This is a genomic window from Streptomyces sirii (genome assembly GCF_045690365.1).
Lineage (GTDB): Bacteria > Actinomycetota > Actinomycetes > Streptomycetales > Streptomycetaceae > Streptomyces > Streptomyces sirii.
This window is the reverse complement of record NZ_CP147982.1, coordinates 1707799-1823141: the sequence shown is the minus strand read 5'-3', so window position 1 is coordinate 1823141 and position 115343 is coordinate 1707799. Positions and strand designations below refer to the sequence as shown.

The window sequence follows — 115343 nt, the reverse complement described above, 5'->3', positions numbered from 1 at the left end:
TACGTGGCGCAGGCCCCGTTGGCGGATCGCACACACGGCCCGGCGGCAGCTCGGACAATCGTATGAGCCCTGGTCAGGGCCCGTATCCTGGCCATATGCGATTCCTGAATCCGAAGAACGGCGCGCTCGAAGAGAGTTCTTCGGTGCCCTACGACCTGACCTACGACGATGTCTTCATGGTGCCCGGCCGCTCCGCCGTGGGCTCCCGCCAGGGTGTCGACCTGTCCTCGCCCGACGGCAGCGGCACGACCATCCCGCTCGTGGTCGCCAACATGACGGCGATCGCCGGCCGCCGGATGGCCGAGACCGTCGCCCGCCGCGGCGGCCTGGTCGTCATCCCGCAGGACATCCCGATCGACGTCGTCACCGACGTGGTCACCTGGGTCAAGCGCCGCCACCTGGTGCTGGACACGCCGATCGTGCTCTCCCCGGTCTCGACCGTCGCCGACGCGCTGGCGCTGCTGCCCAAGCGTGCGCACGGCGCGGGCATCGTCGTCGAGGGCGGCCGCCCGGTCGGTGTCGTCACCGAGCACGACCTGGCCGGGGTGGACCGCTTCACCCAGGTCTCCGAGGTCATGTCCAAGGACCTGCTGGTCCTGGACGCCGACATCGACCCGCGCGAGGCCTTCAACCGCCTCGACGCCGCCAACCGCAAGCTCGCGCCCGCGGTCGACGCGGACGGCATGCTGGTCGGCATCCTGACCCGCAAGGGCGCCCTGCGCGCCACCCTGTACACCCCCGCCACGGACGCCGACGGCAAGCTGCGGATCGCCGCCGCCGTCGGCATCAACGGCGATGTGGCCGGCAAGGCCAAGGCGCTGCTGGACGCCGGCGTGGACACGCTCGTCGTGGACACCGCGCACGGTCACCAGGAGTCGATGATCAGCGCGATCAAGGCCGTCCGGGCGCTGGACCCGCAGGTCCCGATCGTGGCGGGCAACATCGTCGCCGCCGAGGGCGTCCGCGATCTGATCGAGGCCGGCGCGGACATCATCAAGGTCGGCGTCGGACCGGGCGCGATGTGCACCACCCGCATGATGACCGGTGTCGGCCGGCCGCAGTTCTCCGCGGTGCTGGAGTGCGCCGCCGAGGCCAGGAAGTACGGCAAGCACGTCTGGGCCGACGGCGGTGTGCGCCACCCCCGCGACGTCGCCATGGCGCTGGCCGCCGGCGCCTCCAACGTCATGATCGGCTCCTGGTTCGCCGGCACGCTCGAATCGCCCGGCGACCTCCAGCACACCGCGGACGGCCGGCCGTACAAGGAGAGCTTCGGCATGGCCTCCGCGCGTGCGGTGCAGCGGCGGACGAGCGAGGAGTCGGCCTACGACCGGGCCCGCAAGGGGCTCTTCGAGGAGGGCATCTCCACGTCCCGGATGTTCGTCGACCAGGCGCGCCCCGGCGTCGAGGACCTGATCGACTCGATCATCGCGGGCGTCCGCAGCTCCTGCACCTACGCGGGCGCGGCCTCCCTGGCCGAGTTCGCCGAGAAGGCCGTGGTCGGCGTGCAGAGCGCCGCCGGCTACGCCGAGGGCAAGCCGCTCCACGACAGCTGGAACTGATCCGCCACGGGGCCGCACAGCGGCTCCGCCGGCCCGGCTCACCGGCCCCGCACCTCATCGGTGCGGGGCCGCCCGCGTATCCGGACACCGATCGGCCCGGTGTATGCACCACGGGTGTCCACCCCTTGGACGCCCCGTCGGCGGTCCCCGGCGTTCGGACCCTGGCGCGCAACGAACCACCGCCCGCGGCGCCCGTGCGCAACGATCGGCCGTGGTTGCGCAAGGAACCCGCATTACGGCAGGTCAACGGCGGCCCGTAAGGTCATGCGCTGTACGTGGAGTGGCGGAGACCGTCTGCTCGGCGGTCTCCTGCTGCAGGTGGCTTCGGCATGCCTGCACAACGGCCGCTGCCGGTCGCCGTCCTCCGAACCCGCCTTGACCGGCAGCGATGAAGGAGCCACCCCAGTGTTGGAGCACGGCGCAGCCCCACCCGCAGGGGACCGCGACACCCAGCCACCCGCCCCCGGAGGCCTCGGCACCCGGCTGATGCGGCGCAAACCGGTCGAGCGGCTGGTCGCCGAGGGCGGCAAGGGGGAGGGCGGTTCGCTCCGCCGCTCCATGGGCGTATGGCAGCTGACCATGATCAGCATCGGTGCCACGCTCGGCACCGGAATCTTCGTGGTCCTCGGCGAGGCCGTGCCGGACGCCGGACCCGCGGTCGTGATCTCCTTCATCATCGCCGGCATCACCGCGCTGTTCTCGGCGCTGTCGTACGCGGAGCTGGCCGGCACCATCCCGGTCTCCGGATCGTCCTACTCCTACGCCTACGCCACCCTCGGTGAGCTGGTGGCCTGGGTCTGCGGCTGGTGCCTGATCCTGGAGTACGGCGTCTCGGTCGCGGCCGTCGCCGTGGGCTGGGGCGAGTATCTGAACGAACTGCTCAACGGCGTCTTCGGCTTCACCATCCCCGACGCGCTGTCCGCACCGCCCGGCGACGGCGGCATCTTCAACCTGCCGGCGCTGCTGGTGGTGCTGCTGGCGATGGCGTTCCTGCTGGGCGGGGCGAAGGAGAGCGCCCGGGCCAACACCGTCATGGTGCTCGTCAAGATCGTCGCGCTGCTGCTGTTCTGCGGCGTCGCCATCCAGGGCGTGCGGTCGGGCAACTACGAGAACTTCATGCCGATGGGCATGGCGGGCGTCAGCGCCGCGGGCGCGACCCTGTTCTTCTCGTACATCGGCTTCGACGCCGCCTCCACGGCCGGCGAGGAGGCCAAGAACCCGCAGCGCGACCTGCCGCGCGCGATCATGCTCTCGCTGGTGATCGTCACCGCCCTGTACTGCCTGGTCGCGGCGATCGCCGTGGGCGCGATGCCGTGGCAGAAGTTCCAGGGCTCCGAGGCCGCGCTGGCCGGGATCATGAAGGCCGTCACCGGACAGAGCTGGTGGGCCGTGCTGCTCGCGTTCGGCGCGGTCATCGCCATCGCCAGCGTCGTGCTGACCGTGCTCTACGGCCAGACCCGGATCCTCTTCGCGATGTCCCGCGACGGCCTGGTGCCGAAGGCGTTCTCCAAGGTGCACGCCAAGAGCGGTGTGCCGCGCGTCAACACGGTGATGGTGTCGCTGTTCTGCGGCGTGCTGGCCGCGGCGGTGCCGCTGGGCCAGCTGGCCGACGCCACCAGCATCGGCACCCTCTTCGCCTTCGCGCTGGTCAACGTGGCCGTGATCGTGCTGCGCCGGACGCGTCCCGACATGCCGCGTACCTTCCGTACGCCGCTCTCCCCGCTCTTCCCGGCGATCGGCTTCGTGCTGTGCCTCTGGATGATGTACAGCCTGGAGGCGGTGACCTGGGTGGTCTTCGGTGTCTGGATGGCCGTGGGCCTTGTGGTCTACTTCGGATACGGCTTGCGCCGCTCCCGATTGGCCACATCAGAGAAGTGATCCACCCGCAGTGCGACTGAACGATCTCGACGAACGCATCGTCCACGCCCTCGCCGAGGACGCCCGCCGCAGCTATGCCGACATCGGCCAGGAGGTCGGGCTGTCCGCACCGGCCGTCAAGCGCCGGGTGGACCGGCTGCGGGCCGACGGAGCGATCACCGGCTTCACCGTACGGGTGGACCCGGCCGCGCTCGGCTGGGAGACCGAGGGCTACATCGAGATCTACTGCCGCCGCAACACCTCGCCCGAGGCGATACACCGCGGCCTGTCGCGCTACCCGGAAGTGGCGTCCGCCTCCACCGTCACCGGTGAGGCGGACGCCCTCGTCCAGGTCTTCGCCTCCGACATGCGCCACTTCGAGCGGGTGCTGGAACGGATCGCGGGCGAGCCGTTCGTGGAGCGGACGAAGTCGGTGCTGGTGCTGTCGCCGCTGCTGCGGCGCTACAGTTCGGGCGCTCCGGGCTAGGGCCGCATCAGGCCCCTCAGGCCCCTCGGCCCCTCAGGCCTCCGCCCCGGCCCCGAGGCCCGCCGGCAGTCGCGGCGGCGTCCCCCGCGTCCAGGCGATGCGCAGCGAGGCGGCCGCGATTCGCCAGCCGTCCGCGGTCCTGACCAGCTCGTTGTCGGCGTGACCGGCCGAGATGAAGACCTCTCCGGAGCCGTCCGCGAGGACATGGGTGCTCAGCTGGGCGCCGCGGGCGGTGGCCCGGTCGCCGTCGATCTCGATGACGGCATTGCCGCCCAGGTGCACGGTCCGGTCGAACAGGGCCATCCCGCGCCGGACGTGCGCGAGCAGGGCGTCGCGCCCCCGCACGGTGCCGATGGGCATCTCGGCGGTGACGTCCTCGGTGTGGAAGGCACGGGCCCACGCCTCGTCGAACCGCCCCTCGTCCAGGGAGCGGAGGTAGCGGTCCATCAGGTCGGTGATCTCGGCGCGGTCGGTCAGGTACTGGAGCCGGTGCCGGATCTGGTGCTGCATCGCTTCGGTGTCCATGCCGGAGAGCGTGCTACCTCAAGCGGACTTGAGGTCAAGGCGTCACATGCCCGATCCACGAGCCGCGCCCGTCCGTGCGCACTACAGTCCAGTGGATCAATGCAGTGGATTAACGCCGAACGCAAAGTCTGGACTCCGTGATTGTGCGACACGCATCCGTCGATCTGAACCTGCTGACGGCGCTGGACGCCCTGCTGGCGGAGGAGAGCGTGACCGCGGCCGCCGACCGGCTCGGGCTCTCCGGGCCCGCCATGAGCCGCACCCTCGGCCGGATCCGCCGGACCATCGGCGACCCCGTCCTCGTCCGCGCCGGCCGCACGATGGTGCCGACCCCGCGCGCCCTGGAGATCAGGGCAGAGGTGCGCCGGCTGGTGGAGGCCGCACACGGTGTGCTCGCACCGTCCGCGCCCGCCGACCCGGCCCAGCTCGCCCGGATCTTCACCCTCAACGCCAACGACCTCCTCGTCACCGCCCTCGGCCCCCGCCTGGTCGCCCTCGCCGCCGAGGAGGCCCCGCAGGTCGTGCTGCGCTTCCTCGGGGAGAGCTATATCGACGTGCCGCTGCTGCGCGACGGCGCCGCGGACCTGGAGCTGGGCGTCATCGACAGCCGCGAGCCGGAGATCCGTACGGAGGAGCTGTTCACCGATCGCGCGGTCGCCGTGGTGCGTGACGACCACCCGCTGACCACCGTCAAGCTCACCCCCCGCCGCTACGCCGACGCCCCGCACCTCAACTTCACCCGCCGCGGCCGGCTCACCGGCCCCGTCGACACCGCGCTCGCCGAACTCGGGCTGCGCCGCAAGGTGATCGCCACCGTGCCCACCTTCGCCGCCTCCCTGATGATGGTCCGCGACAGCGACGCGGTCGGCCTGGCGAGCGAGCTGGCCGCGGCGTCGGTGATCCGCGGCCTGGGCCTGCGCACCCTGCCGATCCCGTTCGACCTGCCGGCGATGACCATGGAGATGGCCTGGCACCCGCGCCACGAGGCCGACGCGGGGCACATCTGGCTGCGCGACCTCACCCGCCGCGCCGTGGCGCAGGCGATCAGTGCCGCACCCGCCACGGCACGACGGTGAAGTCGCCGCTCTCCAGGATCTCGAAGGGCGCCGACGCCGCGCACGGGGGCAGGTCCTTGGTCTTCGCCGGATCGTCGGTGGCCCAGCTGTAGCCGAGCCGGTCGTGCCGGCCGTGGTCGCTGACGCTGAAGCCGACCCGCTTGCCCTTCAGCCCCGGCCGGTCGGTCCTGGTGACGATGCCGGAGGCGGTGGCGATCTTGCCGCCGGTGATCAGACAGTCGATCCGTCCCTCCGCGAAGCCGCTGGTCCCGTTCGGGAAGACATGGCTGAAGCGGAAGGTGCCCCGCGCGTCGAGCGGCCCCTGGTCCGCGCGGAAGCGGGCGTCGAACGAGAAGTGGATGTTGTCGCCGGCCGAGCGGTAGAGCTTGGCGGAGCCGGTCAGGCTGGGGCCCTCGGCGGCCCGGGAGTCCGCCTGCCCGGGGCGGGCGGCGGGCGCACCGCCGGCGGCGTCGGCGGCGGCCGAGCCGACGGCCACGGCGGACAGCAGCGCCAGCGCGCCGGTCGCGGCGATCGCGATCCGCCTGCGGGAGCGGCGGCCGGGGAAGGAGTCGGGGGCGCGCAGGGGACACGGCGGCGTTGCGGCGCGGGAGGACAGGGCTCATGACGGGGCCTTTCGGGGGCTGGACGAGCCGACCGGTGTCTCCGGACGCCTCCCACGCTGCCGTCCGCGCGCCGGCGCCACATCGCGCCGTGGGGCGACCCACCTCCGCCACGCGGCGGAAGGCCCGGCCCGCCCCGCTACGACCACGGGCGCACCGGCCGTTCCACGGCGCCCCGGGCACGCCGGTCCGACCTGCAAGAACGCCGGGCGCAACGAATCGCCGGGGACTCGCTTGAACGCGCAATGAATCGTCCATCGGCACGCAACGGTGGCGCCTTGTCCGGAATCGTCGCCGCCCCGTACCGTCAATGCGTCCCGCCCGAACCGTCCGCCGAGGGGTCCCATGACGTCGCTGCACACCGCCCTGCTCCAGAGTTCGGGCCGGCCCGGCGATGTCGCGCACAACCTGCGGGTGCTCGGTGACGCGGCCCGCGAGGCGGCCTCGACCGGCGCCGGGCTGCTGGTCTGCCCCGAGCTGTTCCTGACCGGCTACGCGATCGGCGGCGAGGTGCACCGCCTCGCCGAGCCCGCCGACGGCGACAGCGGCCGGGCCGTCGGTGAGATCGCCGCCGAGCACGGCATCGCGGTGCTCTACGGCTACCCCGAGCGCGCCGGCCACGACGACGCCGACAGCGCCGCGGTCTACAACTCCGCGCAGCTCATCGGCCCCGGCGGCGAGCGTCTGGCGAACTACCGCAAGACCCACCTCTTCGGCTGCTTCGAGCGCGAATGGTTCACCCCCGGCGACCGGGCGGTCGTCCAGGCCGAGCTGTCCGGCGTCCGCATCGGCGTGCTGATCTGCTACGACGTGGAGTTCCCGGAGAACGTCCGGGCGCATGCGCTGGCCGGCACCGATCTGCTGCTGGTGCCCACCGCGCAGATGCACCCCTTCCAGTTCGTCGCCGAATCCGTCATCCCGGTCCGCGCCTTCGAGAACCAGATGTACGTGGCGTACGTCAACCGGGTCGGCCAGGAGGGCGAGTTCGAGTTCGTCGGCCTGAGCTGCCTGGCCGGCCCGGACGGTGTCGTACGCACCCGTGCCGGCCGCGGCGAGCAGCTGGTGCGGGCCGACGTGGACGCCGCCTTCTTGAAGGAGTCCCGGGCGGAGAACCCGTATCTGCACGACCGGCGGCCCGAGCTGTACGGCCCGCTGACGTGACCTGACCCGCCCACCCCCGTTCGCCGCAGGGCCGGCCCGCGCCGCCCTGCCCGCGCCGCCCTGCCTGCGCCGGGCGCCCCCGCCCTGCCCGCTCAACCCTGCCCTGCCTGCGAGGAGTCCGCCCCCATGACGTCCACGGTGCCCACCGCCGCCCACCACGCGGATGCCCAGCCGCCGATCACCATGTTCGGCCCGGACTTCCCGTACGCCTACGACGACTTCCTCGCCCACCCCGCGGGCCTCGGCCAGATCCCCGCGGTCGAGCACGGCAAGGAGGTCGCGGTCATCGGCGGCGGCCTCTCCGGCATCATCACCGCCTACGAGCTGATGAAGATGGGCCTCAAGCCCGTCGTCTACGAGGCCGACCAGATAGGCGGCCGGCTGCGCACCGTCGGCTTCGAGGGCACCGGCGCCGAGGGGGCGGGCCTGACCGCCGAGATGGGCGCCATGCGCTTCCCGCCGTCCTCGACGGCGCTGCAGCACTACATCGACCTGGTCGGCCTTGAGACCACGCCGTTCCCCAACCCGCTGGCGCCGGACACCCCCTCCACCGTCGTCGACCTCAAGGGCGAGTCGCACTACGCCGTCACGGTCGACGACCTGCCGCAGGTCTACCGCGACGTGATGAACGCGTGGAACGCCTGCCTGGAGGAGGGCGCCGACTTCTCCGACATGAACCAGGCGATGCGCGAGCGCGATGTGCCGCGCATCCGGGAGATCTGGGCGCGGCTCGTCGAGAAGCTCGACAACCAGACCTTCTACGGGTTCCTCTGCGACTCGGAGGCGTTCAAGTCCTTCCGGCACCGCGAGATCTTCGGCCAGGTCGGCTTCGGCACCGGCGGCTGGGACACCGACTTCCCCAACTCCATCCTGGAGATCCTGCGGGTCGTCTACACCGAGGCCGACGACCACCACCGCGGCATCGTCGGCGGCAGCCAGCAGCTGCCGCTGCGCCTGTGGGAGCGCGAGCCGGCGAAGATCGTGCACTGGGCGCCCGGCACCTCGCTGGCGTCGCTGCACGACGGCACCCCGCGTCCCGCCGTGACCCGGCTGCACCGCACCGCCGGCAACGCCATCACGGTGACCGACGCCGACGGCGACATCCGCACCTACGAGGCGGCCGTCTTCACCGCGCAGTCCTGGATGCTGCTGAGCAAGATCGCCTGCGACGACTCGCTGTTCCCCATCGACCACTGGACGGCGATGGAGCGCACCCACTACATGGAGTCGTCCAAGCTGTTCGTTCCCGTCGACCGGCCGTTCTGGCTGGACAAGGCCGTCGACGACAGGGGAAATCCGACCGGCCGGGACGTGATGAGCATGACGCTCACCGACCGGATGACCCGCGGTACCTACCTCCTCGACGACGGTCCGGACAAGCCCGCCGTCATCTGCCTGTCGTACACCTGGTGCGACGACAGCCTGAAGTGGCTGCCGCTGGACGCGAACGAGCGGATGGAGGTCATGCTCAAGTCGCTGTCGGAGATCTATCCGAAGGTCGACATCCGCAAGCACATCATCGGCAACCCGGTCACCGTCTCCTGGGAGAACGAGCCCTACTTCATGGGCGCGTTCAAGGCCAACCTGCCCGGCCACTACCGCTACCAGCGGCGGCTGTTCACCCACTTCATGCAGGACCGCCTCCCCGAGGACAAGCGCGGAATCTTCCTCGCCGGCGACGACATCTCCTGGACGGCGGGCTGGGCCGAGGGCGCGGTGCAGACCGCGCTGAACGCGGTGTGGGGCGTGATGCACCAATTCGGCGGCAGCACCGATGCCACCAACCCCGGACCGGGCGACCTGTACGACGAGATCGCGCCGATCGAGCTGCCGGAGGACTGAGCACCACCGCAGGCCTGTGGACAGTGGACTGCGTACAGAGGACTGCGGACAAGGGGCCCGGCACACCGCCGGGCCCCTTCTCGCTTGCCCAGGGTGTGTTCGGCCTAGACTCCGGCCGCCCGCGCCGCCGCGTACACCTCCGCCGCGAGGTCCTTGAGTTCCTGCGCGTCCCGGGCCCCGCCCTGCAGATCGATCAGGATCTCCTCCACGCCCACCGCGGCATGCGCGGCCAGGTCCTCGGCGATCTGCGGGGCGCTGCCCTGGAAGGGCTTGCGGTCCGGGCCGTCGTACGCCTTGGAGGTGTGCTGGGTGTTCACCCGCAGCACGCTGCGCACCGGCTCCCCGCGACCCCGCTCGGCGGCCAGCTCCTGCACCTGGCGCCACTGCTCGGCCAGCTTCTTCGCGCCCATGCCGACCGGCATCCAGCCGTCCGCCCGGTCGACCAGCCGGCGCAGCGCGCGGGGGCTGTTGGCGGGCAGCAGGATCGGGATCGGCCGCTTCGGCTTGGGCCCGACGACGGACGGCGCGATGGTGGTCAGCGGCCCCTCGTACGCCACCGGGTCCGGGCCCCACACCGCGTGGCAGACGTCGATCAGCTCGTCGAGCACCTTGCCGCGCCGGTCGAACGGGGCGACGGCGGCGGCCGCGTACTCGTCCCGCGACCAGCCGGTACCCAGGCCCGCGACCACCCGGCCGCCGCTCGCCGCGTCCAGCGACGCGAGGCCGCGGGCCAGCTGGAAGGGCACGTGAAGCGGGGCCACCAGCACGCTGGTGCCGAGCCGGGCCCGCTCTGTGGCGGACGCCGCCAGCGTCAGGGTCACCAGCGGGTCGGCCACCGAGCGGTACTGATCGGGCCAGGGCAGGCCCGGGATGCCGTACAGCCCCTGCGTGGCGGGCTCGGGGAACAGGATCCGCTCGAAGACCCACAGGCTCTCGTATCCGATGTGCTCCGCCGCCCGCGCCACGTCGGGAACGTCGCGTCCGATGTCGTACTGCCGCATCTGCGGAAGGCCCAGGCCGAGTCGGATGCCCATGCACGCACTCCTTCGTCTCAGGTGTTCCCTTGCCCCCGTGCCCTGCCGGCCAACGTAGCGCCGACCCAGGGAGGTTCAAGGTTGAAACACGTCGATGTGGTGGACCGGGGAGCGCCGGCCGAGGAGGGCGGGCCGCGGACGCCGGGCTGGGTCAGCCGGGCAGCGGGGTCAGCAGCATCCGTCCCACCAGGCCCACCCCGGCGTCCAGCCGCTCGGTGAACTCCGCCGCCACCTGGGGCAGTCCGCGGACGCTCCACAGCGCCCGGGCCGCGACCCAGGCGCCGTCCCTGGCCTTGTCCAGGCTCCACGACCCGATCAGATGCGTCAGCGGATCGGCGATGTCCAGCACGTCGGGGCCGGGCATCAGCCGCTCCCGGATCCGCTCCTCCAGGCTCACCAGCACTCCGCCCACCCGGTCGAAGTCGCCCTCCAGCACCTGCGGTTCGCACTCCAGCGCCCGGCAGGTGTCCAGCACCGCGAGCGCCAGGTCGTGGCCGATGTGGGCGTTGATCCCGGCCAGCGCGAACTGCAGCGGGCGCACGCCGGGGTGGCGGCGCAGCTGGAGCAGCGGCCGCCAGCAGGCCGGCGGCCGCAGCCCGGCGGCCGCGGCGTCCACCGCGTCGAAGTAGCGCCGCGCGAAGCGGAGGTCCAGCTCGCCGGCGGCCCGCGGATCCGTGAACCCGCCGTGGGCCAGGCGCCGGGCCACCGCTTCGGTGACGGTCAGATAGACGCCGTTGAAGACGGCCACTCCGTCCTCGGGGGGCAGCGCGGCGTCCAGCTCCCGCATCCGCGCCAGCACCTCCGCCACGCCCGTGGCGGCCGCGGTCCTCGGCGGGTCATGGTCGTCGCCGCATTCCTGAGTCGTCGTCATCCGTTCAGCGTGACACCCGCATTACGGCTGCCGGCGCCGCCCGATTGTCGATGCCCGAAACGGGGTAATAACCGGCGCGCCCTCTTGTGACTTCGCCCGGCGCGTGGCGGGACTTCCGGCGAGCCGGGAAAGAGGGCGCGACGCCTTGGTAAAACCCCTCCCTCTTTCGGCATCCAGGATGCGCCGTGCTGAACACGGCGCCGAATTCCGGAGGTTGGCGTATGTCCCGAAGCCTCTCCGCCGCGCTCACCACCGACCAGCGCGGCCGGCTACGGCATCTGGGTGGCGGCCCGCGGCGACCGGTCGAAATGGTCCGCGTACGCATTCGACTGGTCCAAGGATTACTGCTCCAAGTCGCCCGACAACCCCTTCGGCTTTCCCTTCGAGATCTCCTGCGCGCGACACGACTTCGGCCACCGCAACTACAAGAGGGCGGGTGCCTTCACCGCCGACAAACCACGGCTGGACAGCGCGCTCCACGCGGACCTGAAACGGGTCTGCGGGCGCTACTCCGGTGGCCGGAAGGCCTCCTGCAACAGCCTGGCCTGGACGTACTACCAGGCCGTCAGGCGACTCGGCCACTGAGGCGGGCGACGAAAGGGCGGCGTGGCCGTGGCGACCCGCGGTTTTGTTCGGTGGGAATCGTTCGGCTATTAATCACCTCGGCTCTGTGACGTGCAGGGCGTCGCAACAATGGAGAGTGATCATGGCGGGCTTCGGGTGGAAGCTGCACGGAGATGGCAAGCATCTGCAGCCCGGTGAGGTGGTCAGGCCCGGCGAGCGCCTGAGCTGGGGGCGGACGATCGGCCTCGGCGCCCAGCACGTCGTCTCCATGATCGGCGCATGCTTCGTCGCCCCGGTGCTCATGGGCCTGGACCCCGGCCTCGCCCTGATGGCGTCCGGGGTGGCGACCGTGCTGTTCCTGGTGATGACCCGTGGCCGCATCCCCAGCTACCTGGGGTCGTCGCTGTCCTTCGTGGGCGTGTCCGCGGTGATCGCGGGCCAGGGGGGCGACGCCGGGACCCTGACCGGCGCGATGTTCGTCGTGGGCGCCTGCCTGGCCGGTTGCGGTGTCGCCATCCACGTCCTGGGCGCCCGGGTGATCCACGCGGTGCTCCCGCCCACGGTGACCGGCGCGGTCGTCATGCTCATCGGCTTCAACCTCGCCCCCGTCACCGCCTCCGCCTACTGGCCCCAGGACCAGTGGACGGCCCTGGCCACGATGCTCTTCACCGGTCTCGCGCTGGTCGTGCTGCGGGGCTTCTGGTCGCGCATCGCGATCTTCCTGGGCCTGGTCTTCGGCTATGCGCTCTCCTGGGTCCTGGACCGCACCGCGGGAAAGATCCACTCGGTCGACGGCTCGGGCAAGCTCACCGACCACTGGCGCATCGACTTCTCCGGGGTCGCCGACGCCGACTGGCTCGGCGTCCCCACCTTCCACGCGCCGAACTTCTCGGCCTCCGCGATCCTGGTCGCACTGCCCGTGCTGGTGGCGCTGGTCGCGGAGAACGCGGGCCACGTCAAGGCCGTCGGCGAGATGACCGGCGATCCGCTGGACGACAAGATGGGCATGGCCATCGTCGCGGACGGCACGGCGACGATGCTCTCGACCGCGGTCGGCGGCCCGGCCACCACGACGTACGCCGAGAACATCGGGGTGATGGCCGCGACCCGCGTCTACTCGACGGCGGCCTACACCGCCGCCGCGGCCTTCGCGGTGCTCTTCGGCCTGTGCCCGAAGTTCGGCGCGGTGGTGGCCGCGATCCCCGGCGGCGTGCTGGGCGGCATCACCGTCATCCTGTACGGCATGATCGGCCTGCTCGGCGCCCAGATCTGGGTGCGGAACAAGGTGGACTTCACCGTCCCGCTGAACCTCATCCCCGCCGCGGCCGGCATCGTCATCGCCATCGGCGGGGTGACGCTGAAGTTCACGGAGCACTTCGAACTGAGCGGCATCGCGCTCGGCACCCTCGTCGTACTCACCGGCTACCACTCCCTGCGCTGGCTCTCCCGGGCGACGGCGGCTCCGCGGCAGGGCTCGCTCCTGGACGGCGGGACCACCGACTACGACGGCAGCGCCGGCACGTCCGACTGAGGCCGGACCGGTGGGCAAAGCGTTCTAAGCGGCCGCTTACGATGGCTCCGCACACCGAAACCGAAGAACCCCTGGAGCAGTTCCCCGTGAGCGTCGAACCCCTGCAGGCCGCCGACCCCGTCCCGTACGGGCAACTGGTCCCCGTCACCGTCCACTTCGACGACCTCGACGCGCTCGGCATGCTCCACAACTCCCGCTACCCGCTGCTGGCCGAACGCGCCTGGTCGGAGTACTGGCACGACCGGGGCTTCCGGTTCGACGGCGACTGGGCGGCCGCCGGGGACATGTGCAACGTCATCAAGGAGATGCGGGTCTCCTACGAGCGGCCGATCACCAGCCCGGGCCGCTACGCCGCACATCTGTGGGTCGAACGCCTCGGCCGTACCGGTCTGACCTACGGCTTCCGGCTCTGCTCGGCCGACGGCGCGACGACCTACGCCCAGGGGCACCGGGTGCTCGTCCGGGTCGACTCCCAGACGCTGCGGCCCACCCCGTGGTCGGACCGGGCCCGGGCGATCGCGGCGGAGCTGCTCCGGCCGGAGGCGGACGAGCGGCCGGCGGAGGCGGACGCGGCCTGAGGCCGCCGGGAGCCGCCCCCGTCGGTCCAGGACCGACGGGGGATCATGACCGTTCCAGATCGCCCGTCGCCGCGGGGGCCCCGCTCGCCGTACGCCCCGGGACCCGCAGCACCCGCGCGCCCACGACCAGGCCGAAAGCCAGCGCGGTGACCAGCGCGAACGACATCGTCAGCGAGGTCGCCTGGGCGATCCCGCCGATGGCGGACGGGGCGATCAGGCCGGAGGTGTAGGTGATCGTGGCGACGCCCGCGATGGCCTGGCTGGGAGCCGGGCCGCTGCGGCCGGCTGCCGCGAAGGCCAGCGGCACCACGACCGCGATGCCCAGGCCCATGAGGCCGAAGCCCGCCATGGCCGTCGCCGGATGCCGCGCGGTGACGATCAGCAGCCCGCCGGCCGCCGCCAGCGCACCGCCGGTGCGTACCGTGCGCACCGCGCCGAAGCGGGCCACCACCTTGTCGCCGGCCAGTCGCGCCACGGCCATGGTGCAGGCGAAGACGGTGGTCGAGGCGGCCGCCAGGCCCGCGTCGGTGCCCAGCCGGTCGCGGAGGTAGACCGCAGACCAGTCCAGGGCGGCGCCCTCGGCGAAGACCGCGCAGAACCCGATCGCCCCGATGACCAGCGCCGATTTCGGCGGCAGCGCGAAGCGCGGCGGCGGATGCTCCTCGGGGCCGCTGCGCAGGTCCAGGACGCCCTGGCAGGCGAGCGCGCCGAGCAGGGTCAGCACGAGTGCGGCACCGGCCAGGTGCAGCCGGGCGTCCCATCCGGCGTGTGCGGCGACCGTGCCGGCCGCCGAGCCGAGCAGTGCGCCGGCGCTCCACATGCCGTGCAGCCCCGACATGATCGGCCGGCCGAGCCGGTCCTCGGTCTGAACGCCCAGCGCGTTCATCGCCACATCCGACATCCCGGAGGCCGCCCCGTACGCCAGCAGCGCCGCGCCCAGCGTGTACAGGCCGGGGGAGAGGGCGGGCAGGACCAGGGACAGGGTCCACAGCGCGAGCAGGCCGCGCAGCGCGGCGCGGGCGCCGAAGCGGTGGCTGATCCGGCCGGCCAGCGGCATCGCCAGGGACGCGCCGATCGCCGGGAAGGCCAGGGCCAGGCCCAGCTGGCCCGGGGAGATGCCGGTGTGGTCCTGGATCCAGGGGATGCGGGTGGCGAAGTTGCCGGTGACGGAGCCGTGGATGAGGAAGACCAGGGCGACGGCCCGGCGTGCGCGGCGCAGTCCGTCGCGGGGGAGGGGGGTGGCGTCGTCGGGGACGCCGTTGCCAGCCATGCGGCGTAAACTATCAGGAAGCCTGCCTGATAATAAGGGTGCCGATCCGGCCGGATGAAAGGATCCCGTCATGCATCCACCGCGCGCGGCGGCCGCCGGCCGCACCGCCTCCCCGACCACCGCTCGGCTGATCAACGATCGGCTGGCGCTGCAACTCCTGCAGTCCGATGGGCCGCTGACGGCAGGTCAGCTCAAGACGTTGACCGGTCTGTCCCGGCCGACGGTGGCGGATCTCGTCGAGCGCCTCCAGGCGGCCGGGCTGATCGCCGTCGTGGGGGAGAGCGGGGCGCAGCGGCGCGGGCCCAACGCCCGGCTCTACGGGATCGTCGCCGACCGGGCCCATCTCGTCGGCCTCGATCTGCGCACGCACAGCGTCACCGTCGCGGTCGCCGACCTGCTGGGCCGGGTACGCGCCGAGCGCACCGCCCCCATCGGCGCGGACGACACCCCGGACGCGGCGGTCGCCACCGCCCTCGTCGCGGTGGACAAGGCCCTGGCCGCGGCCGGCGCCGAGGCGCCGCACACCCTAGCGGTCGGCGCCCCCGGCCTGGTCGACCCCGCGACCGGGCGGCTCGGCGCTACCGACTGGATCTCGTCCTGGCACGCCGCCCTGGTCGGCGCGCTGCGCGAGCGGACGGCGGCGCCGGTCCTGCTGGAGAACGAGGTCAACCTCGCGGCCATCGCGGAGCGGCGCGACGGGGCGGCCCGCGACCGCGACACCTTCGTACTGCTCTGGCTGGGCCACGGCACCGGCGCCGCGGTCGTCCTGGACGGCGCGCTGCGGCGCGGCGCATCGGGAGGCGCCGGCGAGATCGGCTTTCTGCCCGTCCCCGGCACCCGAGCGCTGCCGTCCGCGAGCGGCTGCGACGGCGGCTTCCACTCCCTGGCGGGCTCCGCCGCCCTCTGCGCACTCGCGGCGGAGCACGGCATCCGGCCCTTGGCGGAGGAGGCGGCGGACCGCGGCCCCCTCGCGGACTCGCCGCCCGCCGAGGCCCTGGTCCGCGCCGCCGTGGCCGACGGTGACGCCGGCGCCGGGTTCCTCGACGCGCTGGCCGCGCGGATCGCCCTCGGCGCCGCCGCCGTCTGCGCGGTGCTCGACCCCGGCTGCGTGGTGCTCGGCGGCGAGATCGGCCGGGCCGGCGGCGACCCGCTCGCCGACCGGGTCGCGGACCGCCTGGCCCGCCTCTCCCCGCTGCGTACCGACGTACGCGCGGGGACCGTCGGCGGGCGCGCGGTGCTGCTCGGCGCGGTGCTCGCCGCATGCGACGCCGCCCAGAACGAGCTGTTCGGCCCCGCGGCGGGCGGATAGGGCGACCGGGCCCGGTCGGGTGAACCGGGGCCCCACAAGCGCTACCCCGCCCGCTCCGCCAAGAACTCGGCGTAGGTGCGCAGCCCCTCGGCGTGCTCCGGTGTGAGGTTTCCGCCGCGGCGCAGCGCGGCGGCGGCCGCGCCCGGCAGCCACACCGGCAGCAGCAGCCGGCGCCGCCCGCCGGCCGTCAGCGTGGCGCGGGCGAGATCCCGGGCCGTCAGTACCTCGGGGCCGCCCATGTCCGGGACCCGCCCGGCCGGTGCCCCGGCCGCCAACTCGGCCAGCCGGTCGGCCACTTCGCGCACCTCGACCGGCTGCACCCGTACGCCCGGCGGCACCGGCAGCACCGGCGAGCGGGCGCCCGCCTTGACCAGCTGGAGCACCAGATCGTGGAACTGCGTCGTCCGCAGCACCGTCCAGCCGACGCCGGAGTCCGCGATCAGCCGCTCCACCGCGAGCTTGGTGCGGTAGTAGCGCAGCGGTACCCGGTCCACGCCGACGATCGAGATGTAGAGCAGATGCCGCACGCCGGCCCTCCGGGCAGCGTCGAGCAGTCGGCCGGCGGCCTCCGTGTCGCCGCCGGTCGGTGCCGTCGCGCAGTGCACGACCGTGTCCACGCCGGCCAGCGCCTCGGCCAGACCGGTGCCGTCGCGCAGATCGACCGCGTACGACCGCAGGCGCGGCCGCTCGGTACCGGTGTGCGGGCGCCGGCTCAGCGAGCGGACGTCATGGCCGTCTTCGAGCAGCCGGTCGATCAGCGGCCGCCCGAGCGTGCCCGTGCCGCCGGTCACCAGAATTGTCGCCATCAGGGATCAGTCCTCGGGGTGTGCGGGGATGCGTACGTACGGAAGACGGGCGCGTGCCGTCCCCGCTATGACGGATCAGCCGCACCGGCCGTGACACCTGCGACGCGCCGGGAGCTGTGAGGCAGCCCACAGGGCTTCGCTCGCATGGCCGACGATCGGCCGTGGCACACTGAAGCTGTACTGACATAAGAGCAGCAGCGCACTCCGGGGTCGGTGTAATTCCGAACCGGCGGTTATAGTCCGCGACCCGTCCGCAGCCAGCGGCCGGTTGAGCAGGTGAAATTCCTGCACCGACGGTGAAAGTCCGGATGGGAGGCAGTGCGCGGCGGGCGAGCATCGGTACACCGCCGTCGGTGGCGCGTCCGGGTCGTTTCCCGGGTGAGCCCTCTTTTCCGGCCTCGGTGTCACCGTTGTGCGTTTCCGCTTCTGTCGTCCTGACAGCCCCGGAGTCCGTGCCTGAAAGAGGCAGGAGGACCCGGTGGCCACCGCAGCCCCCGTCGAGACCGCGGCGATGCGCCGAGCCATCGAGCTCGCCGCGCGCGGCCTCGGGCACACCAGCCCCAACCCCGTCGTGGGCTGTGTCGTCCTGGACTCCGCGGGCCGTACGGTGGGCGAGGGCTGGCACCAGCGGGCCGGCGGGCCGCATGCCGAGGTCCACGCCCTGCGCGCCGCCGGTGAGCGGGCCCGCGGCGGCACCGCACTGGTCACCCTCGAACCCTGCAACCACACCGGTCGCACCGGCCCCTGCGCCCAGGCGCTGATCGACGCCGGCATCGCCCGGGTCGTCTACGCCGTCTCCGACCCCAACCCGACCGCCACCGGCGGCGCCGTCACCCTGGCCGAGGCCGGCGTCGACGTCGAGGGCGGGCTGCTCGCCGACGAGGCCGCGGCCGGCAACGAGGCCTGGCTGACCGCCGTGCTGCGCCACCGCCCCTTCGTGCTGTGGAAGTACGCCGCCACCCTCGACGGCCGGATCGCCGCCGCCGACGGCACCAGCCGCTGGATCTCCTCGCCCCGGTCGCGCGCCGACGTGCACCGGCTGCGGGCCGCCGCGGACGCCGTGATCGTCGGCTCCGGCACCGCCCGCGCCGACGATCCGCAGCTCGCCGCCCGGGTCGACGGGCTGACCGACGACGAGATCAGCCAGCCGCTGCGGGTCGTCGTCGACTCCGGCGCCACCGCCGTCAAGGCCGGCGCCCGCGTCCTGGACGGCGCCGCGCCCACCCTGATCGCGGTCGCCGAGGACGCCGACGCCGCCCACCTCGAAGGCCTCGCCCCGCTGGTCCGGCTGCCGCGTGCCGCCGACGGGCGCGGGCTGTCCGTCCCCGCACTGCTCAAGGCCCTGTACGCGCGCGATGTCCGCTCCGTACTGCTCGAAGGCGGGCCCACGCTCGCCGGGGCCTTCCTCGCCGCCCAGGCCGTCGACAAGGTCGTCGGCTATCTCGCGCCGGTGCTGCTCGGCGCCGGGCCGGCCGCCGTCGGCGACGCCGGAATCACCACCATCGCCCAGGCGTTGCGCCTCGACGTGACCGACACCGAACGACTCGGCCCCGATCTGCGCATCACCGCCACTCCCATCCGCCACACCCTCCACGAGGAGAACTGAAGTGTTCACCGGAATCGTCGAAGAACTGGGTGAGGTCGTCGCCATCGAGGACCTCGGCGACAGCTCCCGCTTCCGACTGCGCGGCCCCGTCGTCACCGAAGACGCCAAGCACGGCGACTCGATCGCCGTCAACGGCGTCTGCCTGACCGTCGTGGAAACCGCCGACGGTGAATTCACCGCCGATGTGATGGCCGAGACCCTCGACCGCTCCAGCCTCGGCGCGCTGAGCGCCGGCTCGCGGGTGAACCTGGAGCGCCCGATGGCGCTCGGCGGACGGCTGGGCGGGCACCTGGTCCAGGGCCATGTGGACGGCACCGGCACCATCGTCGAGCGCACCCCCGCCGAGCACTGGGAGATCGTCAAGATCGCGCTGCCGGCCGCACTGGCCCGTTACGTCGTCGAGAAGGGCTCCATCACCGTCGACGGCGTCAGCCTCACCGTCGTCGACGCCGCCGACGACTACTTCACCATCAGCCTCATCCCCACCACCCTCGCCCTGACCACCCTGGGCATCAAGAAGCCCGGCGATCCGGTCAACCTGGAGGTCGACGTCCTGGCGAAGTACGTCGAGCGGCTGCTCACCCGGGGCACGCCGCAGGCCGCGGACGTGACGGACGTCGAGGAGATCAAGGAGATGGACCGGTGAGCGTCCTCGACCCGCTGAACGGCGTGGCCTTCACCGCCTTCGGCCAGCACGTCATCTGGTCGGACATGATCGGCAACACCATCGGTCTGGCCGCCCTGGCGCTCGGCTGGCGGCGCTCGATCTGGACCTGGCCCGCTCAGTTCCTCTCCGGCGTCATCCTCGTCGCCGCCTATGCCTCCGCCCACCTCAGCGGCGGCGTCGGCAAGCAACTCCTCGTCATGGGCGTGGCGTTGTGGGGCTGGCGGCAGTGGCAGCGCGGCCGGCGGCAGGCGCAGGACGGCTCCATCGCCGTACGTTTCGCCGGCTGGCGCGAGCGGGCCGTACTGCTGGGCGGCACGGCCCTGGGCACCGCGGCCGTCGGCACGCTCTTCACCCTGATCCCCCAGCTGTCCTGGAACCCCTGGCCGGACGCCTACATCTTCGTCGGCACGCTCGCCGCGATGGTCGCCCAGGCCCGCGGACTGGTGGAGTTCTGGTTCGCCTGGCTGCTGGTCGACGTGGTCGGCGTCCCGCTCGCCTTCAGCAGCGGCCTGGCCTTCTCCGGCCTCGTCTACGTCGTCTATCTCGCCCTCGTCGTGTGGGGAATGCGCGACTGGTGGCTGCGCTCGCGCATCGCCGACCGCACCGTCCTGGAAGGAGCAGCGGCATGACCGCACTGCAGAGCTGGTACGACGCCGAAGCCGACGGCTCACTCGCGCTCGATCCCGTCGAGCAGGCCATCGCCGATATCGCCGCCGGACGCCCGGTCGTCGTCGTGGACGACGAGAACCGCGAGAACGAGGGCGACCTCGTCATCGCCGCGGAGAAGGCCACCCCCGAGATCGTCGCCTTCATGATGAGCGAGTGCCGCGGACTGATCTGCGCCCCCATGGAGGGCCCGGAACTGGACCGCCTGGAACTCCCGCAGATGGTCGAGCACAACACCGAGTCGATGCGGACCGCCTTCACCGTCTCCGTCGACGCCACCGCCGCGCACGGCGTGTCCACCGGCATCTCCGCCGCCGACCGCGCCACCACCCTGCGGCTGCTCGCCTCCGGGGAGTCGGTGGCCGGCGACTTCGTCCGGCCCGGCCACATCTTCCCGCTGCGCGCCCGGCCCGGCGGAGTACTCGTCCGCAACGGCCACACCGAGGCCGGTGTCGACCTCGCCCGGCTGGCCGGACTGCGCCCGGCCGCCGCCATCGTGGAGATCGCCGGCGAGGACGGCACCATGTTGCGGCTGCCCGAGCTGGTGCCGTTCGCCCGCAAGCACGGCCTGTCGATCATCTCCATCGAGGACCTGGTCGCCTACCGGCAGTCGTCCGAGCCGACCGTCCGCCGCGAGGCCACCACCCGGCTGCCCACCGCGCACGGCGAGTTCACCGCGTACGGATACCGCTCCACGGCCGACGGAGTGGAGCACATCGCGCTGGTCGCGGGCGAGGTCGGCGACGGCGAGGACGTCCTGGTCCGGGTCCACTCCGAGTGCCTGACCGGCGATGTCTTCCACTCCCTGCGCTGCGACTGCGGCCCCCAGCTGGAGGCCTCGCTGCAGCGGATCGCCGAGGCCGGCCGCGGTGTGGTGATCTACCTCCGCGGCCACGAGGGACGCGGCATCGGGCTGCTGTCCAAGCTGCGCGCCTACGAACTCCAGGAGCGCGGCCGCGACACCCTGGACGCCAACCTCGAACTGGGGCTGCCCGCCGACTCCCGCGACTACGCCGCGGGGGCGCAGATGCTCCAGGACCTCGGCGTGCGCTCGCTGCGCCTGATGACCAACAACCCCGACAAGACCGCGGCCCTGGTGCGGCACGGCCTGAAGGTCACCGGCCGCGAGCCGATGGCCGTCCAGGCCGGCGAGCACAACCTGCGGTATCTGCGCACCAAGCGGGACCGGATGGGCCACGACCTGCCCTGGCTGCCCGGTGCGGGCACCGCTCCCCAAGCTTTCGAATCTGGTCGAGCAGGGGAGGCCCCCCTCACCGGAGCGGCTGACGCCACGCCCCCGGCTGACGCCACGACCTGCGACAACCAGTAGCCCCGGCCCTCCGGCGGCTACGTCCCCCGACACCACCGACGACGTCACCACCATCGACCACCATCACCCGTACGAGGAGAACCGTGAGCGGCAAGGGCGCACCCGAACTGACCGTGAAGAACTGTGGCGACCTGCGGGTGGCCGTCATCGCGGCGCAATGGCACGAACAGGTGATGGACGGCCTCGTGGACGGTGCGCTGCGCGCCCTGAACGAGCTGGGCATCAGCGAGCCCACGCTGCTGCGGGTGCCCGGCGCCTTCGAGCTGCCGGTCGTCGCCAAGGTCCTGGCGGGCCGCGGCTATGACGCGGTGGTCGCCCTCGGCGTGGTCATCAAGGGCGGCACCCCGCACTTCGACTACGTCTGCCAGGGCGTCACCCAGGGCCTGACCCAGGTCTCGGTCGACACCGGCGTCCCCGTCGGCTTCGGCGTGCTGACCTGCGACACCGAGCAGCAGGCGCTGGACCGCGCGGGCCTGGAGGGTTCCTCCGAGGACAAGGGGCACGAAGCGGTCACCGCCGCGGTCGCCACCGCCGCGACGCTGCGCACCGTGTCAGAGCCCTGGCGCTGACGGGAGGGGACGACCGCGTAGGGTGGTGACCATCATGTCCAAGAAGACGTTCGAGGAGCTCTTCGCCGAGCTCCAGCAGAAGGCCGCCACCGGCGACCCCGCCACCTCCCGTACCGCCGAGCTGGTGCAGGCCGGTGTCCATACGATCGGCAAGAAGGTCGTCGAGGAGGCCGCCGAAGTCTGGATGGCCGCCGAGTACGAATCCCATGAGGCGGCCGCCGAGGAGATCTCGCAGCTCCTCTACCACCTCCAGGTCATGATGGTCGCCAAGGGCATCTCCCTCGACGACGTCTACGCCCACCTCTGATCCCCCTTCCCGGCACCCGCCCAACACCCTTCAGCTGCAAAGGAACTCTCTCTCATGCTGCGCATCGCCGTCCCCAACAAGGGTTCACTGTCCGAGCCTGCGTCGGCGATGCTCCATGAGGCCGGCTACCGCCAGCGCAAGGACCGCAGGGAACTGGTCCTGGTCGACGCCGAGAACGAGGTCGAGTTCTTCTTCCTGCGCCCGCGCGACATCGCGGTCTACGTCGGCTCCGGAAAGCTCGACATCGGCATCACCGGCCGCGACCTGCTGCTGGACTCCGGAGCCGACGCCGAGGAGATCCTCCAGCTCGGCTTCGCGGGCTCGACGTTCCGCTACGCCACCCGCCCGGGTACCGCCAAGGACGTCAGCGAGTTCGGCGGCATGACGATCGCGACCTCCTTCGCCGGCCTGGTCACCCAGCACCTCGCCGACAACGGCGTGGACGCCTCCGTCGTCCACCTCGACGGCGCGGTGGAGACCGCCATCCAGCTCGGGGTCGCCCAGATCATCGCCGACGTGGTGGAGACCGGCACCACCCTGCGCAACGCCGGGCTGGAGATCATCGGCGAGCCGATCCTGAAGTCCGAGGCCGTGGTCATCCGCGGCACCGGCGCGCCGGACGACGACCCGAAGGTCCGCCAGTTCCTCCGCCGCATGCAGGGCGTCCTGGTGGCCCGCCGCTACGTGATGATGGACTACGACATCCGCGTCGAGCACGTCGAGAAGGCCGTGGCCCTCACGCCCGGTCTGGAGTCGCCGACGGTCTCCCCGCTGCACCACGAGGGCTGGGTCGCGGTCCGCTCGATGGTCCCCTCCAAGGACGCCCAGCGGATCATGGACGAGCTCTACGACCTCGGTGCCCGCGCCATCCTCACCACCGGCATCCACGCCTGCCGGCTGTGACCCGCCCGGCCTGACCACCCGTACGCACCGACCCGCCCCCGACGGAAGACCGACGACGTGTCCGCGGCACCCCAGCCTTCTCTGCCCAGCCTCCCGGTGACCTTCCGGCCGACCCGCACCCGGATCGTCCTGTACACCGTCGCCATCGCCCAGTTCGTCGCCCTCGCGGCCATCGCACTGGCGCTGCCGAAGCTGAGCGGCGGCGAGCGGTTCAGCTTCGTGGCCACCGGAATGCTGGTCGGGGCCGTCCTCCTGCTGCTCAGCCGCCCCAAGGTGGTCGCGCGGCAGGAGGGCGTCACGGTCGTCAACCTCACCACCAAGCGCGAGCTGGCCTGGGCACAGGTCGTCCGCGTCAACCTCCGGTTGGGCGACCCCTGGGTCCACCTCGACCTCGCCGACGGCACCAGCCTGCCCGCGATGGGAATCCAGCCCGGCATCGCCAGGGACCAGGCCATCCGGGACGCCCGCGCGCTGCGCGACCTCACCGAGAAGCATGGTGCGCTCGACCACACGGCCGGGTGAGCCTGCCCTAATCCGGGCCCCGCTGTTTACTCTGTTCCCCGGGGTGCACTCTGCACCCTGCCCCCCTGTGGGCCCGATGCGACCCGAGGAGTGACTCCCTCCGGCAATGGACGGATCGTCCTGTAGTACCTGCGCCGCCCCTCCCCAACCCCCGCATACCACGGAGGCGGCGGCATGACCGGCCCCCTGCTGCTGCTCGCGGCGGCTCTCGTTCTGATCCTGGCCAACGGCTTCTTCGTCGCCGCCGAGTTCGGCCTCGTCACCGTCGAGAAGGCGGACGCCGAACGCGCCGCGGCCGACGGCGACCCCCGCGCCGACACCGTCGTCTCCGCACTGCGGGAACTCTCCTTCCAGCTGTCCGGAACCCAACTCGGCATCACGATCACCTCCTTGGTGGTCGGCATGCTCGCCGAGCCGGCGCTGGCCGACCTGCTGTCCGGCCCGCTGCTCGCGCTCGGCCTGCCCAAGGGCGCGGTCCCCGGCATCGCCGTCGTCATCGGGATGCTGCTGGCCTCCGCCGTCCAGATGGTCATCGGCGAGCTGGTGCCCAAGAACTGGGCGGTCTCCAAGCCACTGCAGGTCGCACGCTTCGTGGCCGGCCCCCAGCGGGCCTTCTCCCGCTTCTTCCGTCCGGTGATCACGCTGCTGAACACCGTCGCCAACCGCCTGGTACGCGCCCTCGGCGTGGAGCCCACCGACGAGCTGGCCTCCGCCCGCACCCCCGGCGAACTGGTCTCGCTGGCCCGGCACTCCGCCCGCGCCGGCGCCATCGAGCAGGACACCGCCGACCTCTTCGTGCGCACCCTCTCGCTGGGCGATCTGACCGCGGAGAACGTCATGACGCCGCGCGTACGGGTCAGCGCCCTCCAGGCGACCGCGACCGCCGAGGACGTGGTCAACCTCACCCGCGCCACCGGCCTGTCCCGCTTCCCCGTCTACCACACCCGCCTCGACGAGGTCGTCGGCATGGTGCACCTCAAGGACGCACTGGCCGTCCCCGCACACGACCGGCTGCGCACACCGGCGGGCCGGATCGCGGTGCCGCCGCTGCTGGTCCCCGAGACGCTGCCGGTGCAGCCGCTGCTGGAGCGGCTGCGCAGCGAACAGCCGATAGCGGTGGTCGTCGACGAGTACGGCGGCACGGCCGGCGTGGTCACGCTGGAGGACATCATCGAGGAGCTGGTCGGCGAGGTCCGCGACGAGCACGACGGGGTGGACCTGCCCGAACTGGGGCAGGCCCCGCCCGAGGAGGGTCGCCCCACCTGGGACGCCGACGGCGGCTGCCGGGTGGACACCCTGCGGCGGATCGGCCTGGACGCCCCGCAAGGACCGTACGAGACGGTGGCAGGACTCGTGGCACACATACTCGGCCGGATCCCGGCCCCCGGCGACACCGCGGAGCTCGACGGCTGGCGGCTGCGGGTGCGGCTGGTGTCGCACCACCGCGCCGAGCGGATAAGGCTGGTGCAGACCGCCTCGGCCGTCCCCGCCGCGCCCGCCGCCCGTGAGCCCGCCGCGGCCGGTGCGGAGGTGGCCCGATGAGCCTGGCCCAGCTGCTCTTCGCGGTGCTGCTCGTCCTCACCAACGGCTTCTTCGTCGGCGCCGAGTTCGCCCTGGTCTCGGTACGCCGCTCCCAGATCGAACCGCTGGCCACGGAAGGCTCCAAACGAGCCCGGCAGGTGCTGCACGGGCTGGAGAACCTCCCGCAGATGATGGCCGCCGCCCAGTTCGGCATCACCGTCTGCTCCCTGACCCTCGGCGCGGTCGCCGAACCGACCGTCGCCCACCTCCTGGAGCCGCTCTTCGAGGCGGTCCACCTCCCCGCCGCGCTGATCCACCCGCTCGGCTACGTCATAGCCCTCGCGCTGGTGGTCTTCCTCCACCTCGTCATCGGCGAGATGGTGCCCAAGAACCTGGCGATGGCGGCGCCCGAGAAGACCGCCCTGTGGTTCAGCCCCGGGCTGGTCGCCTTCGCCCGGCTGTGCCGCCCGGTGACGGCCTTCCTCGGCGCCTGCGCCCACGGTGTGCTGCGGCTCTTCCGCGTCGAGCCGAAGGACGAGGTCGAGGCGGTCTTCACCAGCGAGCAGCTGACCCATCTCGTCGAGGACTCCGGCCAGGCGGGCCTGCTCGAACCGGCCGAACAGGAGCGCCTCTCCGACGTCCTGGAGCTGGGCAGCCGCCCCGTCACCGACGTCCTCCTCGACCGGGCCGGCCTGGTCACGGTCGATCCGACGGTGACGCCCCGCCAGGTGGAGGAGCTGACCGTGCGCACCGGCTACTCCCGCTTCCCGGTCTGCGCGCCCGGCGGCGCGTACATGGGCTATCTGCACGTCAAGGACGTCCTCGACCTGGAGGAGCGCGACCGCGCGGTGCCCCAGCGGGTCTGGCATCCGATGACCACGCTGCGGGCCGAGCTCCCCCTCGACGACGCCCTGACGGCGATGCGCCGCGCCGCCTCCCATCTGGCGGCGGTCGCCGACCCGGCCGGCCGGGTCCTCGGCCTGGTCGCCCTGGAGGACGTACTGGAGATGCTGGTCGGCGAGGTGCGCGACCCGTCGCACCGCCAGGCGCCCGCGTCCCGGGGACGCGGCGAGGCGGCGGGCGTGCGCGAGGCGCAGGGCCGCGTCACCGAGCCCCGTGAGGAGGCCGCGCTGCCGGCGGAGGACCGGGCGCTGGCCGGCTGAGCCGGCGGTACGCGGTGCCGTCGCGGTGGCAGGGCCGCCGCCGCGACGGCGCTCACCGGCCCGGTGTGTCCGGCCCCCGCCCCGACAGGACCTCTCCGTACGCCTGCATCAGATCCGGCAGCCGCAGGGTCGCCAGGTCGTCCCGGGTGGGCGTGCCGCGCCACGTGGACAGCCGCAGATCGCGGTAGGCGCAGCTCTTCTCGTACAGGGTGCGCAGGAAGCGGCCGTTGCCCAGCTCGTCGATCCAGCCCTGGTCGACGACGTGGCCGCTGATGCTGCACAGCTCGTCGCGGGCCTCCTCGTCCCAGCGGTCGCCGTTCTCGGCGGCCAGCACCTCGCCGATGGCGGTCAGCTCCAGCGGCCGGTAGCTCGGGAAGTCGACGCGGCTGGTGAAGCGGGAGGACAGCCCCGGGTTGGCGGCCAGCAGCCGGTCCATGCCCTCCGGGTAGCCCGCCAGGATCACCACGAGCCGGTCGCGGTTGTCCTCGGCGCGCTTGAGCAGCACCTGCAGCGCCTCGTCGCCGTACGCGTCGCCCTTGCTGTAGCCGGAGTTGGACAGGCTGTACGCCTCGTCGACGAACAGCACCCCGCCCAGCGCCGAGTCGATCAGCTCGTTCGCCTTGACGGCCGTCTGGCCGAGGAACTCGCCGACCAGATCGGCACGTTGGGCCTCCACGAGATGGTCGCCGCCGAGCAGCCCCAGCGCGTAGAAGACCCGCCCGAGTATCCGGGCCACGGTGGTCTTGCCGGTGCCGGACGGACCGGAGAAGACGAAGTGCCGTTTCGGCGGCTGCACCGGCAGCCCCTGGCTCGCGCGCAGCCGCGCCATCCGCAACTGGGCCGACAGCGCTCGCACATGCCGCTTGACCGGCTCCATGCCGACCATCCGCTCCAGCTCGGCCAGCGCCTTCTCCAGGAGGACGGGGTCGGCGGGTCCGGCGGGCAGGCGCTCGGCCCCGCGCGGTCCGGGCGCCGCGGCCTTGACCCGGGCGGCCGCGTCGCCGCCCACCGGCGGGCCGCCGACCAGCTCGTCGTCCGGCCCCTCCGGCTCGCCGGTCGCCAGCAGCTCCCGGCCGTCGACCGGATCGAGCGGCGCCAGCGGGTCCAGATCGCCGCCGGCCTCCTGGCCGAGCCCGGACGCGGTGACCGCTGCGAGGTCCGCTTCCTCGTCGAGGCCGTCCACCTCGGCGATGGCGGCGAGCCGCGCCGCGGTGTCCATGAACGCCGGGTCGACGCGGTGCACCGCCCGGTAGAGGGGGAGCGCCGCGGCGCTGCGGCCGGTGCCCTCGTGGGCCCGGGCGAGCCAGTAGCGCAGCTCCTTGCGCTGCGGCTGCTCACTGCGGCAGCGCATCAGCGCGGCGGACAGCAGCGGCTCGGCCTGTCCGTACATCTCCAGCCGCACCCGCGCCATCCCGCCGAAGAGCCCGGACTCGATGCCCAGCACCGGATCGCCCAGCAGCGGCTCGGTGTGTCGTACGAGCTGGTCCCAGTCCTTGACGAGATAGGCCCGGCAGGCGTGCAGAAAGCGCACCTGGGGATCGGTGTCCACCGGCGGGCAGCCGGCCAGCGCCTGGTCCAACTCGGCGACATGGCGGCCGTCGAGCCAGTGCGAGGCGTGCGCGAGCAGCAGATCGCGCGGGGTCTCCAGCACCGGCTGCACCCACCATCCCAGCCAGTACCAGGAGTTGAGGGTGCGTCGGTGGCGGCTGCGCATCTCGCCGAACCGGTCCCGGTGCCGATGCATCCTCAGCAGCGCGATGGAGGTGTCGGCACGCAGCGCGTGCAGGCCGAGCCAGGCGTCGGCCATCGCGGGATCGAGCCGTACCGCGGCCCGGAACTCCTCCTCCGCCTGCGGGTATGCGCCCACGGTGTAGGCGTCGACCGCGCGCAGCCAGGCGAGCTCGGCCGGGGCGGGCGAACCCTGAGTTCCGAATTCCATCCGTCCCCCCACAAAACGTCCCCCGTGTGTGCCGCCGGGCGAGTGCCCACCGCCGCCGTGCGAACCGGCGTGCGGACAACGGGAGTTGACGTCATCGCGCACTTCGGTCCCGTGGCCTGCGGTGGCACGGACTCGCATCGTACCTGCGGGATCGGTGCAGTCCGTAGAGGGCGGTACGGGGCAAGAGCGGACGACTTGACGCGACTTGACGGCGCGAAGAATGCGGTGACCCAGGGTGAGGGGGAGGGGAGGCGCATCGTCGGCGAGAGGTGATTCAACGCAGAACGAAGCCCCCGATCACGGGGGAACAACCGGGGGCTTCGCATCTGCGGGCGGTCCGTAGAACCGCACATTGAGAACGTAAGTCCTGTACGCCCCCCAGGTCAAGCCGAGTTGGGGCACTCGGCGGGACCCTGTCGGCGTGTTCCGGCGCGTCGGACAAGGTCTGCTACGGAGCGTGAACTGCGGGGCTGCTCACCGGTCCGCAGAAGGCCCCACACGTACCTCGTATCCCAACTCCACCTGGTGCACCAGGAAATCGGCGTAGGGGCGCGAAGGATCGCGCGCGAAGTGCGCGCGCTCCGCCGGAATCCAGCCACTCCAGAAGGCGGAGAGGTCCGGTCCGTCCCGGAGTCGCCCTCTTTCCCACGAGTGCTCGCTCGCCAGTTCCATCCACAGCAGGCAAGCCAGATGCGGCCGCAGCGCCCGCCGACCCGCCCCGACGCCCTCGATCAGCACCACCGGCGCGGGCGCCAGCGCGCGCTCCTCGGCGAACTCCCCGCGCACCCAGTCGTACACCCCGTACCGCGCCGTCTCGGCCCGGGACAGCGGGTCCAGCACCTGCGTCCGGAACCGCTCGCTCCAGGCGAACAGCTCCTCATGGGTCGCCAGATCGTCGGTGTGCACCACCGGCGCGTCGTCCAGCGCCGCGGCCAGCCGCCCGGCGAAGGTGCTCTTGCCCGACCCCGCGTGCCCGTCCACCGCGATCAGCCGCACCGGCCCGCAGGAGGGCGGCAGGGCGCGCACTCGGGCGGCGAGCGGGGCCAGGTCACGTTCCATCGCGCCAGCGTACGCCGCGGGCCCGTGCCGTCCGGATGCCAGTGGTCCACACCAATATTCATGGGGCGACGCGCGCCGCGGCCGCTTCCGAAGCCCGTCCGGAACGGCAATAGTTGAGCCACTGCCGATCAGCCCGTGCCCGCCCGCCGTCCCGGCCCGACCCCTCGCACCCGATCGCACGCATCCGACTGGGGGACTCCACCATGACCAGCCCCGCGCCCCGGCGCACCGTACTGGCCGCCGCGCTCGCCGCCGCGGCAGGCATCGCCGCCCCCCTGGCGCAGGCCGCCGACGAACCGCACAAGGCCGCCGAGGACCCGGCGGAACCGCCCGCCACCACCCCGGACGCCGAAGAGCGCCGACCGAAGAGCCTCGTGGACTACCGCGCCTGGACCACCGCAGCCGACTGGAACGGGGGCACCGGCAAGGGCACCCGTGTCGAGCACGACGCCCGCCCCGGCGTCCGTATCGCCCGCCCCGCCGGCACCGCCGACTACAGGGACCCGCACACCGGCAAGACCGCCGCCTGGGAGTACGCCACCTGGACCTCCCCGTTGCACACCCTCGCCGTCCCGGCCACCGAGGTCGTCGCCTCCTGGAACGCCCACACCCCGCCCGGCACCTGGATCACCGTCGAACTGCGCGGCACGTACTCGGACGGCGGCCGCACCCCCTGGTACGTCATGGGCCGCTGGACCGCCGGCGACACCGACGCCGACATCCGCCGCACCTCCGTCGACGACCAGAAGGACGGCAGGAGCAGCATCTCCACCGACACCTTCGCCGTCGACGACCCCGCCGGCGGCCTCCGCCTGGCCTCCTACGAGCTCCGCCTCACCCTCCACCGCAAGCCCGGCACCACCCTCACCCCCACCGTCTGGCGGCTGGGCGCCATGGGCTCGGACCTGCCCGACCGCTTCGAGGTGCCGGCGTCCAAGCCCGCCCAGGTGGGCCGCGAGCTGGCCGTACCCCGCTACTCCCAGGAGATCCACAAGGGCCAGTACCCGGAGTACGACAACGGCGGCGAGGCCTGGTGCAGCCCCACCTCCTCCCAGATGATCGTCGAATACTGGGGCCGCAAGCCCACCCAGCAGCAACTCTCCTGGGTCAACCCCGCCTACGCCGACCCCCAGGTCTGCCACGCCGCCCGCTACACCTTCGACTACCAGTACGACGGCTGCGGCAACTGGCCCTTCAACGCCGCCTACGCCGCCACCTACCGGGACCTCCAGAGCCTGGTCACCCGCCTGTCCTCCCTCACCGACGTCGAACGCCTCATCCACGTCGGCATCCCGGTCATCACCTCCCAGTCCTTCCTGAAGACCGAACTCGACGGCGCGGGCTACGGCACCGCCGGCCACCTGATGACCATCATCGGCTTCACCAAGGACGGCGACGTCATCGCCAACGACCCCAACTCACCCGACGACAAGTCGGTCCGCCACATCTACAAACGACGCCAGTTCGAGAACGTGTGGCTGCGGACCAAGCGCAAGAACGCCGAGGGCAAGGTGGTCGGCGCCACCGGCGGCGTCTGCTACCTGTACTTCCCGGCGAAGCCGGCACCGACTCAGCACCGTGTTCTGCGGGAGCTGGGAATCCGCTGAGCATGTGCACCCCGAAGGTGGACTCGATGACCTGACGGCAGCGCTCGCTGCCGTCGAGCGTGAGGTGGCCGTACCGGTCCACCGTGACCTTGATGGAGCTGTGTCCCATCCACCGCGACACCTCGTGGATGGGCGCACCGTTGCTCAGGGTTACGGTGGCCCATTTGTGCCGGAGGTCGTGCGGGTTGTAGTCGGGAAGCCCGAGGCGTTTCAGCGCCCTGTCCCAGGACTTACGGAAAAGGTCGGGGTAGATTAGATCATGCCTCCGGCCTGATTCCGAATGGGCAGCCGTTCGGCAAGCGGCTCCAGGGTGGCGGGCGCCGGTATGTCGCGCCATTCGCTCTCTTTCCGATGCTTCAAGGGAGCGTAGAGGGCTAGTACTTACCTGAGGAATTCCTGATACGCAAAACCTGCCGCCGACAACGCAACGTGCCGTCGAAGATGTCCTCTGGAAAGACTCCCAGCGACTGTCCGATACGCAATCCGCAGGCCTCGGACGCCGAGGCCTTCATCAGCCAGTTCGCGGAACCGGGCGTGCTCCTCGCGGCTTGGTGCGAGACGGAGCTCCCCGTCCGCGGGGAAGAGCACGAAGGCATGAAGGCCGCCGAGGTGAAGTCCGCCCTCGCCGAGAATGACGCCAAACCCCAGGTAGTACGGGCGCTCGCAACGGCCGCAGTGCCGTCTCAGTTCTTGGTCGGCCGCACCTACGACCCGTTCACCAAGACGTTCAGCACCATCAAGAAGCCCGCTGCGGCGTTCGAAGACCCCCGTGTCTACATGGGCCAGCTGGACTTGTACCGATCGTGCGGCGTGATCGACGATCGGTTCGAGCCTGCTCTCTACCCTGAAGACGACCCCTATCCGTTGCCCCGCATGGCCTTTGTGGGCATCCATATCCGCAAGCAGGCCACCGATCGCAAGTACAAGGGACAGCCCAAGAGGATCATCACCGCCACCGCGGTGATCCCGTCCCGCAAGGCCGGCGAGACCTGGCGCATGCTCGGTTGGAGCAACATCCACCCGCACTGGGAGCACTACACGCGGGCGAAGAGCAATTTCCACGCCTCCAACTACCCTCTGCACACGCAGGAGGGCCAAGGTGAAATGCAGCGTTGGGCACAGGCCGGCGAGGACGTCCGTACCGCCCTCCAAGACCTCAGCGACGAGCTCGATGGGCTCCCGTACGCCCTGATGATCGACGGCCACGCCAGCCGCCGCGTGTGGCCGGGCCTGCACAACAACAAGCAGGGTCTCAGCCCTGACCTGGACGACCCCCGCCTGTGGCTTCCAGGAAGCGGCCTGCCCGCCTCCTGGAAGCCCGTCAGCATCATCCGCATGAATTGCGCGCAGGCCGAGATGCCACGACTCGTCTCCGTCATTGAGAAGCTGAAGAACGGCACCACCAAGCCGCTCAAGACCTCCAGCGACCTCTACTATCCGGAAGACCGGCCCGAGGGGCATCCGTGGTTCCTGTTCACCGAGCCCCGCAACTACGGCAAGAAGCGCCACGGACAGTGGAAGACCCGCTGGCGCGCCGACCCGGGCAAGGCGTCAAAGAACGCTGACGAGCGCAAGGAGAACGAACTCAACTCCCCCTGGTACAGCATGACCACTCGCGAAATTACTCCGATGTACACGCGCGACGGGTACGAGCGCGAGGCCCTCGCCGTCGCCGCAGCCCGACTCAGCCACCAGGCGCTCTCGTGGTCCGATCGAACGCGTTACCCCGCGCCACTTCACGCCGCACTCCAAATGGACCTCGGCCACCCGCAGTTCCGCCGCTCCGAACCCAAGGACCCCGAGAGCCTCGAGATCCTCAGGGAAGCACGCGGAGGCGACGCATAAGCCGCCGTCCTCCCAGCCGTTGAGGGCACGATCACGGACGATCGCGCCGAGATGAGAAGTGGGGCCAGCGGCCGGGAGGTATCCCGGCCGCTGGCCCCACTTCGAGTCCGCCGACAGCGGGAGTCAAACTGCACGCTGCACCTTGCCGAGGGCCCCCTTCAGTTGCGTATCGACAAGGCGGGGGGGCTCCCGAGACGACGACCAAGACGTCACCGACACGGATAGCCGTCTGCTTGACGGCACTGCGCTGCCCACCGGACGAGACGCCGAAGAGCTCTGGGGCGACTCAGGACGGCATGGCACCGTCGAGGTACTCCTGCACCGGCTCGAACAGTCCGTAGGGCACGTACTCCGGGATGTCACCGTGGGCGATCCAAGCAAGTTCGGCCAGCTCTTCGGTGTCCGCTACATGAGCTGTGCCGCCCAGCATCTGGCAGGCGGTGTACGACATCAGGCGGCCCGTCTTCGGGTGGACGCGCTCGCCGAGCAGCTTGACCGCCATCACGGTCAGCCCTGTCTCCTCCTGGGTCTCCCGTACGGCGGCGTCCTCGCGTTCCTCGCCGGGCTCGACCTCTCCGGCCGGAAACTGCCAGGAGAGCTGTCCCTCGCTCACGCGGCGGCGGACCATGAGCACACGGCCTTCGTGAACGACGATGGCGGCGGCGATACCCGACCGCTCGTCCGTGTTTTGCTGCGTCACGTCTGCTCCTCCAGGACGGGTGGGAAGATCGTATCGACGGAGATGAAGCGGGTCACCGCGTTTCTGGGGACCCACATCACGTCGATGTTCTCGGCCGCGTCGCTGTTGGTGGCCTCGCCGGCCAGGTACTCACAGAGGAAGTACTCGCACAGCATGCCGGTCGCAGGGTGCAGGCGGTTCCCGAGGTGCTTCCGTACTGCGCAGTGGACCCCAGTCTCGTCCAACGTCTCGCGCACCGTGGTGGTCTCTGCCTTGCCTCCTGGCTTGAGCGCATCAGCATGGCCATCGAACTTCCTGTTTCAGCCCGGTGAGCCCCCCGAAATGGGGCTCACCGAACTTGCCTTGGGTGTAGTGCCGAGTGCGGAGGACTGTGGCGAGCGCTCTGTGGATCTCCTGCATTGCCCTGTCGTGAACTCCGGGGCGTGGCCCTACTGCGGTGTGCGGTACGGAGGAAGTACCCGTACGTGCCCACCCCGCTCAGCGATCCATGCCTCGAGTTCGGTGCCGGCTAGTTCTCGGGACGATTCGCCACTGAAGACGGTGACCGGCCCGAATACGGTGCCTGTCAAGCCACGCATCACCGTGGAGTCGTCGGCCTTGATCTCGAAGATGTTCTCGTCAAGGACGGCATCCGTCAGGTCCGCCCCCCTCATGTCGGTGTCGATCAGCGAAGCACCGAGGAACCTCGTTGTGCGGAAGCTCGCTCCCGACGCATCGGTACCGTACAGCGAAGCCCCGACCATGTCCGTCCCGTTGAGCCGCGCCATTCGGAGCACGGCCTCGTCCAGGTTCGCCTTGACGAGATCCGCTCCGGTCAGATCCGCCCCGGTCAGATCCGCCGACTGAAGGTCGGCCCGGTAGAAGGACGCGCCGACAAGTCGCACGCCCACGAGAACCGCATCGGTGAACCACGCGTTCGAGAAGTCCCCACCCGAGAGGTCGGCGCCCCGGAAGTCGCGCTCCATGCCATTGAGGTTATATTCCTCCGAGGCGAGCCATTCCTGCAGTTGCCGCGTGGCTTCCGGATCGGCCGGGAGCGCAGTCGGCTTCCAGTTCTTACGGGTACCAGATGACACGATCTCCCCAACCACGGCTTTCGACGACATCCTTGATGCTGTCGATTGCCGCTTGATTTGCGTTCCGAACGTCGATAATAACTATACGTCCACGTTTTTCGATCTGCTTCGCCAGCTGCTTGTTGACCCAAGCCTCGTTATTGGCCGGGTCGTACGCACCCTTGAACGGCTGAGACTTGTCACGCACGTTGTTGAAGGGGGGATAGTCGGAGTGGACGCCCTTGATGTCATAGTACTCGCCGGTGGATTCGGAATAGAATTCACCCTTGTCGGCCAGCTCCGGGCGACGGATATCCGCCGGGAGGCGGCCACTCTCCCGTAGATCGAGGCCGACTCGAGCCTCATCCATCGATTTGTCGTCGATCTGATTCTTGTGATCAGGATCATGCTTCAGGTGATCGAATTCCTCTGGAGCCCGATTTTCGACTTCATCGAGGTGGCCCCAGTGCGCCGCTCTTTCCTCCGCCGTCAACGCCGGAATCGGCTCGTTCGCACGCTCGCCGGGCTCGCCGACTCGGTCGGACCAGTCGGAGGGGGCGTGGCTGCCGCCGTCCGGCCCGTCCCCAGAGCTACCTTCGGTACCCCGGCCGTCGTGGTCACCACCGCTTGCTCCGTCGTGTGCAGGCGCGTCAGGTTCGCTCCCAGGGTTGTCGGTTGATGGGCCGTGGTGTCCGCCTGTGCTGTGCCCGTCGCCGTGACCGCCGGAGGAGCCATCGCCGTGCCCGCCGGTCGACGGAGCATCGTGCCCGCCGGCACCGGGGCCGCCGCCGTGCCGGCCGGCGGAAGGCTCGCGGTGGGCGGAGGGGCCGTCGCCCTGGTGCGGGATGGACGGGCCGTCGCTGACGCCGTGGCCACCGTTGCCCGTGCTGCTTGTTTCGTTGGTGTGGCGAGCGCCGCTCGTGGAGTTGTCCAGCCCGCCGGTGACCGGAGTGTGAGAGGTCCCGTCACCGCCCAGGGAGTGGCTGTTGGTGGGCATGCTGTCGGCCCTGCCGTCTGGGGTGTTACCGTCGCCGGCGCGGCCCATGGGGGTGTTGTCGCGCGGGCCAGTGGCGCTGTGGCCTGCGTTGTCACTGGCGCGGGCCGGGTCGGATATGTCCGAGCCGACGTGTGTGATATCGCCGCCGCGTCCGCCAACACCGGCCGGGACCCGCTGTTCCTGGTGGGCTGGGGTCTCGGTCCGTGGGGTGTCCGCGCCCGCTTTCGGGTTGGGGACATTCTCCTTCTTGGCCTCGTCGCCCTTCTGGAGGAGGCTGCCGTCCTCCCTGTACAGGGAGCCATCGGTGCCCATGTACTTCCCCGGGCCGTCGAGTGGGCTCTTCACCGTGCCCGGTGGGAGGGTGACTGTGTCTTCGGGCAGCTTGATTCTGCCGCCCGAGAGCCTGGTCGCCCCCTCTGGGATGGCGGCGTCTTTGGGTAGCTGGATCGTGCCGTCCGGCAGCTTTTGGGAGCCTTCGGGCAGGCTGTAGGCGCCGTCGGAGATTTCCGGGGTCCCGAGGTGGCCGGCGTCCTTGAGGCCGGCCATTACGCCGCGGAGCTTGGACAGGCCGACGCCTGCGCCCTTGGCGACGTAGGTAATCGGGTCGATGGCCTGGGCCACCTTGCTGCCGATGGAGATGGCCTTGGCCGCCGTGGCGGCCTTGCCCGCGCCCGCAACGGCGCTGCCGCCGCCCCGGGTGATGACGGCGCTCAGGACGTTGAAGGTGACAGCGCCTGCGGCCCGAGAGTTGTTCGATCCCCACTGGTCCCAGGCGACGAACGCTTTTCCGGTTTCGAGCATCGCGGTACGCGATTCCCGCAGCCAGGAGGGGAGCATGTCGTCCGGCAGCATCCAGTAGGCGTGGCCCACGAAGGGCAGGGTGGTGATCGTGATGCCGGTGGAGAGCTTGGCCAGACCGAGCCATGCCTCGCCGGCGGCGTCTCCTCCGTGCCCGCCGAACAGGGTTTTCAGCGCCTCGACGCCAGCTCCTGCGCCGTCGACGACGAAGCCCTTGCCGAATTCCCAGGCGTGCTCCCACACCTGCCACCCGGGAATGGATTCCTCGACGGCGTCGCCCCAGGGCAGGCTCTTGGCCTGCTTGAGGTCTTCGGCGTTGTAGCCGTACCCCGTCTTGTGGGTAGCGTCGATGACGTGGAGTGCCTTGCCGTTGACGAGGCCGACGATCTTGGCGTGGCAGTTGCGTTCGGCTTCCTGGAACGCGGTCCAGACTTCGGCGATCTTGTTGCGGCGGTTGAGGTTCTCGTCGGTCAGGTCGCCGTCTTCGCTCCAGTCGTCTTCGGCGGCCTCGTTGGATTGGAAGTCGGCGGCTTCTTTCTTGAGCTGCTTGAACTTCTCGATCAGCGGGGTGATCTCGCGGGCGTAGGTGCCCAGCGCCTTGGCGATGACGCGCATGTCCTCGCTGAGGTCATGCGCGGTGTCCGCCACGGGTTTGGTGACGCCGAACAGCTGCTCCGCCTCGGGTGCTTTGTAGAAGGCGGCCAGGCCGCCGAAGGACTTGTGGACGTCCGAGCCGGCCCTTTCGATCGTGGAGCCGCCGCGGGAGAGCGCCTTTACCTTGGATTCGAGAACGTCCAGGTCACCGGTGAAGACTGGTACATCGGCCGGGTCGACCGGTCCGCCGCTCACTTCTTCTTCCCCCCGAAGTCCTTGAGAGCCCCCAGCCGCACGGCGTGGGCGGCGCTTTGGGCGTTCTTGGCCGCTTCCAGGTCGCCCTGGACGTATTCATTGGTGGCTTTGGCGGCGCCCCAGACAGCGGCCTGGCAACGGTCGGCCATCGCCTTCATGCCCTTCTTGCGGCCGTTCACGTACTCGACCAGCGCGGCGGCGACCGGGCCCGTGGCCGTCTTCGGCAACAGGTCCGGGGCCACCGGTCCCACTGGCTTGTACCCCGACGCCGCCATCAGCCCGTTCGGTGATGTTGTGGCCTGCGTACCCGGCACGGCCGTACCCGCCGCCTGGGCTGCCTCCTGGATGTCGGCGAGCAGTGTGTTGAGGGCCTCGCCGAGGTCTTCAGCGTGCGTGCCGACGACTTTCAACTGGCCCTGCACTCCCTGCGGCTGAATATCCCATGACGCCATGAATGCCCCCCGCATTCCTCTTTCTTGCACCCACACACCACGACCCGCGCGACACCGCCGCCTCCACGGAGACCAACAACCCATCAGCGCAGCGCAAATATGGTGCTTCCGTCTGCTGGTGCGCTGGGGTTGGTTCAGCCGATGTTGTCGACTGCGGCCTTTGCGCGTGCGAGTGTCTGGTGCGCGGTGGAGTCGTTCTTCTCCAGCGTCGTCTTCAGCAGCTGGATGATGCTCCGGACCTCCTGCGAGGCGCGGTTCCAGCGCTGTTCCTTGCTGTGGTACTCCTCGGCGACACCATCCGCGGCGAAATCCGCCATCGCCGCCTTGACCTGCGCATCACGCGCCGTGATCACCTGCTCCAGACGGCCGATCACCGCCTGGATGTTGCCCTGTGCCTCCGCCGATGCACCCGAGTCGTACGAACGACGGTCCATGCCAGCAGCCATCACAATCACTCCCCCTAAAAGAATCTGAGTACTTCCGCAGCTACCGGGCTGTCAGCGGCCTGAGAAGCGGGCCGCGTCGAAGTTCGCCGCCGCCATCTGCGAGCGGGCGTTGTCGGCCTGCTCCTGCACGCCCGAGCCGAACGCCGACTCCATACCCGACTGGCCGCCCACAATCGCGGACAGCGCGCTGTTCAGCGACGCCGTGATCTCGTCCGCGTTTGCCTTGAACGAGTCGAACGCCGCCTTGCCGGCGCCGTTGAACTTGCCCTCCAGCGGCTGCGCTGCCTGTACGAGCTGGTGGATCAACGTCCCCAGTTCCGTGCTCGATCCCTGCGACTTCGACCTCAGGGTCGAGAGCGTCTGCGCTCCCATGTCGAACTTCATCGGGCTCCCCCTGCCGGACTTGACGATCGTATGTACGGTCATGCCTATCAACCGGGACATGACCGGTGCAATTCACAATCCCCATGCTATGACGAGGGTGTGACAATGGCTCAAAGGTGCCAGGGGCCGCACCCGTCACTTGCGCAATCAGGCGTTCCTACTCGCCTTTGAGATGCCGCATGAGGCGTTCGAAGTCCTGCCAGCTCGACAGGTCGGAGGGGTCGCCGGGCAGTGGGTAGTACAGCGCGGGGCGGGTCTTGGGGCCGAGGGGGACGGGCGGCTGGGACAGCGGGGCTTGGCGGGCGCGGTCGTCGGGCATCTGGTGGACTTCCTCAGCGCCGAGTACGAAGGCGAACGGGACGCCAGGTCCCTCGAAGCGGGGCGGCACGGCCAGGTCGCGGCGAGCTTTGCGGATCTGTACGAGCATTGAGGTGAGGCGGTGGCGGGTGGCGAGCAGTTCCGCGGCCCTGGGCAGGGCCTTCACCGGCGGCTCCTCGTCAGCTCCGTAGCCGAACGCCAGCGTGACGTATTCCTCCACGCCTGCCTTCGTGCGCTTGACGCGTATGGTGGCGAGGCCGGGCCGGTCAGGGCTGCCGACCACCACGAACCAGGTCGGCGCTGGTGCCCGCTCGTAGGCGATGTCGGTTATTTGGCGTGGTGACCAGGGGAGGGTGGCGGGTTCTGCGGTTCCCCAGCCGGCCGGGGGCTCACCGGTGAGTTCGCGCCATATCGCTTCCAGTGCGCCGCCGAGTACCAGACGTTCGTCGGCGGGGTGGGTGGTGCGGAAGGTGATGGCCAGCTGGCGCTCGCACGTGATCTCGACATCTTGGTAGGCGGCGGCCAGCGGGGTGCGGAGGTCGTCGGCGGTGGCGTCGGGTGACGCGACGGGGGCGAACATGCCGTCCTGCCAGGACAGTACGGCTCCGGTCAGCCCGTCGTAGTAGCCGTCGCGTTCGTCGCGTAGGACCCAGCGGGAGGGCCAGTGGCTGAGGCTGTCGCGTACGGCGGGGGAGAGTGTGGTGCCGGGCGGGGTGACGATCTGCAGGCCCAGCTCGGCCTTGGCGGCTGTCTGGTATGCGTGCGAGAGCCAGGCTGTCATGGCGACCACAGGGCGGTCCTGGATGACGACGGCGACTTTGTCGGTGAGGACGTCGACGGTGGCCTGACCGGCGGCGGGGTCGGCGGGGGTGGGTGCGACGTTTACGCCGTCGGTTTTCACCACGGCGAGGTTGTGGGCGGCTTCGGGTGGCCAGGCGGAGCCGTCGGCCAAGGTGGCCAGCCGGGCGGCGAAGGTGCCCGCCAGGCGCTCGGCGTGCTCGACGCCGGTGGTGGCGCGGGCTTCCGTCCACCAGTAGGGGACGGGTGGTGGGGTGGCGCCGAGGAGCCGTTCGGCTTCGCCGGGGACCTGGACGAGCAGCGGGGCCTCGACGGAGACGAGGGGGCGGCCTTCCTCGTCGCAGAGTCGTATGACGGCGCCTTCGCCTGTTGTGTCGACGAGGTTGTCGGGGCCTCCGGAGAGTAGGCCCGCGAGCATGGTTGCCGGGTTGGGCATGCGCTGGGTGAGGGCGATGACGTCCTTGGTCATGTTCTCGTCCGGTCCTTCGTCGTTCGTGGCATGGATCCCAGGGATCCATGGGTCGCATGGGACGCGTGCGCGGGCATTGGGTCCGCGGTGCGTCAGCCGGCGGTGTACACGGTTTGGATCAGGCGGTTGGGCTGTCCTCTGCGGATCAGGACGCCGCGGCCCGGTGGCTGCTGGGAGGCGTAGACGCCGGGGAAGAGCTGGCCTTCGCCGCGGTCGCCTGCCATGAGGAGTGCGGAGGATCCGGACTCGCGCAGGCCCTGGACGAGGGGTTCGTAGATGCCGCGTGAGGCGCCTGCGACGCGGCGCGTCAGGACGAAGTGCAGGCCGATGTCGACCGCGGAGGGGACGTAGGGGAGGAAGGGGGCAAGCGGTTCCTGGCCGGCGGTGGTGAGCACGTCGTAGTCGTCGACGAGGACCACGATCCGCGGGCCGCCGCCCCAGCTGCCGGGCTCCAGGTCCTCCAGGCGCGCGTCGTCATCCGGCAACCGCTGCTCCAGCACGGTGGCGATACCGGCGGCCAGGCCCGCGCACAGCTTGGCGTTGTAGGCGTAGCCGCCGTTGAACTCTTCGGGGATCGCGCCGCGCAGACTGCGTCGGGGGTCCATGACGGCGAAGACCAGCTCGTCCTCGCCGTAGCGCTCGATGAGGCCGGCGGCGATGGCCCTCAGCAGATTCGTCTTGCCGCATTCGCTGTCGCCCAGGATCAGCAGGTGCTGGTCGTGCTGGAACAGGTCGAGGAGTACGGGTTCGAGGGCCGTCTGGTCCAGGCCGATCGGCACGCGCTGGGGTTCGTCGGCCGGACCCGGCAGGAGGTGGGGCTCCAGAACGTGCGGCAGCACCCGCACTGGCTGGGCGACCTCACCGCTCCAGGTGGCGCGGATCGTCCGGGCCGCTCTCTCCAGAACAGCGCCCATGTCCGCGGTGTCGGCGAGTGAGTCCGTACGGGGCAGCGCGACCTGCGCGAAGAGCTTGCCGCTCGTCAGGACACGGCCAGGCTCGTCGGGCGAAACGGTCACTGCCAGCTTGCTGTCGATGCTGGACTCGCCGGGGTCGTTCAGTCGCAGCTCGATGCGGGTGCCGAAGTTCGACTGGACGGCGATACGTACGTCGTTCCAGCGGAGCATGCCCGCAACGACATGGATGCCGTAACCACCGCCGCGTTGAAGGATGTCGGCGACATCGTCCTCCAACTCCTCGAAGTCGTCGCGCAGCGCACCGAAGCCGTCAATGACCAGCACGATCTCGGCGGAAGCCAGCTGCGGCAGCCGGCCCGCCGCGTGCAGACCCCGCAGCTGCTCGACGGAGTCGATGCCATGCTCGCGGAAGAGATCCTCCCTGACCGCGAGCATGTTCCGTACCTCATCGACGGTGCGTGTTGCGCGCTCGCGGTCGGCGCGGCCCGCGACCCCCCCGACGTGCGGCAGGCCGGCCAGGGCCGCCAGGCCGCCGCCGACCAGGTCGAGGCCGTAGACGCCGACCTCCTGCGGAGTGTGGGTCAGCGCCAGCGAGAGGACGAGGGTGCGCAGGAGCGTGGTCTTGCCGGACTGCGGGCCGCCGATGACGGCGGCGTGGCCGCCCGCCACGGTCAGGTCCAGGTACCACTGGCCCTGCCACTGCCTGGCCGGATCGTCGAGCACCCCGAGCGGTACCTCGAGCGGGCCGCGGCGCTTGGATAGCTGCATGCCGCGCGTGCCGACGTCCAGCGGTCCAGCGACCGCGTCCAGAGTTATCGCGTCGGGCAGCGGGGGCAGCCAGATACGGCGCACCGTACCAGCGGCGTTCACCAGCTGCTCGACCATCACGCCCAGCTCGGTCGGCCCCATCTCGCGACGCCGCACCGTCGGCTCCTGCACACTCGAGTCCTCCGCAGGAGAGAGGGTGTTGAAGGTGTCGTAGGGGAGGGCGAGGGGCCCGCTGTCCTCCTCGTCCTGGCGCTGCACGGGGCCGCGGTAGGCGCCCGAGACATAGCTTGCCTTGAAGCGGTCGTAGTGGCTGGTGTCGACCTTGAGGTAGCCGAATCCCGGCAGCGGCGGCAGGTGGAAGGCGTCCGTGGTGTCCAGGACCGTACGGGATTCGTCGGCGGAGAAGGTGCGCAGGCCGAGCCGGTACGAGAGGTAGGTGTCCAGGCCCTTGAGGTTGCCGCCCTCGATGCGCTGGCTGGACAGCAGCAGATGCACTCCGATGGAGCGGCCGATGCGGCCGATGGACAGGAACAGATCGATGAAGTCCGGCTTGGCGGTGAGCAGTTCACCGAATTCGTCGATGACGACGAACAGATGTGGCAGCGCCTCCAGATCGGGCCGCCGGCTCACGCGAAGCGCGGCATAGTCACCGATGTCGGCGACGTTGCCCGCGTCCTTGAGGACCTGCTGACGGCGCTTGACCTCACCGGCCAGCGAGGCGTGGACGCGCTCCACCAGACCCGCCTGGTTCTCCAGGTTGGTGATGACGCCAGCGACGTGCGGCAGGTCCGCGAACGGCGCGAAGGTCGCACCGCCCTTGTAGTCGACGAGGACCAGGGCGAGATCCTCCGGCGGGTGAGTGGCCACGAGGGCGAGGACGAGGGTGCGCAGGAGTTCCGACTTCCCGGAGCCGGTGGCGCCCACGCACAGACCGTGCGGGCCCATGCCGAGCTCCGAGGACTCCTTCAGGTCCAGGAGCACCGGCTCGCGGGAGTCGTTGATGCCGATGGGGACGCGCAGGAAGGCACGCTCGCCACGCGGCGCCCACAGACGCGAGACGTCAAGCCGCGCCACGTCGTCGATGCCGAGCGACTCGGCGAAGTCGACGGGCCCGGTCAGGGGGGCGTCGCCGAGCGACTCGGCGGACAGGCGCAGCGGCGCCAGCATCCGGGCCAGGCCCTCGGCGAACGGGATGCTGGCCTCGTCCACGGTGCCATGGGCGCTGACCGGCTCCTGCGCGCGCAGATCCTCGATGATCACCTGATCGCCGTCGACGGTGATCCGGACGCCGACCTGTCCCGGCTCCTGGACCCGCTGTTCGAGCAGGTGCAGGACGGTGACGCCCATCTCCCGCAGGCCGACCGCCTCGTCCGGGCGCGGCAGGTCGACGGCGTCCTCCCCGTGTCCGTCGGCGACGACGAGCAGCCGGGACGTCATGGACAGGGCATCCTTGCCGGACAGGCCGCGCCGCACCTCGGCCGCGTAGGAGGCCCGTCGGCGCAGTTCGGGGCCGAGCTGCCGGGCGAGCTGGGGCGCTGAGGGGGCGATACGGCGAGCGGCGACGGGGCCGTCGAACTGCTCGGTGTCGAGCAGATGCGGCATCCACTTGGCCCACTCCCAGTCGGCGAGCCGCTCCCCGGGCACGGCGAGCGCCATCACCACGTCATCGGGAGCGTGCATGGAGGCGGCCTGGACGAGCAGGGCGCGCGCGACGCGCAGGCAGTCCTCGCGGGGGCCGATGACGCTGACGTTGCCGACGCGGTCGAGCGGGACGGTGAGGGGGAGTTCGGTGCCGGTGCGGAAGCGGGCCATCAGCGCCGAGGCCTCATTGAGCATGAAACGGTCAGGCGGGGTGAGGACCGACGATCCCTGCTGAGCGATGTGCAAGTCGCGCACGGGCATCTCGCCGGTGCCGACCCGCACATGCAGGAAGTCGCCGTCGATGCGGCGGCGCTCCCACAGGCGAGCCGGGTCGCGCACGATGTCATAGAGGGCGGGCGGCGGCGGGTTGAGGACGTCGGCGCGCTCGCGCCTCTGGCGTTCTTCGGCAGAGAGATCTTCGCGCAGGTCCTCCAGATAGGCGAGATACGCCTCGCGCTGGGTGCGCCGGGTGCGCTGGGCCTTGCCGCGCTGCGAGAAGACGAGCGCGACGGAGCCGATGACGGTGACGACGAGGATGATCGCCCCGAGTCCGGCGAACTGGCTGTTGCGCACGACCGTCATCATCACCACGGACGACATGACACCGGCGACGGGCAGCAGCGACATCGCGATGTTGCCCGCCTTCCCCTCGGGGAGGTTGGGCGGGGCCTCGATGACGCGCGCCTCGGAGGCGGCCGGGGGCCTGGTGGCCCTAGCGGGGCGGTGTATCAGTCGGGTACTCATCGACGTCCGTCATTCACGATCGGGCTCGGCATCTGGTCAGTGACGCTTTTGGGCGAGAGAAAGCTGGAAGACGTCCGCGGCAATGCGGGCAGCGGCTTCCCTGGTCGGGTGAGCCAGCAACTCGGTCTGGACTCGCCCACCGGCTGCCAAATGCCGGTCATACGGCAGAACCTGAACGCTTACCCCAGTGGACCTGAGCCTCTGGGCGGCCTCGTCGAGGTCGACTCCCGAGTGTGCTACCAGTTCGGTGAGCACGACGACCGTTCCGGCGATCACATGGCGAGGCAGCCCCTGCATCCACTGGAGCACCGAGAACGTACTGGTGATGCCTTCCGGCGTGGCGGGCGTGGTCAGAACCCGGCCATGGGCGGCGGCCAGCGCGACCCGGGCAACCTCCGTGGGCAATGTCTCGCAATCGATGACCATCACACCGAAATAGCGGCGCAACGCCACAACGGCCCGCTCGTACGACCGGCTGTCCAGCATGACGCCGATCTGGCCCTGGCTTGCGGGCAGCAGCCAGGCGTTGTTGGGGAGCTGGACGAGATAGCCGGTGACATCGAGCAGCGACATGTCCGCCTTGACGATGTCCGCGATATCGCTGGTCGTCCAGCGCAGCGACTCGGCGCCGAGACGCAGCGGCAGCGAGCCGAGCGCCGGGTCGGCCTCCAAGAAGAGGACCGGGTCTTGCCGGTAATGCGCGTACGCGGTGCCGAGCAACGCAGCGACGGTCGACTTGCCGGACCCGCCCCGGATAGAGGTGACGGCGATCTGCCGACCGGTCGTCACGGGCTGCTGTAGCACCGCAGCGGTGCGGGTGATCGCGGCGACCTCGCTCGCGGCCGAAGAGGAAAGCGTACGGCGCAGGGCACGTGCGGCACGCGCCGCGAAGGACTCGCCGTGCCGCGGCTTGCTGCGTAGCGCGTCGGCCAGGCCCTCTTTCACCACGGGCCGCGAGCCGGGACCCCTCTGAGGCTGGGGAGCCGGGGCGTACGCGGCTGGCGCCTGCTGCTCCTGCCGCTGTTCCTGGTACCCCGCCTGCTGCGGCCAGTCGCCGGGACGACCTGCGTGCTGCTCCTCGTACGGGTAGCCGGCCTGCGGTGGCGCGCCACCGCCATGGGCGGCGTCCGGTGCCTGGGTGCCCTGCGCAGGCAGTGCGCGGCCCGGCGCGGAAGCGCGGTACGCCTGTCCGCCGGGGCTTTGTGCACCCTGCTCGGCGCCGCCCCTCAGGTCGCGCAGCACATCACCCTGCCAGCCGTCTCCGCTCGGCATGCCTGTTCACCCCCCACTCTGCTGCCCGCCCGCAGCGCCAGCACATCGACCTAGAACTGTCAGAACTGGTTGAGCAGCTGCCCGTACACACCGAACACACCAAAGGCGAGCGGGAAGAGCCCCACCATGCCAATGGACTCGACCAGATCGCCCATCCGCCGCAGCCGCACCTGCACATGCTCGGGCACCTGCACCGCCAAAACGACCAACGGCAGCACCGCAGCAACACACAGCACAGCCAGCGGCCCGACACCCCCCGCATGCTCCATCCACCACGTCACCAGGCGCACCACTAGGCACGACGCAGCAGCCAAGAGCGCAACAACCTCAACGACCAACGGGAACGCTCGCGCCCTCGACACCAGCACCACGCCAACGAGCGCTGCCAGCACCACGGTCCATACGGTCGGCTTCTCGGCCAGCGTGAGCAGCCACCCGGCGGAGGCTGCCGAAATCGCAGTGACGATCGTCGAGAGGGCAAGGCCGCGGTGCGTCGCCGCCAGCGCGGTACCTACCTGGTGACGGCTGACAGAGACACCGCCCGAGCGGCGGTCATCTAGCGCGGTGAGCCCTGACGCCATCAGCGCAAGCCGCGGCAGCACACCGAGCACCACCAAAGAGAAGACAGCCATCACGGCACCGAGCCGGGCCGGATCACCCTGAACAGCGGCAACCGCCTCCCATGCAACGGCGACAGCGGCAGTGGTTACCGCGCCAACGAGCCCACCCTTGCCCAGCGGAGAGAAGTAACCAAGGAACACAAGCGTCACGACCAGCGCACCCGCCACGGCAGCGAGCCGCGCGGTGCCCGGCCAGCCGAACGCATCGGCAGCCGTCCACGCCGTGAGAACACCAAGCCCGCCGGCGGCGAGCAGGAGCGCCGTCGCCAGTCCCCGGTTTCCCCGTCCGACCTTTGCGACGAGCGCACCGCCCGCGAGGAGCACAGGCGCTACGACTGACAGAGCACCGACCAGGGTGCCAAGCGGGAACTCACGGCGGGCGAGCAGCGCGGCGATCACGGCGAAGACGACGGTTGCCACACCTGCACTGGCCCGGCGCGCAGCAGGGCGCCAGCGCCAAGACCGCAGATCGAGGTCGTCAGCGACCTGATCGGTAACGTCGTGCACAACGGGAGCCGGCGGCGCAGAATGCGTCGTCACCAGCCGGAGCACGGCGCCGTCGGCTACCCCGGCCGATGCCAGCGTGCTGTCGTACGGCAGGACAGAGCCGTCGGACGTAATCAACTGCCGGGCTACCGGCCGCGATGCGGGCCGATCGCCCAGCAACGGCAGGACATCCGGGATCAGCTGCCCGATCGGCGTATCGGAGAGCAGGACGACATCGGCCCGGCGTCGCTCGCCGACCAATGTCACTCGGCTCAGTTGCGTCCGGGAACTCGCTGCTCTGCTCACCACTTACCGGAACCTATCATCGCGGGGTTGACGAACTCTTTTGCCAAACGGGACGCGCTTCCACTCTGGCCCTGCGTCAGGGAATCCTTCTCCCGCCACGGGAGCTCTTCGCGCATTCGTCTGGGAATGCCGCAAACTCTGTCCGGATCCGATCTGTTGGCTTCTAGGGGGTCGCCGACCTTGTCGGCTGCCCGTACTGCTGCATCTGACGCTGCTGCTTCTCCTGCTCAGCCTTCTGCGCGGCCAGCGTGTGCTGAAGGAACGACCACCCCACGCACCCCGCACACAGGACAGCCGTGATCGCGATCCCCGCGAACACCTTCCCCAGCCGCTCATCCGCCGTGCGCCGACCCCGCTGCGTGCCGAACAACAGGGCGTCCCGCATCCTGCGCCGACGTACGGCCACTGACTCCAGCAGCTGACTGTCGTAATCCCGTGCCATTTCGCCGTCCGTCGCCTCGGTCGTCCGTAACCTCAGTCACGGTCGATGAACCCTCGGTTCATCGGCGGTCACTCGCCGACCGTCAATCCTAGGGGCTCTCCGTATGACGGCCAACGAGGGCCACTTTCACGACGGCTTCCGTGCAATCGGCTTATCAAGCACCGTGAGACGCCGTGCACAAGTTTCAGGCCACCGCCGGGGCTCGTCAGGCGCAGGCACAACGCCTCTTGCTGGTGCCGACCGGCGGCCGGACCCGGCCTCGCCCCGGCCTTTCGGGCACTGGCGGGCTGACGGACGCCGCGGTCCGCGGCGGCGGGGTTATCGAGCGCCTTGCCGCTGATCGCGTTGCGGAGGGCCATGACCCAGCGCGTCCTCAAGGTGATATCGACCGTCGAGGACGGGGTCCGCGCCCGATGCCTGCCGTGATCGCTCTCCTGGCTCGTCCGTGTAGGAGCGGAAGAGCGAGTGATCGGCCAATCGTCTGTGAACTCAGTCAATGATTGGCTTGTGTAGTGTGGCCGGGCTACGGTGTTGGCGTCCCGTGCCAGGCCCTGTCCGAAAGTCGCCCCCCGCTCGGAGAATCACATGTCAGACTCCATCGATGCGCCCGTCACCCTGGCGGGAATCGCACGCATCGCGGGTGTTGGTCGAGCGGCAGTTAGCAACTGGCGGCGCCGCCACGACTCGTTCCCGACAGCGGTTGGTGGAACGGACGCCAGCCCGCAGTTCTCCCTCGCCGACGTCGAACGATGGCTCCATGCCCACGGGAAGATTGAGCGGATTGGGCTGCACGAGCGGCTGTGGCCGCACTACGAGGCGCTGGGAGAGCGTGCGGTCATGGGTGCGGCGCTTGCGGAAGCCGGCCGCCGTCTTCTCGCCGCGGAAGGCGCGGACCAGGCCGTGCCGGAGCAGTCCTTCCTTCCGAAAGAGGCTGCCCAGGTGGTGGACGAGACGGTCGACGCTGCACGCCATGAAGGAGGCCGTGAGACCTTCGACTTCCTGCTTTCGCGCTGGCTCGACGCCCATGTACGGCAGGTCAGTACCACTCCGGCCCCGCTGGCTCGGCTGATGGCGGACATTGCTCTAGCTGTCCGAGCCGGAGGGGCAGGGGGCGGGGATGCACGGACGACCATCCTCGACCCCGCATGTGGCGTCGGTGGGCTGCTCCTGGCCGCCGGTGAGGGCATGGCGGAATGGGGGGGCGAGGCCAACTCCATGGCTCCGGCGCTCCTTGGGAGCGAGCTTGACCCGGCGCTTGCCGCGCTGGCGGCGGCCCGGCTGGGTTTCGCTCGCACGGGCGGGGGCGGGGTGGGCGCGAAGATCAGGGCAGGAGACTCGCTCCGCGCGGACCCACACAGTGCCGTACGGGCCGACATCGTCCTTTGCAACCCCCCCTTCAACGCGCGCGACTGGGGCCACGAGGAACTGGCCACCGATCCCCGCTGGGTCTACGGCCTGCCACCGAGGACCGAGCCCGAACTCGCCTGGATCGAGCACGCGCTGGCGCGATTGGTGCCTGACGGTGTGGCCGTCCTCCTGCTGCCGCCGGCGGTGGCCTCCCGGCGTGCGGGCAGGCGCATCCGCGGGGCGCTGCTGCGCACGGGCGCGCTGCGGGGCGTCGTCGCACTGCCAGCCGGGGCCGCGCAACCGCACAGCGTCTCGCTCCAGTTGTGGATTCTCCGGATGCCCGCGTCCGACCGCGGAGCGGCTCCCGGCGAACGCGTCTTCCTGCTCGACGCGGCCACCTCGCAGGGGGCTGCCCGGGGGGCTCAGCGCATCGATTGGGTGCGGCTGAGTGGCCGCGTACTCGACGCGGTACACGCTCATTCCTGGTCCGGGGCACGGAAGACGGGAGCGAGGAAGAAGCTGCCAGAGGGGTGCGTCACCGTCCCCGTGATGGATCTGCTCGATGAACAGACGGATCTCACGCCCGCCCGCCACGTACCGGAGACGGCAGTGGAGGCCCAAGCCAAGCGACATGAATCCTGGGGGCGCCTGGACGGCCTGCTCGACGAGGTACGCGGCCATTCCCATTCCCTCGCGGCGATCGACCTGTCGGCGAGCGGCGATACTGAGTCCACGATCACGGTCTCGGACCTGGACCGTGCCCACGCTCTCAAGCTGCGGCAGGGGCAGACGCTTCCCGGCGAGCTGCTGCACGCTGAAGCCCTTCCGGATGGTGCGGTACCGGTCCTGAGCGTTCCCGACCTGGTCCAGGGAGGCAGGCCGGGGGGCTGGCTCGCCGGGGCCGAGGTGGAGAAGGGCGCCAGCACCGGTTCGTTCACCGTGGCCGAGCCCGGGGATGTCGTCGTGGCGGGTGTCGAGCGGGCGTATCGCGTTTGGGTCCAAGAGGACACGCCCCTGGTGCTCGGACCCCAGCTCTACGCGCTGCGCCCGGACCGCGAACTCCTCGACCCCTGGTTCCTCGCGGGCTGCCTGCGCGCTCCGGCGAATGCACGGCAGGCCGGTTCCCACACCTCCAGCTCGGCCCGTATCGACGTACGCAAGCTGCGGGTGCTTCAGCTCTCCCTGGCCGAACAGCGCCCGTACGCGGCGGCCTTCAGGGAACTGCTGGCACTTGAGGAGTCACTCCGCTCGGTCGCGGCGGTGGGTGAGGATCTCGTCCGGGGTCTCGGGGACGGGCTCGCGGCGGGAAGGCTGCACAGATCGCGCCGATGAGTCGGCCGCCCTGCATCACCGAGGCGAGCGCGGAGGAGGCACCTGCGCCAGGCTGTCCGCCTACGCCTCGAAGCTCAGCTCCTCGAGCTCGATGCCGACCTCGCGGCACCGCTCGGCCAGCACCTGGGCGCGAGGGCCTGTGACGCGGGGCAGCTCATCGAGCACCATGGCCCGCGCTGCTGCGGCGGGGAGCAGGTCACCGAAGGGGATACGGCACTCCGCCGCGCCGAGAGTGCCTTCCAGGTAGTCGGTCAGATCGTCCGGGCTCGCACTGCCCTCTGCCCGCAGGGCCAGAGCCTCGTAGAGTGCGATCGCCTCCTTGCAACGCCCGGCGACGCGCATGCCGTTCGCGGCCACGCGCAAGGCCGCCCGGACCCGCGGGTCGAAGGCGCCCCAGTCCCGGCGGGCGGCCGGCAACAGCTCCACCAGCTTGTCCACCGCGCTCGCGGGTTCACCGGAATCGATCTCGGTCTCGGCCCCGGCGGCGACCTCCTGAAACATCCGGCGACTGAGGTACACGGAACCGCGGTGCCTCCTGCTCGGACTGGCCACGGCTGCCGGTGTCGCGGGCGCGGCGGGCAGGTCGTACTCGTCCGGCAAGCGCAACGGACGCGTAGGGTCCGGCTCCAGCCGAGGACAAGGGGCGGCGTCACCCGGGCAGGGCGCGTACTTCCGCAGCACCTCCGCGACCGCGCGAGCGTCCTCCGGCCGGCCCTCCGGCTCCTTCGCCAGCAACTTCAGGACCAGCTCCTCCAGCTCCGCCGGGATGTGCCCGATGTGACAGGTGGGCGGGATCGGCGCGGCATGCACATGCTGGTCCTTCAGGCCGTCCCCGGAGAACGGCGGGTGGCCGGTCAGCAGGTGGTAGAGGACGCAGCCCAGTGCGTACAAGTCGGTCTTCGGGGTGATCTGGCGTTCCAGGATCTGCTCCGGGGCCTCGTACCCCCTGCTGCCTACGGTGGAACCGTGCTGGGTGTAGTCCGTGACGCCGGGCCAGAGCGGCTTGGCGATGCCGAAGTCGATGAGGACGACCACGCCGTTCTCGTCGATGATCAAGTTGTACGGCTTGAGGTCGCGGTGCACCACTGGCAGGTCGTGGGCGCAGGCCAGCGCCTCGGCGATCTGGACCCCGATGGCCGCGCCGACCTCGATGGTGGGGGTGTACTGGTCCAGGAAGAGGTGGAGGGGCTTGCCGGCGACGAAGCGCATCACGAGGTAGGGCTCGGAGCCGTGGGTGCCCTGGTCGTACAGCTCGGGAATGCTCCTGTTGCACAGCCGTCCGAGAAGGGCGCCCTCACGCCGGAAGCGGCCACGCATGCGCCGCAGTTCGTCGTGTGCCTCGTCTTCGTCGAGTGAGTCCAGGAGATCGCTTTTTGTGCGCAGGCACTTGACGGCCACCAGCTTCTCGCCCCGCAGGTCTTTCGCCTGCCAGACCACGGCCATGCCGCCGCTGCCCAGATGCTTGAGCAGTTTGTACCGGCCGCCCAGCACATCGTCCTTCTTCATGCCGCCCCTTGCCTCTGAAGCGTCCCGCGTCCGACGCGCAGGAGAGGCGCGATGCTGGCGGGTTTCCGGTTCCGCCGGACCGTTGCGTGGCGGAGGCGTCAAGTGTAAAGCGATCGACGGCAGCTTTGTGCATGGACTTAGTTCACAGCTCTTGTGTGTCATGCTGGAGACGCCCGCAACCCGGTGCGCCGTCCTCTGCAGTGTCGCAACGGGCTGTCCTGCCATACCGCTTGGAGGAACGATGAGCAGTTGGCCGCGCCCCGCCGGGACACGGGGGGACATCAAGCTGGTGCGCACGAACCTCGGTGCGGCGCGGCTCGACCCCCGGGACTGCCCCACGAAACGCGGCAGCGACGCCCGCCCGATGCTGAATGCCGATCCCGAACCTCCGGAACTCATCGAAAAATTCCAGGACTTCACGCTCAAGGTCTTCATGGACGCGCTCGACCTCATTGAACACGAGCGCAAAGATCCGGAGTGGGTGATCGGAGAACTCCGGCGCACGGAGGGGACTTTCGGGCTCTACCGCCGTCGTGAAGCGCACTCCCTGCTGCTGTCCTGGTCGGCCGAGGCGGTCCGGCGATATCTGGCGGCCCGGGCGGCGGACCAGCATGCCCGCCAGGCCGCCGGCCTCCCGCTCACCGTCCCGGTTCGTGACACGTGGGTGGTCGGCAAGGATCCCGGGCCGGTCGACGCCCGGGGCGCGGACACCTACGAGATGACCGCCTGGGGACGCCGCTACGCGGCCCTCGACGGATCCACCAGGGAACTGTGGCTGCTCACCTTCGGTGCCGCCAAGGAAGACCGCCCCGAAGGGGAAAAGGCCGCAGCCGCGTACGTCGCGGCAAGAGGGCGGCCAGCGGGCAGGGGATGGCGGAAGCGGCACACTCCGATCCCCTTCGACGAACTCCCGCAGCACCGCACCGCCCTGCCCGAGCAAGTCCGGGTCATCGAATTCGGCTGCGGAGACGGCAAGCACAACGAGCTGCTCGACTGGAACAGGCAGGAGGCGCGGCAGCATTTCACGGCGGAGGGATGGCCCGCATTACGCCAGGCCATCGACGGCACCGGGACCCGCCCCGGAACCGGCTGCGTCGACTGCAAGGCGCTGACTGGCTGCGAGGCCCTCCCGCACAGCCCGGAACTGCTGAGGATCACGCCGCCGGAGCGCCGGCGACCCAGGCGCAGCGTCTCGGTCACCGATCTGCGCGCCTACCGGGACTGCCCCGCGAAACACCACGCGACGCGGCAGCTCAAACTGCGATCCTCGAATCCCGAGAGCCCGGAAGTGCGACGCGGCCGCGTGGTCGACGAAGTCCTGAACCAGCGGCACGGCAGCACGCCCTACCGGAGCTGTGAGGAGCTCCCCGGCCCGGCGGACCCTGCGTCCTGGGGCGCGGGCGGCCTGCACCTGAGCGGTAAGGAAGCGCTCGACGGCGCCGCCATGCTCGAACAGCACGCCTTCTACTGCCCGTTGGACGGTCTCGCCCCGGAGGAAGAGGTGCGTGTCCAGTACCAGGCGGTCTGCTACGACCCCGAACTCGATCTCGTCCTGATAGCCACCCCCGATCTGCTCCACACCCGTCGTGGGGGCTGGATCTGGCGGGAGACCAAGACCGCGAGCAGGTACCTCTATGAAGGGGAGTCGCTGTTGAAGCACTACCCCCAGCTGGCGCTCGGCGTACTGATGCTGGCCGCTGGCGTCCTGGGCGGTGCCGTGGCGCGCTCCAGGGTGGAGCTCGAACTCCTGCACACCGACGACGTGACCTTTGAGGAGCTGGACCCCTCGCGCCCGGGGACCGTCGACGAATCGAGAGAAGTGATCGCGCAACTCGCCCAGCCCTGGATCCGGGACCAGGACTACCCGGCCGATCCAGGCCAGCACTGCGGCAGCTGCGAAGCCCTCGAATGGTGCCAGCCGGGCATCGAACATCTCGCCACGACGGAGCAGGAGCACCGATGACCACCGCCTCCGATGCCCACGCTGCCCAGCGCGGCGACTGGCTCGACTTCCCCGACGTACGCCTGGTCCGTACGCTGGCCGGCGCGGTGATCCAGCTCGCCGACCTCGGGTCGCTCTCCTCCTTCAGGCTGCCCTATCCGGCCGAAGCTCAGCGCGCTCTCGACCGGACCGTCCTCGCCTGCCTCCTCAGGGGCGTCGAGGAGATCCCCCGCAGCCTGCCGGAACTGCTCTTCTGGTGCCACAGCCGCCCCTTGGAGGACTGGCCCCTCGACCTGCCGCCGGATGCCTTCGGACCGGACGACTACCTGTTGGACCCCGAGGCGCTGGTCCCCACCCAGCTGTGCCACGAGTGGTGGATCAGAGGCAAAGACGCCGGCGCCGCGCAATTCGACCGGGAGGTCATCCACACGGCGATGCGCCTGTGCCGCAAGGCGTCATCGCCCGAGTCCTACGTAGCCTTCCGCAGGCTCCTGGTCGAACGCCCGGTGCTCACCGGAGTGGAACGGTTCGAGACCGATACCGACCTGTTCCTCGCCCCCGTACAAGAACTCCTGGACCAGTGCTACGCGGCGGTCCCGGCCTCCTATGAATTCGAGGGAGCCTACGTCACCTGCGGTCGCTGCCTGACCTTGCTCACGCCGGTCGCTGGCGGCGCATGGTGGTGTGAGCGAGACCGGTGCCGGCGCCGGGGCGCGCCGCCGCACGGACGGACCCTGGCCGGGGCCGACGCGGCCGGACTGCTGCAACTGATGCGACCACTGAGGCAATTCGTCACCAGCCCGGGACGTGCCGAGGTCGAACTGGAGGCCCGGCTGAGCGCGCTAGGGCTTGAGGTTCAACTCTGGCCCGGCTTCGACGCCTACGACTTGCGCGTGACCTTCCCCGACGGACACGTCTGGGCCATCGACGTCAAGGACTGGAAGCATCCCGGCCTACTCGGCCGGTCCGCGAAACCCGTCCGCCCAGAGCCGCCCTACGACGAGTCGTGCTGGGTGGTCCCCCGCGAACAGGCCGAAGCCCACCGCGACTACCTCGGCACGTACCGGCGCAACCGCCCCGGCTCCGCCGAGGGCCTGCCCCTGCTCACCGACGACCGACTCGTCGCACTCGCCACCGCCCGGCTCCGCGAGGCAAGCGGGCCCCACTTGACGGACTCCGCACCGACGAACGGATCCCCCCGTGCGTAACAGCAGCGAGTGGTACCAGCCACTGGCCAAAGCCCTGGAACCGGTCTGGCCCCAGGAACACCACGACGTAAACCCTTCCCTGCTCTGCCAGGTGGAACTCGGCCTCTACCTGATCGAGCAGCTCGACCCCTCCCGCGACGCCCATGGTGTCTACACCCTCCTGGGCGGCTACCCCTTCGCCGTGGCCGCGGGCATCGCGACCACACCAGCACAGAGCGCCCAGCTGGATGTGGCACGCCACCTGATGTGGAAGCTGCGTCGTCGCCGCATGTGGCACCAGTGCCTGGAGACGTATGCCCAGCTGCCCGAACGGCTCCGCGGATACCGGCTGCCCGAGGGAGGAGGGCCGGCGCGCCGGGTCGAGCCGACCGTCGCGGGGGACCGCTTCGACAGGTTCGAGCGCGCGCTGTCCCGACTTCCGGACTTCGATCAGCGTGTGCTGCAGCCTGCCCCAGCGGGCCAGGCCCGGTTCACCGAGCGGCACCGGCCGGCCTCCGTGACCATCCCCGAGCAGTTGTGCTTCCCACCGGCGACCGGCCACGACCTTGGCCGGGTCCCGGGAACCGCGGGCGAGCCCCTGGACATCCCCCTGGCCGAACTCGCCGAAACCGCACACTGGATGGAGGAAGCCGAGACCGCTGGCGGCCTCCCCTCCGGGAAATGGGTGCGACGCCTGGAGGACCTGCAACTCGATGTCCTGGCCGCCGATGGGCTGCGCTTCGAGAAGACGACGGTGCTGCGCCTGGACCAGCTGCTCCACCTGGTCGGCATGGTGGGCGCGGGGAAGAGCACCCTGATGAATCTCATCGCCGTCTGGGGTGCACGTAAGGGATTGCGCACCACCTTGGTCGTCGGCGATGTCGCCGAACAGCTCACCCTGGTCAGCCATTTCCGGGACCTGGGACTGAAGGCCGCTCCTGTCATCGGCGGCACCACCCGCGAGCAGCACGCATCCCGGCTGCACCGCCGACTCGCCGCACGCGGCCAAGCCTCCCTGCTCCAGCACGACGATCCGGCCTTCGACGACCTGAGCACGGTGTGCGTCCTCGACGCGCAGCGCGGACTGGAAGCCACCGAACCCCTGCGCTATCTCGACGCCCCCTGCACGGAACTACGCCCGGTCAAGAAGCCCGGTCCGACTGCCGTCGGGGACATCCAGATGCCCGTGTACCGGCACGACGCGCCAGAAGGGCACACGGAGGAAAGCACAAGGGGAGTGGAGCCTGAGACTTCCCGGTCCGACCACGGCTGTCCGGTGTGGAGCGTCTGCCCCCGGCACGCCACCGACCGAGAGCTGGTCGACGCCCTGATCTGGGTGGCCAACCCGGCCAGCCTGCTGCAGAGCGCCGTCCCGAACCACCTCAACGCCGAACGTCTCAGGCACCTCGAACTCGCCTGCCTACGCAGCGACATCGTCATCGTCGACGAAGCAGACCGCGTACAGATGCAGCTCGACACCGCCTTCGCCCCGTCAGCGACGCTGATCGTGCGTGGTCCGGAATCCTGGCTCGACCGACTCGGCATCCACAAGATCGATGAACTGGCCCGGCAGGGCCGCCTGCCCCTCTCGGCGCGCGATGTCGAACGCTGGTCAGCCTCCCTGGACATCGTCCACATCGCTGCCAATCGCCTTTATCGCAGGCTGATCACCGACGACGACCTCCGTAAGTGGGCGGACATCGAGTACTTCAGCGCCTGGACGCTCCAAGAGAAGCTCGTCAACCAGTGGTACCCCCGGCCGCGTGCCGACGGATCCCTCCCCGACGGGATCTCCTCCGACGCCGAGGTGTACGACTCCGAGGACGAGTCCGACGGTCCCGCATCCATGCCGCGCACCCCGGGTACAGAGCCGTGGGATACCCGCCGCAATGCAGTGACCGAGGCCCTCGACGCCTTCCGCGACGACCCGCTCGGTGATCGCGGCCCGCACAGCGACCTCACCGACACTCTGATCCGCAGGGCCGGAGATCTCCTGCACAACCTCGACCAGACTGCGACCAGCCAACGGGTCCGCTCCGTTCTCGACACCCTGCTCACCGGGTCGCCCCTATTGGACGGTTCACTGCGCCAAGAGGCACCCGAGCCGGGAAAACCCGCCAGGGATCCCGTGGACACATGGGGGACTGAGCCCTGGCTGGAACGGGAGGCACGGCGCCTTGAGTTCACCCTGGTGCTGGCCGCACTGCATCAGCGCCTGGAACGCGTCACCTTCCTGTGGCCGCAGGCCGAGGCGGCCCTCCACCTGGACACCGCCGATAACGAACTGTCCCGCAGACCGCCCCTGGACTACGCACCGGTAGTGCCGGAAGCCCCGATGGGAAATGTCCTCGGGTTCCAGTACCTTCCCGAAGACCCGGAGCGAGGCCCGGACGGCGACGAACAGCGCAGCGGCACCCTCCGCTTCTTCCGGTGCGCCGGCGTAGGCCGGGAGCTTCTGCTCAACCTTCCCGCGCTGGGAGCCGACTCCGCCGCGGGCCGGCCCGGACCGCACGTGCTGCTCATGTCCGGCACCAGCTGGGCCGGGACATCGACCCGTGCACACGTCATGGCCCCCGTCAAAGCGATCCTCAAACCCCACCAGGCCGCCGTCGACTCCATCCGGCGGACCCGCTTCACCACGCTGTTCCTCTACGATGGCGAAGGAACCCCGCTCACCCTCTCCGGAGCCAAACTCGACACCCGTGAACGGGTCCTGGCCCAGATGGTCACCCAGCTCGGGAAGTCGGCCCCGGGCAGCACATCACGCCTCGACAGGGAACTGCGGCGGATCGAGGACGGTGAACGACGACGGGCACTGCTCCTGGTCGGCAGCTACCAGGACGCCAGGACTGCCGCCGACCTCCTTGAACGCATGCCGCGCTGGCGCGGAAAGGTCCGCGTCCTGGCCTCCGACAAGGCAGAGCTCGACCACACCGGCCCCGGCGACACGGCCACCGGCGACTTCACCGGCGCCTCCGCCGTACGCCGCGGTGACCTGGCTGCCTTCGCCAAGGACGAGGACGCTGAAGTCCTGGTCGCACCCCTGATGGCGATCGAACGCGGTCACAACATCCTCAACCAGAGCCACAAGGCCGCCTTCGGGACCGTGCTCTTCCTCGCCCGTCCCCACCCGCGCCCCGACGACCTCTCGCTGGCCGTCTTCGCCGTCAACGACTGGGTCACCAGGTTCGTCCGCGACCAGCCGGACCCCGAAGCGGGAACCTTCGGCAAGCTTGTGGCCGACGCGGCAGACCTGGACACCGCCGGGCTCAGCTTCCGCCTCGCAGCCCGGAAGGAATGGCGCCGCCTGCTGTCCCGGCGCTACATCTACTCCCGGCTCAGCGACGCGGAGAAGACGTCCTTCGCCTGGGACCAGCTCGTCACCATCTGGCAGGTCATCGGCCGTCTCGTACGAGGCGGAGTGCCCGCGCGTGTGGTGTTCGTCGACGCGGCCTTCGCCCCCGCCCTCGCCGAAGCCGGGGCCCCGCCCGCGGCGGCGACCCGGAGCGGACGCCGGCGCAACGACGACGGTCTGCTCATCAAGCTTCGTGACGTCCTCGCGCCCTACTTCGACGACGGGACCGCACCCGAATCGTTTCCCGACCCCGCCGACCCCGCCCTGGTACGCACGCTCTACCACCCGCTCTACGACGCCCTGTGCGGCCTGAGCACCGGAAACTGACCGCTGAGAGACAGCAAGGAGACTATGAAGACCATGGCCGCCAAATACCGCGACACCAGCCGGGCCGCCTACCTCCTCAAGCCCGACGCTGCCCCCTGGACCGCCCGTTACCGCGCGCTGCCCTCTCCTGAGCAGTGGCACGAGAGCGTCCTGGAACTCTGCAACCTCGGCCGCGCCCCCAAGGCCGAGCCGTACCGCACCGCGCCCGTCGCCCGCTTCAACGGAGTCCTGCAGACCCTCGCCCCCGATCTGATCGTCCGAGGCCGTCCCCGCGACCCGCACCAGCTGGCCGAGGACTTCTGGCTCTACGCCCCGTACGACGTCCCACACCCCCTTCCCGCTGACACCCTTGACCGGCTCAATGGAGCCTGGCTCCAGGACCTCCGCCCCGAACCCGAGCACCACCGCGCAGTCCTGGACACGTACACGGAGCTGCGCGCCTGCCCGCCGCAGTGGCAGGACGTCACCGTTGACCTCCTCGGCTGCCCCACGACCGACGGCGGAACCGCGGCCCCGCGCGACCGGCAGTACCAACTCGCCACCGATGCCCTGGCCCGGCGCATCCTCGCTCTCGGCCCCTACGAACACAGCGCCGGCAGCCTGCACTTCCGCGCCGTGCCGCGAGGCCCGCGGCAGCAAGGAGCGGAGCTCCTCTCGCAGCCTCTCTCGCACGTGGTCAAGGGGCGTGAGTGGTGGTTCTCCATCGTGATCAACATTTCACTGCACACTGTCCCCTTCGACCCCCGGCCCCGTCTCCACCTGCACACCGGAGTACGCCGCTGGGCGACTCGCCTCGACGCGAAGAAGCAGCGGCTGCGGCTGCCGTACGGCCGCGACACCTCTGTCTATCTGCTGCCCGGCATCCCCTGGCTGCCCGGAACGCCCACCAGCGACCGGTACGCGGTGGCGCGTCTGACCTGGGACCGCGGCACTCAGGGCTACGCCTGGAAGAACAACGGACCCGCCCAGATCCTCGGCAGGCTGACGCTCAATTGCCCCTTCCCCGACCCGGTCAGCCTGCTCACCGAACCCGAGGCGTGGATCGGCGACGGGGACGGCACCCGTGCCTCGGTCGTCCACAGCACACACATGGGCGCTCATGGCATCGGAGCCGGCCTCATGTCGCACCAACGTTCACAGATCGTCGAGTGGGCCGAACAGGCGCTGCCCGAGCAGATGCGCCGGGTCCCCTCCCTCAGCCGAGCGAGCGTCGGCAGCAGCGCCCCCGCCAACGCCCGGCCCAAGCCCAAGGCAGCGGAGAAGGCCGCCGAAGCGGAACGCGAAGCCCTCGCCCGCCGAACCGCACTCGCGGTGGCAGCCAGGATCAACGAGGGACAGGACCCCGCCGAGGCAGTCGAGGGAAGCGGAGACGCGTGCCTCGTCGAAGCGCGACTGCTATGGCAAAGCCCTACGTTCCGGGATGCGGCCGTCGAGGCCCTCGCCGATGTCCTCGGGCTGGACGGCGACGGAGGCCGTCCAGAGCCAGTCACCGCCGAGGAGGTGTACGAGCTGGCCACGCCCGGAAGCCCGGTCATCCTCGAATGGAAGTCCCCGGAACTCACCCTCCGCCTACACTGCCTGCGCACCACCGGCGGAATCACCGACACCCTGGGCATCGACCCCAAAGCGCGGCCAAGGGGCAAAGCCCTGGAAGCCGGCATCAACACCCGCCGGAAGGCGGCCGAGGCATTCCTCACCGACGACGGAGCCGACCCGCTCCACCCCGGCTTCGCACTCGTGGAGATCGACCGCCAACAGGACTTCGCCCACCGTCTGGACGACCCCAAGTACGCGCTCCGGCTGGGCTGCGCGGACGCGGGCGTGCTCACGCAATTCGCGCTCGTCCCCAAGAAGGCCAAGGGGCACAACACCGAGAAGAACCTCTCGCACCGGGTCCGTTCGGGATGGGAGGACGCCCTGCGCCAGTACGGCGTCCGTGTCCTGCCCGAGCACACGCTCGGCGAGGCGATTCCCGAGGGCCTGCGCTACGTCGCCACGTACATGGTCAAGCGACGCAAGGACGGCCCCACACGGCTTCCCCGCCACACCCCGGTGGCCGTCATGGTCACGCCGCTCGCACCGGGCAGCGGCCTGGCGGCGGTCACCGGCTGGGACGAGCGGACGGGACGCTGGATCCCCTACCCCCGCTTCCTGCTCGGACTGGTCAAGACAGCCGAAATTCCGGAGGTGAGCGAACCCACGGAAACCGAGAGCGGGACGGCCATGGACGCCGAAGCCGCCACTGTCGTACCCCGGCAGCGCTCGAAGTACCGCTTCTGGCAACAGAACATGGACGAGCAGCGCAGAGCCACCGCCCGCTACCTCCAGAAGATGGTCCGCTCTCTCCGAGGCCGGCCCACCGCACTGCTGACCCATTCTCAGAACAGCCGGCTGCACTGGCCCTGGCTCCAGGACGGCCGAACCGAACGAGACCTGATCAAGACCGGGCACGCGCAGCCGGTTGGACTCGACCCCGATCTTCGGTTGATACGCGTACGTACCGCAGCGGGTCGGGAGACCCCCCAGTGGTGGGGCAACGCCGCTCCCGGCGAGGTTAACGGCCTGCCCCAGGGACTGTGGGTGGAAGACGAAGACGCGGCTTGGTCGTCAGGACGGATCTTCTACAGCACCACTCCCAAGGCAGGCACCTTCCGGGACTCCGCGGTTGAGGCCGACAAGATCGCTCCTCGCCCTCTGCGTCAGGGCCCCAACAAGGGCAAACCCACCATCGACACGCACATCCCTGCCTGGAACCCAGGGCTGGTGGAAATCGCGGTCCTGGGCTGCCACCCAGACGCCGGCGACTCGCCCGAAGCCCTCGCCCTCGCGGTGCACCAGCTTCGCCAAGCCCCCGATTACCTGGACGCCCTCTCGCTGCCGCTGCCCCTGCACCTGGCGAGCCTCGCCCAGCACTACGTACTGCCGACGGTCGCCGAGAGAGAGGCCGAGGCCGAGGAAGGCTCCCTGCAGGAGCCGGCCACTGCCGAGGTGGAGGGCAGCGCCAACGGCCAGCGAGTAGTGGCGGCGCTGGGTGTGATCGCGGCCAGCGCGGACACCGAGCCAGCAGGCCTGGACCCGGAATGCGCCGAGGAGCCCGGCCTCGCGCAAGCACCAGAAGACGAACAGCTCACCTTGTTCTCCTGAGGGGACGGGCGGAGCCGGAATGGGAAAAACAGCGCTCCGCCCTGTGGTATCGATCGAGAGCGCGTCCGGCAGGCTCTACAGGTGCGGTCCGTGCCGGTACTCCCGCCGATCGGCGATGGGCGGTCCGCTCGCGTTCGCATCGATTGCTGCGGTGGAGCGCTGAGTGGAACCCGAAGGAGCAGCACACGTCTTTCTGCTTGTCCGGCAGTACGTCATCGGCGGTGATGCACTGCCGGAGACGGTGGCCTTGGCGGCCTCGGTGATCAGGAATCAAACCTTGACGGAGACCTTGATCCAGGCCGAGGCGGCACGAGCGGTTGGCGCAGCTGGAGCTTGTGGTCAGGTACCCCGGGGTGGGCGGCCTCCGGAGACACAGCGGCCGAGGGCGCGGCTGTCGATGAGGCGCAGAGGGCGGTCGAGTTCGGCGTTGGCGCGTTGGGCGGCTGGGGTGAAGGAGCTGGTGATGATGGGGGCCTGTTCACAGCGGTGGTAGGCGCGGTCGGTGCCGTTCACGGAGTAGATGACGAGTTCTCGGACGCGGTTCGATGGCGCGTAGCGCTTGCCCTGGACGTCGATGCGGCGTCCGTCGGTCAAGGCGGAGCAGGACGTCGTGGGCGCGTTCATTGGCGCCGCCGGAGACGGTGGCGGCGCGGACCGAGGGGTCGCGGCGGGCGAGGTCGGCGATGGCGTGCTCGACCTGAGTGCCAGTCATGTGCTGGTAGGCGGCGATGTTGTGGAGGCACTCCAGGTCGTACGGGTTTGTCTGAGCCCCGAGCATCCGTGATATCGGACGCTGCCAGCTCGCCAGCAGCCTCGGGTCACGCGCTTCCAGGTACTTCGCCGTAGGGGGAGCGCTGCGCTGGGACTGGTGTGTCGGGGTGTCAGCAGAGAATAATTACCGCACTGGGGGCGAGGGCTGTTGCCTCCTGCGCATTCCCTTCGGAGGTACGTCTGTATGCCCAGTCCGCGAACGACCGGAGCCGCGCAGCGCGGCAGCGGTGGCGCTGCAGGGGCCAGTGACCCCGCGCTCGACCGGTTGAAGGCCGTTCTGGACAGTTGGCACAGTTCCCTGGTCGACCTTGGCGGCCGCAACCGCCTGCTGAACTTTCGTCATACGAGGACCGCCACGCTGGAGATCACGGCTCCTGACCCCTCTGAGGTGTTGGCTGGCCTTGCTCGCGGTTGGTCTTTCGCTCCAGTCAAGGACGATGAACCCGTCGAAGGCAGCGCGGTCGGAGAGCCGGTGGCTCCGGGCGGCGGGAATGCGTGCGACACCACCTCCACGGCCGGCGGCCGCGAACGCATCTCCGGCCTGGTGACACAAAAGAACACGCAGGCGGGGCTGGGCGCGTCGCTCTATCAACTGCGACAGAAGTCCGGCCAGATGTACAACGACTACGGCCTGTGGGTGCTCTGGCTTGGCGTCGGCATGCTGGACTGGCGGGAGGAGGGCGCTGAGGAGACCAGTTCTGCTCCGCTGGTGCTCGTGCCCGTGGAGCTTCGCCGGGACGGCCGACGGCAGACGCGTTTGCACCTGGCGGAGGACCAGGATCGGATTCTCAACCCCGCGCTCGCGGTCAAGCTGCACCGGATGGGCGTCGACTGGAGCTCGGTCGCCGATTGTGACGTGGCCGATCCAGGTGGGGTTCTTGCCGCCGCCCGGGAAGTCGCGCGAGGACAGGACGGCTGGTCGGTTGACGAGCGCGTGGTAATCGGCCTCTTCGCCTCGTACAAGGAGGCGATGTACCAGGACCTCCAGCAGAACCAGGAGCGCATCCTCGCTCATCCGCTGGTCCGGGCTGTCGGCCTCGGACCCGACGCGGGGTTGCCCGACGACCTGATCGGCTTCGAGCCTACCGAGCTCGACCGCATCGATGAGATCCAGCTGCCTGAGCGGACCCCACTCGTGCTGGACGCGGACTCCTCGCAGCGGCAGTGCATCGCGGCCGCGCTGGACGGCCGTTCCTTCGTGATGAGCGGTCCGCCCGGTACGGGCAAGAGCCAGACGATCACCAACATGATCGCAGCACTCATGCACGCCGGCCGTTCCGTCCTCTTCGTCAGCGAGAAGGCCGCGGCGCTCGACGTGGTCCGCAACCGGCTGAGAGGTGTCGGGCTCGGGGACTTCGTGATGGCCCTGCATAGCGGCGACACCAGCAAGAAGGCCGTGGCGACGGAGCTCGAACGGGTGCTGACCACCGAGGTGCGGATCACCGGCGCGGCCGAGCACGAACTCGACCGGGCCCGTAGGCTGCGCGAGGAACTGTCCGCCTACGCGGCGGCCATGAACCAGACCCGTGAACCGCTCGGCCGTTCCCTCCACGACGTCCTGGGCCGCCTGGCTCTCCTGGAGCGGGCCGATACTCCGCAGCTCACCCTCGGCGCACGGAGCACCGACACGGTCCGGCGGCTCGGCGCCGGGGAGCTGCAGGCGCTCATGGAAGCCGCCGGCGCCGTCAGCCGGTCCTGGCGCCCGGCAGCGGAGGGCGAGGCGTTCGTCTGGCGCGGGTTGAAGGGGGCCGCCGCCCCCACCACGGTCCTCGCCGAGGCCGCCGATGCGCTCGCGGACCTGCGCACGGCTGCCGAGCGTCGCCCATTTGCGGTCACGACTCCCGAACCGCGTACCGTGCACGACGTACGGCAGACCGTGCGGACTCTGAAAGCGGGCCTGCCCGAGCGGGACCCAGCCACGGCCGACACGGTTGGCGGCGAACTGTCGGACGACGTCTCCGGAAGCCTCGCCCAGCTGGCCGAGTTGTTCGGACTGCCCAAGCCGGAAACCGCCCAAGCTGCATTCGGCCTACTGGAACTCGCCGATCTGGCCTCCGCGGCGAAGCGGCCGCCTGCGCGATGGTTTGATGAGGAAGGGCTACGCGAGGCACATCGAGCTGCTCTGGAGCTGCGGGACGCGCTCGCCGCCCGTGCGGCCGCCCGCGCGGCAGCGGGAGACGTTTTTGGTGAGCAGGTGCTGGAGGCCGAAGAGTTGCCCGCCCTGGTCGAGAGGTTCACTGAACAGCACCGGGGTGTGTTCGCGCGTCTGTCCGGCCAGTATCGGGAGGATCGCGCGGCGGTGGCCGCACTCACGCGCGACGGCGCCTGGAACAAGACGCTACCTCAGCGTCTCGACGACGCCCTGACCTGGCAGAACACTGCGGCCGAGGTCACACGGCTGGTGGCATGTCACGAAAAGGCGCTGGGCGGCTACGTTTCCAGCGACGAGAACGAACTGCCCGCCCTGGACGTGGTGCTGGCCGCTGCGGACCGCATCGCGGAACTCACCCGCGGGATGGCTCAGCGGGACCTCCTTATTGCCTGCCTGGGAGACGGCACTGAGCCCGACCCGTTGCCGGGGCTGCTGGCCCGTGGCATTCGCGGCGCGCTGGCCGGCTGGTGCGACACGGCGACGCGTCGTTCCGCTCGCTGGTCGGAGTCCTCGACCGCGCTGAATGACCTCTTCGAGAATTCCCGCCAGGTTCAATTGTCCTTCTCCCTGTTCGGTACCTTCGATCAGGCCCAGCAGGCCGTCGACGAACTCCGGGCCGACCCGCGCGGCCCGGAGGAATGGCAGGCATACCGCGCCGGACTGGCCGTCCTGGCGCGTCACGGTGCCGATGCAATCGTCCCGCGTGCCGTCGAACGAGACCTCCTGCCCGATCGGTTGCCTGCGATCGTCGAGCAGTCGGTGCTCAAGTGCTGGGCCGACGACCTCCTGGCCACGGATACCCGGCTCGCCACCACCCGCTCCGCGGACCTGGACGCCCGGGTGGCCGACTTCCAGGAGGCAGACCGCCGACTGGTCGCTGCCGCGAGCGGCGCCGTGATCGAAGCGTGCAACAAGCGCCGACCACGTCGGTTCAGCGGCGGGGCGGCCTTGGTGATCAAGAAGCAGGCGGAGCTGAAGCGACGCCACATGCCGGTGCGGGAACTGCTCGGCCGGACCCGTGAAGTCGTCCGACTGATCAAGCCGTGCTTCATGATGAGTCCTCTGACGGTAAGCCAGTTACTGCCTGCGGGCTTCCACTTCGACGTGGTGATCTTCGACGAGGCGTCACAGGTCCGCCCAGCGGATGCCATCAACTGCATATATCGGGCAGGCTCTCTGATCGTGGCCGGCGACGAGAAGCAGCTGCCGCCCACATCCTTCTTCGACTCGGCCGTCGACGACGACTCCGACCAGTATGACGAGGATATTCCGGACAGCTTCGAGTCGCTGCTGCACGCCTGCAAGGCGGGCGCCCTGCGCGAGCTGTCCCTGCGCTGGCACTACCGCAGCCGTCACGAGGACCTGATTACGTTCAGTAACAAGTCCTTCTACGGCAACTCCATGGTGACCTTCCCAGGAGCACTGGACCACGGCAACGACATCGGCGTTGAGTTCTTCCACACACAGGGCGTGTACGACCGCGGTGGCCGACGCGACAACCGTGTGGAGGCGGATTCCGTCGCCCAGCGGGTCATCCATCACTTCGACACGCGACCCAACCGCACCCTAGGCGTCGTCGCCCTCTCCCAGGCGCAGGCAGCGGCCATCGACCAAGCCGTCCAGCAGGCCCGACTGCTCCGCCCCGACTTGGACCACTGCTTCACCGAGGACCGGCTAGACGGGTTCTTCGTCAAGAACCTTGAATCCGTCCAGGGCGACGAGCGGGACGTCGTGATCATGTCGATTGGATACGGCCCCGACGAGCACGGCAAGCTCGGGACGAACTTCGGTCCCATTAACAAGGGGGGCGGCTGGCGGCGCCTCAACGTCGCCGTCACCCGGGCGCGTTTCCGCATGGAGGTCGTTGCGTCTTTCCGGGGCAGCAGCGTGACCGACAGCGCGAATGAAAGCGTTCAGCACCTCAAGCGGTATCTGGAGTACGCCGAGAACGGTCCCGCAGTCCTCGCGCAGGACGTGACGCAGGGTGACGCCGAGCCGGACAGCCCCTTCGAGGAGTCGGTCCTGCAGGTGCTGCGCGAATGGGGCTACCGCGTTCAGCCGCAGGTCGGCGTCGCGGGATACCGCATCGACATCGGCGTGCGCCATCCGGAGTTCCCTGGTGCCTACGCGCTCGGTATTGAGTGCGACGGTGCGATGTACCACTCGTCCAGAACGGCTCGCGACCGCGACCGTCTACGGGAGGAGGTGCTTGCCGGTCTGGGCTGGCGGCTGCACCGCATCTGGGGCACCGATTGGTATCGCGGCCGGACTGCCGCCGAGCTGAGGCTGCGTGAGGCGGTCGCGTTGGCGGTCGAACGGGGACTGATGTCGGATTCCGCCTTGGCGGATCCTGCGATGAACAGGGCGGTTGCCACCGAGGACGGGGCGGGGAACACCTCCGACACGAGGCCGGCCGCTCCGCTCTCTGGTACGTCGGCCTGGCCCGGTACTCCGGGACCGGGGAACGGGACGCTGCAGACGGCCCCGGCGCCCGCGGAGCATGAGCGCGTTCCTGTCGACACCGAGCCCGACCGGCCGTGGAGCTCCCTGTACGAGACGTGCGAGATGACCGTGTCCTCACCGTACGAACTGCACACCCAGGAGGCCCGGCCCGCGCTGAGCAAACTTCTGGCCAGGGTCATCGGTATCGAGGGACCCATTCACGAGGAGCTCTTGGTGCAGCGCGCCCGGGAGGCGTGGGGCGTCGCCCGGGCGGGCAACAGGATCCGCGACAACGTGAGGGAAGCGGTGCGCGGTCTCGTCTGTTCAGGGCAGATCACCGTCGACGGACAGTTCCTGGACGTCGCAGGCCGGGAGGAGCTGGACGCCCGAGTTCCGGGGGAGGGCCACACCCCCCGCAAGACCGCGCACATCGCTTCGGCCGAGAGGCAGCTGGCGTTGTACGAACTTGCCGCGGAGTGCCCAGGCATGTCGCGGGACGAATTGGTCCGGCACGCGGGCGAGTTCTTTGGCTGGCGTCGCATGGGCCGGGACATTCGCAGCTTCCTGGACTCCGACATCGACGAACTGCACCGCCGGGGCAGGCTGAGGGATGCGGACGGACACATCACGGTGGTCGGGTGACGGCACCGTGGTGGACCGGATGCGCCATGTTATGGCAGGGAGCCTGCGGGAGTACCGGTTGACGCGCTCACGCGTTCGGTGTGGGGCTGGAGGAGGGCGCGATGCCCCTTGCGGAGCTCCTCTGGGCACGGAGAGAGGCTTCCATGCGATTGATGGCGCTCCCCATGCCGCGTTCCGGTGTAGCGCACGTTGACTGGGCAAGGAAACGCGGGTGATGGCCTTCGGGCGCCTCCAGAGCCCCCCGAAGGCGTCGCCGCCATGGGCGCTGCTCTGGGGGAACTCCTACTAGAGCAGCGCCACTCGGCGGCACGGCCGCGCCCCCTAGTACGAGTTGAACCCCGACCCCCCGACTTCCGCCCCAGCCGCCCCGCGTCCACCATCCGCTGAAGCAACGGGGGAGCGGCGTGCAGGGGCTCCTTGCACTCCTGGTTTATGCAGCCTCCCGTTCGCGGCAGTTGTTCTCCAGCCACTGCTTTATCTCGTTAGGCCAGAACCGCAGTTGTTGCCCCACGCGGAAACTTGGGATGGCCTGCTTCTCGTGATTGTCGTAAACCCATGAGACGGGCTTCTGGAGAAAAGTCAGCCAAGGCTGGCACGGTCCACATCGATTGGTTCATAGCTGTCCACTTCCGTAGGCGGGCGTGCGACACATTAAGGACGGATCGCGGCCGTACCAAACGGCCCCGTAGATCACCGCCCGGAGCCGTCGTGGTCCCCTCCAGAGAGGAAGCCCACGTGGGGCCGGTGACTCGCTGTGGGGATCGAACGTGCCTGGCCCCGGTGCGTCGGGAACGTCCGCGTCCGTCAATACCAAGACTCAGCACCGATCCAGCACAACACCCCCGACCGGACCGGAAGGGGCGGCAGCGGAAGTCAGCACGAAGTCAGCACGGCCCGGCTCGGCCTCGTCCGGAGTGGACGAGCCCGAGCCGTTGACCTGCATGTTTGCCGGCCCGCCTCACGTCTGCTATCGCCCCGCATCCCAGTTCGAGAACATCTGGCTGCGGACCAAGCGCAAGAACGCCGAGGGCAAGGTGGTCGGCGCCACCGGCGGCGTCTGCTACCTGTACTTCCCGGCGAAGCCGGCACCGACTCAGCACCGTGTTCTGCGGGAGCTGGGAATCGGCTGAGCAAGTGCCACCCCGAAGGTGGCTCCATTCAAGGCCAGGTCAGACCTCGTCTGACCTGGCCTTTTGCGGGCCATCCCTGATGGGGAGTCAGCCTCGCCGCATGTCCCGTCGGAAGCCCTCGGGCAGCTCACGGGCGCGGCACTCGATCCACTCCCGTGCGGCCGGTGCCCGTTCCGGTACTGGATGGCCGTCGTCAAGGCCGAGCCGGCCCGGCTGTAGGCGCTGCGTGCCCGGCACCTGGAAATGCTCTGCCGTGCCGTGCAATCCCGGCGTGAGGGTGCCCTGCAGGCGTATACCGGCTATCTGTGGCGTATGCGGCTGAACCAGTCGGTGCCGGACGCCCTCGCGGGCGAGGCGGAGCGATCCCGGTATCTGGATTCGTGGATCGTAACGCTACTGAGTGGATCGAAACGCAACTGAATCGTGACTGACTTCGCGCTCATTCGGCCACGGTCCCCCCTCCCGCCACGGTGTACCTGCCGGTAATGTCGGCCGCCACCTACCGGGGGGTATGGACGGCTCTTCCGAGGGGCCAGTGTTGCGAAACGGTGCGAGGAGGCCTGATGGCGACTGATCCGCAGTTCGTACGTTCGGGGCGACCGCATGGCTGCTCGGACGAGCGCTGGCAGCGTATGTGGAGCCATCGCGAGCATCTGTTGAGGGTCGCGCGCAGGCGGTCCATGAGCGTCGAGGACGCGGAGGACGCCGTACACGAGGCGATGGTGCGCGCCATGGAGAATCCGCGCGTCGAGGACGAGCGGCTCGGGGCGTGGCTCACGACCGTGACCATGCGTCTGTGTGTCGACCGGTACCGCCAGGTCACACGTGAAGCCGAGGTCGGCACCCGCTCGACGCTGACCCCGCACCCCATCGCCCCCGTCGACGAAGTGGTGTGCGATCGCGCCGAGGCCAAGTGGCTGGCGAACCGGAGCGGCGAACTGCCCGCACGGCAGGCGGAGGCGCTCTGGCTCAAGTCGGAGGACCTGGACGTCGACCAGGTCGCCCGGAAGATGGGGCTGAGCTACCGGACGGTCGAGTCGCTGCTCGCCAGGGCCCGTCGTACGATGCGCAACTCGCTCGCCGCGACGCTCGCCACCTGCTTCTGGATGTGCTGGCGCGGCAGGCCCCGGCTGGGCAGCGGTGCGCAGGTGGCGACGGTGGCGTCCACCGCGGCGACGCTCGCGGCTTTGGGGTTCGCACTTCCCTCCCTACATGGGGAGATGGAGAAGGACGGGGTTCGTCCGCCGGCTTCCTCCCAGACCGTGGCCGACTCGCCCACGGCGGAGGAGGGCCACCACCGGACCGACGTGCCCGGCCTCATGGCCGGATCGGAGTCCCGCGGTCCCGCCGCGTGGGGACCGGCGGGGCCGCTCGCCGGCGCCGGTCTGTTGCTGCTCGATGCGTCGCTCCCGCTGCCGCCGCTGACGGAATCGGCCGTTCCGGCCACCCCGTCCGTTCATCGGATGCTGTCCGGGCTGGACGCCAAGGATGTTCCGGACGCGCCCGATGTTCCGGAAGCCCCGGTGGTGCCGGGTCCTTCCTCCACTTCTTCGGCACCCCTGATTGCTCCGGCCGCTCCGTCCACTCCGTCCGTCCCGGGGAATTCTGCCGAGGATGCCGAGGGCGACGCACCGGTGGCCACCCCGAGCACCGTCGGCGAACTGCCGCGCGCGCCCCGCGCACAGTGATGTTCACCCCTGGTCGACACAGGATTGCGTCCCGGTAAAAAAATCTTGGCGGATGAGCGACGGACGCCCCGCCCTTCCCCGTAGAGCTGATGACAGAGCTACTTCAGGGCTGAAGGGCGGGCCGGATGGGTGTCGAGATCTGCGTGGAAGGGTTGACCAAATCCTTCGGGCAGCAGGTTATTTGGCAGGACGTATCGCTGACTCTGCCCGCTGGGGAGATATCGGTCATGCTGGGCCCTTCGGGCACCGGCAAGTCTGTGTTCTTGAAGACGCTCGTCGGCCTGCTGAAGCCGGACAGAGGCTCGATCACGATCGCGGGGAAGGACATCACCCGGCTCCGTGAGCACGACCTGTACGAGGTGCGCAAGTTGTTCGGCGTCCTCTTCCAGGACGGTGCGCTGTTCGGCTCGATGAACCTCTACGACAACATCGCCTTCCCGCTGCGTGAGCACACGCGCAAGCCCGAGAGCGAGATCAAGCGGATCGTCCTGGAAAAAATGGACATGGTCGGCCTGATCGGAGCCGAGGAGAAGCTGCCCGGCGAGATATCCGGCGGTATGCGCAAGCGAGCGGGTCTGGCGCGGGCGCTGGTACTCGACCCGGAGATCATCCTCTTCGACGAGCCCGACTCCGGGCTCGACCCGGTGCGTGTGGCGTACCTCAACCAGTTGATCGTCGACCTGAACGCGCAGATCGACGCCACCTTCCTGATCGTCACCCACGACATCGCCTCGGCCCGCCAGGTGCCGGACAACATCGGCCTGCTCTTCCGCCGCGAGCTGGTGATGTTCGGCCCCCGCGAAGACCTGCTCACCAGTGAGGAGCCGGTCGTGCGCCAGTTCCTCAACGGACGGATGCAGGGCCCGATCGGCATGGCCGAGGAGAAGGACGCGGCCCAGGTCAAGCAGGAGCTCGCCGAGCTCCACGCCGGAAACCACCGCGGCCCGAAGGGCGGCAAGGGAGCGGGCGGGGGCAAGATCCCGCGCCTGCTGCCCAGCCCCGGCATCACCCGCCCGCCCCGCTGGGAGGAGATCGCCGAGCAAGAGGAGAAGATGCAGCGGCTGCGGAAGCTGCGTGCGGCCGTGGGCCCGGACGGCGGGGTGACCGGAGCATGAGCCTCTCGCCCACGGCCGGGCTGAAACATTCGGGCAGCCTCTTCTCGCTGGCTCTGGACGTTCTCCGCACCCTGCCGCGCCGCCCTTTTCAGCTGCGGGAGTTCATCCAGCAGTCCTGGTTCATCGCGAGCGTCACGATCCTGCCGACCGCACTGGTCTCCATCCCGTTCGGCGCTGTCATCGCACTCCAGATCGGAAGCCTGACGCGGCAGCTGGGCGCACAGTCCTTCTCCGGAGCCGCGTCGGTCCTGGCGGTCCTCCGTGAGGCGTCGCCGATCGTGACCGCCCTCCTCATCGCAGGAGCCGGCGGCTCCGCGATCTGCGCGGACCTCGGCGCACGCAAGATCCGCGAGGAGATCGACGCGATGGAAGTCCTCGGCATCGATCCGATCCACCGGCTGGTCGTCCCCCGTGTGCTGGGCTCGATGGCCGTGGCGGTGCTCCTCAACGGACTGGTCTCCGTGGTCGGCGTGAGCGGCGGCTACTTCTTCAACGTGGTGATGCAGCACGGGACGCCGGGCGCGTATCTGGCCTCCTTCACCACCCTCGCGCAGCTGCCCGACCTCTATTGGGCCGAACTGAAAGCGCTGATCTTCGGCGCCATCGCGGCGATCGTCGCCTCGTACAAGGGCCTGAACGCCAAGGGCGGTCCGAAGGGAGTCGGCGACGCGGTGAACCAATCGGTCGTCATCACCTTCATGCTGCTGTTCGTCACCAACTTCGTGATGACCGCGGTCTACTTCCAGCTCGTTCCGCAGAGGGGTTAGTGATGGCGCTGTCGGAACGATTCCTCTCTGGCCCCCTCCGCTCCCTCGAAGAGCTCGGGACCCAGCTGTCCTTCTACGGGCGCTCCCTCGCCTGGACCGGCCGCACCCTGCGCCGTTACAAGAAGGAGGTCCTGCGCCTGCTGGCCGAAGTGAGCTTCGGCCGCGGAGCGTTGGCGGTCGTCGGCGGCACCGTCGGTGTCATCGCCTTCCTCTCCTTCTTCACCGGCACCGAGGTCGGACTCCAGGGATACACCGCGCTCAACCAGCTCGGCACCTCCAACTTCGTGGCGTTCATCTCCGCCTACTTCAACACCCGTGAGATCGCACCCCTGGTCGCCGGGCTCGCACTCTCCGCCACGGTCGGCGCCGGGTTCACCGCCCAGCTCGGCGCGATGCGGATCAGCGAAGAGGTCGACGCGCTCGAGGTGATGGGCGTCCCCTCACTGCCGTTCCTGGTCACGACCCGGATGATCGCCGGGTTCATCGCGGTGATCCCGCTCTACGTGGTCGGTCTGCTGTCCTCGTACTTCGCGGCCCGGACGATCACCACCGGCTACTACGGGCAGTCCAGCGGCACGTACGACCACTACTTCCAGCAGTACCTGCCACCTGTCGACGTGCTCTGGTCGTTCGGCAAGGTGATCGTCTTCGCCGTCGTGATCATCCTTGTCCACTGCTACTACGGCTACTGCGCCAAGGGCGGCCCCGCGGGGGTCGGTGTGGCGGTCGGCCGCGGTGTACGGACGTCCATCGTCGCCATCAACATCCTTGACTTCTTCCTCAGCCTGGCGATCTGGGGAGCCACCACGACCGTGCGGATCGCGGGGTAGCCGATGTCGACAACCAATCCATTCAAGCTGCGGCTTTACGGCGTCGTCTTCATCGTCGTCATCGGCCTGCTGCTGTCGCTCACCGTGGCGATCTACCAGAGGGTGTTCACACCGGTCGTGGCGATCACTCTGCAAGCGGACACCGTCGGCAACCAGCTGGAGCCGCCCGCCGACGTGAAGCTGCGCGGCCTCAACGTGGGCGAGGTCCGCGAGGTGCGGGCCGACGGCGACAAGGCCACGGTCGACATCGCGCTCTCCCCCGAGCACGCGGCGCTCATCCCGGCCGACGTCCACGCCCTGCTGCTGCCCAAGACGCTGTTCGGCGAGAAGTACATCGACCTGGAGATCCCGAAGAAGTCCTCCGCGCGGCCCATCCGGGCCGGAGACGTGATCACCCAGGACCGTACGAAGGCCGGCATCGAGCTCCAGAAACTGATGAACGACCTGTTGCCGCTGCTCCGTGCGGTCCAGCCGGCCAAGCTGAACGCCACGCTGTCCGCGTTCGCCACCGCATTCGAGGGCCGCGGTGACGAGATCGGTGCGAACTTCGAGCGCGTCGAGCGCTACCTCCACCGCCTCAACCCGCACATGCCGGCGATGCGCACCGACATCTCGCGGCTGGCCGACGCGGTCGAGGTCTACGGAGACGCCGCCCCCGACCTGCTGAGAATCCTGCGCAACAGCATCACCACCAGCCTGACTGTCGTCGAGAAGAAGGACGAGATGGCCTCGACCCTCACCGGGACCACCACCTTCGCGAACACCGCGAAGGACTTCCTCGACGAGAACTCCGCGCGGTTCATCACCCTCGGCCGCGTCTCCCGCCCCACCCTCGCGCTGCTCGATCGCTACTCGCCCGAATTCCCCTGTCTCCTCAACGGTCTGACGAGGGAGGAACCGCTGGCCGAGCAGATCTTCAAGGGCGGGAAGATGCACATCACCCTGGAGGCCGTCCTGCCCCGGTCCCCCTACCGCCCCGGCGAGGAGCCGCGCTACGCCGACCGCTCCGGTCCCCACTGCCGCGGACTTCCCCACCCCGGCAGGCCCCAGCCGCCGATCAAGCTCGACGACGGCACCAAGGGCTCCGGCGGCTCGGCATCCGGAGGACAGAGCGGCGTGACGGCAACGGCCGCCGAGCAGCGGGTCATCGGCTCGCTCGTGGCCCCGGTCATGGGTGTGCCCGCCGATGAGGTGCCGTCCGTGACGACCCTGCTCTTCGGCCCGATGGCACGTGGAACGGCGGTGAGTGTCGTATGAAGGCCATGGAAACGGCCGCGCCACTGGTCAAGTTCAGCATCTTCGCCGTGGTGACTCTCCTCGCGACAGCGCTGCTCTCGGCCACGATCGTCAACGTCGACTTCACCCCCAAGGCCACCTACAAGGCGGTGTTCAGCGACGTCACCAGCCTGGAGGAGGGCGACGACATCCGGGTGGCCGGCCTGCGCGTCGGTGAGGTCGAGGCCATAGAAATCAAGCAGGGGGACCAGATCAAGGACCGGACCCTCGCCGAGGTCACCTTCAGCGTCACCGACGACCGGCCGTTGCTCACCTCGACGCGCGCCGTCATCCGTTTCCGGAGCCTCGTCGGGCAGCGGTACATCGCGCTGACCGAGGGGGCCGGGGACGGCACCCGGCTCAAGCCCGGAAGCAGCATCCCGCTCTCCCGTACGCAGCCCGCCCTCGACCTCAACGCGCTGCTGAACGGCTTCAAGCCGCTCTTCGCCGCGCTGAGCCCGAAGGACGTCAACCAGCTCGCGTCGGAGATCATCAAGACCCTGCAGGGCGAGGGCGGCACGGTCAACAGCCTGCTCGCGCACACCGCCTCGCTCACCACGACGCTCGCCGACCGCGACGAGCTGATCGGTTCCGTGATCAACAACCTCAACGAGGTGCTGGGAACGCTGGACAAGCGCAGCACGCGCTTCTCCGGCCTGCTCAAGCAACTGCAGCGGGTGATCTCCGGACTGTCCGCCGACCGCGTGGCGATCGGCGACTCGCTCACCGGCATCAGCGACCTCACGGGCGCCACCTCCGGCCTGCTGAAGGACGGCCGTCCGGCACTGCGGTCCGACATCGCGGGACTGTCGGAGCTCTCCGGGACGCTGAACAAGAACGAGAAGACCGTGGAGGGCGTCCTGAAGCGACTGCCGCACAAGCTCAACAAGCTGACCGCCACGGGCTCGTACGGCTCCTGGTTCAACTTCTATCTGTGCGACTTCGACGGCCGGATCGTGCTGCCGCAGACGGCGAAGGCGTACACGCCCGACCTCCACGTCGCCCAGGCGAGGTGCGGCCGATGATTCCCTTCCGCGAGCGCAACCCCGTCACGATCGGAGCGGTGGGCCTCACCACCCTCGCGGTGCTGATCGCCGGCGCGTTCAACATCGAGAACCTTCCGCTGATCGGGAACGGAGAGGAGTACAGCGCCGCCTTCTCCGAGGCGAGCGGTCTGAAGTCGGGTGACGAGGTCCGCATCGCCGGGGTCAAGGTCGGCAAGGTCGGCGACGTCGACCTCGACGGCGACCACGTCAAGGTCACCTTCCGGGTGAAGGACGAGCCGACGTTCGGGAGCGACACCGGAGCGTCCATCCGGGTCAAAACGATCCTGGGGGCCAAGTACCTCTCACTGGAGCCCAAGGGCACCGGTCAGCTGGAGCCCGGGAGCGAGATCCCGCTGAAGCGGACGGTGTCGGCGTACGACGTGGTGGAGGCGTTCAGCGACCTGACCACGACCAGCGAGAAGGTCGACACCGAGAACCTGGCGAAGGCCATGGACACGATCTCCACGACCTTCAAGGACTCGCCCGCCGAGGTCAAGGCGTCCATCAAGGGGCTGTCCCGGCTCTCCAGGACCGTGGCCTCGCGCGACAAGGAGCTGCGTGAGCTGCTCTCGCACGCCAACGGCGTGACCGGTGTGCTCTCCGACCGGTCGAAGGAGTTCATGAAGATGGTGAAGGACGGCAGGGCGCTCTTCGAGGAGATCAACAAGCGGCGCACGGCGATCCACAACCTGCTCGTGAACGCCTCCGAACTCGGCGTGCAGCTCTCCGGCCTCGTCGACGACAACCGCCAGCAGATCGGCCCCGCGCTGAACCGCCTGAACACCTTCGTCGGGATGCTGCAGCGCAACGAGAAGAGCCTCGACCGCAGCATCAAAGGGCTGGCGCCCTTCGTCCGGGTCTTCACCAACACGCTGGGCAACGGCCGCTGGTTCGACACCTACATCCAGAACCTCGTCGCCGCGCCCGCGTCCGTACGGGGCGGCTCGTCCGCGCCCCAGACACCCCCGGGAGGGTCCCGATGAACCGGCCGAACCGGCCCCGGCGCGGGTCCCTGCAGCGGCCCCGGTGGACCTTCCTGCCGCAGGGGCGCACCGGCCGCCTCCCCCAAGGGCGCACCCGCCGCGTCGTCACCCCGGGGAGGGTCCCGATGAACCGGCCGAACCGGCCGAACCGGCCCCGGCGCGGGTCCCTGCAGCGGCCCCGGTGGACCTTCCTGCCGCAGGGGCGCACCGGCCGCCTCCCGCAGGGGCGCACCCGCCGCCTCTCCCAGGGGCGCACCCGCCGCGTCGTCGCGCTCGGCACCGCCCTGTGCCTGCTCCTCGCCGGCCTGACCGTCGCGTTCTGGCCGAAGCCGGACCCCGTCAAGGTCACCGCGTACTTCCCGCGGACCGTCGGCATCTACCCCGGTTCGGACGTCCGCGTCCTCGGCATCCCGATCGGGGAGGTCAAGAGCGTCACCCCGCAGGGCCGCCGGGTGCGGGTCGAGATGGAGTACGAGGCCGATCGCAAGGTGCCCGCGGGCGCCAAGGCCGCGATCGTCAACTCCTCGGTGGTCAGCGACCGTTACGTCCAGATGCTGCCGGTGTACCGCGGGGGCCCGGCGATGAAGAGCGGCGCGGTCATCCCCGAGGAGCGGACGGGCGTACCGGTGGAGCTGGACCGGATCTTCGACAGCCTCCACACCACATCGGAGGCGCTCGGTCCGCGCGGTGCCAACAAGAACGGAGCGCTGTCCCGGCTCATCGGCGTCGGTGCGGACAACCTCAAGGGGAACGGCGGGAACCTGAACCAGACGATCAAGGACGTCTCGCAGGCCCTCACCACTCTCTCCGACGGACGCAAGGACATGTTCGGGACGGTGAAGAACCTTCAGGTGTTCACGGCCGCGCTGGCGGCGGACGACGACAGCGTCCGCTCGTTCAACGACAGTCTGGCCACGACCGCGAACCAGCTCTCCGGCGAGCGCAAGGACCTGGCGGAGGCGTTCAAGAACCTGTCCGTCGCGCTCAAGGACGTGTCCGGATTCGTCCATGGCAACAAGAAGGCGCTGACCCGCGATGTGAAGGGTCTCAGCGAGGTGACCCGCGTGCTGGTCAAGCAGCGCGCCGCACTGGAGGAGCTGATGGACGTCGCGCCCGCCGGTCTCGGCAATCTCGCGAACGCCTACAACCCGGCCTCGGGCACGCTGGACACCCGTAACAACGCCGAGCAACCGCAGGATCCGGCCAGCCTGATGTGCTCCCTGCTGAGGACGGCGGGCGAGAAGTCGGACTGCCACGACCTGGGGAAGCTGTTCGGTGACCTCCCTGAGCTGCCGACCGCCAACTCCGTGACCGGCGCGGTCCACCCGGCATCCGGTGTCGCCACGACCGACAAGACGCTCGGCGGCATCCTGGGAGCCGAGGCATGACCGCCCCGCGCAAAGCGGCCGCGTGGGCGGCCGCCGGGGCGCTGCTGCTGACCGGCTGTGAGTTCAACGGCCTGTACGACGTCCCGCTGCCCGGCGGCGCCGCCGCCGGAGACGCGTACCACGTGACGGTCGAGTTCCGGGACGTCATGGACCTCGTGCCGCAGTCCGCGGTCAAGGTCAACAACGTCACCGTGGGCGCCGTGGAGAAGGTGGAGCTGCATGGCTGGCAGGCGCGCGTACGGCTGCGCGTCGACGACACGGTGAAGCTGCCGGCCAACGCCGTCGCGGAGCTGCGCCAGACCAGCATTCTCGGGGAGAAGTACGTCTCGCTCGCCAAGCCCGTGGACGTACAGCCCGTCGGCAAGCTCACCGAGGGCGCGAAGATCCCGCTGTCCCGAAGCAACCGGAACGCAGAGATCGAGGAGGTGCTGTCAGCTCTGTCGGCGCTGCTCAACGGCGGCGGTGTGGCGCAGCTCCACACGATCACCGTGGAGCTGAACCACTCCCTGGCGGGCCGCGAGGACCGGGTGAAGAACCTGCTGACCGAGCTGGACACCTTCCTCGGCGGCCTGGACGACCAGCGCTCGGAGATCATCCGCGCCATGAAGGGCATCGACCGGCTGTCCAAGAGGCTCGCGCAGGAGAAGGCCACGATCGGCCGGGCGGTCGACACCATGTCGCCGGCCCTGAAGGTCCTGGCCGACCAGCGCAAGGACCTGACGCGGATGCTGCGCTCCCTGTCCGACCTCGGCACGGTCGGCACGAAGGTGATCAACGGCTCACGGGACGACACGATCGCCAACCTCAAGCACCTGCAGCCGATCCTCACCCAGCTGAACAGGGCGGGCGACGACCTGCCCAACGCGCTGGAGCTGATGACCACCTATCCGTTCCCGCGCAACTCCGTCGACGCCATCAAGGGCGACTACACCAACCTGCACATCACCGCGGATCTCGACCTGAAGAGCATCTACGGCAATCTCTCCAAGGGCGGCGGCAAGAAGCCCGGCTCGCCGCACAAGCCGAAGCCCAAGCTCCCCGGCGAGCCCGATCTGCCGGCCACCCCGGACGTGCCGGACCTGCCGGATCTGCCCGGTCTGGCGAAACCGACCTCGGGGCCCTGCCTGCCCGGCAGCGGCTGCGCGGACGGCCAGGGAGGGGACAAGGGATCGTCCGGCGGCGGCGTGCTCTGCCCGCCGGTGTGCACCAGCAGCTACGCCGCCTACCAGGGCAGCGGCTGGACCGGTTTCGGCGCCGGCGTGGACCTGGGCCTCGCGGAGCTCCTGACGAAGGGGATGCAGCCATGATCACTCGTACCGTCAAGGTCCAACTGCTCGCCTTCTCCGCGGTCACCGCGATCGGCGTGTCGTACGTCGGCGCCGAGTACGCGGGACTGGGCGACCGCCTGACGGACAGCGGGTACTCCGTACAGGCCCAGTTCGCCGACTCCGGCGGCATCTACTCGGGTGCCGAGGTCACGTACCGCGGCGCGCCCGTGGGCCGCGTCGGCGCACTGCGGCTGGTCGGCTCGCGCGTTTCGGCGGAGCTGCGCATCAAGGACGGCTCGCGCATTCCTGCCGACACGCTCGCGGTCGTGGCGAACCGCTCGGCGGTGGGCGAGCAGTACATCGATCTGCAGCCGCGTGCCGCAGGCGGCCCGTATCTGCACGAGGGCAGCACGATCTCCCCCAAGGACACCCGCACGCCGCTGCCGACCACGGAGATGATCCGCAGCTTCGACCGCCTCGTCGGCTCCGTGGACAAGAAGGACCTGCGGACCACCGTCGACGAGCTGGGCCAGGCGTTCACCGGCACGGCCCCGCACCTGACCCGGATGGTCGACTCGGGCAACCGGCTCGTGGAGTCGGCGAGCGACAGCCTGCCCCAGACGATCTCGCTGATCGACGACTCGGGGACCGTCCTGAAGACGCAGATCGACAAGGGCTCGGCCTTCAAGTCGTTCTCCCGCGACCTGGCGGACCTCACCGGCCAGATCAAGGACAGCGACCGCGACCTCCGCCGGCTGGTGGACGGCGGTTCGACGGCGGCGCACGAGATGGACTCGCTGCTGAAGGCCAACCGGAAGGCGCTGCCGGTCCTGCTGGGGAACCTGATCAGCGGTGGACAGGTGACCGTGGCCCGGCTCCCCAACGTGGAGCAGACGCTGGTCACCTTCCCGGTCGTCGTGGCCGGCAGTTTCACCGTGCTGCCGGGTGACGGCACCAGCCACTTCGGCATGGTGGTCAACTCCGACGACCCCCCGTCGTGCCGGCAGGGCTACGGATCGACGCAGCGGCGCGACCCGAAGGACACCCGCGAGGTGCAGGCGAACACGTCCGCGCGCTGCACGCTCCCGCGGGGCAGCAAGAGCTCGGTCCGCGGCGCGCAGAACGTTCCGCGGCCCGGAAGCTCCGAGGTGCGGGGCGGCCGCGGCGATCCGGCGTCGTACGTCGCACCTTACGATCCCGCGACCGGGCAGGCTGCCGGTCCGGGCGGGGGGACCGTCCAGATCGGCTCGACGGGCGGAGAACAGAGTGCGTTCGGAAAGGATTCGTGGCAATGGCTGCTCGTCGGACCTATGGCATGATCCGCCGCCTGGCGGAGCGTACGGCGGCGTCCGCGCCGCGCCCTGCGACCGAGGCCGTGCGCGCGGCGCGGGAGAGCCGGGTGCTCCCCGTTGTGCTCGCCGGCGTCCTCGCCGTGCTGGTGGTGCTCTCCGGCTTCTTCGGGGTGCGGCTGTACCAGCAGCACGGGGAGGAACAACGTAGTCAGGACATTCTGGCGGCGGCCCGGCAGTCCGCGGTGAATTTCACCTCGCTCGACTACCGGCACTACGACCGGGACAGCAAGAACGTCCTGAAGGGCGCCACCGGTGACTTCAAGGAGCAGTTCACCGCCCAGACCAAGGAGCTCACCAAGCTGGTCGCGGACAACAAGTCGGTTTCTGAGGGACATGTCCTCGAAGCCGGTATCGCCAAGGCGGGCGACACCTCCGCCCGGGTCCTGGTCGTGGCCGACGGCAGGGTGACCAACGTCGCCGCGCCCCAGGGCCAGGCCCGCAACTACCGGCTGCAACTCGACCTCGTGCTCGAGGGCGGGCGGTGGCTGACCTCGAATGTCGAGTTCGTCGGCTGACCCGTCGGCTGATCCGCACCCCCCACAGCCGTCTGGCGAGTAAGGAGAAACACCGTGACCAAGGCGACCGTACGAGGCCGCGCCGGCACCGGCGCCGGCACATCGGCCCGGCAGCGATCCGTGGCGGCGGCCGCCCGCGCCGCCTCCAAGCGGGCCGAGAAAGCGCGTGAGTCGTCCCTCGACGAGGAGGAGGCGCCGGCGACGGAGAGCCCGGTGGTGGACGAAGCATCCGGTTCCGGGACCGGGGCGGACGCCGAGGCCCGGGAGCGGACGAAGGGCGCCGTCCGTGACGAGGCCGGAGCGGAGAAGGACGCGAAGCCGGCCCGCCGGATCTCCGGTGCGGTGACCGCCGTGCTGGCCGCACTCGTCGTGGCGGGCCTCGTCGCCGCCGCCATGCTGGGCTGGGAGCACCGGGAGGACCAGCGGACGCAGGAGGCGCGCACCGAGGCCCTGGCCGTAGCGCGCAAGGCCGCGCCGGAGATCCTCTCCTACGACTACCGCCACCTCGATCGCGATTTCGCGAAGGCCCGCGCCCGCCTCACCGGGTCCTTCGCGGGCAAGTACCGCAAGACGACCACGAGGGTGGTGGCGCCCACCGCCGAGAAGTACCACGGCGTCGTCACGGCCACGGTGGCGAAGCCCCCCGCCGGGGGAGCCTCCGCCGCATCGGTGGTCTCCGCCTCGCCGGAGAAGGTCGTCGTCCTCCTCTTCATGAACCAGGTCACCAACAGCACTCAGGTGTCCGGGTCGCGCCTCGACCTCAACCGGGTCCGGATGACGCTCGTGGACACCTCCGGGGGCTGGAAGGTGAGCGCGCTCGACGCCCTGTGACGGTGTGCCGCCCAGGTCGTCGGCGCCACCGGCGGCGTCTGCTACCTCTACTTCCCGGCGAAGCCGTCACCGACTCAGCGGCGGGTGCTGGGGGTGCGCTGACGGTGTGCACCCCGAAGGAGGCCTCGGTGACCTGACGGCAGCGTTCATTGCCGTTGAGGGGGTGGGGTGGCCGTAGCGGTGCACCGTGATCTTGATGGAGCTGTGGCCCATCCACGGCGACACCTCGTGGATGGGTCCACCGTTGCTCAGGGGCACGGTGGCCCATTTGTGTCGGAGGTCGTGCGGGGTAGTCGGGAAGCCCGAGCCGTTTGAGGGCGCGCTCCCAGGGCTTACGGAAAGGCGGCGGTCGGAGTGTGATTCACCCCGTGCGACGCCCCTAGGATGAACGGCGTACGGTCAACACGGCTTGACGGTGCCGGACGGACAGGACAACGGGGAGACAATGACCAGCCCGACCCAGGCCCCAGAACAGACCAAGGCCCATGAGCCCCACCCCTACATCGGGGGGCGCAATGCCGCGCTGCGCGCGCTCACCGGGTGGCGGATGGGGCGGCCGGGCGCGCCTCGGGTCGTCATCCTGACCGGAAGCCCGGGCACCGGGTGTTCGCGGCTGCTCACGGGGTTCCTGATGCTCTGCGACCCGGAGTATCGCAAGGGGCTCGAGCTGGACGCGCTCGATCCGGCGACCGTGCCTCCGGACTTGCCCGCACCCGCGGTGCCGAGCGTCGTCGGGCTGACGGCAGCGCAGACCCTGTGGCTGCTCGCCGATCACTACGAGTTGTCCGCGACCCGCACCGCCGACATCTGCCCTGAACTCGGCCAACTCCCGTCGTCCGGGCGGCCGGTGACGATCGTGGTGCCGGATGTGGATCGGGCCGGTCCGGTGCGGGGGACGGGTGAGCCCGCGCACGTGGTGCGGGACGTGCTGAAGCCCCTCGCCGCCGTCGAGTCCATACGCCTTCTCGCCGACGTGCCCCGGGAGTTCGCCGTCGAGCTCGCCGAGGGACTGCCGCCCGGCGTGGCCCAGATCATCGACCTCGACGCACCCGAGTGGGCCGACTCCGAAGGCCTGGTGCTGCAGGCCGAGGCGCTGCTCGATCCCCAATTCGGCGCCCCGGAGCTGCCGTTCACGACCGAGCCTGACGCTCGACGCGCGCTCGCCGAGATGATCGCCCGGCACGCGGGAGACGGCGCGGGCAGCCGTCTGACCGTGCATCTCGCCGTGCAGTCGATCCTGATGCACCCGGAGGGGTTCGACCCGGCGGATGCGAGCCAACTGCCCGGCAGCGTCGGCGAAGTGCTCGATCTGCACGCCCAGCGCCTTGACACCCACCCCCGCACCCTGCGGCAGATCCTCGCGCCCCTCGCCCTTGCCCAGGGCGACGGCCTGCCCGTGCACCTGCTGACCCCGCTCGCTTCCGCCGTCGCCGAGCGGGACATGAGCGAGGCCATGGCGCGGGGCATGATGCTCGTCGCCCCCTTCATCCGCCGCGTCGAGAGGGCCGGCGAAGGCATCCCCGAGGACGAGCGGACGCTCCTTGGATTGCAGCACCCGGGCATCGGCGAGGCCGTTCGGGCAGGCATTCCGGATGTTCCTGGCGCTCAGGCGCGTATCGCCATGGAGTTGCTGGAGGCCGTACCCCATCAGGACTGGGCGAAGGCAGGGGCGTACGTTCGCGATCACATCGCGGGACACACCCTGGAGGCCGGTTTGCTCCCCCGGCTCCTCACCGACCCCGGCCTGTTCGCCCACGCCGAGCCGGTGCGGTTGCGTGCCGCGGTGGAGGCCGTACCTCCGGAGCAGTTGGACGCACCGGCGCGTACATATCTGCGTACGGCCCCGCTGCTCACCCGCACCCAGGCACCCGCCATCCTTCGAGCGGCGCTCCTGGAGACCGCGTTCGTCGAAGACGGACTGGCGGAGTACGCGGCGGTGTTGCGCCGCATTGTGCCCGAGCTTCCCTGGCACACCCTGTGGAGCGTACCGGTCCCCGGGGTCGACGCCGTGACCGTCGGCAAACTGCCCCCGTCCACGGCCGCGTCGGACAGCGCCGCTCCGGAGCCGGCCCCGCTCGCCGTCGCCGTGAGCACGGTGCCTCAAGGCACCCCGGGTTCAAGCCCGTTGAAGGCCGACGATCCCAAGGCCCCCGCCGTGCTGGTGCAGGACCTCGCCACCGGCTCCGTCATCGATGCCGACCCGACCCAGATCCTGCGCCCCTCGGATGACGAGCGCGCCACGGGGCCGCTCGGGTTCAGCCGCGGCGCCGACTATGTACGCGTCTGGCGTCGCGGCGAGCAGAAGGGCGACGAGGAGATCGTCACGGCCCTGATCTCCGCCACGCCCTTCACGGGAACCGACCTCTCCCCCGACGGCATCCTCCTCGTCGCCACGGAAAGCGGTGTGAAGGCGCTGCAGATCCACCCGGCGCAGCCCTATGCCACGACCGCTCGGCGCTCCGTCCCCGACCCCCGGGCAGCCGAGCCCGAGCCCGTACAGGCCCCCGAGCCCAAGCCGGAAGCCGCACAGGCCCCCGGGCCCGATGCCCACCCGACCGCCTGACACCCACCCACCGCAGACCGTTAGGCTCGAAGGCTCGAAGGCCCGAAGCGTCTCGAAGGTGCCCGCATCAGACCGCCTGCACCCAGGCCCACTCGGACGAGGGCCGCGGAGCTCGCCCGGCACCGACCCCGGCCGCACCGGCCCCGTCCGCCCGAAGACTCGAAGGGAGTTCCCGTGATCAGCCAGGAGCAGGCGCTCGCGACCGCCGAGGGGTGGCTCAACCCCGAGGGACAGGAGCGCCGTGAGGTGCGGACGCAGGAGTTCGATCTGGGCTGGGTGGTGTGGGCCGCGGCCCCGCCGATCGAGCGTGACCCGGTCACGGGCAAGCGCCGGCCGCCGGCCACGATCGGCCACTCCTGCGGTGTGGTCGACCGCCGCACCGGCGAGCTGAGCACCTGGCCGTCCGTGCCGGTCGAGGAGGTCGTGCGGATGTATCAGCAAAAGCACGGCGGCGGCCAGGAGACCGAGCCGCCCGCGCAGCCGCCGGTCACCGGCCCCGGCAACACCACGGTCATCACCTACGTCGACCCGCGCACCGGCGAGGAGACGAGCCTCTTCAAGAACTCCGCCCCCGGTCTGCCGCACTCCGAGTTCCAGGCCATGGCGGAGATCCAGGACCTCGGCGTCCCCGCGCAGAACGTGGTCGCGATCCACACCGACCTCAGCTCCAGCCTGCTCCCCGGCGGGTACCCGGGCCGGCTGATCGGCCGTGTCTACTCCAACGCCCGGTTCTCCTGCGCGCAGGAGTACGGCCTGCGGGGCGAGGAGCGCGCCGAGGCGATCGCCGGGCTGCTCCAGCACGTCGAGAGGATGCACCAGATCGCGGGACAGCAGCCGCCGCCACGGCCTCACCGCGCGCCGGTGCCGACCGACGTCGAGCCGGCCGAGCCGCTCCGCGACGTTGCCCTGGGCCGCGAGCTGGCGGAGGCATTCGGCGCTGACGACGTACGTCGCTACGACGCCGACGACCTGGCGACCACCCCGCTCCCCGAGGCCGCCAAGGCGACGCTGACCTGGGCCGGGCTTCCGACCGACATCCCGTTCTTCTTCACGGCCGACAGCCCGGAGGTGGGGCTCCCGGCCGGCCTGTTCGGCAACGCCGCCGCGCATCTGCGCGAGGTCGGCTCCCGGGCGGGCGCCGACTCCCTCGCGTTCCTGGAGGGTCACGTCAGGATCGGCACCGACGGGGTCGCTCTGATCACCGTTCAGTGCACGGGGTCCGATCTGGAGGGTGAGCCGGTCGGCCAGCTCTGGGCCGTCACTCCGGAAAGCGGCGCGGGCCGCCGCGTCAACGCCTCGGTGTCCGCCTTCGCCCGCTCCCTCGCGCTCCTGCACACCACGCGCGAGGAGATGATCGCGCTCGACCCGGTCATGGCGGGCAGCGCCGTCGCCGCCTTCCAGGAGCAGCTCGTCGCCATCGACGCATCGGCCCTGGACGACCCGGGGAACTGGTGGTCGGTGATCGTCGAGCAGATGTGGCACGGGTTGTTCTGATCGCCCCCGATCGCCTTGGAGGCGCGGTGCGTTGCCGACAACGCGCCGCGCCTCTTCGGGTACGTACCAGGGCCGGCAGCACAAAGCCGGCTTCGTCCTCGGCCTCCTGCTCGGCCTCATCTGCTACGCACGCCTGGTACGGCTCGGCGCCACTGGCAAGTGCTCGGTGGAACTGTGCCCCGGCCGCGAGATCGCCGGAGCCAAGACGGGGAGGGAGTACCGGAACATGGGCCGGCGCTACGAAGTGGACGGCTACACCGCCGAGTTGGACGACGACTTCCAGGTCGTCTACCGCAATCCACGCGGTAAGAAGCTTCAGCAGGCACCCGATCGGCTCGCGGACAGCGAAGGCGTACGCCGGCTGTACCGGCTGCGGCGGGCGCTGACAGAACACCGCAGGCACGCGCGCGTGCAGGCCGAAGCCTGGGTCACCGCGGGCACGCGCGTGCCCATGGCTCTCGCCGAGTCCGACGCCGTGTGGCGCGAGGCACTCGACGACGCCGGGGGCGAGCCGGCGGCAGACCCGCCCGCACCGGATGTCGACGAGGCGGCGCTGATCGCGCGGACGTACGTCCACCCCGACGACCACACCATGACGCTCCTCCTGAGGGCCCCCTTCGCCCGCCACTGGGACGCACTTTTGGCGTCGCAGGAGGACTGGGCGCTCACGGACACGTTCGCGACCGGCATTCGCGTTCCCGGAGACTCCGAACTCACGTTCCCCGAGCGGCTGATGACGGCGCACCCCGGCCAGGAGCAGGCGGCCCTGGAAGCGGCCTGCGCCTTCGGCTGGAGCCTTTGGGGCAGCCCGCCTCTCCACAAGTCCATCTTGGACGACGACTTGGAGCACCTGGCCGCGACGGCACCCAGGTTCCTCCCCGCCTTCCTCGACGAACTCGCCGACATGTGCCTGAAGGCGGGCGGAAAGCACAAGGAGCATGCCACCGGGTACTTCACGCGCGCCAGGAACGCCGAACGCGAGCACCACACCAAGCCCGACGAGCGATGGCTCGACGCCCGATACGCCGCCTTCGCGGACCATGGAGCGCTGGCCAGCGGGGCGGTACGCGCGCGTGCCAAGGAACTGGCTCCCCGGGGCGCGGTGGTCTCACCGGAACAACTCCGTCGATTCCGTGACCTACTGGTGCGATTCGCACACACGCCCCTCGACCTGTATCCGGGCATGGCCGCGGATCTGCGCAAGGTGGCCCGGGCGGCGGGAGCGAATCCCGAGTCCGAAGTGGCCGCACTGCTGGAGGGCATCGTGCCGAGGGTCGGGCTGTGCGCGGGCGACACGGACAAGTTCTGGGTCGACGCCCTGAAGGGGAAGGCCCTGGAGCTGCTGGTCGAGCGACGTCCGGAAACGGTGCAGGACGTACTGCGGCTGATCCCCGACGACGCGAACAGCACGGAGGACTGGCTGTCGCTGCTCCGACGAAGCGGTGCCCTGGCCCTGTTGACGGGCGAGCGCCCGGGGCTCCCCGCCGGTGAGGCGGCCCGCCTGCTGCACGACTGGCTGGCGAGCGAACCGACTTGGCGTGTGCGTAGTGACGAGCTGTACGACCTGGCGGTGCGCCTCGCCCCACGCCTGGCGGCCGACGCCGTTCCGGTGCGCCTGCCCTATCCCGCGCCCGACCGCAGGCGGGCCCCCGTCCCGCTCGACCTGGCGGACGAACTCCTCGAACACGGAGTGCCGTTGGCCGACCCTCCGCCGAAACTGGGCAGCCCGGGCGCCGCCCACATGCTCGTCCACCGGCGCCCGCATCTGACCCGGCTGCTCGCCGACCCCCGCTTCGCCCGCGAACTACGCATCGCGCTCAACGCCGAACTCGAGCTGGAAGGGTTGCCGGAGGCGGGGGTGTCGTACCACCGTCACTATCGCCCGCACCGGGACGCGGAACTCAACAGCTGGCGCAGCACCCCGGGCATCTGCCGTACGCCCATGGGCCGTGAGGTGCTGTGCGCATGGCTGAACCGCCAACGCGAACGCCTGCGCGCAGGGCTCGACCTGAACGGGCTCGTACACGTGCTCGCCCCCTTCGTGCACATCGGCGGGGTTGTCGACGAGCTGCTCAAGGACGAGGCGGCGGCACGGGAGTTCGCGTCCGTGGACGTGGTCGCGCTGGTCCTGGCCGACCTTCCGACCGAGGCCGACCGTCCAGCGGTCGAAGGGCTGATGGCCACGATGCGTCCCGAGGACCTGATCGGCACCAGGCCCATGCCGGGCTTGCGCACACGGATCGACGAGACCTTGCCCGGCCTGTCCGAGTTGCAGGTCGCCCAGGCGTGGAAGGCGCTCCAGACGGGGGTCAACTGCCAGGAGGGGCTGAGGCGTCTTGTCGCCCGCCTCTCCGACTGATCGGCGTCACTCGTTGTGGAGTACGTACGACCAGGCGGGCTGCTCACTGTCCGCTTCGTCGACTTCGGCCAGCGCGCCCAGGACCCAATAGGTGATCTGCCCCCGCTCGGAATTGGCCGGGGGCAGAATACTCCGCGTGCGCAGTCCGGTGGTCCACAGCGCGACCATGGTGAGGAAATCTTCGAGGCTGTGCGCGGCGGGAAGGCCGGCGAGGTGATCCTGGCCCGGCTTCGTGGGAACGCGCAGGACGTGTCCGGTGGGCCCGTCGACGACAAGTTTGCCGCCCATCCACTTGCCGAACTGGAAGAAGGGCCCGGTTTCGGGGACAGGCTCGATTCCCTCGGGCCAGGAGGGCAGTTCGTCGAGAATGCCGATTTCCCAGTTGCCGTATGGGAAAAGCCCCATGGAGCCTTCGTTCATGGAGGGCAGCCCGAATTCCAGGAGAAGTTCGCGGGTCGCCGGGTGGGTGAGCCGATCCGGGAAATCCTCGACCTCGATGGGATAGATCGCGTCCTCGCCGAACAGGGTGATGACGTCCTCGTGACTCGGGGCCGGCGCGTCGCTCGGACTGCTCGCGCCCGCGTCCGTGTAATCCCAGCTCAGGGGCTGCTGCCGGGAACCGAAGTCGGAGATGTCCACACCGTCCGCAGGCCGGATGGCGATCAGCCCCAGGTCGCCCCCGAAAACGACGACCTCACCCACGGCCAATGGGGCGCAAGGCAGTACAAAATCCTGCTCGCTTCGCCGGGGGAACGACGAGCCGAACAGCTCTCGGGCGAGAGCGGGCGAAGCGGAGACGTCCGTGGGTGACGCGGGCCAGGTGAGATCCGCACGGTGCTCCTGCGGAATCTCGTCGCTTTCCCAAGGGCCTGCGACACGGTCTCCCGTCTCCATGTCCCAGATCGAGACATACGGCTGCTGTGCGCCGTCCACCGTCCGCTGCTGCAAACCGGCAATGGCGGGTCGCCCCTGCCAGCGCACCTCCGCCAGTGCGGCGAATCTCCCGGCCCGCAGATAGTGCGCGTGATAGCCACCCGGCGGCCGCCAATGGGCCCACTTGACCTGCCAGGGCAGTGTCAGACAAGAGGAGGCGACCGCTGACGCGAACTCGAGATCGTCGCGCGAAAGCGCCATCAAGTGCACCCACGAAGCCCACTCCGTCTGATGCCGCGGTGTGACTCCCCAGCCCCACAGATGAATCGCGTCGGCGGCGGCCGTGTTTCCGGGGATGAGGAACGTGATGCTTCGTGCCGCGTCCATGAGCGCCGTTTGCGGCAGATTGGCGATGACACGTCCGTCCCGAAGAACTTCGTCGTACGTTCCCGCCTGTACGGCGTGCATGGCGAGCCCGGTAGCCGCGTACAAGCCGACGGCACCGCGCTTGGCCCACCCCTCGGGGTGGTGAAAACCCGGAGCCGAGCGCATCAGCCAAGCAACCACATGCCTGTTCACACGCGAGAGTTCGGAGGATTCGATCTCCCGACGCAAGGTCTCGGCCAGGCCCTCGTCGACAAAGGAAACCCCGAGAGGTCCGAGCCGAAGAATTCCGGATCCTTCTCTCGCGAATTCAGCGAGTTCGTCTTCGGATGTCGCTTCACCGGTCAGCGCGGTGACAAGTCGGGCCCAGACAGGGACGGGTACGAAGCGGGGCTCGGCCAGTGCCAACGCCCGCAAGGCAACGGACTCTGTTACCGCCGGCAGAGACTCGACGGACGCCAGGGACAGCCGAAACACCGCCCTGGGATCAACGCGGGCCGGCAGCAACTCGGGAACCACATGGACCACCACGGCCAACTTGCCACGCGCCAGCCACGGAAGGGTCCGGGTCACCAACCGCTCGGGCTCGTGCGACCGCCGTGTCGGCCCGGCACGATGAGCGTTCACGACCAGCAGCAACCGCTCCTCGGGCCACGCGCCGAGCGCGAAACGCCAGTCGTCCCGCTTGTCCGCGGACAGATCGACTCCGAGCGCCGTGAGGGCCTGCTGCATGACCTGCTCGGCGGTGAGACCCGTGGCGTCGACGACAACACTGCCGGGCACGTGCTCGTGGATCTCCCGCGTGACGGCCGACGCGTCATGGCCGTCCGAAGCAACAAGAAAGGCCACTTGGCCGCCGAGCCCACCCTCACGCCACCATGCGCCGACGCGACCGGTTACCTCTTCCTCGGGGATTCCGGGGGTGTCGGTGGTTGGCTCGGGCATGGTCCTCCTCAGTTGCGCGAATTTCTCCTCGACCCCACGCGTGGTGGGCGGTGGCGGAATCAGGCCGGGGCAGCCGAGACGCGGCGCAGCACCACGGTCCAGTCGTCCTCGCTCGGCCAACCCGTCAAGTCGGCGAGCTGCCACGTCTCGTCGCCCACGGGGAAGTTCTCACCGATGCGGAGGATGTGAGTCTGCTCCTCGGTGGCGAAGGTCACGAGCCGAACCCTGACCGCGGCGTCGGACTCCCTGTAGATGTCGTTCACTGAGAAGCTGGCGTTCTCGAGATTTTTCTGAATTCCGTGCCAGAGGTGAATTGTGTCAGCACTCACTTCTCATCCTCCAAAGACGCGTACTGGTTGCTGCAGTATTTCATGAATTCCTTGGGCGTCAGCGGCTCGGGATGGTCCTTGTTGTGCGGGTTGCGCAAATGAATCAGGCCCTTGTCGTCGACCGAGACGATCTCGTAGGCGTGGGAACTCCGGAGGCCCTTCTCCATCTTGTTCTCCACACCCTTTCCCTTGGGGACGGTGCCGATAACGACCGGCCTACCGCTTTCCGTGAGCTCCCGCAGGTGGGTCAGGAGTTGCTTTTCCGGGCTGCGGCCCTGCATATCGTACTGCGTCGGGACATCGTGGTTCTCCGCCGTACGTCCCGTGATCTGGGCGAGCAGCTCGGCACGGTCGCCCGATGTGGAGCCATGGGTGATACGGGAGTAGCCAGTCAGCAGGTTGCCGTCGAAGTCCTTGTAGCGGGGGAACTGCAACATGTGCTCGCGCTGCTTGTCGTCCCAGAACTGGTCCAGGCCCGCGATGGCCTTCTCCATGATCGCCGGCCAGGCCACACCCACGTCGTGGGCGTTGGCGTAGGGGGTGAGGGTGGGGAAGTCGCTGTACACAGGCAGGTCGGGAGTGACCCGCATGGTCAGGATGCGCCCGGTCGGAGCGTGGTTGCCGTACCTGTTGCGCGCGACCTCGTGGAAGCGGACCTCGTAGTCGCCGTCCTCCGTCTCGCGAATCATGTCCTGGAGGAGATCCGGGTACCGGCTCGCGATGGCTCCCATGGTGGCGATGATGCCGCAGTCACCGATTTCACCCTGCGTCGTCTGCTCACGCGACGGAGGCCCGTCGAACAGCGGCACGCGCGTCCCGTCACGACGGTCCAGCGGAGTGCCGTAACTGTCGGCCTGGTGCTCCGGCAGCTTCTCGTGGTTGCCGAACTGCGGCTGGTCCACCTCGGTGGTGATCTCGGTGGGCTCGGCCGGGCCTGACTGGGTGAGCGACTGCCAGACCCGCTTGAACCGGCCTCGCTTTTCAGGCTCGTTGTCCGAGGCCGGGGAGCCCTCGCGGGGCTCGCCGGCGGATGGGTCCGGGGAGCCTGCCTGCTCGGCAACCCCCGTGGCGGCGCTGGTGGGGCGCGGGGTCTCTCCCGCGCCCGCGAGTGCGGACTCCGTGTGCGAAACGTCGCGGTTCGAGCGCTGCGAGTGCGCCGGCGCGGAGGTTCCGTTGTCCGCAGTTCCGTTGGCCGCAGTCCCGTTGTCCACAGGGGAGTTGACGCTCGTGAGGTCTGCCGAAGGTGTGCGCTCGCTATCGGTCGGGTTGGTGGTCGGCGTGCCGGCGGAGTCTGCCGGGGCCCTGCGGTCTGTGCCTGCGGGGTCGGCGGGGGGACGGCGGTCTGTGCCTGCCGGGTCCGATGGGGGTGTGCGGTGGGGGTCCGTGGGATGGGGGTCCGTGGGATGGGAAGGGCCCGACTGAGGTGCCTGGGTGGGCGGTGTGTTCTGGTCGGGCGTTGGGGCCGGAGGTGTGTTCTGGCCCGGATTCGCCAGCGTCTGTGCCAATTCGTTGACGAAGTTCAGGTGTTGCTGAATCTCCGCGTCCTGGGTCTGCTGGCTCGGCGTGCGGTACTTGCCGAGCGCAGTCTTGATTTGAGACTCGGTCTTGCCTTCCGCGCGCAGCCTGTCCCGCTCGGCCGCCTTGAGCTTCTTGAGGTCCGGGTCCGCTCGATAGGTCGTGCTGTAGTAGACGGGAACACGGTCCATCGCCTGGGAATCGTTGATGGTCTGGGAGCAGTTGGCGTGGCCGGTGGGATGACCGGTTTTGGTGGTGGGCAGGCCACAGGGCTCACGTTCGGTGTAGAGGCCCTTGACCTTGACTTTGGCCTGCTCCCGAGCTTCGCGGTTCTCGTTGAGCTGGTCGATCCAATTGAGGATGTGGGACTCGGAGTGCATCGGGTCGGCGCCGTCCACGGCAGGGGGAACCGACGAATCGACGATGTAGTGACTTTCCTTGGTGTCCGGGTCGAAGACTTCCACGACCGCGTAGTTCTTGCCGGAGAAGTCGGGCGAATTGCCGTCCGTCTCCTCAAGCAGCCGCTTGAGATCCTCCACATCCCGAAGGTTCGTCCCGTCCGGGTGCGATGCGAGTTCACGTCGCCAGGGAGCCGCTGACTCGTGGAACTTTCCGTTGTTGTACGCGTCGTTGTTCGCGGCCGGGTCAGGGTTCACGCCAACGGCGTTGTTGGCATGGAAGGACTGGCTGATGCGGGCCAGAGTGGCGATCGCGGCGTACCGCTGGCCGTCGTTCATGTCCGACCACGCGGGATCGAGATGCTGCCGGAGATCACTGTCGGTGAAGTTCGTCGACGGCATCGGAACATCCCGGTGCGCCGTCATCGCGGCCTCGTGGGCGGCCTTGGCCTGGGGGAGAGCCTGCTGGGCATCGGCGAGCCGCTGCTCCGCCGCCGCCCGCTTGGCCTGAACCGCCTGCTTCGCGTCGTCGGTCTTGGCTTTCCGCTCCGCGGTCGCCGCCCTGGTCCGCTCTGCCTTGGCGTCGGCGACTTCCTTCAGCGCCCTGTCGTAGTCCTGCCTGGCTTCACGTACCTGCTGTGCCGACTCCGCGTGCGCCTGGCGGCGATCGATGGATTCCCGCAGTACGTCGGCCAAGGGCACCCGGGGCGGGTTGCCTTGCGGCTGGGCCCACTGCCGCATCTGCGCCTGGACCGGGTCCAGACCGATCCGATGGACGTCGTGCGCGTCTCGAAGGTCGCTCTGTGCCGTGTCCGGAGGAAGGTTCGCATGCGAATCGGTCAGTCCTTCCGGGTCGGGAAGGCTCCGGTTGCGCCGCTCGCGAGTGGCTTCCGCGCTGGGGTCGTTGGACTCAGGGGGCGAACCGGCCGGGCGCTGGGGCGCTGTGTGGTCGGTACCGGCAGGTGCGGTCTGGCTCTGGTTTTGCGTGGTGGGCTGGTTGGTGGTTTCGATGGGTCGGCGGTTGGCGTCCAACGGGATCGCGAAGACGCCGTTGTTGCCGCTGTGGAGCGGGGTGGTGCTGCTCTGGCCCGTCTGCGGGTCGGCGTAGACGATCTGGCCGTTGTGGTTGACCACGTTCCAGGCGTGGGCACGGCCGTCGGCGTTCTGGGTGATGATCACGGCCTGTGAGCCGTGGCCCTCGTTGAGGAGGGTGGTCTCCAGGTTGTTGTACGCGTCGCGGCCGTCGCCGAAGTCGTCGAACTCGGCGCCCAGGGCGTTCTCGATACGGTCGCGGCCGTTGGGCTCGGGAGTGTCGGCGGGGGTGCCGTCCTCGTTCGGGCTGCGGCGGGCTGCGACCGTGGGGTTGCCCGCGTACGACTCGACGAACGCCAGTGTTCCGTCGGGGCAGTTGACGTCGCGACCGGACTCGTCGGGGTTCTGGCCGCGCAGATCATCGACCCACGTGCCCTCGCGCGGGTCAGGGGCCTGCTGGAACGAGCCGTCCTCGTTGCGCGGGAATCGCTCTTGCTGCGCACGGTTGTCGGCGTCGGTGGGGTCGTCGTAGCCATCCGGCGGACCGGAGGGGCGCGTGGCGGTGGACGGGAAGACCGGTTCCCTCGACTCCGCTTGCTGGTCGGTGTCCTGAAGGTCCTGGGTGTCCTGGGTGTCCTGGGTGTCGTGGGTGTCCTGGGAATCCTGAGGGGCTTGGGATTCCTGGCTGTGCTGCGTGTCCTGCCCGTCGTCGGGCTGCGGGCCGTCCTGGTCCGTCGCGTCCGAGTCCTGGGTCGCTTCCGAGTCGTTCTGCGGTGACGTCGTCTCCGGTGTCGACGTCGTCTCCGGGGTCGGTGTCGATTCGGGCGTCGGCGTCGTCTCCGGCGTTATGGAGGATTCCGGGGTCGTCGACGGCGGTGCCGTGTCGGTGCTGCCGTCGTTCGTGTTCTGTTCGGCGGTCGAGTCGTCGTTGTCGGAGGGCGTTTCGTCGGTGGACGGCTCAGTGGACGGCGAGGTGTTGGCAGGTCCGTCCGACTGAGTGTCGGGAGTTGACTGATCCGTCGACGAGTCGGGGCCCGGGCTGTTGTTGGTGTCCGGGGTGTTCTGGGAGGACGGTTGAGGCGTCGACGGGGTCAGGAAGTACGGAGTGATCGGATTCCGATTGGCGTCCAGCGGGGTGTAGAAGACCTCTTGGGCGCCCAGATGAATCGGGTTCTCGCTGACGACGCCTGTTTGCGCGTCGACGAACAGGACCTGGCCGTTGTGGTTGACCGCGGCGAAGGCATGGCCGCCACCGCCGGGCCAGTTGACGCCGATCACGGCTGCCGAGCCGTGCCCGGCCTGCGACAGCTCGTAGGCGATACGTGCGTAAGGGTTGGGATGGTCCTTGCCCGCGTACGTGCTGGGTGCGCCGGCCCAACGCGCCTGGTTGTCGACCGAGTCGCGCTCCGCGGAGAAGGTGTTCAGACTGCCGTCCGCATTGAGGTCCAAGGTGCGCGGGGCGGACACCGTCGGGCGGCCGAACCATGTCTCGAGGAACGAGCGGGTGCAGTCGGCGCAGTTGTTGGATCGGCCCGGTACCCCCACGCCGCCGTCGTTCTGCAGACCGGCCCAGTTTCCTTGCCGCGGGTCCGCGTACACCTGCGGGGTGCCGTCGGGGTTCCGCGGGTGGGCGTTCTCGAGGTCCTGCTGATGGGCGGGGTCGGGCGTGGTCAGTCCTTCGGACGGGATGTTCAGGTCGTTGCGGATGTCCGAAAGGTCGTCTGCCTGGGCCGGAGGCGGAGGCGCCGTGGGTTGCTCGGGCGCGCTGTCGTCAGCGGGGGGCTGGTTCTGATCGGGCGTCTGGTCGGTGACGTCCGACTGCTGACTGTCCGGCTGTTGGTTGTTCGGGGCCGGCATCCCCTGGTCGTTCGGCGTGGAAGTGGGGGACTCGGCCGGTGACTGCTGGTCCGTCGGACGGTTCGTCGGCTGCTCGCCGCGGGGCGCCGTGGTCGGGCGCCCAGGCGTCTCGGTGCGCGGCGGCGATGCGGGACGGTTCTGTTGGGTGTCCCGCGACGGCGTCGTGGGCCTGGTGCTGGGCTGTTCCGTACGCGGCGTCGTGGCGCCGGGCGCGGTGGCCCGCGGTCTCGGCGGTGTTGTCCTGGGGGTGCCGGCCGCCGGCGCCTGCGTCGGGATGGGGCCGGCCGCCGGTGGTGGCATGGCACCCGGGGGCGACGTCGAGGGCGTCGCGGACGACGGGGCCGCCTGCTGCGGGAGGCCCGCCTCACCGGGCTGCGTACCGGGGGCCGGGGGTGCCGCCGTGGCGACGTTGCCCATGAGGCCCATGTTGTCGTCGTCCGGGTTTTGCGGGGTCGGTGTCGACGGTGTCGGCGCGTGGCCCTGACCAGGGCTGGGGCTTGCGGTGGGCGTGTTGCCGGGCATGGCGCCGCTCGGCATGGAGACACGGCCGCTGCCCTGGCTCTGGTTGTCGTTGTTGTTGCCGTCGTTGGAGTCGCCCGGCATGGGGCCCTGGGCCGGTGCGGGCATGGTGGTGCCCGAGTCGCGGTCGACCTGGTGCACGCCCGGTTCGGGGCGGGAGTTGTCGGGAGCCGGGGCCGGTGCGGCCTCGGGGCGGTCTGTCTCCGGCGGTGGGGACGGCATGGGTGCGGGCTCGGTGTTGCGCGGGTCCGGGATCGACGCGCCCGGCTCCGGGGTGTGGACGTCGACGATTTCCGGGCGGCTCGGGCGAGCGCTGTCCGGAGTGGTGTCCGGCGCCGGGGAGCCGTCGACATCCGGCGCGCTGCCCGGGCCCTCGATGGGCGAGGAGTTGGAGGGCGGGGACGGCTCGTTGCCCGGTGCCGTGGTCGGCGGGGCGTCCGGTGTGCTGTCCGGACGGGCGGAGTCAGGGGTGGTGTCGGGGGCCGGTCCGCCTTGGACGTCCGGCCTCGTCGTGGTGGACGGCGTGGACGAGTCCGGAGACGAGTCGGGGGTGGACGAGTCGTCGCCCGGAGGAAGACCGATGCTCTCGTTGTAGGCCCGGGTGCCCACGTCGAAGGGGCTGGGCGAGTCGGAGCCACGGCTCGGTGAGGGCGAGGACGACGAAGGGTTCGACGAGTCCGGGCTGCCGGTGCTGTCCGTGCTGCTGTTGGACGGCGTACTTGAGGAAGAGGAGGGCGAGCTCGAAGCCGACGGGCCATCGGACGACGAGGACGGGCTCGATGACGAGGACGGGCCCGACGAAGAACCGTCCGAACCGCTCGACGGAGACGAGGACGACGGACCGCCGATATCGGGTGCCCTGCGCCCGGAGTCGCCGCTGCTCGAACTCGGTGAACTACTGGAACTCGGGGAGTTGCTCGACGAACTGCTGTCGTTCGATGGCGAGGTGGACGAGCTCGGCGAGTTCGACGAATGGGAGGGGCTGGGGGAGTTGTTGGACGAACTGCTGTCGTTGGACGCCGAGTTGTTGTGGGACGACGAGGAATCGTTCGACGACGAATCGTTCGACGACGAATCGTTGGACGAAGAGTCGTTGGAGCTGCTGTCGTTCGTCGACGAATCGTTGGAGTTCGACGAGCTGTCGTTGCCGGAGTCCGACGAGCCGTCGCCGCCGTCGTTTCCGCTGTTGGTCAGTCCGTGGCGGGCGCCATGCCCCGCGCGGGAGCCGGCGCCGTCGCGCAGGGACTCGCCGAAGGTGGAACCGGAATTCTTCAGGGCGTCCTTGCCCTCTTCGTAACCCTTCTTGGCGGTGCGGCCCAGGTCGTAGCCCGACTGCTTGCCGAAGTTCTGCTCGACGGTCTGGGCGACCAGGTCGGAGACCATGGCTTCGAGAGCGGAGACGAAGGGTTCCTTGGCGGTCTCCAACACCGCCTGCAGGATCTGTTGGGCTATCTCCTTGAGGAGTTTGCGCAGGATCAAACGCGTGGCGGCGGCCGCGCCCATCGCGCCGAGTTCGGACAGACCCAGGGTGAAGGGAGCGGCGGCCTGGGCCGCGGCGATCTCGATCGCCAGGATGATCAACTGGGCGATCACCGCCACTTTTAGCCCGATGATGAGCATCGCCGCGGCGTCCATGCATATGGCGATCAGCTCGGCGCCCTGGCGGGCGTCGTCGAAGTAGCCCGAGCCGCCGGCGAACTTCTCCCAGGTCTTGTTGAAGCCCTCGATGGAGTCGCCGGCGTTTTCGGTGAGGACGTTGCCGGCGGCGCTCATGCCACGGGCCTGGAGGGCCTCCACATCAGCGGCGAACTGGCGCCAGGTGTTGGCGCACTCCATCATCTTGTCTTCGTCGCCTGTGGGCCAGTCGAAGCCACACATCTCGAGAACCCACTCAAGTGCGTTCGGCAGCATCAAAGCCATGACGAAGACCCCCGTTGTCCCCATGTAATTCGTGTCGTCCCGCCCTGTAGGCGGCCGACCGACCCCATCCACCGCACCGCCGGCGGAAGGGCCCTGCTTCTCTGCTGCTGCCGGAGGCGCCATTCCGTGCCTCGTGAGTGCTCAACCGGCTCGCGTCGGCGCAGAGCCATGCCCATGCCAGAGCCTACCCAACGGTCCTTTCGGTCCCTCAACTCCGTGGTGTCACAGTGCTGTAGCAGGCATCCGGTTCAAAGCCGTCCAGCCGTCCAGCCGTCCAGCCGTCAGGCGGCAGCCCTAGCCATGGGGCCGGCGCAGGCTGCGGTACAGCTCGATCGCGGAGTCCGGCGGAAAGTTGGGGACATAGGTGACGGCTCCGTCGATTTTGGAGATCACCATGTGACTGCCACCCAACGGCGCCTGAGTGCCGGGTGGCGGTGGGGGCATGACGGCGTGGACGAGGAAGCCGGTGTCGAACTCCACCACGTACAACGGCGCCGGGTTTCCTTCCAGATCCAGTACTTCGAATCGGGCGCGAGCTGCAGCCAATGCCTCTTCGGCAGTGGCGGGGACGGGCTGTACCGGTTCCGGCGCGTCGGGGTGCGACACGGACTCTCTCCTATCAGTGAAGGGGCGACTGTGGGGCAGGCGCGGTCATGCGGTTGAACTCGGGCTTGGCGCGGGGCAGGCGGCCGTCGAAACGTCGAGCCGAAGCCGAGCCGACGCCGAAACCGATACGGCGCACACACTCGACCCTGGCTGCCGCGACTGTGCTGCTATGGCGGCCCTGCAACCCCGCTGTACGGTCGCGTCGCCACACGCCCCCGTGGTGCGGACCGTGTCACTTGCTCACGGACTTCAGAATTCGCACCTCGCCGCCGAACTGGTTCTCCGGCTTCTGCTCCTTGACCAGAGCGTCGTTGAAGTCCTCGTTCTCCTCGTGGTTCTTCGCCATCCGCTCCAACGCCTTGCCGATTTCGTTGAGCTTGGTGGCAAGGTGCTCCATCGAGTCCGTCATGCCGTCGCGCAGGCCTTCGTAGACCACGCCGAACTTCTCGCCGAGCTCGTCGTCACCCCACGGTGGGGTGCCTTCCTTGTCGCTGAAGGTGGTCAGGCCTTTCCAGGCGTCCTGGGCGACACTCGAGAACGTCGTCTCCTTCGGCGCTCCGCCTCCGCCGCCTCCACCGTCACCCTGCGCGGCCAGGCCGTTCTTCAGTTTGGTGGTCGCCTGGTAGAAATCCCTGCCGATTTCGGAGAAGTTCCTCCCCTCGGCCTTCAGCGTCTCCGGATTGCTCTCGAACCCTTCGCCCATGACTGCGCCCCCGTTCACCACCCGGCGTCATCGAGATGCCGGTTCACGTCCGTCTCATGTCTGTGCCAGCGTACCCAGAGGCGCCGACAAGCTCTCAACCCCCGGGTTTCACAGTGCTGTCCCGGGAGCGTCCGGCCGATACACCTTCCGAGGCGAAGCGATCGCCGCGTTCGGGGTAGCCGACGTCGCCGCACAGAATCAAACCGAGAGTGTTCCCAACGTCCCGCTCGTCCAGGTTGGCCGACCAACCCCCTGCTCGTCCGGGTCGGTCGGTCGCAGCGGGCAGCCCGTGCCCACGCGGGCGGTGAGTTCGGCGCGGAGGGCCGCGAGTTCGGCCATGCGGGCGTCGACGATCTGGATCTTGTCCTCGAACAGGGCGGACAGCGCCTCCGCGGCGTCCGGTGCGTCGCGTAGTTCCTCGCCCTGGCGGGCGATCTCGGCGAGGGAGAATCCGAGGGACTGCGCGGTGCGGACATAGTGCAGCCAGGCCACGGCCTCGGGTGGAAAGTCGCGGTAGCCGTTGGCCAGTCGCCGGCCCGCGATGAGGCCGACCTTCTCGTAGAACCGGATCGTGTCCCTGGTCATGCCCGTCTGCGCGGCCAGCTCTCCGATGCGCATGCCTCTGAGCCCCCTTCGGACGATGAACTTGACCTTGGACCGTACTCCACTGTTTAGCGTGAGGCACGCCGATGTCCCACGACCAGTAGGAGCTTCTTCGTGATCCGTTCCGTCACCCCCGCGCGCCCCGGCTATGTCCGGGTCGTACGCGTAAGTGCCTGGTACGACCTCGTCATCGCCATCGGATTCGTGACACCGTGGACGTATGTGGTGATGCATGACGCGCTGTCATTCACGGCCGAGGCATGGGGGCTTGGCGCCGTGCCCGAGCTGGATCTGTGGCAGACCCTGTACGCGAATCTGATGGGGTCGGTGGTGCTGATCTGGTCCGTACTGCGCATCGTTCGGACGTTGCCGGTGTATGGGTTGTTCGACGGCGTCGGGCGCATCTTGTTCTCGGCCTGGATGGCGTATGCGTTGGCCCATGGCGCCTCGCGGATCGTGTGGCTGTTCCTCGGCGTCGAGTTGGCTTTCGGGGTCGTCCAGCTTGTGCCCTGGTGGCGGAGCCGAGGAGTTGACGGCCTGGCGCACGCCCATGCCCGTGCTCATGTCCATGGCCGCCCGGCCGATGCGCCCGTCAGGCCGTGAACTCCACGTGCATCGCCCCGAGTTCGCGGGTTGCGGCCGAGAGGTCTCCCAGGTCGGGGTCGGTGGCGGCGTCCTCCCAGATGACGTACACCTGATCTGAGCGAGTCCATGCCAGAAGGTCGATGATCTGTGTGAACGTCGAGGGCGCGAAACGGGGGAGGACGTCCTCGCCGTCGTCCAGATGGTCATCGGTGCGCAGTTTCCGTCCCGCCAGCAGGCTCAGCCAGGCCGCCGCCGCGTAGGCCGACTGGGATATCACGTGGAAGTCCGGATCCTGGTCCTCGGAGTAGGCCAGCCCCAGCGCGGTCAAGTGCTCGTGGATCGCGTCGGCGTCCACCGTTTCCCCGGCGGCCGCCCGGCGCAGCCCGCGCACCGCTTCCGGATTCGACAGCACGGGCTCGTCGGTGAATTCCAGGTCGGCGTGTTCGATGTGGCTGAGGAGGGGGGTGAGGAGGTGGTAGAGGCCGGTGATGTGCCGAGCGTGGTGCGGGTTCGTGCTTCCGGTGTTCGTGCCTTCGATGAAGTCGTCGAGAGATCGGAGGAGTTCGGGGTAGGTCGAAGCGGTCATGTGACCATGGTTAGCACGGGGCACTGACATCTTCGGGTGAGTGGTTCCGTCCCGGGGAGCGGGGGGAAGTCCCCGGTCCCCGGGATCCCCCCCGGCTCACAGCATGACGTGCTTGACCTGGGTGTAGTCCAGCAGTCCGGCCAGGGACAGATCGCTGCCGTAGCCGGAGTGCTTGACGCCGCCGTGTGGCATCTCGGAGACGGTGGTGCCGTGGGTGTTCACCCAGACGATCCCGGTGTGCAGCGCCCGTACGGCCCGCATGGCCCGGTCGTGGTCGGTGGTCCACACGCTCGCCGCGAGGCCGAAGCGGACCCCGTTCGCCAGGCGCAGGGCCTCGGCCTCGTCGCGGAACGGCTGCACCGTGACGACCGGGCCGAAGATCTCCTCCTGCACGATCTCGTCGTCCTGGCGCACCCCGGCGACCACGGTGGGGGAGTGGAACCAGCCCGGCCGCGCCGGCGCGGCACCGCCCGTCACCACTTCGGCGTGTTGCGGGAGTCGATCCAACACCCCTTGGACCGAACGGAGGTGGGCTGCGCTGTTGAGTGGGCCGTAGTCGGTTGAGGGGTCGTCGGGTGGGCCGGTGCGCAGTGTGCGGGCGCAGGCGGCGAAGGCGGCGACGAACGCGTCGTACCGGCGGTGGTGCACCAGCAGCCGGGTGGGGGCGGTGCAGTCCTGGCCCGCGTTGTAGTAGGCGACGGCCGCGAGTTCGGCCGCGGTGGCCTCGATGTCCACGTCGCCGTGGACCAGGACCGGGGCGTTGCCGCCCAGCTCCAGGTGGACCCGTTTGAGGTCCTGGGCCGCGGTGGCGGCGATCTCCCGGCCGGCCCGGACGCTGCCGGTGAGGGCGAGGAGGCGGGGCACGGGGTGCTCGGTCAGCGACCGGCCGGTGTCGCGGTCGCCGCAGACCACGTTGAGCACGCCGGGCGGCAGCGCCTCCGCGGCGATCCGGGCCAGCAGTACGGCGGACGAAGGGGTGGTGTCGGCGGGCTTGAGGACGGTGGTGTTGCCCGCGGCGAGCGCCGGAGCGACCTTCCACGCGGCCATCATCAGCGGATAGTTCCACGGGGTGATCTGGGCGCAGACCCCGACCGGTTCCCTGCGCTGCAGCGAGGTGCGGCCCTCGGTGTACTCGGCGGCCGCGGCGCCCGGCAGGTTGCGCGCCGCCCCGGCGAAGTAGCGGAAGGTGTCGGTCACCGCGGGGAGTTCGTCGGTGCGGAACCGCTCCGGCGGCTTGCCGGTGTCCCCGACCTCGGCGGCGACCAGCTCGTCGGCGTGCGCGTCGAGCGCGTCGGCGATCCGCAGCAGTGCCCGCTGCCGCTCCGCGGGAGTGGTCAGCGACCAGTGCGTGAAGGCGGCCTCGGCCGCATGGCAGGCGGCGTCCACGTCCGAGGGGCCGGAGCGCGGTGCGCTGCGGTGCACCTGTCCGGTGGCGGGGTCGACCAGGTCCGTCGTCGCGCCGGAGGCCGCGGGGCGGTCGGTGCCCGCCACGTGGTTGAGCAGCACTTCGGCACTACGGTGCTCAGCCATGGCGCAGCACCTCCCGCGCCGCGGCCCGGCCGGTGCGCACCGCGCCCTCCATGTAGCCGGCCACCCACTGGTCGGATCCGCAGACGTAGAAGGGCGGTTCATGGGTGCCGTGCAGCGGGCCGACCGCCATCACGTCCCCCGGGTTCCACTGTGTGACATAGCCCTGGGTCCACGGGTCGGTGCCCCACATCCGCAGGTAGCAGCTGAACGGCTGGAGCGCCTCGGCCCCGTAGAGGCGGGCGACGTCGCCCAGCAGTTCCTGGTCGCGCAGCTCCGCCGGCATCCCCAGCAGCACGCCATAGCGCTCGGGCGGGATCAGCGCGGACAGTACGCCCTCGCTCTGCGGCCAGGTGCTGCCGAGCACGCCCTCGCACTCGGAGAGCCCGTTGAGCTCCAGGTTGCGCCAGAAGGGCCGGTCGTAGGCGGCCGCGAACTTCGCCGCCACCGCATGCCGTTGACGGTGCAGCGAGGCGAGCCGTGCCTCCGAGACGCCGGTCACGGTGACCGAGCGCAGCGGGCCGACCGGCAGGGCGCTGACGACGGCGCCCGCGGTGAGGGTTTCACCGCCGGCCAGTCGGACCCGGCAGCCCTCCGAGCGCACCGCCACCTCCTCGACGGGCGCCGAGAGCCGGATCCGCCGGCCGAGCCCGGCGGCCATCCGCAGCGCCACGGTCGCCGAGCCCTCGGCGACCCGGAGCCCCTCCCAGTCCTCGTAGTCGTAGGCGCCGGCTCCGGGGACCGCGGCGTGCTTGCGCAGCGCGGCGAGCAGCGAGGTGCGTTCGTACGAGCCGCTGGCGAGGGCGAGTTGGCCGATCTCCCAGAGACGGACGACGGCCGGGCTCGCGCCCTCGGAGCGCAGCCAGTCGCCGACCGACAGCCGGTCCAGGGCGGCCGCCTGCGGATGGGACCAGGGGTCCTCGGGGTCGACGGTCCCGGCCAGCGCGACGAACGCCTCGGTCACCCGCCGGTGGCCGGCCTCGTCACCGGGGCCGAACCAGTGCGGCGGCTCGCCGGCCGAGACGCCCTCCGCGGTGGCCCGTGCCATCCGGCCGGGCTCGGCCACATAGCTGGGTACCAGGGCCAGACCGAGCTCCTCGGCCAGTGCGAGGTAGGCGGTGTGGGCCCGGCCGACCACCTCCCCGCCGAGCTGGACCAGCCTGCCGTCGGGGAGTACGGCCTGCTCGACGCGTCCGCCGACCCGGTCGCGGGCCTCCAGGACGAGCACGTCGGCGCCGGCCGCGCTCAGGTCCCGTGCCGCGGCGAGCCCGGCCAGGCCGGCCCCGAGCACGATGACATCGTGGTTCATCAGGGTGTGTTCCTTTGCTGTGGGTGGGGCGGCCGGAGCGGGCGGCCCATCAGTCGAGGACCAGGCAGTGCTCGGGCCGCCAGCCGATCTCCACCCGCTCGCCGCCGTGCCAGCGGTCCTCCATGCGGGAGCGGTCGGTGTTCTGCTCCAGTACGGACACCGTGACGCCGGGGGCCAGTTCGATGAGGTAGGTGGTGGTGGGGCCGGAGTAGACGGTCTCCCGGACCACGCCCTGGACCAGCGCCATGCCCGCTTCGAACTCGGAGAGCCAGATCTTCTCGGGCCGGATCGACAGGCTGACGCCGCTGCCGTCGGCGATGCCGGCGCGTCTGCCGACCGGCAGCGCGGGACCGCAGTCCAGGACGACCTGCCCGTCCCGGTAGGTGCCGGGCACCAGGTTGGAGGTCCCCATGAAGGAGGCCACGAAGCGGTTGGCGGGACGCTCGTAGACGTCCTCGGGCGTGCCGCACTGCTCGACCCGGCCCTCGTTCATCACCGCCACCCGGTCCGCCATGGTCAGCGCCTCGTCCTGGTCGTGGGTGACGAAGACGAAGGTGATGCCGACCTCGCGCTGGATCTGCTTGAGTTCGACCTGCATCCGCCGCCGCAGCTTGAGGTCGAGCGCGGCCAGCGGCTCGTCGAGCAGCAGGACCTGGGGGCGGTTGACCAGGGCGCGGGCCAGCGCGACCCGCTGGCGCTGCCCGCCGGAGAGGGTGCGCGGCTTGCGGTCGCCGAGGCCGCCGAGCTGCACCCGCTCCAGCATAGTGGCGACCCGCTCGCGGATCTCGGACCGGCCGACGCCCTTGCGCTTGAGGCCGAAGGCGACGTTGTCGGCCACCGAGAGGTGGTCGAAGAGGGCGTAACTCTGGAAGACCGTATTGACGTTGCGCTTGTCCGGGGGCAGCGCGGTGACGTCCTCGCCGCCGAGCAGGACGGTGCCGGACGTGGGGTCGGTGAAGCCGCCGATCATGCGCAGCGAGGTGGTCTTGCCGCAGCCGGACGGCCCGAGCAGGGCGAAGAACTCGCCGGGGGCGATGTCGAGGGAGAGGTCGCGCACCGCGTAGGAACCGCCGTAGTTCTTGCTGACGCCGTCGAGCCGGACGGCGGGCCGGGCTTCGGAGGCGGTCACGCCGGGGGAGGGGGAGTCGGTGGAGGGCATGGGTCACTTCCCGGAGAGCAGATCGAGGCCGCCGCGGCGGCCGAACAGCCGCGGAATGGCCAGGGCGAGACCGATCAGGCCGATGGAGCCGGCCAGCATCAGGGTGCCGACCGCGTTGATGGTGGGCTGTACGCCGAAGCGGATGGCCGAGTAGATGCGTACGGACAGCGGCTGGGGGTCCACGCCGGTGGTGAAGTAGGCGAGCACGAAGTCGTCGAAGACCAGGGCGAAGATCAGCACCGCGGCGGCCAGGATGCTGGGGAGCAGGGCGGGCAGGGTGACCAGGCGCAGGGCCTGGAGGCGGGTGGCGCCCAGGTCCATCGCCGCCTCCTCGACCTCCGGGTTGAGGGCGGCGATCCGCGAGCGAAGGATCACCGTCACATAGGAGATGGAGAAGGTGACCTCGGCGAGCATCACGGTGCCTGAGGAGAGGGTGACGCCCACGCCCTTGAAGAGCAGCATCGCGGCGACGCCGGTGACGATCTCGGGGGTGACCAGCGGGACCAGCATGATCAGGCCGGCCAGCGAACCGAGCCGGGTACGGCTGCGCACCAGGCCGAGTGCCAGCGCCACACCGAGCACCACCGAGCCGGCCATGGCCACCAGGGAGACCCGCAGGCTCATCCCGAGCGATTCGATCAGCACGTTGTCGTGGAAGAAGGCCGTGTACCACCGCAGGCTGAAGCCCTTGAGGACGGTGAGGGACTTCTGGGCGTTGAAGGAGAAGAGGACCACGACGCCGATGGGGAGGTAGAGCAGCAGGAAGAAGGCGGCGGTGACGGCCAGGGCCAGCCGGGGCCTGCGCTCGGTGCCGCGGCGGTCGCGCCTGGGAGTGCGGGGCGTCATCGGGCGGCCTCCGCCTCGTCCTTGCGGGTGCGCCGCAGATAGCCGAGCATCCCGAGGAACAGCACCGCCATCATCAGCATGGTCAGGGCGGATCCCAGCGGCCAGTTCTGGCCCTGGAAGAACTTGTCCTGGATCAGGTTGCCGATCATGATCTGGTCCGGGCCGCCCATCAGTTGTGCGCTCACGAAGTCGCCCATGGCGGGCAGGAGGACCAGCACCGCGCCGGCCGCCGCGCCCTGGCGGGTCGCGGGGAGGGTGACGAAGAAGAACGTCCTCAGGGGGCCTCCGTAGAGGTCCCGCCCGGCCTCGATCAGCGACAGGTCCATCCGCTCCAGCGCCGCGTAGAGCGGGATGATCATGAAGACGACGAAGCCGTAGACGAGCCCGGCGATGACGCCGGTGCCGCTCTGCAGGATCTTGGTGTGGGCGTCCGCCAGCCCGACGGCGCGCAGCGCCCTCAGCACCGGGCCGCCGTCGGAGAGCACCACCGACCAGCCGTACATCCGCACCAGGTAGTTGGCGAAGAACGGCACCACGATCGCGGCGATCAGCAGGTTCTTGAACCGTCCGCCGTGCAGTGCGATGACATAGGCGACCGGGTAGGCCACGACCAGGCACACCGCACAGGCGATCAGCGCGAACGCCAGCGAGCGCAGCAGCACGATGCGGTACGCCGGGTCGGCCAGCGCCTTGACGTTGTCGAGGTCGAACCCGAAGCGGGGGTTGCCGAGCGGGTCGGTGGTCCCCAGGGCCAGAGTGGCCACCAGGATCAGGGAGGCGATGAGGAATCCGGTCATCCAGAGGGTGCCCGGGAGCATGAGCCAGGTCCACAGCCGAGTGCCGGACGCGGAGCGGCCGCGCTGCGCTCGGAGTGCCCCGGAGGGGGTGCGTTGTGCCATGTCAGCCGGCTTTCACGTGGGTCCAGGCGGAGTCGCGGGCCTGCTCGCCCTTCGACGAGGCGTTGCGGAAGAAGAGGTCGCCCTTGAGGTCGTCGGGGGCGACCAGGCACTGCGGGAACGGCTTCACCAGGGCGGCGTAGACCTCCTCGCTGCCGTGCACCGGCATGGGGTAGCCGATGTACTCGATGTTCTTGCGGACGTTCGCGGGCCGCAGGAGGTAGTCGATGAAGAGCATCGCGGTGCCGGGGTGGCGGGCGTCGGTGGGGATCGCGTAGCAGTCCGAGTTGATCGGCGCGCCCTCCCGGGCCACCTCGAAGCCGAGGACGGAGGGGTCCTTGGCCTGCCCGAGCATCGCGGCCATGTCCCCGCTCCAGGCCTGGGTCATCGCCGCGTTGCCGTTGAGCAGGTTGTTGTAGCTGTCGCTGGAGAAGCCGCGCAGCCTGGGGCGCAGGCCCTGCAGGGTCCGGGTGATCCGGGCGAGGTCCTGCGGGTCGGATGTGCCGATGTCCAGGCCGAGCTTGAGCGCGGCCATGCCCAGCACCTCGTCGCGGTCGTCGAGCACGAAGACCTGGCCCTTGGCGCGGGGGTTCCACAGATCGTCCCAGGAGCCGGCGAGATCGTCGCCGAGCCGGTCCTTCCGCCAGCCGATCCCGGTCTTGTACATGGTGAACGGGACGGTGTGCGCGGAGTGCCGGTCGTACCAGGGGTCGGCGAAGTACGGGTAGTGGTCGAAGACGGCGGCGGCGTGGGTCAGTCGGGAGTGGTCGATCCGGCGCAGCCGGCCGCCCTGGGCCAGCCGCTGCGCCCACTTCGCGCTGGGGAAGATGATGTCGTAGCGGTTGCCGGCGTTGAGCTTGGCGGCCATGCCCTCCATCGAGTCGAAGTTCGACTGGACGACCTTGACGCCGTACTCCTTCTCGAACCCGTCGAAGACGGCCGGCGCGATGAAGTCCGCCCAGTTGAAATAGACCAGGTCGCCGTCGGCCTTGACGTCGATCGGCCGGTCCGGGTCGCCGAAGGCGTTGCGGCTCTCCGGCAGGAATCCGCAGCCGGCCGGGCCCAGGGCGAAGGCCGCGGCGGCGCCCGCGCGCAGGAACGCGCGCCGGGACGGGGGTGGGGGCGGGGGTGCCTCGGGGGACATCGGTGTCCTCTCCGTAGGGGAAGCGCTGCTCGTCAGGGCGCGGTCACGGAGGTACGGAGGCCCTGCCCTCCGTACGGGACCGGTCAGCCGTGGCGCGGGCGGCGCGCGCCGTGGGGGGACGGCTCGTTCGGCTGCCTCACCGGCGCGGCTCAGCCCACCGCGTCACCGAGGTCGGCGCGCACCCGGTCGGCGAACCAGCCGACCGCGGCCTCGCGGCGGGACAGGGGGCCCGGCTCGAAGCCGGGTGTGCCCAGTCCCCGCTGTACGCGGGCCACGAGTTCGGCGTCCTCGTCATTGGTGATCCAGCCGATGTGGATGTTGAGCCGGCGGGCGAGCCGGGTGCGTGCCCTGGTCCCGCGGCGCGTGTAGAAGGCGCCGGGGACGGCGACCCGGTCGACTGCCGTCGGCAGTGCGGTCCAGGCAAGCACATGGTCGGGGTAGAAGTCGATGAGTGTGTTGGGGTAGATCACCGCGTAGCGCCAGACCCGCCGGTCCGCCTCGGTCAGCCCCGGCATGGGGGAGGCCAGCCGCTGGTAGAGCCGCTCGGCCCAGTTGGAGGAGGGCTTGTCGCGCAGCGGTGAGGCGAACAGGACGTAGTTCTCGGCGATGTCGCAGGTGTAGCCCTGGTAGTCGAGCAGCCGCATCAGCCCGGGGTGGGCGACCGGGACGTGGTAGCCCTCCAGGTAGTTGTCGACGGCGACCTTCCAGTTGGCCTGCTGGACCTCGGCGCCGGCCAGGTCGTGGATCCGGCTGCGGCCCACCGGCACCAGGTCGGCGTCCGCGTAGTGGCCGACGGCCTCCGTCAGCCCGGCGCACTGCTCGGCCAGGGGTACGGCGTCCGGATCCAGGTTGGCGAAGACGAAGCCGAGGAACGACTCGACCCGTACGGGGAACAGGCCGAGCGAGGGCTTGTCCAGGCAGGGGATCTGCCGGGCCTCGGGCGCGCCGACCAGCCGCCCGTCGAGTTTGTAGGTCCAGCCGTGGTACGGGCAGCGGATCGCCTTGCCGGCCGGTTCGGGAGCGTCGACCAGGCGGGTGCCGCGGTGCCGGCACACGTTGAGGTGCCCGGCCAGCGAGCCGTCCTCGGTGCGTACGACCAGCACCTCACGGTCGGCGACGGTGGCGGCGAGCCGCGCACCCGGGCCGGGGAGGTCGCTCTCATGGCACACCAGCTGCCAGGACCGGGCGAAGATGTGCCGGGTCTCGGCGGTGCCGGTGGCCGGATCGGTGTAGTAGCGGGCGGGGAGCGCGGGTGCGGGGGAGTCGTGCTGCGGAGGTGCTGCGGTGGCTTCGGGGTGCATCGGGTAACTCCTCAATGCCGCACGGGCGAGGGGCCGCAGAGGCGGAAGGGCGCGGGGGAGGGTCCGCTCCGGGATCCCGTGCTGACTAATTGGTCAGTCAGATTGCTGCCGGGTTTCGTTGAAGTCAAGACTTGTTTCCTGACTAACTGATTAGTTAGTTTAGTGGAGCCGCTCGGTCCGGCGCTCCGCCGTACGGATCCCGAAGCGAGCGGAACACGCTGTGCGCCGCTCCACCGGCCGCATCCCCAAGCGGCACCTCTCCACCGCACCCCCTCTCACCCGGCACCGAGCCAAGGGCGCTGCTCCCCGAGGCCCGCACCCGCGCCGTGCCGGCACCCCACCCCTCCCCGGAGGCACGCATGAGCGGTCGTCGGAACCTGGTCTGGCTCGGGCTCACCCCCGAACCGGAGCGGGAGCTGCCCGCCACCGTCGCGGCCCTGCGCGGTGCGCACCACGCCGCCGCGGACCCGCCCGCGGCGGCCGAGCGGGCCGAGCGCGGCCGCGTCGAGCGCCTGGTGCTGCACGGCACCCAGCGCGGCTGGCTGCGCTACCTCAGCGAGGTGACCGGCCTGGTCACGGCGGTCGCCGAGGGCAGCCGCCCCGGCGACCCGCAGGCCGCCCTGCTCGCGGCCGAGGTCGTGCTCGACCACCACCGCATGCTGATCGGCCTGCCCGGCCCCGGATACGGCCGAACGGCCGCGGACCGCCAAGCCCTGGAAAGCGCGGTGCGCACCCTGCGCGCCGCCCCACCGGACGGAGACCGAGGATGACCGGGACCGACTTCCTGGCGCGTCCGGGATACCCCACCGTGCTCGGCGCCGCGCCCGGTACGACGGAGAGCGCCGAGGCCTACCGGGCCGCCGGCGGCTACCGGGCGGCCGTCGCCCCGGCCGAGCTGCTGGAGCAGATCGCCGCCGCCGAGCTGCGCGGCCGGGGCGGCGCCGGCTTCCCCACCGCCCGGAAACTGCGTGCGGTACGGGATGCCGGGCCCCGCCCCGTCGTCGTCGCCAACGGGGAGGAGGGCGAGCCCGGCTCCGTCAAGGACCGCTGGCTGCTGCGCGCCCGCCCGCACCTGGTGCTGGACGGACTGGCCCGGGCCGCGCAGATCACCGGCGCCGAGCGCGGCTACGTCTACCTCGCCGACCCCGTGGCCTCCGAGCGGATCCGCGCCGCCCTCGCCGAGCGCCCGCCGCACCTTCCCGTCGACGTCGTCGAGACCCCGCACACCTATGTCGCCGGGGAGGAGACCGCCGCGGTCCGCCGGATCAACGGCGGTCCGGCCCTGCCCACCGCCAAACCGCCCCGGCCCCACGAACAGGGGGTCGGCGGCGCCCCCACCCTCGTCGCCAACGTCGAGACGCTGGCGCGGATCGCGCTGATCGCCGCCCGGCCGCAGCACCGCCGCCACACCGCCCGCACCACCCTGGTCACGCTCTCCGGCGGCACCGCAGAACCCGTGCTCGCCGAAGTGCCCTACGGGCGCACCCTGCGGGACCTGGCGCGGGCCCAGGGCACCCCCGAGCCGGGTGGCGCCCTCATGGGCGGGCTCTTCGGCGGGCTGATCGGGCCCGGCCACCTCGATCTGCCCCTGGAACCCGACGCCCTCGCGGTCGCCGGCACCGCACTGGGCTGCGGGGCGATCAGGTTCCTGGCTCCCGGCGAGTGCCCGGTCCCGCTCGCCGACGCGGCCCTGACCCACCTCGCCGCGCAGAGCGCCCGGCAGTGCGGGGTGTGCGTGGCCGGCACCGGCGCGATCCGCGAGGCCGTCGCCGCCCTGCGCACCGGGACCGCCGACGAGGGTCTCACCGGCCGGCTGCGCCGGTGGTCCACCTCGCTGCCCGGCCGCGGGGCCTGCGCACTGCTCGACGCCGCGGCCGGCACCGCCGGCAGCCTGCTGCGCACCTTCCCGCACCTGCTCCGCGCCCACCTCGACGCACCCTGCCCGGACTGCACCGCCGCCACCGGCCGGCTCACCGTCGCCGTGCCCCACGTCGCCGGCCGCACCGCGCCCGCCACGGGAGCGCACCCCGCCCCCGCCGAAAGGACCCAGCCGTGAAACTCCACCTCGACTCCACCCGCTGCCAGGGCTACGGCCTGTGCCAGGAGCCCGCGCCCGAGCTCATCGACCTCGACGAGTGGGGCTATGCCGCCGTCGTCGCCGACCCCGCCCCCGGCGACGACGAGGACGCCGCCCGCGCCGCCGCCGAGGCCTGCCCCAACTCCGCACTCCGACTGGCGAGGTGACCGTGGTACGTGATCTGTCGGCCCTGTTCGACCCCAAGTCCGTCGCGGTGGTGGGCGCCAGCGACGACCCGGCGAAGTACGGCCACGCGGTCGCCGCCCAGGCACTGCGGGCACCCGACCGCCGCCCCGTCCACCTCGTCAACCGCCGCGGCGGCACGGTCCTGGGACGGCCCGCCGCGACCTCGCTCGCCGCGATCGGAGAGCCCGTCGAACTCGTCGTCGTCTCCGTGCCCGGCCCGGGCTTCGAGGCCGCCGTCGACGACGCGCTGGCCTGCGGTGCCCGCGCCATCGTCGGCATCACCGCCGGCTTCGCCGAGACCGGGGAGTCCGGCCGCGCCCGCCAACAGGCCGTCGCCGAGCGGGTACGCGCCGCCGGCGCCGTCCTGGTCGGCCCCAACTGCCTCGGCATCGCCGACAACACCACCGAGCTGTACCTCGCCTCGGACCGGTTCGCGCCCGGCGGTATCGCCCTGCTGAGCCAGAGCGGCAACCTCGCGCTGGAACTCCAGCTCCGCTGTGCGCCGCACGGCCTGGGTTTCTCCCGCTTCGTCTCGCTGGGCAACCAGGCCGACGTCACGCTCGTCGACCTGGTGGCCGACGCCGCCCGGCACGAGGCGACCCGCACCATCGCCGTCTACGCCGAGGACTTCGGCGACGGCCGGGCCTTCGCCGAGGCCGCGGCCGACGCGGACAAGCCCGTGGTCCTGCTCACCGCGGGCCGGGGCAGCGCCTCCGCCCGCAGCGCGCAGTCCCACACCGGCGCCCTGACCACCTCCGCCGACGTGGTGGCCGCCGCCTGCCGCGACGCCGGCGTCGAACTGGTCGCCACCCCCCGCGAGATGGCCGTGGTCCTCGCCGCGCTGAACGGCACCCGCCCCCGGGCCGGCCGCCGCGCCGCGGTCTGCACCGACGGCGGCGGCCACGGCGCGATCGCCGCCGACGCCGCCGAGGCCGCCGGACTGGCCGTACCCGAACTCTCCGCCGCCGCCCAGCAGCGGCTCAGAGAGTCGCTGTGGGAGCAGTCCGCGGTGGGCAACCCGGTCGATCTGGCCGGGATGGGGGAGCAGAACCCGCACTCCTACGGCGACACCGTCACCGCCCTGCTCGGCCTGGACGAGATCGACTCCGTCCTGCTGACCGGGTACTTCGGCGGGTACTCGGCGGCGACCGGCGGCCTGGGCGGCCCGGCCGCCGAGACCTCCGCCGCGGGCGGCGGCAACGCGCTCGCCGCGGGCGAGCTGGCGACCGCCCAGCGGATCGCGGCGCATCGGGCGAAGACCGCCAAACCGCTGGTGGTCCAGTCGATGTTCCCCCAGTCGCCCAGCTGCCGGACCCTGGTCGAGGCGGGCGTGCCGGTCTTCGCCGCCACCGAGGACGCGACCCGGGCGCTGGCCGCCCTGACCGTCGCCGAAGGGCGGCAGGCGCCCGGCGTAGGTCCGCTGCCGCCGCCCGCCCGGCCGCTGCGGGACTTCGGCTACCACGGCATCCGCGGACTGCTCGGCGCGGCAGGCGTGCCGTTCCCCGAGGCCCGCGAGGTGACGGACGAGGCCGGGCTGCCGGCCGCCGCCGACGCCTTCCCCGGGCCGTATGTCCTCAAGGCCCTGCACCTGCTGCACAAGTCCGACGCCGGCGGTGTCGTCCTGGGCCTGCCGGACCGCGACGCGCTGCTCGCCGCCCACCGGGAGATGCACGCCCGGCTCGGCGCCCGCTCCTACTCGGTGGAGGCGATGGCCGACCTCAGGGACGGCGTCGAGCTGATCGTGGGGGTCAACCGCGATCCCCGGTTCGGCCCGGTCGCCATGGTCGGCCTGGGCGGGGTGCTCACCGAGGCGCTGCACGACGTCGCCTTCGCCCTGGCACCCGTCCCCGCCGCCCGTGCCGAAGCGCTGCTGACCGGACTGCGGACGTCCGCGCTGCTGACGGGGGTCCGCGGCCGGCCCGCGGTCGACGTGGCCGCCGCGGCGGCCGTCATCGAGCGCCTCACCGCGTTCGCCGCGGCACACCCCGAGATCGCCGAGATCGAGGTCAATCCGCTGCTGGTCCGCCCCGACGGCGCCCTCGCACTCGACGCCCGCGCCGTACCGGCCTGACGCACCGCACTCTCGCCCCGCCCACCGCTCCGGAGGAGACCATGGACTTCCGCTACACCCCCCGACAGGCCGATCTCAAGGCCCGCGCCGCCGCCTACGCCGAGCGGTTGTACGCCTACGAGGACCAGTCCGAGGAGGCCGGCGGACCGCTGCCCGCCGACACCGTCCGCGAACTGGCCCAGGCCGCCATCGACGCCGGCCTCTACGCCATCAACATGCCCGAGAAGTGGGGCGGCCCGGGGCTCTCCCTGCTCGACCAGGTCATCGTCGAGGAGGAGTTCGGCAAGGTCACCAACTGCCTGTGGGACATCCCCTGGCGGCCGGCCAACGTCCTGGCGTACGGCACCGAGGCCCAACGGGAGAAGTACCTGCTGCCCGTCATCCGGGGAGAGCGCTTCGACGCCTTCGCGGTCACCGAGCCCGGTGCCGGGTCCGACCCCGCGTCCGGCACCAGCACCGCCACCCGCACCGACGGCGGCTGGCTGCTCAACGGCGAGAAGTGGTTTGTGACCTGCGGTGACATCGCCGACTTCCTGCTGGTGCAGGCGGACGCCGGCCCGGAGCGGGCGGCCACCCTCTTCTTCGTCGACAAGCAGGCACCGGGCGTGGCGATGACCCGCGTGCCGCGGTTCATGCACTCCGCCGTCAACGGGCACCCGGAGTTCACCTTCACCGATGTCTTCGTCCCCGACGAGGACGTCCTCGGCGGCGTCGGCAACGGATACGAGCTGACCAAGGAGTGGTTCACCGACGAGCGGCTGATGATCGCGGCCCGGACGACCGGCGCCGCGGAGCGGGCGCTGCAACTGGCGCGGGACTGGGCGGTGGAGCGGCGGCAGTTCGGGTCGCCGATCGCGGACTTCCAGTTGGTGCAGGGGATGCTGGCGGACTGCGCGGTGGACATCGCGGTCAACCGCGCGTACACCCACCAGGTCGCCTGGGAGGCCGACCAGCCGGGCGCCGACCCCAAGACGCTGCACGCCAAGGCCTCGACGGCGAAACTCGCGGCGAGCGAGGCGGCGGGCCGGGTCATCGACCGCTGTGTGCAGATCTTCGGCGGGCGCGGCTACGACCGCTCCTACCCCGTCGAGCGGCTCTACCGGGAGCTCCGGGTGGACCGGATCTGGGAGGGCACCTCGGAGATCCAGCGCCTGATCATCGCCAACGAGCTGATCAAGCGCGGCACCCGCGCCCTCGCCCTCCCGCTGCCCTGACCCCTCTCCCGCCACCGCACCCCGGCCCACCACGACCACGAACTTCCGAGGACTGACATGGACTTCCGTCTCACCCCGCGCCAAGCGGAGCTCCAGCGCACCGCGCGCGAGCTCACCGAGACCCTCACCGCGTACGAAACCGACTGCGAGGAGAACAACGGCCTGCCCGCCGAGGCGCACGCCGCCATCCGCGACGCCGTTCTCGCCAGCGGTCTGCAGGCCGTCAACATGCCCCGGGAGTGGGGCGGCGCCGGCCTGACCATCCTCGAACAGGCCATCGTGCAGGAGGAGTTGGGCCAGCTCACCGGCGCCCTGTGGGACACCGTGTGGCGCCCGGCCAACGCCCTGCGGTTCTGCACCCCCGAGCAGCGGGCGCGCTACCTCGAACCGGTCATCCGCGGGGAGCGCCGGGACTGCTACGCGGTGACCGAACCCGGCGCCGGCTCCGATCCGCAGAACCTGGCGACCACCGCCACCCGCACCGACGGCGGCTGGCTGCTGAACGGCGAGAAGTGGTTCGTCACCGTCGGCGACCACGCCGACTTCATGATCGTCCTGGCCGCGGCCGGCCCGGACCGCGAACCGACGCTGTTCCTCGTCGACAAGGACACCCCCGGCATCGAGATGACCCGGGTGCCGCGCTTCATGCACACCTTCGTCTACGAGCACCCCGAGTTCACCTTCACCGACGTGCGGGTCCCCGAGGACGCCGTGCTCGGGGGAGTGGGCCAGGGGTACGACATCACCCGGTCCTGGTTCACCGAGGAGCGGCTGA

87 protein-coding genes, 5 pseudogenes and 1 riboswitch (1 of these 93 running past the window's edge) are annotated in these 115343 nt (G+C 70.2%); of the genes and pseudogenes, 54 read left to right on the top strand and 38 right to left on the bottom strand.

The genetic code is table 11. The features are described 5' to 3' along the window. The first annotated feature begins 95 nt into the window (after positions 1–95). The 3 genes from WAB15_RS08215 (at position 96) to WAB15_RS08205 (ending at position 3903) form a co-directional block, all read left to right on the top strand. Positions 96–1559, top strand: coding sequence for a GuaB1 family IMP dehydrogenase-related protein (locus WAB15_RS08215; protein WP_399144068.1), 1464 nt, complete (start codon positions 96–98; stop codon positions 1557–1559). Positions 1560–1964: 405 nt separating this feature from the next. Beyond that, positions 1965–3437, top strand: a complete 1473-nt coding sequence (locus tag WAB15_RS08210) for an amino acid permease (protein ID WP_399144067.1) — start codon at positions 1965–1967, stop codon at positions 3435–3437. Between the two features lie 10 nt (positions 3438–3447). After that, complete coding sequence (locus WAB15_RS08205; protein WP_362913651.1) at positions 3448–3903, top strand: Lrp/AsnC family transcriptional regulator; 456 nt, start codon at positions 3448–3450, stop codon at positions 3901–3903. A gap of 33 nt (positions 3904–3936) precedes the next feature. Here WAB15_RS08205 and WAB15_RS08200 read toward each other — a convergent pair whose 3' ends face one another. Then, on the bottom strand, positions 3937–4428 hold the full coding sequence (locus tag WAB15_RS08200; protein WP_407285838.1) for a nuclear transport factor 2 family protein: 492 nt from the start codon (positions 4426–4428) through the stop codon (positions 3937–3939). Between the two features lie 137 nt (positions 4429–4565). On the opposite strand from WAB15_RS08200, the gene WAB15_RS08195 reads away from it, so the two are divergent. Then, positions 4566–5504 (top strand): LysR family transcriptional regulator, encoded by a 939-nt coding sequence (locus tag WAB15_RS08195; protein ID WP_407285837.1) that lies wholly within the window; start codon positions 4566–4568, stop codon positions 5502–5504. Here WAB15_RS08195 and WAB15_RS08190 read toward each other — a convergent pair. Next, on the bottom strand, positions 5473–5979 hold the full coding sequence (locus tag WAB15_RS08190) for a Repetin (RefSeq protein WP_407285836.1): 507 nt from the start codon (positions 5977–5979) through the stop codon (positions 5473–5475). The two genes, WAB15_RS08195 and WAB15_RS08190, sit on opposite strands and share 32 nt — an antisense overlap. 469 nt (positions 5980–6448) lie before the next feature. On the opposite strand from WAB15_RS08190, the gene WAB15_RS08185 reads away from it, so the two are divergent. Both WAB15_RS08185 and WAB15_RS08180 read left to right on the top strand, forming a co-directional pair. Continuing rightward, complete coding sequence (locus tag WAB15_RS08185; RefSeq protein WP_407285835.1) at positions 6449–7264, top strand: carbon-nitrogen hydrolase family protein; 816 nt, start codon at positions 6449–6451, stop codon at positions 7262–7264. A gap of 126 nt (positions 7265–7390) precedes the next feature. Further along, positions 7391–9106: a flavin monoamine oxidase family protein gene (locus WAB15_RS08180; protein ID WP_399144062.1), complete on the top strand. Its 1716-nt coding sequence runs from the start codon at positions 7391–7393 to the stop codon at positions 9104–9106. 104 nt (positions 9107–9210) lie between these two features. Here the strand turns inward: WAB15_RS08180 and WAB15_RS08175 are convergent, their stop codons facing one another. Beyond that, complete coding sequence (locus tag WAB15_RS08175; RefSeq protein WP_399144061.1) at positions 9211–10140, bottom strand: LLM class F420-dependent oxidoreductase; 930 nt, start codon at positions 10138–10140, stop codon at positions 9211–9213. Positions 10141–10291: 151 nt separating this feature from the next. Further along, positions 10292–11011, bottom strand: a complete 720-nt coding sequence (locus tag WAB15_RS08170; RefSeq protein WP_399144060.1) for a DUF5995 family protein — start codon at positions 11009–11011, stop codon at positions 10292–10294. Between the two features lie 255 nt (positions 11012–11266). On the opposite strand from WAB15_RS08170, the pseudogene WAB15_RS08165 reads away from it, so the two are divergent. The 3 genes and pseudogenes from WAB15_RS08165 to WAB15_RS08155 form a co-directional block, all read left to right on the top strand. Continuing rightward, a pseudogene (locus WAB15_RS08165) lies at positions 11267–11596 on the top strand (phospholipase); the annotation flags it as partial. A gap of 121 nt (positions 11597–11717) precedes the next feature. Then, positions 11718–13106 carry a uracil-xanthine permease family protein gene (locus WAB15_RS08160; protein ID WP_399144059.1) on the top strand — a complete coding sequence of 463 codons (1389 nt, stop codon included), beginning with the start codon at positions 11718–11720 and terminating at the stop codon, positions 13104–13106. A gap of 86 nt (positions 13107–13192) precedes the next feature. Further along, complete coding sequence (locus tag WAB15_RS08155; protein ID WP_407285834.1) at positions 13193–13684, top strand: acyl-CoA thioesterase; 492 nt, start codon at positions 13193–13195, stop codon at positions 13682–13684. Positions 13685–13727: 43 nt separating this feature from the next. Here WAB15_RS08155 and WAB15_RS08150 read toward each other — a convergent pair whose 3' ends face one another. Beyond that, on the bottom strand, positions 13728–14954 hold the full coding sequence (locus WAB15_RS08150; protein ID WP_407285833.1) for an MFS transporter: 1227 nt from the start codon (positions 14952–14954) through the stop codon (positions 13728–13730). A 70-nt stretch (positions 14955–15024) separates the two neighbouring features. Here WAB15_RS08150 and WAB15_RS08145 point away from each other — a divergent pair, with 70 nt between their 5' ends. Then, a complete protein-coding gene (locus tag WAB15_RS08145; protein WP_399144056.1) occupies positions 15025–16263 on the top strand; it encodes an ROK family transcriptional regulator in 1239 nt (412 codons plus the stop codon). A gap of 41 nt (positions 16264–16304) precedes the next feature. Here WAB15_RS08145 and WAB15_RS08140 read toward each other — a convergent pair whose 3' ends face one another. Then, positions 16305–17069: an SDR family oxidoreductase gene (locus WAB15_RS08140; RefSeq protein WP_407285832.1), complete on the bottom strand. Its 765-nt coding sequence runs from the start codon at positions 17067–17069 to the stop codon at positions 16305–16307. A gap of 195 nt (positions 17070–17264) precedes the next feature. Continuing rightward, a riboswitch (FMN riboswitch) is annotated at positions 17265–17395 on the top strand. A 185-nt stretch (positions 17396–17580) separates the two neighbouring features. On the opposite strand from WAB15_RS08140, the gene ribD reads away from it, so the two are divergent. The 10 genes from ribD to WAB15_RS08090 all read left to right on the top strand — a co-directional run bounded on the left by ribD (position 17581) and on the right by WAB15_RS08090 (position 26323). Beyond that, complete coding sequence (ribD, locus tag WAB15_RS08135; protein WP_399144515.1) at positions 17581–18675, top strand: bifunctional diaminohydroxyphosphoribosylaminopyrimidine deaminase/5-amino-6-(5-phosphoribosylamino)uracil reductase RibD; 1095 nt, start codon at positions 17581–17583, stop codon at positions 18673–18675. Position 18676: 1 nt separating this feature from the next. Continuing rightward, a complete protein-coding gene (locus WAB15_RS08130) occupies positions 18677–19321 on the top strand; it encodes a riboflavin synthase (RefSeq protein WP_399144054.1) in 645 nt (214 codons plus the stop codon). Next, a complete protein-coding gene (locus WAB15_RS08125) occupies positions 19318–19971 on the top strand; it encodes a nicotinamide riboside transporter PnuC (protein WP_399144053.1) in 654 nt (217 codons plus the stop codon). Before WAB15_RS08130 ends, WAB15_RS08125 begins: the two co-directional genes overlap by 4 nt. Then, the gene (locus tag WAB15_RS08120) at positions 19968–21338 is read left to right on the top strand and encodes a bifunctional 3,4-dihydroxy-2-butanone-4-phosphate synthase/GTP cyclohydrolase II (protein ID WP_407285831.1); all 1371 of its coding nucleotides are present in this window, start codon (positions 19968–19970) and stop codon (positions 21336–21338) included. Before WAB15_RS08125 ends, WAB15_RS08120 begins: the two co-directional genes overlap by 4 nt. Before the next feature lie 83 nt (positions 21339–21421). Then, complete coding sequence (ribH, locus tag WAB15_RS08115; RefSeq protein ID WP_393495684.1) at positions 21422–21907, top strand: 6,7-dimethyl-8-ribityllumazine synthase; 486 nt, start codon at positions 21422–21424, stop codon at positions 21905–21907. A 34-nt stretch (positions 21908–21941) separates the two neighbouring features. Continuing rightward, the gene (locus WAB15_RS08110; RefSeq protein WP_030412067.1) at positions 21942–22214 is read left to right on the top strand and encodes a phosphoribosyl-ATP diphosphatase; all 273 of its coding nucleotides are present in this window, start codon (positions 21942–21944) and stop codon (positions 22212–22214) included. Positions 22215–22268: 54 nt separating this feature from the next. Continuing rightward, on the top strand, positions 22269–23117 hold the full coding sequence (hisG, locus tag WAB15_RS08105; RefSeq protein ID WP_384485028.1) for an ATP phosphoribosyltransferase: 849 nt from the start codon (positions 22269–22271) through the stop codon (positions 23115–23117). A 57-nt stretch (positions 23118–23174) separates the two neighbouring features. Then, complete coding sequence (locus WAB15_RS08100; protein ID WP_399144051.1) at positions 23175–23639, top strand: PH domain-containing protein; 465 nt, start codon at positions 23175–23177, stop codon at positions 23637–23639. Positions 23640–23813: 174 nt separating this feature from the next. Further along, a complete protein-coding gene (locus tag WAB15_RS08095) occupies positions 23814–25181 on the top strand; it encodes a hemolysin family protein (protein WP_407285830.1) in 1368 nt (455 codons plus the stop codon). Next, positions 25178–26323: a hemolysin family protein gene (locus WAB15_RS08090; RefSeq protein WP_399144048.1), complete on the top strand. Its 1146-nt coding sequence runs from the start codon at positions 25178–25180 to the stop codon at positions 26321–26323. Before WAB15_RS08095 ends, WAB15_RS08090 begins: the two co-directional genes overlap by 4 nt. A gap of 52 nt (positions 26324–26375) precedes the next feature. Here the strand turns inward: WAB15_RS08090 and WAB15_RS08085 are convergent, their stop codons facing one another. Together WAB15_RS08085 and WAB15_RS08080 are read right to left on the bottom strand one after the other, a co-directional pair. Continuing rightward, complete coding sequence (locus WAB15_RS08085) at positions 26376–28262, bottom strand: AAA family ATPase (protein WP_399144047.1); 1887 nt, start codon at positions 28260–28262, stop codon at positions 26376–26378. Between the two features lie 474 nt (positions 28263–28736). After that, positions 28737–29321: a uridine kinase gene (locus WAB15_RS08080; RefSeq protein WP_407285829.1), complete on the bottom strand. Its 585-nt coding sequence runs from the start codon at positions 29319–29321 to the stop codon at positions 28737–28739. Between the two features lie 203 nt (positions 29322–29524). Between WAB15_RS08080 and WAB15_RS08075 the strand changes: the two genes are divergently transcribed. Next, positions 29525–30928, top strand: coding sequence for a peptidase C39 family protein (locus WAB15_RS08075; protein WP_407285828.1), 1404 nt, complete (start codon positions 29525–29527; stop codon positions 30926–30928). A 70-nt stretch (positions 30929–30998) separates the two neighbouring features. On the opposite strand, the pseudogene WAB15_RS08070 reads toward WAB15_RS08075, so the two are convergent. Continuing rightward, a pseudogene (locus WAB15_RS08070) lies at positions 30999–31265 on the bottom strand (tyrosine-type recombinase/integrase); the annotation flags it as partial. Positions 31266–31357: 92 nt separating this feature from the next. Between WAB15_RS08070 and WAB15_RS08065 the strand changes: the two are divergent. Beyond that, complete coding sequence (locus tag WAB15_RS08065; protein ID WP_407285827.1) at positions 31358–32773, top strand: RNAseH domain-containing protein; 1416 nt, start codon at positions 31358–31360, stop codon at positions 32771–32773. A gap of 286 nt (positions 32774–33059) precedes the next feature. On the opposite strand, the gene WAB15_RS08060 is transcribed toward WAB15_RS08065, so the two are convergent. The 12 genes and pseudogenes from WAB15_RS08060 to WAB15_RS08005 all read right to left on the bottom strand — a co-directional run bounded on the left by WAB15_RS08060 (position 33060) and on the right by WAB15_RS08005 (position 47232). Further along, complete coding sequence (locus WAB15_RS08060) at positions 33060–33473, bottom strand: NUDIX hydrolase (protein WP_407285826.1); 414 nt, start codon at positions 33471–33473, stop codon at positions 33060–33062. Beyond that, positions 33470–33751 (bottom strand): annotated as a pseudogene (locus WAB15_RS08055) (NUDIX hydrolase); the annotation flags it as partial. The pseudogene WAB15_RS08055 and the gene WAB15_RS08060, both read right to left, overlap by 4 nt. Before the next feature lie 150 nt (positions 33752–33901). Continuing rightward, the gene (locus WAB15_RS08050) at positions 33902–34579 is read right to left on the bottom strand and encodes a pentapeptide repeat-containing protein (RefSeq protein WP_407285825.1); all 678 of its coding nucleotides are present in this window, start codon (positions 34577–34579) and stop codon (positions 33902–33904) included. Next, on the bottom strand, positions 34530–37172 hold the full coding sequence (locus tag WAB15_RS08045) for a hypothetical protein (protein ID WP_407285824.1): 2643 nt from the start codon (positions 37170–37172) through the stop codon (positions 34530–34532). The genes WAB15_RS08050 and WAB15_RS08045 overlap by 50 nt, the downstream gene beginning before the upstream one ends. After that, positions 37169–37624, bottom strand: a complete 456-nt coding sequence (locus WAB15_RS08040) for a DUF6507 family protein (protein WP_407285823.1) — start codon at positions 37622–37624, stop codon at positions 37169–37171. Before WAB15_RS08040 ends, WAB15_RS08045 begins: the two co-directional genes overlap by 4 nt. Positions 37625–37758: 134 nt before the next feature. Then, the gene (locus tag WAB15_RS08035; RefSeq protein WP_407285822.1) at positions 37759–38070 is read right to left on the bottom strand and encodes a pore-forming ESAT-6 family protein; all 312 of its coding nucleotides are present in this window, start codon (positions 38068–38070) and stop codon (positions 37759–37761) included. Between the two features lie 51 nt (positions 38071–38121). Further along, positions 38122–38454 carry a hypothetical protein gene (locus WAB15_RS08030; protein ID WP_263272298.1) on the bottom strand — a complete coding sequence of 111 codons (333 nt, stop codon included), beginning with the start codon at positions 38452–38454 and terminating at the stop codon, positions 38122–38124. A 157-nt stretch (positions 38455–38611) separates the two neighbouring features. Beyond that, the gene (locus tag WAB15_RS08025; RefSeq protein WP_407285821.1) at positions 38612–40039 is read right to left on the bottom strand and encodes a DUF6177 family protein; all 1428 of its coding nucleotides are present in this window, start codon (positions 40037–40039) and stop codon (positions 38612–38614) included. Between the two features lie 92 nt (positions 40040–40131). Beyond that, positions 40132–44106 carry a type VII secretion protein EccCa gene (gene eccCa / locus WAB15_RS08020; RefSeq protein WP_407285820.1) on the bottom strand — a complete coding sequence of 1325 codons (3975 nt, stop codon included), beginning with the start codon at positions 44104–44106 and terminating at the stop codon, positions 40132–40134. Between the two features lie 36 nt (positions 44107–44142). After that, entirely contained in the window at positions 44143–45378 is a 1236-nt protein-coding gene (locus tag WAB15_RS08015) for a MinD/ParA family protein (RefSeq protein WP_407285819.1), read from the bottom strand. Between the two features lie 59 nt (positions 45379–45437). Further along, a complete protein-coding gene (gene eccD / locus WAB15_RS08010; protein ID WP_407285818.1) occupies positions 45438–46793 on the bottom strand; it encodes a type VII secretion integral membrane protein EccD in 1356 nt (451 codons plus the stop codon). A gap of 160 nt (positions 46794–46953) precedes the next feature. Continuing rightward, positions 46954–47232, bottom strand: coding sequence for a hypothetical protein (locus tag WAB15_RS08005; protein ID WP_407285817.1), 279 nt, complete (start codon positions 47230–47232; stop codon positions 46954–46956). Positions 47233–47817: 585 nt separating this feature from the next. Here WAB15_RS08005 and WAB15_RS08000 point away from each other — a divergent pair. After that, the gene (locus tag WAB15_RS08000; protein WP_407285816.1) at positions 47818–49911 is read left to right on the top strand and encodes an N-6 DNA methylase; all 2094 of its coding nucleotides are present in this window, start codon (positions 47818–47820) and stop codon (positions 49909–49911) included. 60 nt (positions 49912–49971) lie between these two features. On the opposite strand, the gene WAB15_RS07995 is transcribed toward WAB15_RS08000, so the two are convergent. Further along, complete coding sequence (locus WAB15_RS07995) at positions 49972–51417, bottom strand: serine/threonine protein kinase (RefSeq protein WP_407285815.1); 1446 nt, start codon at positions 51415–51417, stop codon at positions 49972–49974. A gap of 241 nt (positions 51418–51658) precedes the next feature. Here WAB15_RS07995 and WAB15_RS07990 point away from each other — a divergent pair, with 241 nt between their 5' ends. From WAB15_RS07990 to WAB15_RS07975, 4 genes are read left to right on the top strand one after another with little or no spacing between them, the layout of a single operon-like run. Further along, positions 51659–53380 carry a PD-(D/E)XK nuclease family protein gene (locus tag WAB15_RS07990; protein ID WP_407285814.1) on the top strand — a complete coding sequence of 574 codons (1722 nt, stop codon included), beginning with the start codon at positions 51659–51661 and terminating at the stop codon, positions 53378–53380. Beyond that, on the top strand, positions 53377–54567 hold the full coding sequence (locus WAB15_RS07985; protein WP_407285813.1) for a hypothetical protein: 1191 nt from the start codon (positions 53377–53379) through the stop codon (positions 54565–54567). The genes WAB15_RS07990 and WAB15_RS07985 overlap by 4 nt, the downstream gene beginning before the upstream one ends. Then, a complete protein-coding gene (locus tag WAB15_RS07980) occupies positions 54560–58228 on the top strand; it encodes a hypothetical protein (protein ID WP_407285812.1) in 3669 nt (1222 codons plus the stop codon). Before WAB15_RS07985 ends, WAB15_RS07980 begins: the two co-directional genes overlap by 8 nt. Positions 58229–58261: 33 nt before the next feature. Then, positions 58262–61372 (top strand): pPIWI_RE module domain-containing protein, encoded by a 3111-nt coding sequence (locus tag WAB15_RS07975; RefSeq protein WP_407285811.1) that lies wholly within the window; start codon positions 58262–58264, stop codon positions 61370–61372. Between the two features lie 339 nt (positions 61373–61711). Here the strand turns inward: WAB15_RS07975 and WAB15_RS07970 are convergent, their stop codons facing one another. Next, positions 61712–61966, bottom strand: a complete 255-nt coding sequence (locus tag WAB15_RS07970) for a restriction endonuclease (RefSeq protein ID WP_407285810.1) — start codon at positions 61964–61966, stop codon at positions 61712–61714. Positions 61967–62327: 361 nt separating this feature from the next. On the opposite strand from WAB15_RS07970, the gene WAB15_RS07965 reads away from it, so the two are divergent. The 14 genes and pseudogenes from WAB15_RS07965 to WAB15_RS07900 all read left to right on the top strand — a co-directional run bounded on the left by WAB15_RS07965 (position 62328) and on the right by WAB15_RS07900 (position 81567). After that, a complete protein-coding gene (locus tag WAB15_RS07965) occupies positions 62328–67379 on the top strand; it encodes a DUF3320 domain-containing protein (protein ID WP_407285809.1) in 5052 nt (1683 codons plus the stop codon). Positions 67380–68362: 983 nt separating this feature from the next. Next, positions 68363–68509, top strand: a pseudogene (locus WAB15_RS07960) (peptidase C39 family protein); the annotation flags it as partial. A gap of 563 nt (positions 68510–69072) precedes the next feature. Further along, a complete protein-coding gene (locus WAB15_RS07955) occupies positions 69073–70197 on the top strand; it encodes a sigma-70 family RNA polymerase sigma factor (RefSeq protein ID WP_407285808.1) in 1125 nt (374 codons plus the stop codon). 125 nt (positions 70198–70322) lie between these two features. Then, positions 70323–71312 carry an ABC transporter ATP-binding protein gene (locus WAB15_RS07950; RefSeq protein WP_399144043.1) on the top strand — a complete coding sequence of 330 codons (990 nt, stop codon included), beginning with the start codon at positions 70323–70325 and terminating at the stop codon, positions 71310–71312. Beyond that, positions 71309–72079 carry an MlaE family ABC transporter permease gene (locus WAB15_RS07945; protein WP_386691053.1) on the top strand — a complete coding sequence of 257 codons (771 nt, stop codon included), beginning with the start codon at positions 71309–71311 and terminating at the stop codon, positions 72077–72079. The genes WAB15_RS07950 and WAB15_RS07945 overlap by 4 nt, the downstream gene beginning before the upstream one ends. A 2-nt stretch (positions 72080–72081) precedes the next feature. Beyond that, complete coding sequence (locus WAB15_RS07940; protein ID WP_359367197.1) at positions 72082–72909, top strand: ABC transporter permease; 828 nt, start codon at positions 72082–72084, stop codon at positions 72907–72909. Positions 72910–72912: 3 nt separating this feature from the next. Beyond that, positions 72913–74166, top strand: coding sequence for an MCE family protein (locus WAB15_RS07935; RefSeq protein ID WP_407285807.1), 1254 nt, complete (start codon positions 72913–72915; stop codon positions 74164–74166). Further along, the gene (locus WAB15_RS07930) at positions 74163–75209 is read left to right on the top strand and encodes an MCE family protein (protein WP_407285806.1); all 1047 of its coding nucleotides are present in this window, start codon (positions 74163–74165) and stop codon (positions 75207–75209) included. Before WAB15_RS07935 ends, WAB15_RS07930 begins: the two co-directional genes overlap by 4 nt. Further along, entirely contained in the window at positions 75206–76213 is a 1008-nt protein-coding gene (locus tag WAB15_RS07925; RefSeq protein WP_407285805.1) for an MCE family protein, read from the top strand. The genes WAB15_RS07930 and WAB15_RS07925 overlap by 4 nt, the downstream gene beginning before the upstream one ends. 29 nt (positions 76214–76242) lie before the next feature. Then, on the top strand, positions 76243–77601 hold the full coding sequence (locus WAB15_RS07920) for an MCE family protein (protein ID WP_407289191.1): 1359 nt from the start codon (positions 76243–76245) through the stop codon (positions 77599–77601). Further along, positions 77598–78908, top strand: coding sequence for an MCE family protein (locus WAB15_RS07915; protein ID WP_407285804.1), 1311 nt, complete (start codon positions 77598–77600; stop codon positions 78906–78908). The genes WAB15_RS07920 and WAB15_RS07915 overlap by 4 nt, the downstream gene beginning before the upstream one ends. Beyond that, the gene (locus tag WAB15_RS07910; RefSeq protein WP_407285803.1) at positions 78905–80188 is read left to right on the top strand and encodes an MCE family protein; all 1284 of its coding nucleotides are present in this window, start codon (positions 78905–78907) and stop codon (positions 80186–80188) included. Before WAB15_RS07915 ends, WAB15_RS07910 begins: the two co-directional genes overlap by 4 nt. Next, positions 80161–80736 (top strand): hypothetical protein, encoded by a 576-nt coding sequence (locus WAB15_RS07905; protein WP_399144035.1) that lies wholly within the window; start codon positions 80161–80163, stop codon positions 80734–80736. The genes WAB15_RS07910 and WAB15_RS07905 overlap by 28 nt, the downstream gene beginning before the upstream one ends. 54 nt (positions 80737–80790) lie before the next feature. After that, positions 80791–81567: a hypothetical protein gene (locus WAB15_RS07900; RefSeq protein WP_407285802.1), complete on the top strand. Its 777-nt coding sequence runs from the start codon at positions 80791–80793 to the stop codon at positions 81565–81567. 66 nt (positions 81568–81633) lie between these two features. Here WAB15_RS07900 and WAB15_RS07895 read toward each other — a convergent pair. Beyond that, positions 81634–81852: pseudogene (locus tag WAB15_RS07895) on the bottom strand (tyrosine-type recombinase/integrase); the annotation flags it as partial. A 160-nt stretch (positions 81853–82012) separates the two neighbouring features. Here WAB15_RS07895 and WAB15_RS07890 point away from each other — a divergent pair. From WAB15_RS07890 to WAB15_RS07880, 3 genes are all read left to right on the top strand, one after another. Next, positions 82013–84130, top strand: coding sequence for an ATP-binding protein (locus WAB15_RS07890; protein WP_407285801.1), 2118 nt, complete (start codon positions 82013–82015; stop codon positions 84128–84130). A gap of 174 nt (positions 84131–84304) precedes the next feature. Next, on the top strand, positions 84305–85624 hold the full coding sequence (locus tag WAB15_RS07885) for an SUKH-4 family immunity protein (RefSeq protein WP_407285800.1): 1320 nt from the start codon (positions 84305–84307) through the stop codon (positions 85622–85624). Between the two features lie 31 nt (positions 85625–85655). Beyond that, on the top strand, positions 85656–87983 hold the full coding sequence (locus WAB15_RS07880; protein WP_407285799.1) for a hypothetical protein: 2328 nt from the start codon (positions 85656–85658) through the stop codon (positions 87981–87983). A 6-nt stretch (positions 87984–87989) separates the two neighbouring features. Here WAB15_RS07880 and WAB15_RS07875 read toward each other — a convergent pair whose 3' ends face one another. The 3 genes from WAB15_RS07875 to WAB15_RS07865 are packed head-to-tail and all read right to left on the bottom strand — an operon-like array spanning position 87990 to position 95316. Next, positions 87990–90185 carry an SUKH-4 family immunity protein gene (locus WAB15_RS07875; RefSeq protein ID WP_407285798.1) on the bottom strand — a complete coding sequence of 732 codons (2196 nt, stop codon included), beginning with the start codon at positions 90183–90185 and terminating at the stop codon, positions 87990–87992. A gap of 59 nt (positions 90186–90244) precedes the next feature. Next, entirely contained in the window at positions 90245–90514 is a 270-nt protein-coding gene (locus WAB15_RS07870) for a DUF6406 domain-containing protein (RefSeq protein ID WP_399144027.1), read from the bottom strand. Next, the gene (locus WAB15_RS07865) at positions 90511–95316 is read right to left on the bottom strand and encodes a toxin glutamine deamidase domain-containing protein (RefSeq protein ID WP_407285797.1); all 4806 of its coding nucleotides are present in this window, start codon (positions 95314–95316) and stop codon (positions 90511–90513) included. The genes WAB15_RS07870 and WAB15_RS07865 overlap by 4 nt, the downstream gene beginning before the upstream one ends. 535 nt (positions 95317–95851) lie before the next feature. On the opposite strand from WAB15_RS07865, the gene WAB15_RS07860 reads away from it, so the two are divergent. Genes WAB15_RS07860 through WAB15_RS07850 form a run of 3 tightly spaced genes read left to right on the top strand, consistent with a single transcriptional unit; the run spans position 95852 to position 97440 of the window. Continuing rightward, on the top strand, positions 95852–96430 hold the full coding sequence (locus tag WAB15_RS07860; RefSeq protein ID WP_407285796.1) for a hypothetical protein: 579 nt from the start codon (positions 95852–95854) through the stop codon (positions 96428–96430). Between the two features lie 6 nt (positions 96431–96436). Beyond that, positions 96437–97132: a hypothetical protein gene (locus tag WAB15_RS07855; RefSeq protein ID WP_407285795.1), complete on the top strand. Its 696-nt coding sequence runs from the start codon at positions 96437–96439 to the stop codon at positions 97130–97132. Further along, a complete protein-coding gene (locus WAB15_RS07850; protein ID WP_407285794.1) occupies positions 97045–97440 on the top strand; it encodes a hypothetical protein in 396 nt (131 codons plus the stop codon). Before WAB15_RS07855 ends, WAB15_RS07850 begins: the two co-directional genes overlap by 88 nt. A 609-nt stretch (positions 97441–98049) precedes the next feature. On the opposite strand, the gene WAB15_RS07845 is transcribed toward WAB15_RS07850, so the two are convergent. The 3 genes from WAB15_RS07845 to WAB15_RS07835 form a co-directional block, all read right to left on the bottom strand. Continuing rightward, positions 98050–98361, bottom strand: a complete 312-nt coding sequence (locus WAB15_RS07845; protein ID WP_399144025.1) for a hypothetical protein — start codon at positions 98359–98361, stop codon at positions 98050–98052. Between the two features lie 232 nt (positions 98362–98593). Then, positions 98594–99064 (bottom strand): hypothetical protein, encoded by a 471-nt coding sequence (locus WAB15_RS07840; RefSeq protein ID WP_407285793.1) that lies wholly within the window; start codon positions 99062–99064, stop codon positions 98594–98596. A gap of 198 nt (positions 99065–99262) precedes the next feature. Continuing rightward, on the bottom strand, positions 99263–99682 hold the full coding sequence (locus WAB15_RS07835) for a MerR family transcriptional regulator (RefSeq protein WP_407285792.1): 420 nt from the start codon (positions 99680–99682) through the stop codon (positions 99263–99265). A 99-nt stretch (positions 99683–99781) separates the two neighbouring features. On the opposite strand from WAB15_RS07835, the gene WAB15_RS07830 reads away from it, so the two are divergent. Further along, positions 99782–100270, top strand: coding sequence for a hypothetical protein (locus tag WAB15_RS07830; protein ID WP_407285791.1), 489 nt, complete (start codon positions 99782–99784; stop codon positions 100268–100270). Here WAB15_RS07830 and WAB15_RS07825 read toward each other — a convergent pair. The 8 genes from WAB15_RS07825 to WAB15_RS07790 form a co-directional block, all read right to left on the bottom strand. Then, positions 100260–100838, bottom strand: coding sequence for a hypothetical protein (locus tag WAB15_RS07825; RefSeq protein WP_407285790.1), 579 nt, complete (start codon positions 100836–100838; stop codon positions 100260–100262). The genes WAB15_RS07830 and WAB15_RS07825 overlap by 11 nt on opposite strands. 96 nt (positions 100839–100934) lie before the next feature. Further along, positions 100935–102368, bottom strand: coding sequence for an aminobutyraldehyde dehydrogenase (locus WAB15_RS07820; protein WP_407285789.1), 1434 nt, complete (start codon positions 102366–102368; stop codon positions 100935–100937). Continuing rightward, a complete protein-coding gene (locus WAB15_RS07815) occupies positions 102361–103674 on the bottom strand; it encodes a flavin monoamine oxidase family protein (RefSeq protein WP_407285788.1) in 1314 nt (437 codons plus the stop codon). Before WAB15_RS07815 ends, WAB15_RS07820 begins: the two co-directional genes overlap by 8 nt. A 49-nt stretch (positions 103675–103723) precedes the next feature. Further along, positions 103724–104833, bottom strand: a complete 1110-nt coding sequence (locus WAB15_RS07810; RefSeq protein WP_407285787.1) for an ABC transporter ATP-binding protein — start codon at positions 104831–104833, stop codon at positions 103724–103726. Between the two features lie 3 nt (positions 104834–104836). Further along, positions 104837–105679: an ABC transporter permease gene (locus WAB15_RS07805; protein WP_399144018.1), complete on the bottom strand. Its 843-nt coding sequence runs from the start codon at positions 105677–105679 to the stop codon at positions 104837–104839. Then, on the bottom strand, positions 105676–106578 hold the full coding sequence (locus tag WAB15_RS07800; RefSeq protein ID WP_407285786.1) for an ABC transporter permease: 903 nt from the start codon (positions 106576–106578) through the stop codon (positions 105676–105678). Before WAB15_RS07800 ends, WAB15_RS07805 begins: the two co-directional genes overlap by 4 nt. A 1-nt stretch (position 106579) precedes the next feature. Next, positions 106580–107719, bottom strand: coding sequence for a spermidine/putrescine ABC transporter substrate-binding protein (locus tag WAB15_RS07795; protein ID WP_407285785.1), 1140 nt, complete (start codon positions 107717–107719; stop codon positions 106580–106582). A gap of 149 nt (positions 107720–107868) precedes the next feature. After that, a complete protein-coding gene (locus tag WAB15_RS07790) occupies positions 107869–109020 on the bottom strand; it encodes an aromatic ring-hydroxylating oxygenase subunit alpha (protein WP_407285784.1) in 1152 nt (383 codons plus the stop codon). A gap of 359 nt (positions 109021–109379) precedes the next feature. On the opposite strand from WAB15_RS07790, the gene WAB15_RS07785 reads away from it, so the two are divergent. The 6 genes in view from WAB15_RS07785 to WAB15_RS07760 are tightly spaced (at most 57 nt apart) and all read left to right on the top strand, a layout consistent with a single transcriptional unit that may run on beyond the window. Next, positions 109380–109790, top strand: a complete 411-nt coding sequence (locus tag WAB15_RS07785; RefSeq protein ID WP_399144013.1) for a hypothetical protein — start codon at positions 109380–109382, stop codon at positions 109788–109790. After that, positions 109787–111076 carry an NADH-ubiquinone oxidoreductase-F iron-sulfur binding region domain-containing protein gene (locus tag WAB15_RS07780; protein WP_407285783.1) on the top strand — a complete coding sequence of 430 codons (1290 nt, stop codon included), beginning with the start codon at positions 109787–109789 and terminating at the stop codon, positions 111074–111076. Before WAB15_RS07785 ends, WAB15_RS07780 begins: the two co-directional genes overlap by 4 nt. Further along, positions 111073–111264: a ferredoxin gene (locus WAB15_RS07775; protein WP_407285782.1), complete on the top strand. Its 192-nt coding sequence runs from the start codon at positions 111073–111075 to the stop codon at positions 111262–111264. Before WAB15_RS07780 ends, WAB15_RS07775 begins: the two co-directional genes overlap by 4 nt. Then, positions 111261–113354 (top strand): acetate--CoA ligase family protein, encoded by a 2094-nt coding sequence (locus tag WAB15_RS07770; RefSeq protein ID WP_407285781.1) that lies wholly within the window; start codon positions 111261–111263, stop codon positions 113352–113354. The genes WAB15_RS07775 and WAB15_RS07770 overlap by 4 nt, the downstream gene beginning before the upstream one ends. Before the next feature lie 41 nt (positions 113355–113395). Continuing rightward, entirely contained in the window at positions 113396–114568 is a 1173-nt protein-coding gene (locus tag WAB15_RS07765) for an acyl-CoA dehydrogenase family protein (RefSeq protein WP_407285780.1), read from the top strand. A 57-nt stretch (positions 114569–114625) separates the two neighbouring features. Continuing rightward, positions 114626–115343, top strand: the 5' portion of a protein-coding gene (locus WAB15_RS07760) for an acyl-CoA dehydrogenase family protein (RefSeq protein WP_407285779.1). Its footprint extends 455 nt past the window's final position; only the first 718 of its 1173 coding nucleotides appear in the window; its start codon is at positions 114626–114628; its stop codon lies off the right edge, out of view.

Excerpts from the sequence above, each read along its gene's own strand:
- WAB15_RS07825 (WP_407285790.1), bottom strand. The coding sequence starts at position 100,838 with ATGACCGCTTCGACCTACCCCGAACTCCTCCGATCTCTCGACGACTTC.
- WAB15_RS07995 (WP_407285815.1), bottom strand. The coding sequence starts at position 51,417 with ATGAAGAAGGACGATGTGCTGGGCGGCCGGTACAAACTGCTCAAGCAT.
- WAB15_RS07815 (WP_407285788.1), bottom strand. The coding sequence starts at position 103,674 with ATGAACCACGATGTCATCGTGCTCGGGGCCGGCCTGGCCGGGCTCGCC.
- WAB15_RS08120 (WP_407285831.1), top strand. The coding sequence starts at position 19,968 with ATGACCGCACTGCAGAGCTGGTACGACGCCGAAGCCGACGGCTCACTC.
- WAB15_RS07905 (WP_399144035.1), top strand. The coding sequence starts at position 80,161 with ATGGCTGCTCGTCGGACCTATGGCATGATCCGCCGCCTGGCGGAGCGT.
- WAB15_RS08030 (WP_263272298.1), bottom strand. The coding sequence starts at position 38,454 with ATGAAGTTCGACATGGGAGCGCAGACGCTCTCGACCCTGAGGTCGAAG.
- WAB15_RS07785 (WP_399144013.1), top strand. The coding sequence starts at position 109,380 with ATGAGCGGTCGTCGGAACCTGGTCTGGCTCGGGCTCACCCCCGAACCG.
- WAB15_RS07890 (WP_407285801.1), top strand. The coding sequence starts at position 82,013 with ATGACCAGCCCGACCCAGGCCCCAGAACAGACCAAGGCCCATGAGCCC.
- WAB15_RS07940 (WP_359367197.1), top strand. The coding sequence starts at position 72,082 with ATGGCGCTGTCGGAACGATTCCTCTCTGGCCCCCTCCGCTCCCTCGAA.
- WAB15_RS08200 (WP_407285838.1), bottom strand. The coding sequence starts at position 4,428 with ATGGACACCGAAGCGATGCAGCACCAGATCCGGCACCGGCTCCAGTAC.
- hisG (WP_384485028.1), top strand. The coding sequence starts at position 22,269 with ATGCTGCGCATCGCCGTCCCCAACAAGGGTTCACTGTCCGAGCCTGCG.
- WAB15_RS07765 (WP_407285780.1), top strand. The coding sequence starts at position 113,396 with ATGGACTTCCGCTACACCCCCCGACAGGCCGATCTCAAGGCCCGCGCC.
- WAB15_RS07965 (WP_407285809.1), top strand. The coding sequence starts at position 62,328 with ATGCCCAGTCCGCGAACGACCGGAGCCGCGCAGCGCGGCAGCGGTGGC.
- WAB15_RS07850 (WP_407285794.1), top strand. The coding sequence starts at position 97,045 with ATGCCCCGCGCGGGAGCCGGCGCCGTCGCGCAGGGACTCGCCGAAGGT.
- WAB15_RS08050 (WP_407285825.1), bottom strand. The coding sequence starts at position 34,579 with ATGTCGTCGAAAGCCGTGGTTGGGGAGATCGTGTCATCTGGTACCCGT.
- WAB15_RS07925 (WP_407285805.1), top strand. The coding sequence starts at position 75,206 with ATGATTCCCTTCCGCGAGCGCAACCCCGTCACGATCGGAGCGGTGGGC.
- WAB15_RS08140 (WP_407285832.1), bottom strand. The coding sequence starts at position 17,069 with ATGGCGACAATTCTGGTGACCGGCGGCACGGGCACGCTCGGGCGGCCG.
- WAB15_RS07865 (WP_407285797.1), bottom strand. The coding sequence starts at position 95,316 with ATGCCGGCCCCGAACAACCAACAGCCGGACAGTCAGCAGTCGGACGTC.
- WAB15_RS07875 (WP_407285798.1), bottom strand. The coding sequence starts at position 90,185 with ATGCCCGAGCCAACCACCGACACCCCCGGAATCCCCGAGGAAGAGGTA.
- WAB15_RS08015 (WP_407285819.1), bottom strand. The coding sequence starts at position 45,378 with ATGCCGAGCGGAGACGGCTGGCAGGGTGATGTGCTGCGCGACCTGAGG.
- WAB15_RS08080 (WP_407285829.1), bottom strand. The coding sequence starts at position 29,321 with ATGGAACGTGACCTGGCCCCGCTCGCCGCCCGAGTGCGCGCCCTGCCG.
- ribD (WP_399144515.1), top strand. The coding sequence starts at position 17,581 with ATGCGCCGAGCCATCGAGCTCGCCGCGCGCGGCCTCGGGCACACCAGC.
- WAB15_RS08150 (WP_407285833.1), bottom strand. The coding sequence starts at position 14,954 with ATGGCTGGCAACGGCGTCCCCGACGACGCCACCCCCCTCCCCCGCGAC.
- WAB15_RS08085 (WP_399144047.1), bottom strand. The coding sequence starts at position 28,262 with ATGGAATTCGGAACTCAGGGTTCGCCCGCCCCGGCCGAGCTCGCCTGG.
- WAB15_RS07795 (WP_407285785.1), bottom strand. The coding sequence starts at position 107,719 with ATGTCCCCCGAGGCACCCCCGCCCCCACCCCCGTCCCGGCGCGCGTTC.
- WAB15_RS08175 (WP_399144061.1), bottom strand. The coding sequence starts at position 10,140 with ATGGGCATCCGACTCGGCCTGGGCCTTCCGCAGATGCGGCAGTACGAC.
- WAB15_RS07950 (WP_399144043.1), top strand. The coding sequence starts at position 70,323 with ATGGGTGTCGAGATCTGCGTGGAAGGGTTGACCAAATCCTTCGGGCAG.
- WAB15_RS08005 (WP_407285817.1), bottom strand. The coding sequence starts at position 47,232 with ATGGCACGGGATTACGACAGTCAGCTGCTGGAGTCAGTGGCCGTACGT.
- WAB15_RS08215 (WP_399144068.1), top strand. The coding sequence starts at position 96 with ATGCGATTCCTGAATCCGAAGAACGGCGCGCTCGAAGAGAGTTCTTCG.
- WAB15_RS08035 (WP_407285822.1), bottom strand. The coding sequence starts at position 38,070 with ATGGCTGCTGGCATGGACCGTCGTTCGTACGACTCGGGTGCATCGGCG.
- WAB15_RS07955 (WP_407285808.1), top strand. The coding sequence starts at position 69,073 with ATGGCGACTGATCCGCAGTTCGTACGTTCGGGGCGACCGCATGGCTGC.
- WAB15_RS08040 (WP_407285823.1), bottom strand. The coding sequence starts at position 37,624 with ATGGCGTCATGGGATATTCAGCCGCAGGGAGTGCAGGGCCAGTTGAAA.
- WAB15_RS08170 (WP_399144060.1), bottom strand. The coding sequence starts at position 11,011 with ATGACGACGACTCAGGAATGCGGCGACGACCATGACCCGCCGAGGACC.
- WAB15_RS07810 (WP_407285787.1), bottom strand. The coding sequence starts at position 104,833 with ATGCCCTCCACCGACTCCCCCTCCCCCGGCGTGACCGCCTCCGAAGCC.
- WAB15_RS07800 (WP_407285786.1), bottom strand. The coding sequence starts at position 106,578 with ATGGCACAACGCACCCCCTCCGGGGCACTCCGAGCGCAGCGCGGCCGC.
- WAB15_RS08025 (WP_407285821.1), bottom strand. The coding sequence starts at position 40,039 with ATGACCAAGGACGTCATCGCCCTCACCCAGCGCATGCCCAACCCGGCA.
- WAB15_RS07805 (WP_399144018.1), bottom strand. The coding sequence starts at position 105,679 with ATGACGCCCCGCACTCCCAGGCGCGACCGCCGCGGCACCGAGCGCAGG.
- WAB15_RS07835 (WP_407285792.1), bottom strand. The coding sequence starts at position 99,682 with ATGCGCATCGGAGAGCTGGCCGCGCAGACGGGCATGACCAGGGACACG.
- WAB15_RS07790 (WP_407285784.1), bottom strand. The coding sequence starts at position 109,020 with ATGCACCCCGAAGCCACCGCAGCACCTCCGCAGCACGACTCCCCCGCA.
- WAB15_RS08185 (WP_407285835.1), top strand. The coding sequence starts at position 6,449 with ATGACGTCGCTGCACACCGCCCTGCTCCAGAGTTCGGGCCGGCCCGGC.
- eccCa (WP_407285820.1), bottom strand. The coding sequence starts at position 44,106 with ATGAGTACCCGACTGATACACCGCCCCGCTAGGGCCACCAGGCCCCCG.
- WAB15_RS07820 (WP_407285789.1), bottom strand. The coding sequence starts at position 102,368 with ATGGCTGAGCACCGTAGTGCCGAAGTGCTGCTCAACCACGTGGCGGGC.
- WAB15_RS07910 (WP_407285803.1), top strand. The coding sequence starts at position 78,905 with ATGATCACTCGTACCGTCAAGGTCCAACTGCTCGCCTTCTCCGCGGTC.
- WAB15_RS08110 (WP_030412067.1), top strand. The coding sequence starts at position 21,942 with ATGTCCAAGAAGACGTTCGAGGAGCTCTTCGCCGAGCTCCAGCAGAAG.
- WAB15_RS07860 (WP_407285796.1), top strand. The coding sequence starts at position 95,852 with ATGGAGACACGGCCGCTGCCCTGGCTCTGGTTGTCGTTGTTGTTGCCG.
- WAB15_RS07975 (WP_407285811.1), top strand. The coding sequence starts at position 58,262 with ATGGCCGCCAAATACCGCGACACCAGCCGGGCCGCCTACCTCCTCAAG.
- WAB15_RS07985 (WP_407285813.1), top strand. The coding sequence starts at position 53,377 with ATGACCACCGCCTCCGATGCCCACGCTGCCCAGCGCGGCGACTGGCTC.
- WAB15_RS07930 (WP_407285806.1), top strand. The coding sequence starts at position 74,163 with ATGAAGGCCATGGAAACGGCCGCGCCACTGGTCAAGTTCAGCATCTTC.
- WAB15_RS08180 (WP_399144062.1), top strand. The coding sequence starts at position 7,391 with ATGACGTCCACGGTGCCCACCGCCGCCCACCACGCGGATGCCCAGCCG.
- WAB15_RS08095 (WP_407285830.1), top strand. The coding sequence starts at position 23,814 with ATGACCGGCCCCCTGCTGCTGCTCGCGGCGGCTCTCGTTCTGATCCTG.
- WAB15_RS07935 (WP_407285807.1), top strand. The coding sequence starts at position 72,913 with ATGTCGACAACCAATCCATTCAAGCTGCGGCTTTACGGCGTCGTCTTC.
- WAB15_RS07945 (WP_386691053.1), top strand. The coding sequence starts at position 71,309 with ATGAGCCTCTCGCCCACGGCCGGGCTGAAACATTCGGGCAGCCTCTTC.
- WAB15_RS08160 (WP_399144059.1), top strand. The coding sequence starts at position 11,718 with ATGGCGGGCTTCGGGTGGAAGCTGCACGGAGATGGCAAGCATCTGCAG.
- WAB15_RS08075 (WP_407285828.1), top strand. The coding sequence starts at position 29,525 with ATGACCAGCCCCGCGCCCCGGCGCACCGTACTGGCCGCCGCGCTCGCC.
- WAB15_RS07990 (WP_407285814.1), top strand. The coding sequence starts at position 51,659 with ATGAGCAGTTGGCCGCGCCCCGCCGGGACACGGGGGGACATCAAGCTG.
- WAB15_RS08090 (WP_399144048.1), top strand. The coding sequence starts at position 25,178 with ATGAGCCTGGCCCAGCTGCTCTTCGCGGTGCTGCTCGTCCTCACCAAC.
- WAB15_RS07780 (WP_407285783.1), top strand. The coding sequence starts at position 109,787 with ATGACCGGGACCGACTTCCTGGCGCGTCCGGGATACCCCACCGTGCTC.
- WAB15_RS07840 (WP_407285793.1), bottom strand. The coding sequence starts at position 99,064 with ATGGGCGAAGGGTTCGAGAGCAATCCGGAGACGCTGAAGGCCGAGGGG.
- WAB15_RS08000 (WP_407285816.1), top strand. The coding sequence starts at position 47,818 with ATGTCAGACTCCATCGATGCGCCCGTCACCCTGGCGGGAATCGCACGC.
- WAB15_RS07915 (WP_407285804.1), top strand. The coding sequence starts at position 77,598 with ATGACCGCCCCGCGCAAAGCGGCCGCGTGGGCGGCCGCCGGGGCGCTG.
- WAB15_RS08145 (WP_399144056.1), top strand. The coding sequence starts at position 15,025 with ATGCATCCACCGCGCGCGGCGGCCGCCGGCCGCACCGCCTCCCCGACC.